The organism is Polynucleobacter sp. JS-Mosq-20-D10 (assembly GCF_018687755.1).
Classification (GTDB): domain Bacteria; phylum Pseudomonadota; class Gammaproteobacteria; order Burkholderiales; family Burkholderiaceae; genus Polynucleobacter.
In genome coordinates this window covers 1182829-1298171 of sequence record NZ_CP061305.1, presented here as the reverse complement: position 1 = coordinate 1298171, position 115343 = coordinate 1182829, and the positions used below count along the sequence as shown (strand labels likewise).

At 46.5% G+C, this 115343-nt stretch carries 122 protein-coding genes, 1 other RNA gene and 1 pseudogene (2 of these 124 only partly in view); 83 read left to right on the top strand and 41 right to left on the bottom strand.

The annotated features are described in order from the left end of the window. On the top strand, positions 1-169 hold the 3' end of the coding sequence (locus FD967_RS06700; protein WP_251368996.1) for a DUF3047 domain-containing protein. Its footprint begins 683 nt before the window's first position; 169 of the gene's 852 nt are visible here — the last part of the coding sequence; the start codon falls outside the window, past its left edge; it ends in the stop codon at positions 167-169. Here the strand turns inward: FD967_RS06700 and FD967_RS06695 are convergent. Then, positions 162-2459 carry a cation-translocating P-type ATPase gene (locus tag FD967_RS06695; protein WP_215325201.1) on the bottom strand — a complete coding sequence of 766 codons (2298 nt, stop codon included), beginning with the start codon at positions 2457-2459 and terminating at the stop codon, positions 162-164. The two genes, FD967_RS06700 and FD967_RS06695, sit on opposite strands and share 8 nt — an antisense overlap. Before the next feature lie 73 nt (positions 2460-2532). Between FD967_RS06695 and FD967_RS06690 the strand changes: the two genes are divergently transcribed. The 15 genes from FD967_RS06690 to FD967_RS06625 all read left to right on the top strand — a co-directional run bounded on the left by FD967_RS06690 (position 2533) and on the right by FD967_RS06625 (position 15235). After that, positions 2533-2727 carry a heavy-metal-associated domain-containing protein gene (locus FD967_RS06690; protein ID WP_215307691.1) on the top strand — a complete coding sequence of 65 codons (195 nt, stop codon included), beginning with the start codon at positions 2533-2535 and terminating at the stop codon, positions 2725-2727. Between the two features lie 65 nt (positions 2728-2792). Further along, a complete protein-coding gene (locus FD967_RS06685; RefSeq protein WP_215325200.1) occupies positions 2793-3440 on the top strand; it encodes a DUF47 domain-containing protein in 648 nt (215 codons plus the stop codon). 80 nt (positions 3441-3520) lie between these two features. Continuing rightward, entirely contained in the window at positions 3521-4462 is a 942-nt protein-coding gene (locus tag FD967_RS06680) for an anion permease (protein WP_371817890.1), read from the top strand. A gap of 141 nt (positions 4463-4603) precedes the next feature. Further along, positions 4604-5692, top strand: coding sequence for an iron-sulfur cluster carrier protein ApbC (gene apbC / locus FD967_RS06675; RefSeq protein WP_215325199.1), 1089 nt, complete (start codon positions 4604-4606; stop codon positions 5690-5692). Positions 5693-5698: 6 nt separating this feature from the next. Further along, positions 5699-6238 carry a DUF3305 domain-containing protein gene (locus tag FD967_RS06670; protein ID WP_215325198.1) on the top strand — a complete coding sequence of 180 codons (540 nt, stop codon included), beginning with the start codon at positions 5699-5701 and terminating at the stop codon, positions 6236-6238. After that, positions 6238-6789, top strand: coding sequence for a DUF3306 domain-containing protein (locus FD967_RS06665; RefSeq protein ID WP_215325197.1), 552 nt, complete (start codon positions 6238-6240; stop codon positions 6787-6789). The genes FD967_RS06670 and FD967_RS06665 overlap by 1 nt, the downstream gene beginning before the upstream one ends. Before the next feature lie 10 nt (positions 6790-6799). Further along, positions 6800-8890, top strand: a complete 2091-nt coding sequence (locus tag FD967_RS06660) for a 4Fe-4S dicluster domain-containing protein (protein WP_215325196.1) — start codon at positions 6800-6802, stop codon at positions 8888-8890. After that, the gene (locus tag FD967_RS10785; protein ID WP_251368995.1) at positions 8887-9051 is read left to right on the top strand and encodes a hypothetical protein; all 165 of its coding nucleotides are present in this window, start codon (positions 8887-8889) and stop codon (positions 9049-9051) included. The genes FD967_RS06660 and FD967_RS10785 overlap by 4 nt, the downstream gene beginning before the upstream one ends. 3 nt (positions 9052-9054) lie before the next feature. Then, entirely contained in the window at positions 9055-9531 is a 477-nt protein-coding gene (locus FD967_RS06655; protein WP_256441882.1) for a molecular chaperone, read from the top strand. A 132-nt stretch (positions 9532-9663) separates the two neighbouring features. Continuing rightward, positions 9664-9885, top strand: coding sequence for a formate dehydrogenase (locus tag FD967_RS06650; RefSeq protein WP_215325195.1), 222 nt, complete (start codon positions 9664-9666; stop codon positions 9883-9885). 62 nt (positions 9886-9947) lie between these two features. Then, on the top strand, positions 9948-12932 hold the full coding sequence (locus FD967_RS06645; RefSeq protein WP_215325194.1) for a formate dehydrogenase subunit alpha: 2985 nt from the start codon (positions 9948-9950) through the stop codon (positions 12930-12932). Positions 12933-12959: 27 nt separating this feature from the next. Next, positions 12960-13619 carry a formate dehydrogenase FDH3 subunit beta gene (gene fdh3B, locus FD967_RS06640; RefSeq protein ID WP_215325193.1) on the top strand — a complete coding sequence of 220 codons (660 nt, stop codon included), beginning with the start codon at positions 12960-12962 and terminating at the stop codon, positions 13617-13619. After that, positions 13616-13852: a hypothetical protein gene (locus FD967_RS06635; RefSeq protein ID WP_215325192.1), complete on the top strand. Its 237-nt coding sequence runs from the start codon at positions 13616-13618 to the stop codon at positions 13850-13852. The genes fdh3B and FD967_RS06635 overlap by 4 nt, the downstream gene beginning before the upstream one ends. 47 nt (positions 13853-13899) lie before the next feature. Beyond that, positions 13900-14955, top strand: a complete 1056-nt coding sequence (locus FD967_RS06630) for a formate dehydrogenase subunit gamma (protein ID WP_215325190.1) — start codon at positions 13900-13902, stop codon at positions 14953-14955. Positions 14956-14965: 10 nt separating this feature from the next. After that, complete coding sequence (locus tag FD967_RS06625) at positions 14966-15235, top strand: hypothetical protein (RefSeq protein ID WP_215325188.1); 270 nt, start codon at positions 14966-14968, stop codon at positions 15233-15235. On the opposite strand, the gene FD967_RS06620 is transcribed toward FD967_RS06625, so the two are convergent. Next, entirely contained in the window at positions 15236-15946 is a 711-nt protein-coding gene (locus FD967_RS06620; RefSeq protein ID WP_215325187.1) for an ATP-binding cassette domain-containing protein, read from the bottom strand. After that, positions 15939-16634: an ABC transporter permease gene (locus tag FD967_RS06615; RefSeq protein ID WP_215325186.1), complete on the bottom strand. Its 696-nt coding sequence runs from the start codon at positions 16632-16634 to the stop codon at positions 15939-15941. The genes FD967_RS06620 and FD967_RS06615 overlap by 8 nt, the downstream gene beginning before the upstream one ends. Before the next feature lie 66 nt (positions 16635-16700). Here FD967_RS06615 and FD967_RS06610 point away from each other — a divergent pair, with 66 nt between their 5' ends. Genes FD967_RS06610 through cls form a run of 3 tightly spaced genes read left to right on the top strand, consistent with a single transcriptional unit; the run spans position 16701 to position 19122 of the window. Beyond that, complete coding sequence (locus tag FD967_RS06610; protein ID WP_215325185.1) at positions 16701-16901, top strand: hypothetical protein; 201 nt, start codon at positions 16701-16703, stop codon at positions 16899-16901. Beyond that, on the top strand, positions 16901-17650 hold the full coding sequence (locus FD967_RS06605; protein ID WP_215325184.1) for an endonuclease/exonuclease/phosphatase family protein: 750 nt from the start codon (positions 16901-16903) through the stop codon (positions 17648-17650). The genes FD967_RS06610 and FD967_RS06605 overlap by 1 nt, the downstream gene beginning before the upstream one ends. After that, complete coding sequence (gene cls / locus FD967_RS06600; protein WP_215325183.1) at positions 17647-19122, top strand: cardiolipin synthase; 1476 nt, start codon at positions 17647-17649, stop codon at positions 19120-19122. The genes FD967_RS06605 and cls overlap by 4 nt, the downstream gene beginning before the upstream one ends. Here cls and FD967_RS06595 read toward each other — a convergent pair. Both FD967_RS06595 and FD967_RS06590 read right to left on the bottom strand, forming a co-directional pair. Beyond that, positions 19119-20303, bottom strand: coding sequence for a CaiB/BaiF CoA-transferase family protein (locus tag FD967_RS06595; RefSeq protein WP_215325182.1), 1185 nt, complete (start codon positions 20301-20303; stop codon positions 19119-19121). The genes cls and FD967_RS06595 overlap by 4 nt on opposite strands. Positions 20304-20350: 47 nt before the next feature. Then, the gene (locus FD967_RS06590; protein WP_215325181.1) at positions 20351-21520 is read right to left on the bottom strand and encodes an acyl-CoA dehydrogenase family protein; all 1170 of its coding nucleotides are present in this window, start codon (positions 21518-21520) and stop codon (positions 20351-20353) included. A 185-nt stretch (positions 21521-21705) separates the two neighbouring features. On the opposite strand from FD967_RS06590, the gene FD967_RS06585 reads away from it, so the two are divergent. The 3 genes from FD967_RS06585 (at position 21706) to FD967_RS06575 (ending at position 23825) form a co-directional block, all read left to right on the top strand. Further along, positions 21706-22209 carry a YqaA family protein gene (locus FD967_RS06585; protein ID WP_215325179.1) on the top strand — a complete coding sequence of 168 codons (504 nt, stop codon included), beginning with the start codon at positions 21706-21708 and terminating at the stop codon, positions 22207-22209. A gap of 51 nt (positions 22210-22260) precedes the next feature. Beyond that, positions 22261-23037: a 3-hydroxybutyrate dehydrogenase gene (locus FD967_RS06580; protein WP_215325178.1), complete on the top strand. Its 777-nt coding sequence runs from the start codon at positions 22261-22263 to the stop codon at positions 23035-23037. Positions 23038-23231: 194 nt separating this feature from the next. Next, on the top strand, positions 23232-23825 hold the full coding sequence (locus FD967_RS06575) for a urate hydroxylase PuuD (protein WP_215325176.1): 594 nt from the start codon (positions 23232-23234) through the stop codon (positions 23823-23825). Between the two features lie 85 nt (positions 23826-23910). On the opposite strand, the gene FD967_RS06570 is transcribed toward FD967_RS06575, so the two are convergent. Together FD967_RS06570 and FD967_RS06565 are read right to left on the bottom strand one after the other, a co-directional pair. Further along, positions 23911-25077, bottom strand: a complete 1167-nt coding sequence (locus tag FD967_RS06570; RefSeq protein ID WP_215325174.1) for an NAD(P)/FAD-dependent oxidoreductase — start codon at positions 25075-25077, stop codon at positions 23911-23913. A gap of 48 nt (positions 25078-25125) precedes the next feature. Continuing rightward, the gene (locus FD967_RS06565; RefSeq protein WP_215325172.1) at positions 25126-25293 is read right to left on the bottom strand and encodes a rubredoxin; all 168 of its coding nucleotides are present in this window, start codon (positions 25291-25293) and stop codon (positions 25126-25128) included. Positions 25294-25469: 176 nt separating this feature from the next. On the opposite strand from FD967_RS06565, the gene FD967_RS06560 reads away from it, so the two are divergent. Further along, positions 25470-26417, top strand: coding sequence for a hydrogen peroxide-inducible genes activator (locus FD967_RS06560; RefSeq protein ID WP_215325170.1), 948 nt, complete (start codon positions 25470-25472; stop codon positions 26415-26417). An 81-nt stretch (positions 26418-26498) separates the two neighbouring features. Continuing rightward, positions 26499-27599 (top strand): alkene reductase, encoded by a 1101-nt coding sequence (locus FD967_RS06555; protein ID WP_215325168.1) that lies wholly within the window; start codon positions 26499-26501, stop codon positions 27597-27599. Between the two features lie 43 nt (positions 27600-27642). Here the strand turns inward: FD967_RS06555 and FD967_RS06550 are convergent, their stop codons facing one another. The 4 genes from FD967_RS06550 to FD967_RS06535 all read right to left on the bottom strand — a co-directional run bounded on the left by FD967_RS06550 (position 27643) and on the right by FD967_RS06535 (position 29977). Continuing rightward, complete coding sequence (locus tag FD967_RS06550; protein ID WP_170217000.1) at positions 27643-27819, bottom strand: hypothetical protein; 177 nt, start codon at positions 27817-27819, stop codon at positions 27643-27645. A 22-nt stretch (positions 27820-27841) separates the two neighbouring features. Next, complete coding sequence (locus tag FD967_RS06545; RefSeq protein ID WP_215325166.1) at positions 27842-28033, bottom strand: hypothetical protein; 192 nt, start codon at positions 28031-28033, stop codon at positions 27842-27844. Further along, entirely contained in the window at positions 28030-28764 is a 735-nt protein-coding gene (locus FD967_RS06540) for a hypothetical protein (RefSeq protein ID WP_251368994.1), read from the bottom strand. Before FD967_RS06540 ends, FD967_RS06545 begins: the two co-directional genes overlap by 4 nt. Positions 28765-28831: 67 nt before the next feature. Further along, positions 28832-29977, bottom strand: coding sequence for an alpha-hydroxy acid oxidase (locus tag FD967_RS06535; protein ID WP_215325165.1), 1146 nt, complete (start codon positions 29975-29977; stop codon positions 28832-28834). A gap of 146 nt (positions 29978-30123) precedes the next feature. Between FD967_RS06535 and FD967_RS06530 the strand changes: the two genes are divergently transcribed. From FD967_RS06530 to FD967_RS06520, 3 genes are all read left to right on the top strand, one after another. Further along, positions 30124-31032 (top strand): DMT family transporter, encoded by a 909-nt coding sequence (locus FD967_RS06530; protein ID WP_215325164.1) that lies wholly within the window; start codon positions 30124-30126, stop codon positions 31030-31032. 104 nt (positions 31033-31136) lie between these two features. Further along, complete coding sequence (locus tag FD967_RS06525) at positions 31137-32285, top strand: aminotransferase class V-fold PLP-dependent enzyme (protein ID WP_215325163.1); 1149 nt, start codon at positions 31137-31139, stop codon at positions 32283-32285. Positions 32286-32376: 91 nt separating this feature from the next. Further along, positions 32377-32643 carry a protein tyrosine phosphatase gene (locus FD967_RS06520; RefSeq protein WP_215325162.1) on the top strand — a complete coding sequence of 89 codons (267 nt, stop codon included), beginning with the start codon at positions 32377-32379 and terminating at the stop codon, positions 32641-32643. Positions 32644-32661: 18 nt separating this feature from the next. Here FD967_RS06520 and FD967_RS06515 read toward each other — a convergent pair whose 3' ends face one another. Then, on the bottom strand, positions 32662-33639 hold the full coding sequence (locus FD967_RS06515) for a DMT family transporter (protein WP_215325161.1): 978 nt from the start codon (positions 33637-33639) through the stop codon (positions 32662-32664). Between the two features lie 6 nt (positions 33640-33645). Then, positions 33646-34527, bottom strand: coding sequence for an NAD(P)H-hydrate dehydratase (locus tag FD967_RS06510; protein WP_215325160.1), 882 nt, complete (start codon positions 34525-34527; stop codon positions 33646-33648). Between the two features lie 62 nt (positions 34528-34589). Here FD967_RS06510 and FD967_RS06505 point away from each other — a divergent pair, with 62 nt between their 5' ends. Then, positions 34590-36005, top strand: a complete 1416-nt coding sequence (locus tag FD967_RS06505) for an MBL fold metallo-hydrolase RNA specificity domain-containing protein (protein WP_215325159.1) — start codon at positions 34590-34592, stop codon at positions 36003-36005. Positions 36006-36009: 4 nt separating this feature from the next. Here FD967_RS06505 and FD967_RS06500 read toward each other — a convergent pair whose 3' ends face one another. Beyond that, a complete protein-coding gene (locus FD967_RS06500; protein WP_251368993.1) occupies positions 36010-36729 on the bottom strand; it encodes an ABC transporter substrate-binding protein in 720 nt (239 codons plus the stop codon). A gap of 168 nt (positions 36730-36897) precedes the next feature. Beyond that, positions 36898-37107, bottom strand: a complete 210-nt coding sequence (locus tag FD967_RS06495; RefSeq protein WP_215325157.1) for a hypothetical protein — start codon at positions 37105-37107, stop codon at positions 36898-36900. A 198-nt stretch (positions 37108-37305) separates the two neighbouring features. On the opposite strand from FD967_RS06495, the gene FD967_RS06490 reads away from it, so the two are divergent. The 4 genes from FD967_RS06490 to FD967_RS06475 are packed head-to-tail and all read left to right on the top strand — an operon-like array spanning position 37306 to position 40963. Then, positions 37306-38163 (top strand): LOG family protein, encoded by an 858-nt coding sequence (locus FD967_RS06490; protein WP_215325156.1) that lies wholly within the window; start codon positions 37306-37308, stop codon positions 38161-38163. 42 nt (positions 38164-38205) lie between these two features. Then, positions 38206-38721 (top strand): hypothetical protein, encoded by a 516-nt coding sequence (locus tag FD967_RS06485; RefSeq protein WP_215325155.1) that lies wholly within the window; start codon positions 38206-38208, stop codon positions 38719-38721. Positions 38722-38735: 14 nt separating this feature from the next. Further along, positions 38736-39953, top strand: coding sequence for an NAD(P)/FAD-dependent oxidoreductase (locus FD967_RS06480; protein WP_215325154.1), 1218 nt, complete (start codon positions 38736-38738; stop codon positions 39951-39953). A gap of 32 nt (positions 39954-39985) precedes the next feature. After that, positions 39986-40963: a tripartite tricarboxylate transporter substrate binding protein gene (locus FD967_RS06475; protein WP_215325153.1), complete on the top strand. Its 978-nt coding sequence runs from the start codon at positions 39986-39988 to the stop codon at positions 40961-40963. Here the strand turns inward: FD967_RS06475 and FD967_RS06470 are convergent. Then, positions 40960-41349: a group II truncated hemoglobin gene (locus FD967_RS06470; protein WP_215325152.1), complete on the bottom strand. Its 390-nt coding sequence runs from the start codon at positions 41347-41349 to the stop codon at positions 40960-40962. The genes FD967_RS06475 and FD967_RS06470 overlap by 4 nt on opposite strands. Positions 41350-41463: 114 nt before the next feature. Here FD967_RS06470 and FD967_RS06465 point away from each other — a divergent pair, with 114 nt between their 5' ends. After that, a complete protein-coding gene (locus FD967_RS06465) occupies positions 41464-41991 on the top strand; it encodes a hypothetical protein (protein ID WP_215325150.1) in 528 nt (175 codons plus the stop codon). A gap of 45 nt (positions 41992-42036) precedes the next feature. On the opposite strand, the gene FD967_RS06460 is transcribed toward FD967_RS06465, so the two are convergent. Genes FD967_RS06460 through FD967_RS06450 form a run of 3 tightly spaced genes read right to left on the bottom strand, consistent with a single transcriptional unit; the run spans position 42037 to position 44160 of the window. Beyond that, entirely contained in the window at positions 42037-42273 is a 237-nt protein-coding gene (locus FD967_RS06460; RefSeq protein WP_215325148.1) for a TIGR02450 family Trp-rich protein, read from the bottom strand. Next, positions 42263-42556, bottom strand: a complete 294-nt coding sequence (locus FD967_RS06455) for a hypothetical protein (RefSeq protein ID WP_215325146.1) — start codon at positions 42554-42556, stop codon at positions 42263-42265. The genes FD967_RS06460 and FD967_RS06455 overlap by 11 nt, the downstream gene beginning before the upstream one ends. Positions 42557-42564: 8 nt before the next feature. Beyond that, complete coding sequence (locus tag FD967_RS06450) at positions 42565-44160, bottom strand: rhodanese homology domain-containing protein (protein ID WP_215325144.1); 1596 nt, start codon at positions 44158-44160, stop codon at positions 42565-42567. Positions 44161-44476: 316 nt separating this feature from the next. Here FD967_RS06450 and FD967_RS06445 point away from each other — a divergent pair, with 316 nt between their 5' ends. Beyond that, the gene (locus tag FD967_RS06445; RefSeq protein WP_173942993.1) at positions 44477-44665 is read left to right on the top strand and encodes a hypothetical protein; all 189 of its coding nucleotides are present in this window, start codon (positions 44477-44479) and stop codon (positions 44663-44665) included. 57 nt (positions 44666-44722) lie between these two features. Here FD967_RS06445 and FD967_RS06440 read toward each other — a convergent pair whose 3' ends face one another. From FD967_RS06440 to FD967_RS06420, 5 genes are all read right to left on the bottom strand, one after another. Then, a complete protein-coding gene (locus tag FD967_RS06440) occupies positions 44723-45016 on the bottom strand; it encodes a DUF1330 domain-containing protein (protein WP_215325142.1) in 294 nt (97 codons plus the stop codon). An 86-nt stretch (positions 45017-45102) separates the two neighbouring features. Continuing rightward, positions 45103-46404 (bottom strand): DEAD/DEAH box helicase, encoded by a 1302-nt coding sequence (locus tag FD967_RS06435; RefSeq protein WP_215325140.1) that lies wholly within the window; start codon positions 46402-46404, stop codon positions 45103-45105. A 107-nt stretch (positions 46405-46511) separates the two neighbouring features. After that, complete coding sequence (locus FD967_RS06430) at positions 46512-47090, bottom strand: hypothetical protein (RefSeq protein WP_215325138.1); 579 nt, start codon at positions 47088-47090, stop codon at positions 46512-46514. A 21-nt stretch (positions 47091-47111) separates the two neighbouring features. Beyond that, on the bottom strand, positions 47112-47531 hold the full coding sequence (locus tag FD967_RS06425) for a YbgC/FadM family acyl-CoA thioesterase (protein WP_215325137.1): 420 nt from the start codon (positions 47529-47531) through the stop codon (positions 47112-47114). 16 nt (positions 47532-47547) lie between these two features. Further along, complete coding sequence (locus FD967_RS06420) at positions 47548-47988, bottom strand: GNAT family N-acetyltransferase (protein ID WP_215325135.1); 441 nt, start codon at positions 47986-47988, stop codon at positions 47548-47550. 164 nt (positions 47989-48152) lie between these two features. Between FD967_RS06420 and FD967_RS06415 the strand changes: the two genes are divergently transcribed. Further along, on the top strand, positions 48153-48734 hold the full coding sequence (locus FD967_RS06415) for a hypothetical protein (RefSeq protein WP_251366923.1): 582 nt from the start codon (positions 48153-48155) through the stop codon (positions 48732-48734). An 89-nt stretch (positions 48735-48823) separates the two neighbouring features. On the opposite strand, the gene FD967_RS06410 is transcribed toward FD967_RS06415, so the two are convergent. Genes FD967_RS06410 through FD967_RS06400 form a run of 3 tightly spaced genes read right to left on the bottom strand, consistent with a single transcriptional unit; the run spans position 48824 to position 50759 of the window. After that, positions 48824-49048: a molybdopterin-binding protein gene (locus tag FD967_RS06410; RefSeq protein ID WP_215325134.1), complete on the bottom strand. Its 225-nt coding sequence runs from the start codon at positions 49046-49048 to the stop codon at positions 48824-48826. Between the two features lie 8 nt (positions 49049-49056). Further along, positions 49057-49932, bottom strand: a complete 876-nt coding sequence (locus FD967_RS06405; protein ID WP_215325133.1) for a substrate-binding domain-containing protein — start codon at positions 49930-49932, stop codon at positions 49057-49059. 5 nt (positions 49933-49937) lie between these two features. Then, positions 49938-50759, bottom strand: coding sequence for a substrate-binding domain-containing protein (locus FD967_RS06400; RefSeq protein WP_215325132.1), 822 nt, complete (start codon positions 50757-50759; stop codon positions 49938-49940). A 75-nt stretch (positions 50760-50834) separates the two neighbouring features. On the opposite strand from FD967_RS06400, the gene FD967_RS06395 reads away from it, so the two are divergent. From FD967_RS06395 to FD967_RS06375, 5 genes are all read left to right on the top strand, one after another. Next, positions 50835-51860: a substrate-binding domain-containing protein gene (locus FD967_RS06395; protein ID WP_215325131.1), complete on the top strand. Its 1026-nt coding sequence runs from the start codon at positions 50835-50837 to the stop codon at positions 51858-51860. A gap of 82 nt (positions 51861-51942) precedes the next feature. Continuing rightward, on the top strand, positions 51943-52335 hold the full coding sequence (locus FD967_RS06390; protein ID WP_215325130.1) for a cytochrome c5 family protein: 393 nt from the start codon (positions 51943-51945) through the stop codon (positions 52333-52335). A gap of 4 nt (positions 52336-52339) precedes the next feature. Continuing rightward, positions 52340-52612 (top strand): SemiSWEET transporter, encoded by a 273-nt coding sequence (locus FD967_RS06385; protein ID WP_215325129.1) that lies wholly within the window; start codon positions 52340-52342, stop codon positions 52610-52612. A 78-nt stretch (positions 52613-52690) separates the two neighbouring features. After that, entirely contained in the window at positions 52691-53383 is a 693-nt protein-coding gene (locus tag FD967_RS06380) for a fumarylacetoacetate hydrolase family protein (RefSeq protein ID WP_215325128.1), read from the top strand. A gap of 36 nt (positions 53384-53419) precedes the next feature. Then, positions 53420-54466, top strand: coding sequence for an alpha/beta fold hydrolase (locus tag FD967_RS06375; RefSeq protein WP_251368992.1), 1047 nt, complete (start codon positions 53420-53422; stop codon positions 54464-54466). A gap of 38 nt (positions 54467-54504) precedes the next feature. On the opposite strand, the gene FD967_RS06370 is transcribed toward FD967_RS06375, so the two are convergent. Beyond that, on the bottom strand, positions 54505-55278 hold the full coding sequence (locus FD967_RS06370) for an enoyl-CoA hydratase/isomerase family protein (protein ID WP_215325126.1): 774 nt from the start codon (positions 55276-55278) through the stop codon (positions 54505-54507). A gap of 80 nt (positions 55279-55358) precedes the next feature. Here FD967_RS06370 and FD967_RS06365 point away from each other — a divergent pair, with 80 nt between their 5' ends. The 5 genes from FD967_RS06365 (at position 55359) to FD967_RS06345 (ending at position 58179) form a co-directional block, all read left to right on the top strand. Then, positions 55359-55511: a DUF5993 family protein gene (locus FD967_RS06365; protein WP_215325124.1), complete on the top strand. Its 153-nt coding sequence runs from the start codon at positions 55359-55361 to the stop codon at positions 55509-55511. 5 nt (positions 55512-55516) lie between these two features. Further along, positions 55517-56080 carry a disulfide bond formation protein B gene (locus FD967_RS06360; protein ID WP_215325123.1) on the top strand — a complete coding sequence of 188 codons (564 nt, stop codon included), beginning with the start codon at positions 55517-55519 and terminating at the stop codon, positions 56078-56080. Continuing rightward, positions 56040-57071, top strand: a complete 1032-nt coding sequence (locus FD967_RS06355; RefSeq protein ID WP_251368991.1) for a tripartite tricarboxylate transporter substrate binding protein — start codon at positions 56040-56042, stop codon at positions 57069-57071. The genes FD967_RS06360 and FD967_RS06355 overlap by 41 nt, the downstream gene beginning before the upstream one ends. Before the next feature lie 109 nt (positions 57072-57180). Further along, the gene (locus FD967_RS06350; RefSeq protein WP_215325122.1) at positions 57181-57672 is read left to right on the top strand and encodes a hypothetical protein; all 492 of its coding nucleotides are present in this window, start codon (positions 57181-57183) and stop codon (positions 57670-57672) included. A 27-nt stretch (positions 57673-57699) separates the two neighbouring features. After that, entirely contained in the window at positions 57700-58179 is a 480-nt protein-coding gene (locus tag FD967_RS06345) for a glycine zipper family protein (protein WP_215325121.1), read from the top strand. 15 nt (positions 58180-58194) lie between these two features. On the opposite strand, the gene FD967_RS06340 is transcribed toward FD967_RS06345, so the two are convergent. The 5 genes from FD967_RS06340 to trxA form a co-directional block, all read right to left on the bottom strand. Then, positions 58195-59586: an MATE family efflux transporter gene (locus tag FD967_RS06340; protein ID WP_215325120.1), complete on the bottom strand. Its 1392-nt coding sequence runs from the start codon at positions 59584-59586 to the stop codon at positions 58195-58197. 3 nt (positions 59587-59589) lie between these two features. Continuing rightward, positions 59590-61317, bottom strand: coding sequence for a glycosyltransferase family 39 protein (locus FD967_RS06335; RefSeq protein WP_215325119.1), 1728 nt, complete (start codon positions 61315-61317; stop codon positions 59590-59592). A gap of 90 nt (positions 61318-61407) precedes the next feature. Beyond that, positions 61408-61752 carry a type B 50S ribosomal protein L31 gene (locus tag FD967_RS06330; protein WP_215325118.1) on the bottom strand — a complete coding sequence of 115 codons (345 nt, stop codon included), beginning with the start codon at positions 61750-61752 and terminating at the stop codon, positions 61408-61410. Between the two features lie 146 nt (positions 61753-61898). Further along, a complete protein-coding gene (rho, locus tag FD967_RS06325; protein ID WP_046330324.1) occupies positions 61899-63161 on the bottom strand; it encodes a transcription termination factor Rho in 1263 nt (420 codons plus the stop codon). Positions 63162-63376: 215 nt separating this feature from the next. Then, on the bottom strand, positions 63377-63703 hold the full coding sequence (gene trxA / locus FD967_RS06320; protein WP_215325117.1) for a thioredoxin TrxA: 327 nt from the start codon (positions 63701-63703) through the stop codon (positions 63377-63379). 129 nt (positions 63704-63832) lie between these two features. Here trxA and FD967_RS06315 point away from each other — a divergent pair, with 129 nt between their 5' ends. From FD967_RS06315 to FD967_RS06305, 3 genes are all read left to right on the top strand, one after another. Further along, entirely contained in the window at positions 63833-66817 is a 2985-nt protein-coding gene (locus FD967_RS06315; protein WP_215325115.1) for a PD-(D/E)XK nuclease family protein, read from the top strand. Next, complete coding sequence (locus FD967_RS06310; protein ID WP_251368990.1) at positions 66814-70320, top strand: exodeoxyribonuclease V subunit beta; 3507 nt, start codon at positions 66814-66816, stop codon at positions 70318-70320. Before FD967_RS06315 ends, FD967_RS06310 begins: the two co-directional genes overlap by 4 nt. A 111-nt stretch (positions 70321-70431) precedes the next feature. After that, positions 70432-71268 (top strand): tetratricopeptide repeat protein, encoded by an 837-nt coding sequence (locus FD967_RS06305; RefSeq protein WP_215325111.1) that lies wholly within the window; start codon positions 70432-70434, stop codon positions 71266-71268. A 95-nt stretch (positions 71269-71363) separates the two neighbouring features. On the opposite strand, the gene FD967_RS06300 is transcribed toward FD967_RS06305, so the two are convergent. Both FD967_RS06300 and FD967_RS06295 read right to left on the bottom strand, forming a co-directional pair. Further along, positions 71364-72314: a tripartite tricarboxylate transporter substrate binding protein gene (locus tag FD967_RS06300; RefSeq protein WP_215325109.1), complete on the bottom strand. Its 951-nt coding sequence runs from the start codon at positions 72312-72314 to the stop codon at positions 71364-71366. After that, positions 72311-73378 (bottom strand): tartrate dehydrogenase, encoded by a 1068-nt coding sequence (locus tag FD967_RS06295; protein WP_215325108.1) that lies wholly within the window; start codon positions 73376-73378, stop codon positions 72311-72313. Before FD967_RS06295 ends, FD967_RS06300 begins: the two co-directional genes overlap by 4 nt. Positions 73379-73574: 196 nt before the next feature. On the opposite strand from FD967_RS06295, the gene FD967_RS06290 reads away from it, so the two are divergent. The 4 genes from FD967_RS06290 (at position 73575) to FD967_RS06280 (ending at position 76341) form a co-directional block, all read left to right on the top strand. Then, positions 73575-74063 carry a LexA family transcriptional regulator gene (locus FD967_RS06290; protein ID WP_251368989.1) on the top strand — a complete coding sequence of 163 codons (489 nt, stop codon included), beginning with the start codon at positions 73575-73577 and terminating at the stop codon, positions 74061-74063. Further along, positions 74060-75361: a Y-family DNA polymerase gene (locus FD967_RS06285; RefSeq protein WP_215325106.1), complete on the top strand. Its 1302-nt coding sequence runs from the start codon at positions 74060-74062 to the stop codon at positions 75359-75361. Before FD967_RS06290 ends, FD967_RS06285 begins: the two co-directional genes overlap by 4 nt. 160 nt (positions 75362-75521) lie before the next feature. Next, the gene (locus FD967_RS10805) at positions 75522-75653 is read left to right on the top strand and encodes a hypothetical protein (protein ID WP_256441857.1); all 132 of its coding nucleotides are present in this window, start codon (positions 75522-75524) and stop codon (positions 75651-75653) included. 145 nt (positions 75654-75798) lie between these two features. Continuing rightward, entirely contained in the window at positions 75799-76341 is a 543-nt protein-coding gene (locus FD967_RS06280; protein WP_215325105.1) for a TIGR00645 family protein, read from the top strand. Between the two features lie 19 nt (positions 76342-76360). Here the strand turns inward: FD967_RS06280 and FD967_RS06275 are convergent, their stop codons facing one another. Beyond that, positions 76361-77017: a putative quorum-sensing-regulated virulence factor gene (locus FD967_RS06275; protein WP_215325104.1), complete on the bottom strand. Its 657-nt coding sequence runs from the start codon at positions 77015-77017 to the stop codon at positions 76361-76363. Positions 77018-77054: 37 nt separating this feature from the next. Further along, entirely contained in the window at positions 77055-77234 is a 180-nt protein-coding gene (locus FD967_RS06270) for a hypothetical protein (RefSeq protein WP_215325103.1), read from the bottom strand. Between the two features lie 105 nt (positions 77235-77339). On the opposite strand from FD967_RS06270, the gene FD967_RS06265 reads away from it, so the two are divergent. From FD967_RS06265 to FD967_RS06255, 3 genes are all read left to right on the top strand, one after another. Beyond that, complete coding sequence (locus FD967_RS06265) at positions 77340-77900, top strand: hypothetical protein (RefSeq protein WP_215325102.1); 561 nt, start codon at positions 77340-77342, stop codon at positions 77898-77900. Continuing rightward, a complete protein-coding gene (locus FD967_RS06260; RefSeq protein ID WP_215325101.1) occupies positions 77897-79552 on the top strand; it encodes an ion transporter in 1656 nt (551 codons plus the stop codon). Before FD967_RS06265 ends, FD967_RS06260 begins: the two co-directional genes overlap by 4 nt. Before the next feature lie 145 nt (positions 79553-79697). Then, entirely contained in the window at positions 79698-80225 is a 528-nt protein-coding gene (locus FD967_RS06255) for an HD domain-containing protein (protein ID WP_215327208.1), read from the top strand. 73 nt (positions 80226-80298) lie between these two features. Here the strand turns inward: FD967_RS06255 and FD967_RS06250 are convergent, their stop codons facing one another. Next, positions 80299-80697 (bottom strand): hypothetical protein, encoded by a 399-nt coding sequence (locus FD967_RS06250; protein WP_215325099.1) that lies wholly within the window; start codon positions 80695-80697, stop codon positions 80299-80301. 48 nt (positions 80698-80745) lie between these two features. Further along, positions 80746-81171: a polymer-forming cytoskeletal protein gene (locus tag FD967_RS06245; protein WP_215325097.1), complete on the bottom strand. Its 426-nt coding sequence runs from the start codon at positions 81169-81171 to the stop codon at positions 80746-80748. A 738-nt stretch (positions 81172-81909) separates the two neighbouring features. Between FD967_RS06245 and FD967_RS06240 the strand changes: the two genes are divergently transcribed. Further along, on the top strand, positions 81910-82311 hold the full coding sequence (locus tag FD967_RS06240; RefSeq protein ID WP_215325095.1) for a hypothetical protein: 402 nt from the start codon (positions 81910-81912) through the stop codon (positions 82309-82311). Positions 82312-82374: 63 nt separating this feature from the next. Here FD967_RS06240 and ffs read toward each other — a convergent pair. Beyond that, positions 82375-82472: signal recognition particle sRNA small type (ffs, locus tag FD967_RS06235), an RNA gene on the bottom strand. Between the two features lie 32 nt (positions 82473-82504). Between ffs and dnaX the strand changes: the two genes are divergently transcribed. The 12 genes and pseudogenes from dnaX (at position 82505) to rlmD (ending at position 97372) form a co-directional block, all read left to right on the top strand. Beyond that, positions 82505-84163: a DNA polymerase III subunit gamma/tau gene (dnaX, locus tag FD967_RS06230; protein WP_215325093.1), complete on the top strand. Its 1659-nt coding sequence runs from the start codon at positions 82505-82507 to the stop codon at positions 84161-84163. 28 nt (positions 84164-84191) lie between these two features. Continuing rightward, a complete protein-coding gene (locus FD967_RS06225; protein WP_215325091.1) occupies positions 84192-84515 on the top strand; it encodes a YbaB/EbfC family nucleoid-associated protein in 324 nt (107 codons plus the stop codon). A 25-nt stretch (positions 84516-84540) separates the two neighbouring features. After that, positions 84541-85155: a recombination mediator RecR gene (recR, locus tag FD967_RS06220; protein WP_046330301.1), complete on the top strand. Its 615-nt coding sequence runs from the start codon at positions 84541-84543 to the stop codon at positions 85153-85155. 215 nt (positions 85156-85370) lie between these two features. Beyond that, positions 85371-86789, top strand: a complete 1419-nt coding sequence (locus FD967_RS06215) for a carbohydrate porin (protein WP_215325090.1) — start codon at positions 85371-85373, stop codon at positions 86787-86789. A gap of 130 nt (positions 86790-86919) precedes the next feature. Beyond that, positions 86920-88491: a TolC family protein gene (locus tag FD967_RS06210; RefSeq protein WP_251368988.1), complete on the top strand. Its 1572-nt coding sequence runs from the start codon at positions 86920-86922 to the stop codon at positions 88489-88491. A 9-nt stretch (positions 88492-88500) separates the two neighbouring features. Then, entirely contained in the window at positions 88501-89772 is a 1272-nt protein-coding gene (locus FD967_RS06205) for an efflux RND transporter periplasmic adaptor subunit (RefSeq protein WP_215325089.1), read from the top strand. Further along, on the top strand, positions 89773-92850 hold the full coding sequence (locus tag FD967_RS06200) for an efflux RND transporter permease subunit (protein ID WP_215325088.1): 3078 nt from the start codon (positions 89773-89775) through the stop codon (positions 92848-92850). A gap of 25 nt (positions 92851-92875) precedes the next feature. Next, on the top strand, positions 92876-93670 hold the full coding sequence (surE, locus tag FD967_RS06195) for a 5'/3'-nucleotidase SurE (RefSeq protein WP_215325087.1): 795 nt from the start codon (positions 92876-92878) through the stop codon (positions 93668-93670). A 29-nt stretch (positions 93671-93699) separates the two neighbouring features. Continuing rightward, positions 93700-94323, top strand: a pseudogene (locus FD967_RS06190) (protein-L-isoaspartate(D-aspartate) O-methyltransferase); the annotation flags it as partial. An 8-nt stretch (positions 94324-94331) separates the two neighbouring features. Next, on the top strand, positions 94332-95099 hold the full coding sequence (locus FD967_RS06185; RefSeq protein ID WP_251368987.1) for a peptidoglycan DD-metalloendopeptidase family protein: 768 nt from the start codon (positions 94332-94334) through the stop codon (positions 95097-95099). A gap of 31 nt (positions 95100-95130) precedes the next feature. Beyond that, positions 95131-95952 carry a 3'-5' exonuclease gene (locus FD967_RS06180; protein ID WP_215325084.1) on the top strand — a complete coding sequence of 274 codons (822 nt, stop codon included), beginning with the start codon at positions 95131-95133 and terminating at the stop codon, positions 95950-95952. Beyond that, positions 95945-97372, top strand: coding sequence for a 23S rRNA (uracil(1939)-C(5))-methyltransferase RlmD (gene rlmD, locus FD967_RS06175; RefSeq protein ID WP_215325083.1), 1428 nt, complete (start codon positions 95945-95947; stop codon positions 97370-97372). The genes FD967_RS06180 and rlmD overlap by 8 nt, the downstream gene beginning before the upstream one ends. 75 nt (positions 97373-97447) lie before the next feature. Here the strand turns inward: rlmD and FD967_RS06170 are convergent, their stop codons facing one another. Continuing rightward, positions 97448-98149 (bottom strand): Bax inhibitor-1 family protein, encoded by a 702-nt coding sequence (locus FD967_RS06170; protein WP_215325082.1) that lies wholly within the window; start codon positions 98147-98149, stop codon positions 97448-97450. A gap of 295 nt (positions 98150-98444) precedes the next feature. Here FD967_RS06170 and ndk point away from each other — a divergent pair, with 295 nt between their 5' ends. The 15 genes from ndk to FD967_RS06095 all read left to right on the top strand — a co-directional run. Continuing rightward, the gene (gene ndk, locus FD967_RS06165) at positions 98445-98870 is read left to right on the top strand and encodes a nucleoside-diphosphate kinase (protein WP_215307408.1); all 426 of its coding nucleotides are present in this window, start codon (positions 98445-98447) and stop codon (positions 98868-98870) included. 91 nt (positions 98871-98961) lie between these two features. Further along, on the top strand, positions 98962-100152 hold the full coding sequence (gene rlmN / locus FD967_RS06160) for a 23S rRNA (adenine(2503)-C(2))-methyltransferase RlmN (RefSeq protein ID WP_215327206.1): 1191 nt from the start codon (positions 98962-98964) through the stop codon (positions 100150-100152). Between the two features lie 18 nt (positions 100153-100170). Next, positions 100171-101439: a flavodoxin-dependent (E)-4-hydroxy-3-methylbut-2-enyl-diphosphate synthase gene (ispG, locus tag FD967_RS06155; RefSeq protein WP_215325081.1), complete on the top strand. Its 1269-nt coding sequence runs from the start codon at positions 100171-100173 to the stop codon at positions 101437-101439. 72 nt (positions 101440-101511) lie between these two features. Further along, the gene (gene hisS, locus FD967_RS06150) at positions 101512-102840 is read left to right on the top strand and encodes a histidine--tRNA ligase (RefSeq protein ID WP_215325080.1); all 1329 of its coding nucleotides are present in this window, start codon (positions 101512-101514) and stop codon (positions 102838-102840) included. A 47-nt stretch (positions 102841-102887) separates the two neighbouring features. Next, the gene (locus FD967_RS06145) at positions 102888-103547 is read left to right on the top strand and encodes a tetratricopeptide repeat protein (protein WP_215325079.1); all 660 of its coding nucleotides are present in this window, start codon (positions 102888-102890) and stop codon (positions 103545-103547) included. Beyond that, positions 103547-104701, top strand: coding sequence for an outer membrane protein assembly factor BamB (bamB, locus tag FD967_RS06140; RefSeq protein WP_215325078.1), 1155 nt, complete (start codon positions 103547-103549; stop codon positions 104699-104701). The genes FD967_RS06145 and bamB overlap by 1 nt, the downstream gene beginning before the upstream one ends. Continuing rightward, complete coding sequence (gene der / locus FD967_RS06135) at positions 104698-106062, top strand: ribosome biogenesis GTPase Der (RefSeq protein ID WP_215325077.1); 1365 nt, start codon at positions 104698-104700, stop codon at positions 106060-106062. The genes bamB and der overlap by 4 nt, the downstream gene beginning before the upstream one ends. Positions 106063-106233: 171 nt before the next feature. Further along, positions 106234-106476 (top strand): RNA chaperone Hfq, encoded by a 243-nt coding sequence (hfq, locus tag FD967_RS06130; RefSeq protein ID WP_114653200.1) that lies wholly within the window; start codon positions 106234-106236, stop codon positions 106474-106476. Continuing rightward, the gene (gene hflX / locus FD967_RS06125; protein ID WP_256441855.1) at positions 106436-107710 is read left to right on the top strand and encodes a GTPase HflX; all 1275 of its coding nucleotides are present in this window, start codon (positions 106436-106438) and stop codon (positions 107708-107710) included. Before hfq ends, hflX begins: the two co-directional genes overlap by 41 nt. Continuing rightward, positions 107703-109208: an FtsH protease activity modulator HflK gene (gene hflK, locus FD967_RS06120; protein WP_215325076.1), complete on the top strand. Its 1506-nt coding sequence runs from the start codon at positions 107703-107705 to the stop codon at positions 109206-109208. Before hflX ends, hflK begins: the two co-directional genes overlap by 8 nt. Further along, positions 109208-110080: a protease modulator HflC gene (gene hflC / locus FD967_RS06115; protein WP_215325075.1), complete on the top strand. Its 873-nt coding sequence runs from the start codon at positions 109208-109210 to the stop codon at positions 110078-110080. The genes hflK and hflC overlap by 1 nt, the downstream gene beginning before the upstream one ends. 18 nt (positions 110081-110098) lie before the next feature. Then, the gene (locus FD967_RS06110) at positions 110099-111262 is read left to right on the top strand and encodes an ATP phosphoribosyltransferase regulatory subunit (RefSeq protein ID WP_215325074.1); all 1164 of its coding nucleotides are present in this window, start codon (positions 110099-110101) and stop codon (positions 111260-111262) included. Positions 111263-111312: 50 nt separating this feature from the next. Beyond that, positions 111313-112653, top strand: a complete 1341-nt coding sequence (locus FD967_RS06105) for an adenylosuccinate synthase (protein WP_215325073.1) — start codon at positions 111313-111315, stop codon at positions 112651-112653. Positions 112654-112712: 59 nt separating this feature from the next. Then, a complete protein-coding gene (locus tag FD967_RS06100) occupies positions 112713-114929 on the top strand; it encodes a malate synthase G (protein ID WP_215325072.1) in 2217 nt (738 codons plus the stop codon). A gap of 90 nt (positions 114930-115019) precedes the next feature. Further along, on the top strand, positions 115020-115343 hold the 5' portion of the coding sequence (locus FD967_RS06095; protein ID WP_215325071.1) for a hypothetical protein. Its footprint extends 180 nt past the window's final position; the window shows 324 of its 504 coding nt (coding positions 1-324); its start codon is at positions 115020-115022; the stop codon falls past the right edge of the window.

Here is a 115343-nt window from a genome sequence, read left to right as displayed (position 1 = left end):
TGAGTGGCGCAAGCATGAGCGGGATTTAGCGGCGGACTACAAGTTGGCTTACGGAGAGGTGCCAGGTAATGTCATTGGTATTGCACTGCTGACGGATACCGACAATACAAAATCAGAAACCCGTGCCCTGTACGGAGATATCGAGTTACTGCGTAAGAATTCTAAATAGCTGATAGGTTATTGGGGCGCCAGCGCTTTAAGAGTAGGGCATTACTCAACACGCAAAAACTGGAGAGCGCCATTGCACTCCCAGCCAGCATAGGTGATAGATAGCCTAAGGCTGCCATCGGTATACCAATCGTATTAAACGCAAACGCCCAAAACAAATTTTGGGCAATCTTATTCCAAGTTTTTTTAGAGATATCAATTGCATCAGCAACCAAAGTAGGGTCGCCACGCATTAGCGTGATTCCAGCGGCTTGCATGGCTACATCAGTCCCGGTAGACATCGCCATGCCCACATCTGCCATCGCCAATGCTGGCGCATCATTGACGCCATCACCAATCATCGCAACATACTGTTTCTGAGCTGCAGGTGGATTTTGTAGTTGATGAATCATTTGCGCTTTATCGCTCGGCATAATTTGTGCAAAGACTTCATCAATACCGATTATTTTTCCCACGCGAGTAGCGGCGGATACATTATCGCCCGATAGCATCACCGTCCGAATATGTAATGCATGCAATGCGTCGACCGCCGATTTTGCATTTACTTTCAGTTCATCTCCAAAAGCAATGACAGCAATTGGTGAAGGTGCGCCATTACTTTCGCTACCTGAGTTCATCAGCACAGAAACAGTTTGACCCTGTTCAAAATACGCCTGTGCTTTTTGCAACACCATAGCGTATTGAGGACTAGCTTCAAGCGAAGCTACGCTTTGTAAACGCAGTGTTTGACCTGCAAAAGGACCGCTACTCGGAATACCTTCAATCCCAATACCAGGCAAGCCTTTGCTAAATGAGGTGGGAATCGGCGCGATACCTTTTCCCTTGGATGAAACTAGTAATGCTTTTGCCAAAGGATGTTCGCTTCCCAATTGCAAGCCTGCAGCAGTGGCGAGGATCTGATCGGCATCGGCAAGTGATGTATCCAAAGGCAGTAGTGCGAGCATACGTGGCTTACCTACCGTTAATGTGCCGGTCTTATCAAAGGCAACGATATTGAGCTTATGCGCCAACTCTAATACTTGCGGATCCTTAATTAAAATGCCGAAACGTGCGGCTATGCCAGTACCTGCCATGATTGCAGCTGGAGTGGCTAAGCCAAGCGCACAAGGACAAGCGATCACTAAGACCGAAACAGCGCGCAAGATAGCAACGGAGATGGAGTCTAAGTAAAGCCAGTTACCCAGGCCAGTTAAGAGCGCAAGCACAATGACTGTGGGCACAAATATCGCGCTCACCTGATCAACTAACTTTTGAATCGGCGCTTTTTGTGTTTGCGCTTCCTCTACCAAGTGAATGATTTGTGAGAGTACGCTTTCAACACCAACAGCTTGCGCCATCACTACTAGTACACCTTCACCATTTAAGGCGCCTCCTATGACTTTTGATTCAATTGATTTCTTAACGGGCTCGCTTTCGCCGGTGAGCAGGGATTCATCAACGTGGCTGCTACCCAAAATAATGACGCCATCTACCGGAATGCGTTCACCGGGAAGTATGAAGACTTTATCGCTAGGTAGCACTTGTTCTAGCGGTAAGTCGCGATATTGATCGGCGCTAATACCTGCATTCCCCTGTAGCTCAACATCCGCGTTTAAAACTTTGGCATGCTCTGGCCAGAGTTTTTGCAGGGCGCGAATCGCTTCACTGGTTTGTTGCTTGGCTCGTGCCTCCAACCATTTGCCTAATAAGACCATGCAGATGATGACTGCAGATCCCTCGAAGTAAAGTTCATGTGCATGGTTTGAAGTGAGCAAGATATACAGACTGAGCCCATAAGCAGCGCTAGTACCTAAGGCAACCAATAAGTCCATATTGCCCGCGCCAGCCATTAAGGATTTATAGCCTGCGACATAGAAACGCCATCCCAAAATGAATTGGACTGGTGTTGCCAAAGCGAGCTGCCACCATCCTGATAAAGACCAATGATTACCAAAAGGCATAAAGAACATCGGCAAGAAGAGGGGTGCTGACAGTGCAAAACTCAGAACCACGCGGCCTAAACCATCGGCAGCCCAAAATGGCTTGCCAATCTTCTGATCCGGATTACCTCGAATGGAACTTTCTTTAGCTTCGTAGCCTGTCTTTTTAACAAGCGCGATGATGTCCCCTAGGCTTGAGGAACCCTGCCGAACGCGAATTCTTGCCTGCTCGGTCGCTAAATTGACGCTTGCTGCCTCAAGCCCAGGAATCTTGTCTAAAGCCTTTTCTACTCGGCTAACACAGGAAGCACAGGTCATCCCGCCGATGTCGAGGGTATAAAACTCTGAATTTGGGGATTCTGTAGTGCTCATGTAGAAGATAATCTACCGCATGGCGAAAAAAAGCCATTAACAACTGTATTTTGACTGTTTTGAAAGGGTGGCCATGTTTACGCTCAAGGTTTCAGGAATGACTTGTGGTGGTTGCGTCAACGCAGTCACTCGTGCTGTGCAAGCCCAAGATCCCCAGGCTCAGGTTCAGGTGGACCTGGCGACACAGTTGGTCACACTAGAAACGACCCTCTCCCCAGAATTAGCCTCGGGGCTTATAACAGATGCCGGGTTTCCTATAGTGAATTAAGGCATTGTTTAGAATATTTGCAAGTTACTCAATCTCAGTCGTTTGTTTCTATAGGATCGTGAATTATGTTCTTCAGTAAGTTAATGCCTCACGATGGCAATTTCTTTGAATTATTCAACGAACATGCTGCCCATATCGTTGCAGCATCCAAATCTTTCCTAAAATTCATTGAACATTACAACGATGAAGCATTGCGTGCTAAATACACGCAAGAGGTTGATAGTGCAGAACACGCCTGTGATGATGTGGTTAAAGAGGTGCATCGCCGCCTTCATAAGACCTTCATTACTCCAATCGATCGCGATCAAATTTTTGATCTCATCAATACCATGGACGATGTGGCTGATTTAATTCAGAACGGTACAGAAGCCATGCATCTTTACAACGTGAAGCAAATGACGGATGAGATGCTGCATATGGCTCAGCTCTGCAACCAATGCTGTATTGGTGTCAAAAATGCTGTTGGTATGCTCAAAGACATATCAGAGCCAGAAGTTGCAAAGGCTGCACTCAAGACCTGTGACGAGATCGATCATTTGGAATCAGGTGCAGATCGCCTGCTCTCAACTGCAATCACTAAATTATTTCGGGAAGATATCGAAGTGCGTGAGCTCATTAAGCTGCAGCGTATTTATGAGCTGCTTGAGGAAGTGACTGATAAATGTGAAGACGTTGCCAACTTGGTTGAAGGCATTGTTCTTGAAAATTCCTAAGGTTAAATAAGTTGACCACAATAGAAGTCGCATTTTGGGTGGTAGCGCTTTTAGTAGCGCTAGCTTTGGCATTCGATTTCATGAATGGATTTCATGATGCTGCTAACTCGATTGCCACCGTCGTCTCTACTGGAGTTCTGAAGCCTCAGCAGGCAGTGCTCTTTGCCGCTTTCTTTAATTTCCTTGCTATTTTCATTTTTCATCTTAGTGTTGCTGCTACCGTGGGCAAGGGAATTGTTCATCCAGCTGCCGTAGATTTGCATGTGATCTTTGGAGCCCTAGTGGGCGCCATCATCTGGAATGTAATTACTTGGTATTACGGCATTCCTTCTAGCTCTTCCCATGCATTGATTGGTGGACTGGTTGGAGCGGCTCTACCTAAGGCTGGTGTTGATGGCTTGGTATGGTCAGGAATTATCAAGACGGTTTCCTTCATCTTTATTTCGCCGCTGGTGGGATTCTTATTGGGCTCATTAACGATGTTGTTGGTAGCCTGGGTTTGTCGCAATGCCAACCTATCAAAAACAGATCGCTGGTTTAGGCGTTTACAGTTAGTGTCTGCAGGTGCTTATAGTTTGGGCCATGGTGGCAACGATGCCCAGAAGACTATCGGCATCATTTGGTTGCTGCTGATCATTACCGGCTACGCAGAGTCGAGTAACAGCATGCCACCTACCTGGACTATTATTTCTTGCTACGTTGCGATTGCAATGGGTACGATGTTTGGTGGTTGGCGCATTGTGAAAACCATGGGCCAGAAACTGACTAAGCTCAAACCTGTTGGCGGCTTTTGCGCTGAGACTGGTGGAGCAATCACTTTATTCATGGCAACTGCACTGGGGGTACCGGTATCTACTACCCACACAATTACTGGGGCTATTGTTGGCGTCGGCTCCACCCAGCGCGCAAGTGCAGTTCGCTGGGGAGTCGCTGGCAATATCGTTTGGGCCTGGATCTTCACCATTCCAGCCACTGCCGTGATGTCTATGGCGGTGTATTACATCAGCCTCCTCATTTTTTGAGTAACGATAACGAGCCTCTGAGCTCGTTTTAAGCAATTTTTTGCATGTGCGGTTAATCTAGCCGCTATTCCATTATTTGTAATAGAACTCAATAAACAATTGAGCCTCCCTTTAGTGGGAAGTTTTTCTTAGGAGAAGTCGGTGGTACTTACTGTAGAGACTGTGCAAGCTGCACTAAAAGGTCTGATTGACCCTAATACCCAAATTGATTTTGTAACATCGAAGAGTGTGAAAAATTTACGCGTTGATGGCGGTGATGTTAGTTTGGATATTGTTTTGGGTTATCCAGCAAAAAGTCAATTTGATGTGATTCGTAAATCGGTGATTGCCGTGCTCCGTGAATTACCTGATGTTAAAAATGTCAGCGTCAATGTGAGCAGTCAAATCGTTGCCCATTCTGTTCAGCGTGGCGTCAAACTATTGCCTAATGTAAAAAACATTATTGCTGTAGCCAGTGGCAAGGGTGGGGTCGGAAAGTCGACTACCGCCGTGAATATTGCTTTAGCTTTGGCCGCTGAAGGTGCGCAAGTAGGCATGTTGGATGCGGATATCTATGGACCAAGCCAGCCGATGATGTTGGGAATTACCGGTAGACCGGAATCTATTGAAGAAAACACCATGGAGCCAATGGAAGGTCATGGCCTCCAAGCGAGTTCGATCGGTTTTTTGATCGATAACGATGCCCCTATGGTTTGGCGCGGCCCTATGGTGACCTCTGCCTTAGAGCAACTACTGCGTCAAACCCGTTGGCGTGATCTCGATTATTTGATTGTAGATATGCCTCCTGGTACCGGTGATATTCAACTAACGCTTGCTCAAAAGGTGCCTGTTACAGGCGCGGTGATTGTGACTACCCCTCAAGACATTGCTTTGCTGGACGCGCGTAAGGGTCTGAAGATGTTTGAAAAGGTTGGCGTGCCGATTGTGGGCATCATCGAAAATATGAGTACGTATGTCTGTCCAAGTTGCGGTCATGAAGAGCATATATTCGGTACTGGTGGTGGCCAAAAGATGTGCCAAGAATATGACGTAGACTTTTTAGGTTCATTGCCCCTAAACTTATCGATACGCGAGCAGGCGGATGCGGGTCGCCCAACCTTAGTGGCAGATCCCGATGGCGCTATCAGCGAAATTTATAAAACGATTGCAAGACGAGTTGCCATCAAAGTGGCAGCGCTTTCTAAAGATATGAGTAATAAATTTCCGAACATTGTGGTTCAGAACACCTAAGGCCTTATGCGTTTTGCTGTGATCATGCGTAAGCAGTTTGTTGATAATCCGTGGATTTCATATCGGTGGGCGCCGCACGAGGTATTGCCGGATTTTGGGCAGTTCACTAATACAGCTAGTGTCGAGAACAAAATCATGGGGCAGTTTTTAGGGCGCGATGAACAAGGTGAATCTTGGCTCTTCACTGGTTATGAACTGAATCTTTTTCCAGATGAGGGTGAGGGCTATTACCTCAATCTTTCGGCTATTCAACCGTGTTGGTTTGTGATGTGGCGCTTAGAGGAGGATATTGAGCGCTATATCGATGTTCAGTCTATAGAGCTTGCTAAATCGGAGACGACGATTGCAGTCCCGCACCGCATTAGTGTCAGCTACAACGAAGCAGGGCGTTTATTAGATGGCGGTGAGTCAGTTGATAGCGTATCACTTTCTTCAGAGCATGCCTCTTGGTTGCAAGAGTATGTCAATGAGCATTACCGTCCTGAGCCCAAGAAGCGACATCGCCCTGAATCTTTCAAAGGCGCTAATCGTGGGGTAGAAGATTAATGGCTGGGGGATTTTTGGGCCGCTGGTCACGTCTGAAGGCTGGAGAGCAGTTAGAGCCTGAAAAAAAACCAGTCGAGCAGACCAAGCAAGCATTGGCAGCTAGCCCTGACGTGCAGCAATCTCCTGCAGATACTCCCCCGCCAGCAACTTTGGATGATGTAGAGAAGATAGATCGTTTTGCACCTGACTTCTCTGCCTTTATGAAACCAGATGTAGATCCAGCAGTTCAGCAAGCTGCCATGAAGAAGATGTTCTCGGACCCGCACTTCAACATCATGGATGGACTGGACATTTACATTGACGACTACTCCAAGCCTGACCCCATCCCATTGGAAATGCTCAAGCGGATGGTGCAATCGGACATGCTCAACATTTTCCGCAAGGATAGTGATGAGCAAGCCGATGATACAAAAACTGTTGCCAAGATAGCGCCTGAACCAGCAGAGCAGGCTTTATCCTTAAGTGCTCAGACTGATTTAACATCCACACCAACGACTATTCAGGAAGTAGGGGATAAAGACCTCTTGCCCGTCGATAAAAAAACCAGTTAAGAAGAAATCAATGAGTCAAAAATTAGTCTGCAATTGCAACGGAACCATGCCCTTGGATGCCAAGGCCTTGGGCCTCACCATGCACACTTCCTTATGTAGACAGGAAGTGGGTTCAGTGATTAAGGCATTTGATGGTAGCGATGCCATCGTGATTGCGTGCACTCAAGAGAGTGCTTTATTTAGTGAGCTGGCCGAGCAATCAGTCAAGCCTTTGGTTGCGCCATTGCGTTTCGTCAATATTCGTGAGGTCGCAGGTTGGACACAAGAAGCTAAAGCTTCCACCCCAAAGATTGCCGCACTCTTAGCTTTAGCTGAGATGCCGCAAGCAGAACCCGTGCCAGTCGTCAATTATGAAAGCCAAGGGCGCTTATTGATCGTTGGTCCTGGTAAGCAAGCTTTACCTTGGGCCGAAAGGCTGAGCGATTCTCTTGAAGTCTCTGTTTTATGTACCGAACCGGGTGCACTACCCATCGCCAGAAACTTTCCGATTTATACCGGTAGTCCTACTAAGTTAGATGGTTATCTAGGTAATTTCACTGTAGATTGGGATTTGCAAAACCCAATTGATCCAGAGATGTGTACCCGCTGCGGGGCCTGCGTTGAGGTTTGCCCTGAAGGTGCAATTGATGATGCCTTTCAGATTGATTTAGATAAATGCAAATCCCATCGCGCCTGTGTCACGGCTTGTGCTGGTATTGGTGCGATCAATTTTGATCGAGTTGAGCGTCAGCGCAGCGCTGATTTTGATTTGATTATGGATCTGCGGGTTGATCCGCAGATGCGTATGAGCCAGACACCAAAAGGCTACTTTGCTCCCGGAAATGATTCCTTAGAGCAAGCATTGGTTGCCACCCAACTATTAGGTTTAGTAGGCGAGTTTGAAAAGCCAAAGTACTTTGTCTATAACGAAAAGATTTGTGCGCATGGCCGTAATGGCAAAGTCGGTTGCAATGCTTGTATCGATGTTTGCTCTACAGGCGCTATATCTTCTGTGTTTAAGAATGGGCAGGGTACTGTAGAAGTCAATCCAAATTTGTGTATGGGTTGTGGAGCTTGCTCGACAGTCTGCCCATCGGGCGCAATGCGCTACAACTACCCAAGCGTGCCCCATCAAGGCAAAGAGATTAAAACTCTCGCCAATGTGTTTGCTCTCGAGAGCGCCAAGACTAAACAAGCGCAAGCACCTGTTTTGCTGTTGCATACACTTCAAGCTGGAAGCCAAGCTTTAGATTCTTTGGGGCGTTTGGCGCACTTGAGACCAAAGCAGTTTGAAGGATTGCCATCTTTTGTATTGCCCTATGGCATTGAGCATATTGCTTCTACCGGTTTGGATTTATGGCTGGGTGCGCTCAGCTATGGTTTTGGCGAAGTGATTCTATTGCTGACTGGAGATGAGGATCCTGCTTATCGCGCCGCACTAGAGACGCAAACCGATTTAGGGAACGCCATTTTGGCTGCTTATGGATTTGATGCCCGATTTTCATTAATACAGATCGACTCCCTAGGGGATCTGCAAGCAGTATCGTCTTCAATGGGCAGACTGCGTCAGCGCGGTGCTCTTCCAGCCATTTGTTCGCCTGCCAGTTTTGGTTTAGGCAATCAGAAGCGCGAAACAATAGAGATGGTGCTAGAGCATTTACAAAAGCAAGCCAAAACACCACTTCCAGTAGCTGGAGCAGCGTTGCCAAAGTCATCCTTCTTAGGCGGACTTAATATGAATAAGGATGCTTGCACGCTCTGTATGTCTTGTGTGGGTAGCTGCCCTGAGGGCGCGCTATTGGATAACCTGGATGAGCCGAAGCTTTCCTTTATTGAAAAGCACTGCGTTCAATGTGGCATCTGCGTTCAAACCTGCCCCGAGCAGGCCTTAGCACTATCGCCGCGCTTGCTTTCGGTGGAGCAGCGCAAGGAAAAGGTCGAGCTGAATGAAACAAAGCCTTTTCACTGTATTAGCTGTGGCAAGGTATTTGGAACCTCTAAGATGGTTGATTTGATGCTCTCCAAGTTAGGCGCTCATGGGGCGTTTGCTGGCGCTGCATTAGAGAGGCTCAAGATGTGTAGTGATTGTCGTGTGGTTGATATGGTGAATAAAGAACAATGAGCGAAAAGATACAAGAAGGTGCGGTAACCACAGTTGGTGATGAGGGCTTACCCGAGGAACTTGCTCGTGCAGACCTGTATGGTTTGATTGCTCGGCTCTTTCATCAACCGCCAGATCAGGAATTACTGAATCAAATTGCTTCCTCCATTCCGGATGGATAAGAGATTCAGGCGGAAGATGCTCCGCTGGCGAAGGTTTGGCATAGCGTAGTAGAGGTTGCCAAAAACAACCCCGCCAAGTCCTGGCGCGAGGAGTTTGACCTGAACTTCATTAGCGTAGGGCGACCCAACATTATCTTGAATGGGTCCTTTTACATGGCTGGCCACTTAAACGAGAAACCTTTAGTTGAGATCCGTCGATCTCTTGAGACTTTTGGCTTGGAATCTGCGGAAGAAGTTACAGAGACTGAGGACCATATTTCAGCCTTGTGTGAGGTCATGAGATACCTCATTGCAGGGGATGATGTGGAGATTTCAAACCTTACAAATCAAAGGGTTTTTTTCAATAGCCATATTCGCCCTTGGTATGACGAACTATGCGATGCAATAGAAGATATCCCAGAGATGCATCTCTACCATCCAGTAGCCGCCTTGACTCGGGAGTTTCTCGCGATTGAAGGGCAAAGCTTTGACATGATTTAAATGTCGTACTGCATTACGAAAAGACTAGGGTTTACCCCCCTAGATTCATATTTTTGTGACTCTAATATGTCAAAAATGCAATTACCAATTACACTTGATGGATATCAAATTTGCACTAAATAGGAGCATACGATGACCACCAAATCTACAGTCGCAGTAAACGAAGAAAACAAGCCTTCCCGCAGGAAGTTTTTTATCGGTGCGGGTACCGCTGTTGGTGCCGTAGCAATAGCCTCCCAAACGCCTATTGGTAAGGCAGTGATTCAAGAAATTGGCAGCACAGTGCAGGGTAAAGATGATGGCTATCAACTCACAGCGCATATTCGTAAGTATTACGAAACCACCATGCTTTAAATCAAGTTGTTTATTAAGTCATTTCCAAATAATTAAATAAAAATATTTCTCAGGGACAACATATGAGTCTGACTCGTAAATCCAATACCCCACAGAGCGGTCGCTCTACACCTGCATCACGCCTCATCGGTAGCTTGTCACGTGGACTTCAGTCTGCCGTGCCAACGATGGATCGCCGTACCTTCCTCAAGCGCTCTGGAGTGGGTGTTGGTGCTGGTATCGCGGCAAGCCAATTAACGCTGGTGCAAAAGGCTTCCGCTGAGCAAAGTAAGGCAATGCTAGACGGCAAGGGTAAGATCGAGGTTAAGAGAACAATCTGTACTCACTGCTCCGTAGGTTGCGCAACTGACGCTACCGTTGAGAATGGTGTTTGGGTTCGTCAAGACTCCGCTTTTGATTCCCCGATTAACTTGGGTGCTTACTGCGCTAAGGGCGCATCTTTGCGCGAGCATGGCCACGGCGATTTCCGTTTGCGTTACCCAATGAAGTTGGTTGATGGTAAATATCAACGCATTTCTTGGGATCAGGCTTTGACTGAAATCACTGCGCAGATGAAAGATTTGCGTAGCAAGTACAGTCCAGATTCACTCTTCTTTATTGGTTCTTCAAAGCACAATAACGAGCAAGCTTACTTAATGCGTAAGTGGGTTTCTTTCTTTGGAACCAACAACACAGACCATCAAGCGCGTATTTGTCACTCCACTACAGTTGCCGGTGTTGCTAACACTTGGGGCTATGGTGCGATGACCAATAGCTATAACGACATGATGAATGCTAAGGCAGCTTTGTACATTGGTTCTAACGCTGCAGAAGCGCACCCAGTATCAATGCTCAGCTTATTGCATGCAAAAGAAAATGGTTGCAAGGTGATCGTAGTTGATCCTCGCTATACCCGTACTGCAGCGAAGTCTGATCAGTACGTTCGTATTCGTTCTGGTTCAGATATTCCATTCTTGTTTGGTGTTCTGTATCACATCTTCAATAATGGCTGGGAAGACAAGAAGTACATCAATGACCGCGTATACGGCATGGATGAGATCCGTAAAGAAGTGATGGAAAAGTGGACTCCTAAGAATGTCGAAGAGGCATGTGGCGTCCCTGAGGCACAGGTTTACAAAGTGGCCGAGACTATGGCCAAAAACCGTCCAAGCACATTGGTTTGGTGTATGGGTCAAACACAGCACACCATTGGCAATGCCATGGTTCGTGCATCTTGTATTTTGCAATTGGCTTTGGGCAATATCGGTAAGTCCGGTGGTGGCGCAAATATTTTCCGCGGTCACGATAACGTTCAAGGTGCAACTGACGTTGGTCCTAATCCGGATTCATTGCCTGGTTACTATGGTCTTGCAGCAGGCTCATGGAAGCACTTTGCGACTGTATGGGGTGTGGACTACGAGTGGATTAAAGGTCGCTACGCTCCCGACATGATGGAGAAGTCCGGTACTACGGTTTCTCGTTGGGTTGATGCGGTGCTTGAGAAGAATGACATGATTGATCAGCAGACCAATGTGAAAGGTTTGTTCTTCTGGGGTCATGCACCGAACTCACAAACACGCGGTTTGGACATGAAGCGTGCGATGGACAAATTGGATTTATTGGTAGTGGTTGATCCTTATCCAAGTGCGACTGCGGCAATGGCAGCAATGCCTCCTGCTGAAGGCCAGTCCATAAACAAAAATCGTAATGTGTACTTATTACCAGCGACAACTCAGTTCGAGACAACGGGTTCAGCTACTGCCTCAAACCGCTCATTACAGTGGCGCGAGAAAGTCATTGATCCATTGTTTGAGTCTGTTCCTGACCACGTGATCATGCAAGCATTTGCAGATCGCCTTGGCTTTGGAGAAGAGCTCTCCAAGAACTACAAGATGCTCAATTCCAAATTTGCTGGTAAGCAATGGAAAGAGCCGCAGATCGAAGATATCTTGCGTGAGATCAACCGTTCAGTTTGGACAATTGGTTACACCGGTCAAACTCCTGAGCGCTTAAAAGCGCATATGAGAATGGCAGGCACTTTTGATCCGAAGACATTGAAGTCACGTGGCGGCGTTGATCCAGTAAGTGGTTACGACACCACGGGTGATTATTACGGTTTGCCTTGGCCTTGCTATGGCACTGCCGCGATTAAGCATCCAGGATCACCAAACCTCTATGACACTAGTAAGAGTGTGATGGAAGGTGGCGGTAATTTCCGCGCAAACTTTGGTGTGGAAAAAGATGGCAAGAATTTGTTGGCCGAGGATGGTTCCTACTCTAAGGGTTCAGCGATTACCACTGGTTACCCCGAGTTTGATCATGTGCTAGTGAAGAAGCTCGGCTGGTGGAATCAGTTAACTGAAGAAGAACAAAAGCTTGCAGATGGTAAGAACTGGAAGACTGACCTCTCTGGTGGTATTCAGCGCGTGGTCATGAAAAACGGTTGCCATCCATTTGGTAATGCGAAAGCACGTGCAGTGGTGTGGAACTTCCCAGATGCCATTCCAACTCACCGCGAGGCCCTCTACAGTACCAATGAGCCAATGATGCGTAAGTACCCAACATCTGCGGATAAGAAGAATTTCTGGCGCTTGCCAACTCTGTACAAAACGCTACAAGACAAGAACTTGAGCGACAAGCTCTATGAAAAGTTCCCAATCATTCTGACTTCTGGTCGTTTGGTTGAGTACGAGGGTGGAGGAGATGAAACGCGTTCCAACCCATGGTTGGCTGAGTTGCAGCAAGAGAACTTTGTGGAGATCAATCCTAAAGCTGCAGAAGCTCGCGGCATTAAGAATTGGGACTACGTATGGGTTAAGTCTCCAACGGGTGCCAAGATCAAAGTACGCGCAATGGTTACTGAGCGGGTTGACCAAGACACAGCCTTTGTACCATTCCACTTTGCTGGCTGGTGGCAGGGTAACGACTTGCGCAAATATTACCCAGAGGGCGCTGCCCCGGTAGTTTTAGGTGAAGCGGTGAATACTGCTACGACCTATGGCTACGATCAGGTAACGATGATGCAAGAAACTAAAACCACCATGTGCCAAATCGAAAAATTTGCCTAAGTTAAAAAATAAAGTCAGGAGAACACAATGGCAAGAATGAAATTTATATGTGATACAGAACGATGCATTGAGTGCAATGGCTGTGTTACTGCTTGTAAGAACGACAACGAAGTGCCTTGGGGTATTACTCGTCGCCGTGTTGTGACAGTCAACGATGGCATCGTCGGCAAAGAAAAGTCTATTTCAGTCGCATGTATGCACTGTTCAGATGCGCCTTGTATGGCTGTCTGTCCAGTGGATTGCTTCTACCGTACCGATGAAGGTGTGGTTTTGCATGACAAAGATATTTGCATCGGCTGTGGATACTGTTCCTTCGCCTGCCCATTTGGTGCGCCTCAGTTCTTGAGCAAGGGTGCCTTCGGTGTCCGCAGCAAAATGGACAAGTGCACATTCTGTAGCGGCGGCCCAGAAGTGAACGGTAGCGTTGCTGAGTTTGAAAAATATGGCCGTAACCGCTTAGCTGAAGGTAAGTTGCCCTTATGTGCTGAGATGTGTTCTACAAAAGCATTGATTGGTGGAGATGGCGATGTGATTTCTAGTATTTACGCCAAACGTGTTTCAGTGCGCGAAGCCAATGGCAGGTATCCAAGCAACGATATCTTCGGTTGGTCGACTGCTTATGGTCCTGCAGGCTCACCATCTCCAGCCCCAACACCAGCTGCCAAAATTCCAGGAGCGAAATCATGAAATTGAATTTCAAAATTCTCGCCATGAGTCTGGCGGCAGGTACTCTGTTATCCGCTTGTTCTGAACCGCCTGAAGTTGCAGCTTATGCAGCTAAGCGTCCGGATGTAGCGCCATACATGGGTGCTGACAATGGGTTTATGACTAAAGGATGGAAGCCTGGAGAGCAAGCCAGTTGGACGGAAGCGATTAACAAGCGCAATCAGGGTCAATCTGAATATTCACGCGCTAAGTGATCAGTTAAACAACAATAAATAAAACGAAAACGTTTAAGGATATTTGTATGAATCGATCATTTATTAGTGTCAGTCGCTCCTGGGCTTTAGCTCTTGGTGTCTCGCTAAGTCTTTTAAGTGGTGTTGTCTTGGCCGAACGCGCAGCAATGCCGCCTCTACCTAGCCCAAGCGGAATTGATTATCCAAAGAATCTCAATGAGATTCCAAAAGGCACTCAAGCGCAATCACAACCCGCAAATACGGCACCTAAAGAAGGTGCAATTTGGGATACTGCAAATAGCGATCCCTATAACTATGTCAGCATTCCTGATAAAGAAGCAAGCGTATTAATTCAACGTGCTGGTCAACAGTGGCGTTTGATTCGTAATGGTGTCATCACTGTTTACGGCGCCTGGATTCTAGCGATTGCTTTCTTTGGTATTGCTGCCCTGTTCTTGGTCAAGGGTCCAATCAAGCTTCATGCTCCGATGTCGGGACAAAAAATCAAGCGCTTCAATGGTTTTGAGCGCCTCACCCACTGGGTAATGGCTGCCAGCTTTATCGGCCTTGCTACAACTGGCATGTTGATTTTGTGGGGTAAGTACTTTGTAATGCCCTTAATGGGTGGTGCGGCTTACGGATCATTCTTGATGATTTGTAAGAATATCCATAACTACTCTGGACCATTGTTCACTTTGAGCGTTGTGATCTTCTTCTTGCTGTTTGCCACTCGCAATATCCCAGGGAAGGGTGACCTTAACTGGTTGATGACGCTTGGCGGCGCGCTGACTGGCAAGCATCCACCTGCAGGGTTCTTCAATATGGGTGAAAAAATCTGGTTCTGGTTTGGTATGGTTGTATTAGGCTTAACGATCTCAGCTTCAGGATTCGTGCTCGATATGATCGTACCGTTCATGGAGGTACAGTATCTTCGTGGCACCATGCAGCTGGCGAATATCGTTCATAGCTCTGCCTCTATTTTGATGACTGCGATGGCAATGGGTCACATCTACATTGGTTCTATCGGTATGCAAGGCTCCTCAGACGGCATGATGACTGGCTATGTTGATGCTACCTGGGCTAAGGAGCACCATGAGCTCTGGTACGACAAAGTTAATAAATAAGGACATGGCCATGAAAAAAATCATCGCTCTCACACTCTGTTCATTCGCAAGCGTAGCTGCATTTGCTGCTTTGCCTCCGTTGACGCCTGAAGCTCAAGAGGCTGCAGCTTTGGCAAAAGCAAAGTCTGCCTACGGCGATAGAATGGGTGCATTCCAGCTATGCCAAGCTCAAAATAAGGTAGCTGATCGCTTTAGGGTTTCTGGAACTCCGGCTCCAGCAGCTTGTGTGGCTCCTCCACCTTTTGTCGCTCCTGTGGCTGCAGCACCAGCAGTAAAGTAATCAGTCGACGAGCAACTCTTGATGTAAGTAGCGTTTAGCTGCTTGTGTCTGGGGATCGGCAAAGAAGGGACCTACGGGTCCCTTTTCTTTTATTTGGCCCTGATCAATGAAGATGATGTACTCCGCGATTCTTTGTACTTGTGCAAGTTGGTGGGATGTGAAGAAGACGTCAGAGCCTCGAGACTTCAATTGACGAATGAGCTCTTCGACTTGTTCTGTGGTGTTCGGATCTAGATTAGCCGTAGGTTCATCTAGTAATATCAAGTTGGGTTTTTGCAAAATAGCCCGGCCCAAGCAAAGCTTTTGTTTTTCACCTGCCGAGAGTTTGTGCGCAGGACTGTTGGCAAGATGACTTAGTCCGATCTGCTCGATCACCAAATCAATCGCAATAGAATCAATTGAGGGGTCTGCGTCTTTCACCATCGCAACATTAGTTCGTGCTGAGGCTTTAATCATTGGCGTATGGTGCAATACCAAGGATGATTTGATGGAGCCGCTTGAATGGGTAACGGTGCCTGAGTCTGGTTTGATTAAGCCATCAATTAATTTGAGGAAAGTCGTTTTACCAGCGCCATTGGGCCCAATGCAAGCGCAAATTCGATCTGCAGGAATAACCGCATGAGGGATATCCAAGATGATGCGTCCATTACTGTTGACAATGACGCCTTTGAACTCAATAAATTGCTTGAATTGTTCAGAATGATTAACCATAGCGACGCTCCGCAATTTGGCGAACTGCAAATGTAAAGAGATTTGCCATCAAAACAATACCTAGTAAAACAATGCCTAAGGCAAGCGCCAATGGGAGATCACCTTTACTAGTTTCCAGAGCAATGGCTGTTGTCATGGTGCGAGTGGATTGATCAATATTGCCACCAACAATCATGACGGCGCCCACTTCGGATATTGCCCTGGCAAGTCCAGCAAGGATGGCAATCGTGAGGGAGAAACGGCAGTCCCAAAGAAGCCATTTCAGGGCGTAAAGCCTGGGTAGGCGAAGTACCATAAAGGAATCTCGATGAATTCTCCAAGAATCCTCTAAGATTTGGCGGCTCAGGGCGGCAATTAGGGGGGTTGTGAGCAGTGTTTGGGCTAGGATCATGCCCTTGGGTGTGAAAAGCCAGCCCCACACCCCTAAAGGCCCTGTCCTTGATAGCAGTAGATACACAATGACGCCAATAATCACGGTTGGGACGCCCATGAGGGTATTTAAGAGGAGTGTAATTGTTTGTTTGCCCTTAAATTCCTCTGTAGCTAACAGAGCGCCAATGGGTAGTCCTAGAATGCTGCCGAGGAGTAAAGCGCTCAAGCTGACCTGAAGTGAGACCAGCACAATGCCGATCACACCAGCATCTAAATGCAAAAGTAGTCCAAAAGCTTCCTGAAAGGTCATCAACATGGGCTAGATTCTAGCAAGGGGATGGCAAAATGGTATGAATGCAATTAATTTCTCTTTTCTGAACTCATGGCTGAAGTCATTTGCCTCTGCAATGAGGTTCTCGATGTTGATCTTCGTGAATATCTCGATGGGCATCCGATCGATTCGATTGATGACTTACGTGATCAGGCCTCTATTTGTAATAAGTGCATGCAGTGCCAAGATTTAGTTGAGGGTGAAATCTATTTAGCGCGTGTACGACGGCAGCGTGCTGCAGGACAGTTTTGATGACACAAGTGCTGGGTCGCTTTAGCATCATGACTATGAATGTCCACAAGGGGCTATCACCCTTGCACAGAAAATCTACTATTTATGAGTTGCGCCAAAAAATGCGTAGCCACCATCCAGACTTACTATTTTTGCAAGAGCTTCAGCAAGAGCATCGTGGGCGGATCAGGAGGTTTAGCCATTGGCCACTAACAGAGCTCACCCATTTTTTATCCGAAGACTTTTGGCATGATTGGCATTACGGTAAAAATGTTGAGTATCCAGATGGCCATCATGGCAACGCCATTCTCTCAAAGAGACCATTGCACAAGGGTGAAAACTACGATATTTCAGCCTATCGATTCGAGAGGCGAGGCTTGCTGCATAGTGTTACTCAGTTAGAAGGCAATGAAACGCCGATCCATTGTTTTTGTGTACATCTTGCTTTATTTGAAAGAGGGCGAGAGCGTCAATTGGATGAAATTATTCATTACATTGATTCGCTGGCAGAGGGTGGCCCAACCATTGTGGCGGGCGACTTTAACGATTGGCGTAATCGTGTTAGCGCCCCGATGCGTGCCGCTGGTTTTCAGGAGGTTTTTGAAGTGCTGACAGGCGCTCCTGCAAAAACCTTTCCCAGTGTGAAGCCCATGCTTCCCATGGACCGAATTTATGTGCGAGGTTTGAAAATTCACTCAGCAGCAGTTTTGCATGAGTGGTTGAAGCTATCTGATCATTTGGGTATTACTGCTGAACTGGAAATCATATGAGCATATTAAATTTTCTATTGGGCTCTATTTTTGGGTTCTCCTTAATTTGGGTCCCCATAGTTCATGCAGTCATTGTGATTCTATTTGGATTTAGATTAATTTCTGTGAGAAGGCCAGTTGGTGTTGCGTTTGCTTGGTTTTTGATTGTGGTGTTGTTTCCGCTTTTGGGTATCAGTCTCTACATCTTGATTGGTGAGCGCCCTGTAGGTCGCAAGCTGACGAGAAAAATTATTCGGATGGATAAAGAATATGCGGCCATCACGGCAGAGATGCGTAAGCACTATCAGGCCGATAAGCTACAACTACCAATCGAGGGTAGGGCTCTGAGCTTATTAGCGGAATCCAAAAATGGATCCCCTGTGATTGCTGGCAACAAGATAGAGTTATTTACGAACTCATTAGAGATACTGCAGCATTTCATTGACGAAATTAATCAGGCAAAAAAATCACTGCATTTAGAGTTTTATATCTGGGCCTTGGGTGGCGATGCCGATCGCGTTGGTGAGGCCTTAATTGCAGCAGCTAAACGCGGCGTGACTTGTAAGGTGTTATTGGATTCATTAGGCAGTAAAGACTGGTTTAAATCCAGCTGGCCTAATCGTTTCAGAAATGCTGGCATTCAAGTAACTGAGGCATTACCAATTCAAATTGGACGATTCCAATTTCGCCGTGCGGATCTCAGACTACATCGCAAAATATTTGTGATCGATAACACCGTCGTTTGGACCGGCAGTATGAATATGGTCGATCCGCGCAGTTTTAAGCAAGACTCCGGTGTGGGTGAGTGGGTGGATGCAATGGTCAGAATTGAAGGTCCGGTCGCATCTCAGTTTGAGCTGACATTCTCTTTTGATTGGAGTGTTGACAACCCGAAGATTACCCACTTTAAAGCTGCGGCGCCCACTCCTATTCCGATGGATGGACGAGTGCTTGCCCAAGAGTTTTCTTCTGGTCCGGTGTATCGCGATGACATCTTGTATCAGGTACTGCTCTCCGCCATTATGGACGCACGTAAAGAGCTCACAATTACTACGCCTTACTTTGGTCCAGATGATGGCTTGATTCAGGCGTTAATGGCAGCAGCCGGTCGCGGTGTGAAGGTCACTTTAATTGTTCCTAAATTGAACGATTCAGCGCTAGTCGCTTGGAGTAGCCATAGCCTTTATGCTGACCTGATGGATGCGGGTATTCATATCGCTGAATTTCATGGTGGTTTATTGCACACCAAGAGTTTGCTAATAGACAAGCAAGTGGCGATTTTTGGATCAGTGAATTTTGATCAGCGCAGCTTACGCCTTAATTTTGAAATCAGCTTAATTGTCTACAACGATGCGTTTTGCGCAAAACTCGAGACCCTGATTGAGTCCTACCTGGACCAATCTGATTTAGTTGATCCGGTAAGTTGGGCTAAGCGACCACGTTGGCGTGTTTTGCTGGAGAACGCGGCACACTTAGCTTCACCTCTACTTTAAATCGCCCCTTGGCTGCGCATTGCCTCAATCTCGCTTACGGCAATACCAAGCTCAGAGAGGATTGCTGCGGTATGCTGCCCAACAGCAGGAATGTCATCCATACGGTAGTCGAAGCTATTATTGCTGCCAGGCGGAAGCAGTGCTGGAATAGGGCCTACTGGTGATCCAACTTGCACCCAACGATCGCGTGCTTTGAGTTGATCGTGATTCCATAAACCCTGCATATCGTTTAGTCGGGCATTGGCGATTTGCGCTTGATCCAGCTTTGCTATGACCTGCTCGGTACTGAGTTTGCTAAAACACGCATCAATAATGGAAAGTAAATCATCGCGCTTTTCATTGCGTTTGAAGTTTTTATCAAAGCGCTCATCTTTGGCGAGGGCTTGATTCTCAAGTACCACTTCACAGAATAAAACCCACTCACGATCGTTTTGTAAGCCCAGCATGATGGTGCCGCCATCGCCAGCCTTAAACGGCCCATAAGGATAGATCGTGGCATGGGAGGCGCCATTACGAGGAGGGGGTGTTGCACCCTCATAGGCATAGTAGAGTGGATAACTCATCCATTCACCCAAAGACTCGAGCATAGAAACATCAATCGTAGATCCCTTGCCAGTCTTACCCCGTTGCAATAGAGCTGCCAGTACATTGGTGTACGCATACATGCCTGCGGCAATATCGGCAATTGAGTTACCTGCTTTACTAGGGGTCTCTGGGGTGCCGGTAACGGATAAGAACCCAGCTTCACTTTGAATTAATAGGTCATAGGCCTTTTTGTCGCGATAAGGGCCGTTATTTCCGTAACCTGAGATGTCGCACAAAATCAAACCAGGATTATCTTTTTGCAAGAGTTCTGCAGTCAATCCCATACGTGCTGCTGCACCAGGCGCCAGGTTTTGTACCAGTACGTCTGCTGTTTTGAGAAGCATCTTCAGCGCTGCTAGCGCAGATTCTTGCTTGAGGTCTAAGGTTAAGCTTTCTTTGGAGCGATTGACCCAAGTGAAGTGAGAGGACATGCCATTGACGCGCTCATCATAGGCGCGGGCAAAGTCCCCGGCACCGGGCCTTTCTACCTTGATAACGCGCGCACCTAAATCGGCTAATTGGCGCGTGCAAAAAGGAGCGGCAATAGCATGCTCTAGGGAAACTACTGTGATGCCATCCAAAGGACGAATACTCATGTCATTACTTATCTAAAAAAACTGCATCAATCAAAAGATCTGCAACATCAGAAGGAGCGTGGCAAGCCCAAAATATGCTCTGCAACATAGGAGTAGATCAAATTCGTGGAGATCGGCGCAACTTGATAGAGGCGGGTCTCGCGGAACTTACGCTCAACATCATATTCAGTAGCAAAACCAAAACCACCATGCGTTTGGAGGCAAACATTGGCCGCTTCCCAAGAAGCTTTTGCAGCTAAATACTTCGCCATGTTGGACTCTGCACCGCAAGCTTGATTATTATCAAAAAGTTCGCATGCCTTAAAGCGCATCAGGTTGGCCGCCTCAGTCTCAATAAAAGAGTCGGCTATGGGGAACTGAATACCTTGGTTCTTACCAATGGGGCGATCAAACACCACACGGTCATTGGCATAGCGACGCGATTTATCCACGAACCAATAGGCATCACCAATACACTCAGCTGCAATGAGGACGCGCTCAGCATTGAGACCGTCTAAGATGTACTTAAAGCCTTTACCTTCTTCGCCAATAAGGTTCTCGGCTGGAATTTCTAAGTTATCAAAGAAGACTTCATTGGTTTCATGATTGACCATATTAGCAATTGGCTGAATTGCCATGCCATTGCCAATAGCGTCTTTGAGATTGACGATAAAGATCGACATACCCTCTGATTTTTTCTGCACCTCTGCCAGGGGGGTGGTACGCGCTAGCAGAATCATCAAATCAGAATGCTGTATGCGTGAGATCCAAACCTTCTGACCATTCACAATGTACTTATCACCTTTTTTGACAGCAGTAGTTTTGAGTTTGGTGGTATCGGTGCCCGTAGTCGGTTCAGTTACCGCCATACTCTGGAGTCGTAATTCACCGGTCGCGATTTTCGGGAGGTAGAGTTTCTTCTGTAGGTCGGAGCCATGCCGCAGCAAGGTGCCCATGTTGTACATCTGCCCATGACAAGAGCCCGCATTCCCGCCGGAAAAATTAATCTCCTCCATGATGACTGAAGCCTCGGCCAAACCTAAGCCAGAGCCACCATATTCCTCGGGAATTAATGCCGCTAACCAGCCCGCTTGAGCCATGGCATCTACAAACGCCTCGGGATAATCACGCTCATGATCAACCTTTTGCCAGTAAGCAGAGTCAAAGCTGCCACAGAGGTCACGTAAAGCTTCACGCATGTCTTGATATTGGTCTGGCTTGGGTATGGGGTGATTCATCTGGGCTATCTAAAGGTGGGGAGGTTAAATAATGCTAAGACCTACAGTTTAAGCAAGAATTCAGAATTGCGGGCGAGTCAAAATAGACGCTATTCCTTAAACCATCGCCGACCTAAGTGCCTATTGGGGCATACTTGAGAGATGACTAAGCACTTCCCTTCTAAACCGTGCGGAGTTCCTGTTTAATGGAGCAAATGTTCAGTCATTTCTTTGACTTCTTTGGCATGCCATCGATTGGTTTGCCAGCGGTATTTATCAGCGCCTTTATCTCTGCAACCTTACTACCTGTTGGCTCAGAGCCCATACTGTTTGGGTACGTTTCAGCCAATCCCCACTTATATTGGATCGCCATTATGGTTGCCACTATCGGCAATACATTAGGGGGGATGTTTGATTGGTGGCTCGGACTGATTAGCCGTAACAGTTTTGAATCCCTTAAAGGACCCACCAATAGCAGAATGCAGCGCTGGCTCGAAGAGCGGGGGCCAAAGATGCTCTTGTTATCTTGGTTGCCTGGCTTTGGTGACCCCTTGTGTTTGGCAGCAGGCTGGCTTAGGCTGGCTTGGGGCCCATGCTTAATCTATATGTTTATTGGTAAGTTACTGCGTTATCTCACGATGACCTGGTTATTAACTTTGGTACCAACAAGCCTTTGGCACCAGTTAGGGCATTGGCTGCACATAATCTAAACCTTCCGTTGTATCCTATATTTTTATAGTAAACATCTCGCGAGGACAATCATGTCTCATTTAAAAGGTAAAACAGCTCTTGTCACCGGATCAACTAGTGGTATTGGTTTGGCAATGGCTATTGGTTTAGCAAAGCAGGGTGCCAACATTATGGTGAATGGCTTTGGTGAAAAAGATGCCGCAATTGCTGCTATCAAAGCTTGTGGTGTTGAAGTGGAATATCACGGCGCTGATATGAGTAAGCCTGCCGAGATTGAGGATCTCATCAAGCAAACTGAAAAACGTTTTGGCTCGCTAGATATATTAGTAAACAATGCAGGGATTCAGCACACAGCGAATATCGAAGACTTTCCCGCCGATCAGTGGGAGTCTATTATTGCTATCAACTTAAGCTCAGCCTTTTACACCTCTCATCATGCCCTGCCTGGAATGAAGCAGCGTAACTGGGGTCGCATCATCAACATCGCCTCTGTTCATGGCTTAGTTGGCTCCATTCAAAAATCGGCTTACGTAGCAGCAAAGCATGGCATTGTTGGTTTAACCAAGGTGACAGCTTTAGAGAATGCTAAAACGGGGATTACTTGTAACGCAATTTGTCCAGGCTGGGTTTTGACTCCCTTGGTTCAAAAGCAAGTAGATGCCCGCGCAGAGCGTGAAGGGATTTCGAATGAAGAGGCCAAAAAAGCCTTGGTGTCTGAGAAGCAGCCCTCCGGTGAATTCGTGGCTCCAGAGCAATTGGCGGCACTAGCGGTTTTCCTTTGCAGTCCAGATGCCTCTGAAGTCCGTGGAGCTGCCTGGAATATGGATGGTGGCTGGACTGCTCAATAATCTTCATATGGGTCACCAAGCAACCCCTTGGTCGCCTCAAACCTAACAAATCCGCTAGAATCGTCTATAGTTAGTACGATTGTGGCTTTTGTGGCTACTGATTGGTACGTTTTATAATGTTGTGAATTTGGATTTTGCAAACAAGAATTTTGCCTAATCCTGTCTGATATATTTACTTTTTTTAGGAAGCTCTCATGTCATCCATCTTTACCTCATTAGGCCGCACTGTTCTAGCCGGCTTTGTGCTACTTGCATTGATTGTCTTAGTCTTAGGTGCGAACCTGAGCTCGGTTGAGTTGCCATTCTTATTCCGCTGGATTCACGTGATGGTTGGCGTGATGTGGATAGGCTTACTTTGGTATTTCAATTTTGTGCAGATTCCATCCATGTCAAAGATTCCGGATGAGCAAAAGCCAGCAATTGGAAAAGTAATCGCTCCAACAGCGCTCTTTTGGTTCCGTTGGGCTGCACTATTGACCGTACTGAGCGGCTTGATCTTATCCATATTGAACGGATATGCGCATCAAGCATTCACTTTGCAGGCACCTTTCCGTGCAATCGGTTTAGGTATGTGGATTGCCTTGATTATGGCGTTCAACGTTTGGTTCATTATTTGGCCAAATCAAAAACGTGCTCTAGGTATCGTTTCAGTTGAGCCTGATGTCAAAGCAAAGTCTGCACGCATTGCGATGTTGACTTCCCGCTTCAATACAATGCTTTCTGTTCCAATGCTATTTTTGATGAGCGCTCAGTCACACAACGCAACGTGGTTTGTGATTGCCTCATAAGGCAAATGTTTCAGATTAAGTAAAAGGCCCGCTGAGCGGGCCTTTTACTTTGGTGCAGGGCGTTGAGAGATGGCAGTCATCTTGATTACAAGATCGGTGGTAACTCTTTTGTCAGTGCGCCACGTTGTGCAGTAGCTGTTCCCATCAGAGCAAAGCCGAGTAACTTACCGTCACTAGATTCAAAGCGCGCTTCAAGACCACCTTCGATTGAATTTATTTTCCAATCACCGACCGCATCTTTGGCTGGTGGTGAAACAATAGTTGGTAGGGCAGGAGTCTTCACCATGACTGGCATAGCGGGATAGCTGAGGGCAATCGCCTGTCCAAGCAGGTTAGGGGCTAAAGCCCGTGCTGCCTGCATGATCGGCATGACATAAGGTAGAACCAGGCCCTCGACTTCAGCGCAGTCGCCAATGGCATAAACATGCTTGGCGCTAGTTTCTAATTGACGATTAACGGTAATGCCTGCGACTGTTGCAATTCCGGCTGCTTGAGCTAAATCTAAGCGAGGTCTTAAACCAACAGCTGATAGAAATGCATCGCTATTAATTACTGATCCGTTGGCAAGCGTAATTGAGAGAGAGTCACCGCTTCGATCAATCGATTGCACGGTAGTGGCGAAGTGCCAACGCACGCCTGCTGCACTGAGTTTAGCTTGCAGTAATTGTGCTGCTTCCTCAGGAAGAAGTCTGCCCAAAGCCTGAGGTGCTAAATCGATGACATCTACTTCGTATGAACCTAGAACTAAATCGTTCGCAAACTCGCATCCAATGAGGCCTGCGCCTAAAATAGCGATTCGTTTTTTGCCTCCAATTGTCTTGCGAAATTGTGCATAGTCTTCTAGATCATTGACTGTAATGACCTCATTAGCTGCATTGCCTTCTAAAGGTAAACGAATTTGATCAGCGCCTAATCCTAGCACTAGCTTTCCATAGGAAATACTGCCTTTAGAAGTGGTGACTGTTTGTGTGCCGGTATCAATTGTAGTGACATCAGCGTCTCCCAAAATCGTAATATCTAGCTGTGTTGCCATACCCTCAGCGTTAGTAGAGACCAATTGCTCTGCAGATTTGTTGCTTGCCAATGCTGTAGAGAGCATCGGCTTTGAATAAAAGTAACCTGGCTCCCTTGTTACTAGGGTAATTGGAATTGCCTTATCTATTTTGCGAAGCTCGCGAATGACGGTGTAGCCAGCTAAGCCGCTACCAATAATGACAATCCCTGGTGGGGATGATTGATTCTGATGATCCAAAACTGGACTCCCTAATAATGCGTTAAATGGTATTGCGTTTGGCTTGAGTTAGGAAACTTGCACCATTTCAAAGTCAGATTTGGATACGCCGCAATCTGGGCATTCCCAATCATCCGGGACGTCAGCCCAAGCAGTGCCGGCAGCAATGCCATCTTCAGGCAAGCCTTTCGCCTCGTCATAGACGAAGCCGCATACGATACATTGCCAAGATTTCATAGGGATTCCTTGCTGTAAGAGATTAAAGACAGTTTAAATTGAATTTCAAATTCACTTGCCAGCCAAAGCTTTGATTGTTTTGTATCAAGCAAGCAAGTAAGTAAGCAATGATTTATAAGGTAAATAGGAATGATATTATTTATCTAATAATTGGATTATAGGGATAACTACAGCATATGGCGGCTCTACCTTCATTACGACAGCTTCGCTATTTTGTAGCAGTTGCTCAAGAGCTCAATTTTACTAGGGCCGCAGAGGTCTGCTTTGTAGGTCAATCTACCTTGAGTGCTGGTTTAAAAGAGCTAGAAGATGTTTTGGGAGTCCGGCTGGTAGAGCGGGATAGACAAAATGTAGCTATCACTCCAACCGGCATAGAGATTTTGGAAAGGGCTAAGGCCATCTTAGCCTCATCTCAAGATCTGGTGGAGTATGCGAGCGCCTCTGGCGAGCCAATGGTGGGGACAATTCGATTGGGAGTCATCCCAACCATCGCACCATTCTTATTGCCAAATGTGTTGCCTGATATTCGGGAGCATTACCCCAAGCTAAAAATTGTTCTACGTGAAGATTTAACCGCGAATCTATTGGCACGTTTAGCGGACCATCAACTCGATTTTGCATTAATTGCATTGCCCTATGACACAGCTGGCCTATTAGTGAAAGAGCTTTTTGTCGATGAATTTTGGTTGGTTGCAGGCGCAAATGATCCCGCATTAAAAGGTAAGGAAATTCACTTACCCACCAAAATGGCAGAGAGGCTACTTTTGCTAGAGGAGGGCCATTGCCTGCGTGATCACACTATGCAAGCTTGCAAGCATTCTGATATTCGTAATGCAGAAGGTATGGAGGCAACTAGCTTGCTCACTCTGTTACAAATGGTAGAGTCTGGCATGGGTATTGCGCTCCTTCCTGAGATGGCGGTAAAAGGTGGGATTTTAAATGGCACGACATTGATTGCTCGGCCTCTAGCACCGCCCGCTCCTAAAAGAGTCATTGCACTTGTTGCCCGTTTATCAACCGCGCATCAGGATGAGTTCCAAGCGCTTGCCCACAGTATAGAATCAAGATTTAAATCTAGCCCAAGAGTTAGTCGGGGCAGTCGCAAGAGTTTTCAAAGAGTCTAGTATGGTGTTGGCGGGACTTTAATATCCCTGCTAAAGTTGCGCATTAGTTGAAGTATTCACCCCAAAAAAAGAAAGTAGTTCATGTCTGGAAAAGAAATCATGTTTACCCCCGTCAAGCTTGGCGCTATTGAATTAAAAAATCGCCTGGTGATGGCGCCTCTCACCAGAATGCGTGCCATCGATGGGGATGTTCCGCATCCTCTCGCAAAAACTTACTACGAGCAAAGGGCAAGTGCTGGCCTCATCATCAGCGAAGCAACGCAAATTTCTGCTATTGGCAAAGGCTATCCAGCAACGCCTGGAATTTATTCTGCTGAGCAAACAGCGGCCTGGACGGAGATTGTGAGTGCAGTGCATGCCAAAGGCGGCAAGATGATTGCGCAGTTATGGCATGTTGGGCGTATTTCTCATTCTTCTTTACATCCCGAGCAGGGCATCCCTGAGGCTCCATCTGCGATTGCGCCTGCTGGCCAAACTTATGGTGCTGATTGGAAGTTGCACGATTACGAAACGCCTAAGGCAATGACCACCGAAGATATTGCCCGTCTCTTGAAAGATTTTGAATTGGCTGCTGCTAATGCAAAAGCGGCAGGTTTTGATGGCGTGGAAATTCATTCTGCAAATGGTTATTTACTCGATCAGTTTTTGCAAGACAAAACCAATCAACGTATTGACGGATATGGTGGATCAATTGAAAATCGCATGCGCTTATTGGGTGAGGTCATCGAATCGATTACCAAGGTATACCCAAGCGACCGTATCGGTGTGCGCTTGTCACCCTATGGCAGCTTTAATGACATGGCTGACAGCGATCCAGTTGCTTTGTTCACCGCGGTAATTCAAAAACTCAATGGTTATCACTTGTCCTATGTCCATATGATTGAACCGCGTTCCACAAGTGCAGGCGGAAGCGATCAAGTGAACACAGGGGCGCCTGTTACTTCAGAGATGTTCCGATCAGCCTATCAGGGTAAATTTATTAGTGCCGGCGGATACGATCAGGCCATGGGTGAGGCTGTTTTAGAGGCTGGCTTGGCAGATGCAGTTGCCTATGGACGTTTGTATATTTCTAATCCGGATTTGGCTGAGCGCTTTGCGCAGGGTGCAACACTCAATGCTTATAACCGTGCAACTTTTTACGGTGGGGCAGAAGTCGGATATACGGACTACCCAACACTCTAATCTACTGAAGATGAATCAGGGCCGCTATCGAAAGATAGGGGCCTTATTTTTTGTCTTCGGGGTCTTTCAGTAGGCCATAGTGATTCGCAACGAGTAACATGGCAATGGATGCACATCCCATTGCAAAGAATTCCCATTGATGCAACATGGCAGTGCCAGTAACGGTCATTAAGATGGTCCATCCAACTGCCATCTTGGCTTTTTTGCTTAAAGGTTTCATATGTCGGAACTAAGGTGAATAATTATCGAACGGTAAGTCTAGCCTTGGCGCTCAACTCATTTGGTGTGCCACGCTTATCCAGTTGAGAAAGTCGTAACGCTTCTTGCTCAAAATCAGTTTGGGCCGGGTGAAACTCCAGATTGCCAAGGTGAATGACATAAGTCCACACAAGCTCTCGACCCCTATCCTTATATACATCAACAATACGCTTCATTTATTAATGCCTCTAGTGGATGCTGAGCCATTTGCGGAGCTCATATTGTTTTTTAAATCAATTAGATTGCGTGGATCGATACGAATAACGCCACCACGAGGGCTATCGATGTCTGCAATCAGAAAGAAGGCAATGGCAATCATAGTTGGGAAAATCATAAAAAGGCCGACATTACCTTTAAAGTTCCGAGCACCAAAGCCCACCAACATATTGGCAGCAATAGCAATTGCAGCCATCAGCCACCAGGCCGCAGTCGGGATACGGTTCCACCAGGCTGCTTGGGTATAGCCTTGGGAATTGATCACATCATTCATTCCAGAGATGACGAGCGCAATAGTGGGAGTAGGTTGTGTCCGTGCCACAGGGAGTAATTCGTTCCACATTGCATTCTCTAAAGCAATGGTGCGTTTCGTAATTTTCTTGGCTGTCTCTTGATCTTGCTTAGAGTAAAACAAGATACGTTGATCTAAGTATTCATCAAGAAGACCTTTGACACTCGCCGCTGTTTTGCTGGGCAGAAGATCGGCTCTTAAGAATTCTGTGCCAATTGCATTTGCCTCAGCCTCCTCATAAGTCTGCCTCAAGTCATACCGAGCAATAGCCATGGAGAAGGTAAAGCCAATAATCAGGCCAAGTAATGTGAGCGTTGCAGTCTGAATGATCCCCAAATTTGCCGAGGTCTCAGTATCCTTGGTGCGGTATTTGCTGAGTACAGCACTGCCAAACCACACTGAGCCCGCAAGGGCTAAAGCAGAAACTACAAATACGAGTTCGGGAGAATTGGCTAAGTGTGGAATATTAAAAAGTTCCTGGATACAAAATATCTTTAGTCACATTCTGGATATCACGGTGTCCTGTAAACGCCATGGTGATATCTAATTCATTGTGAATAATCTCTAGGCATTTAGTAACGCCGGCCTCACCCATGGCACCTAAGCCATAGAGAAAAGGGCGACCGATCATCGTGCCGCGTGCACCTAGTGCCCAAGCTTTCAGAACATCTTGCCCGGAACGAATGCCGCCATCCATCCACACCTCAATATCTTTGCCAACAGCATTCACAATGCCGGGCAATGCTTTGATGCTAGAGATCGCGCCATCTAGCTGACGGCCACCATGATTGGAGACGATCAGTGCATCCGCGCCAGAATTGGCAGCAAAGCGGGCATCCTCTTCATCCAAGATGCCTTTAATAATTAACTTACCACCCCAAAGCTTCTTTATCCACTCCACATCATCCCAGCTCAGACCTGGGTCGAACTGCTCTGCTGTCCAAGAAGAGAGGGAGGACATATTGCCAACACCAGTAGCGTGACCAACAATGTTGCGGAAAGTTCTGCGGGGAGTCATCGCCATGCCCATGCACCAGCGGGGCTTAGTCATCATGTTGATGATGTTGGCAATCGTCAGTTTTGGAGGTGCAGACAAGCCATTCTTTAAATCCTTATGGCGCTGTCCCAGAATCTGTAAATCTAAAGTAAGAACTAGTGCGGAGCAATTCGCTGCTTTGGCACGTTCAATAAGGCGCTCAATAAAGCCGCGATCTTTCATGACATAGAGCTGGAACCAAAAGGGTTTAGTAGTACGTTCTGCCACATCTTCAATCGAACAAATACTCATCGTGGAAAGACAGAATGGAACACCAAATTTTTCTGCAGCACGTGCCGCCAAAATTTCTCCATCGGCATGTTGCATGCCAGTTAGTCCAGTAGGTGCAAGCGCTACTGGCATGGCAACTTCCTGTCCGATCATGGTTGTTTTAGTGGTGCGGTTGACCATATTGACTGCAACACGCTGACGCAGTTTGATTTTCTGAAAATCCGACTCATTGGCGCGGTAGGTAGATTCAGTCCATGACCCAGAGTCCGCATAGTCATAAAACATCTTAGGGGTACGTTTCTGATGCAGTACTCGTAAATCTTCAATATTGGTGATGATTGTCACTAAAACCCCTTTGTATATTGCGATGCCCAAGAGCAAGAACTAATTTAAGCTCTATCTTAGCAATACCGAGCATTTGTTTCTACAATGTCAAGGCAAAGCCCTTCTTGAGGCTCCAAATAGCCACTCATCCAACCACATCCTCCCGAATGCCTCAAATACCCCTATCGACTGTCTTTTATTTAACGCTTGCGACCCTCCTTTGGGCGGGTAATGCAATAGCAGGTAGAGCCTTAGTGGGCAGTGTTTCACCGATCACCCTGAGTGCTGTCCGCTGGGGTCTGGCAGCCTTGTTATTACTCCCTCTTGGCTGGCGAATCCTAAAGCCAGGTAGTGCCCTGTGGCAAAACAAGACTCGCTTCCTCGTCTTGGGATTGTTGGGGGTGGGTAGCTACAACGTTCTCTTGTATCTCGCCTTACAAACCTCGACGGCTATTAATGTCACCCTTATTGGAGCTAGCATGCCTATCTGGATGCTCCTGATCGGCGCTGTCTTTTATCAAGTGAGGCCAACGCTGTTACAGCTCTTAGGGGCAGTTGTCTCCTTGTTAGGCGTGACCGTAGTCCTCACGCGAGGTGATCCTGCCAGTCTCTTGAGTATGGAAGTAGTAATGGGTGATTTATTCATTATGTTAGCCACGATTCTCTGGGCTTCTTATAGCTGGATGATTAGCCGCCCGGGCGAAAGTAGTGAGCGGCAGTGGCCATGGGCTGAGTTTTTGATGGCACAGGTCTTCATTGGATTCTTGTGGACGATGATGTTCGAGGGTGCAGAAATTGCCACTGGACACGCCTTTATTGATCTCAATTACTGGACTGGGTCATTGATCTTATTTGTAGCTATTGGCCCCTCCTTAATTGCATATCGGTGCTGGGGTTTGGGTGTGAATGGTGCTGGACCTACGGTCGCAGCATTCTTTGCCAACCTCATACCCTTATTTACGGCGCTTCTCTCCGCTGCCATTTTGAGGGATCCGCCCCAGCTTTTTCATGGTGCAGCTTTCATCCTGATTGTGGTCGGAATACTGGTTTCTTCCGCAGCCAAGAAAAGTTCTTAACCCTCTTAATTGACTCAAAAAGGCCGTTTTCAAAGGCTAAGTACTCAATTAGCACTAAATCTGTATCATTTAGGGCTAATCACCCGATTTATTAGAAAATTACTATGCCAGGCTTACTCCCAAATGTTGATCCAGACGGTCTCTTAGAGTTCTCAGTTGTTTATACCGACCGCTCGCTAAATCACATGTCTGAAGAATTCAAAAAAGTCATCGTGGATATTTCTAGTGTCCTGAAAGATGCTTACAACGCAAGTTCTGCAGTGATCGTTCCTGGTAGCGGTACCTTTGGTATGGAAGCAGTTGCTCGTCAATTTGCCAATAATGAAAAATGTCTTATTTTGCGCAATGGCTGGTTTAGTTATCGCTGGACTCAGATTTTTGATTTAGCCAACATCACCAAGGACATTACCGTTATTAAAGGTAGGCAATTGGAAGATGCTACGCAGGGAGTTTTTGCGCCTGCACCGATCGAAGAGGTAGTGGCTTTTATTAAAAAAGAAAAGCCAGCAGTTGTTTTTGCTCCTCACGTTGAAACCTCTGCAGGCATTATTTTGCCGGACGCCTATCTCAAGGCAGTTGGTGAAGCGGTCCGCTCGGTGAATGGTTTGTTTGTGCTCGATTGCATCGCATCAGGTGCAACCTGGGTTGATATGAAGGCTTGTAATGTCGACTTGTTAATCACTGCGCCTCAAAAAGGCTGGAGTAGTTCACCTTGCTGCGCGATGGTGGCTATGGGTGAGAGAGCACGCGAGCGTATTGAATCAACTCAAAGCAGCAGCTTCTCAATGGATCTGAAGAAGTGGCTTCAAATTATGGAAGCCTATGAAAAGGGTGGTCATGTCTATCACACCACCATGCCAACCGATGCGCTCAAGATATTGCGCAACGTGATGAAAGAAACTCAGTCCTTAGGTTTTGCTGCACTCAAAGCAAAGCAACAAGAGTTAGGTGATAAGGTTCGTGCCTTATTGGTATCCAATGGTTACCACTCAGTTGCAGCAAAAGGCTTTCAGTCTCCTGGTGTAGTAGTGAGCTATACCAAGGATCCAGATATTCAGTCAGGCAAAAAGTTTATTGCTCTTGGCATGCAAACAGCAGCTGGTGTGCCCTTGCAGTGCGATGAACGCCCAGACTTCCGCACGTTCCGCGTCGGTTTATTTGGCCTTGAGAAGTTGGCGCATGTTGACCGTACATTGGACCACCTTGCAACAGCATTAGAAAAAATTACAGAGACTGAAGCGCAGCCAGCTTAAGTCGCTTTAATTCGTTTTCACAAAAGGCCGTCTTAGGACGGCTTTTTAATTGGGTATCATTAAGCTACCCATGAATCTATCGGAACCTCAAATGAGCACCTCTTTTACAAAATTGATCTTAGCCACCTTCGTTTCTATCTCAATTGCTTTATCACCATTGACTGTAATGGCGGCTGATCCAGCCCCAGCAGGAGTACCCGTGGCCGATTCTGCGACAACGCCTGATGTTCAGTCAGAGAAAGCCGCAAAGAAGACTGCGAAGAAGTCTAAGAAAGATAAAAAAGCGGAGAAGAAGGCTAAGAAAAAATCTCAGAAGAAGGCAAAAGCAGCTCAAGAGCCTGCTGCTCCTCAGCAATAAATTTGCCTATTTCACCACTCAATTTAGCGGATCAGATCCCTCAAGATCTATGGGCTTTGTAGGGTTCAGACCCTGTTTGCTCGGCGCATTGTTGCGCACCAGCAGCCACATTGCCCCCATCACCAAGCTCATCCCACCCATCTGAATCCAGGTAATCGGTTCGGATAATACGATCCAACCCATGAATAGGGTTGAGACTGGACCGAGAATTCCGGCTTGAGCAACTAGAGGTGAGCCAATGCGATTAATGGCAATCATGATTAACAACATTGGAATGACGGTGCATAGACTTGCATTGAGTAGGCTGAGCCAATAGATTTGCGGTGCTTGTACAAAAACAGCTGCAGGATCGTAAATCAGAATTTGAATGACGCTCATGCAGGCTGATGCGGAACTAGCATAGACAACTAAGCGAACGCTACCTACGCGCCTGACCATTTCTCCAGACCCAATCATGTAGATTGCATATGAGCACGCGCTAGCAAAGACCAGTAGCATGCCGAGCAGGGCCATTGATCCGGTCGAGCTGGCATCTTGAATAAATACGACGATCATGCCAAGATACCCCACCGCGAGTGCACACCACTGCAAGCGACTAATGGATTTATTTAATACAAAATAAGAAATCAATAACACAATAGTGGGCGTAAGGTAAAGCACGATACGTTCTAGTCCAACGGAAATGTATTGCAGTCCTAAAAAGTCAAGGTAGCTGGAAAGAAAGTAGCCCATAAATCCTAGGGAAAATATCTTGACTTGATCTTTGAATGTGAGTGGACTCATGACTTGCCTATGTGCTTGCCACCAATAAATTCCCCAAAAGAGAGGAAGCGCCATCAGCATTCGTAAGGCAATTAGCGTCTCAGCATTGGCACCGTAGCCAAAAGCGAGTTTGACTAGAATGGCCTTACCGGAAAAAAGTATGGAGCCTAGTCCGGCCATGAAGAGGCCGTAGACATAACGGCGATGATGAAGATTTCTGCTAACTGATTGCATGATGTTTTATAACAGCTTGTTGAGTAGGCTCCGCATCTCCAAAATGACCTCTGTTGGAGTAAGTCCAATGGGACCAATTTGCTGCGCTACCAAACTATCGGCTGCTGTGGCGTGTAGTTGCACCCCAATACAACTAGACTCCCATAAATTGAGATTGTGGTGGATGCCTTGGGCTGCAATGGCTGCGATAGTACCAGTTAAGACATCACCCATTCCGCCAACAGCCATGCCAGGATTGCCTTGAGCGCACTGCACTGCCGGGTGAAGAGGTGAGGCAATTAGCGTATGTTGACCTTTAAGGGCGACGATGCAATCGGTGAGTTTGACCAAGTCCAACACCGCGGCGAAACGATCCGCCTGAATGACCGAAGCAATCGTATTAAGAAGATGGGCGGCCTCTCCGGGATGTGGGGTGAGTACAGTCATGCCCGGGAATATTTGATTGCGCTGCTTGAGGAGATCTAAAAATTCAGGGTTATCAGAAATCAGGTTGAGTGCATCGGCATCAATCACGAGTGGCACCTTTGGATAGCATAGCGAGGCTCTTAACCAATTTCTAGCGAGTGCAGAAAAACCAAGGCCCGGTCCAATCGCAATCACATCCGGTGCTGTAGTTTCTAATTGTTCTGGGGCATTAAAGCTGGCTAGGCGAACCATCAGCTCCGCTTGTTCTGGCATTGCATGGGCAGCTGTTGGATCTAGCATTTCCAAAATAGTCCAACCTGCCCCCAAGTGAAGTGCAGCGCTTCCCGACAACATGAGGGCTCCAGCCATACCAGGTGCGCCGCCAACGAATAGCACTTTACCCGCACTCCCTTTGTGTTCTGAGGGCGCTCGCTTAAGCCGCGTTATGAGTTCGAGAGATCTCAGTTCTCTAGGAGGAGTCATATCCGTAGTATCGCTCTGATGGGTGGCTTAACAAGGAATTTTATCGGGAGTATGCTTAAGCCATGAAAATACAATTTCTTGGTGCGGCAGGTGAGGTTACAGGATCAAGACATTCCGTAGAGGTCACTGTTGGTGGTCGAGATATGAGGTTCATGGTGGATTTCGGTATGTTCCAAGGTGGGCGCGAGGCCACCACAAAGAACTTGGAGCTACTTCCGTTTTCGCCCAAGGAAATTGATTTCGTTGTGTTGACGCATGCACATATTGACCACAGCGGTCTGTTACCAAGACTCTGTGCCCAAGGATTTACAGGCCCTATCTACTGTACAGATGCCACGTTTGAGCTGTTAAAAATCATGCTGCCCGATAGTGCGCATTTACAGCGCTCCGATGTGGAGCGTGCGGTACGGAGGCAAAAGGCAGGCAAGTGGCGTGGGGACTTACCAGTTGCGTTGTACTCAATGGAAGAAGCGGAGCTCGCACTTGGACAATGTGAAGTACTTGCCTATGGAAAATCCATAGAGCTCTGTGAGGGTATTGGGCTTGAGTTCCAGAATGCAGGCCATATTTTGGGATCTGCAATTGCGATACTTGATATCCGTGAAGACCATGCCAAGAAAAAGCGCTGCGTTTTCTCTGGCGATATTGGCATGAAGGGTAAGCTCTTGATGCCTGATCCCACCATTATTTCTCAAGCTGATATTGTTGTGGTCGAATCAACCTATGGCGATCGATTACATAAAACATTAGCGGATACTGAGGCCGAATTAATTAAAGTCGTGACCGAGACTCTAGATGGCCGTGGCAATATTGTGATCCCTGCCTTTGCGGTGGGACGTACCCAAGAAATTCTGTTCCTGTTGATTGATTTAGTTAAACGCAATTTATTGCCCCATCTCAGTATTTGGGTCGATTCTCCAATGGCAACTGCGGCTACCCATCTGACCCAGCATTTTTTTGCGCTACTAGATAAAGAGTCGCAATCCACCTTTGAATGGTTTAAAAAAAATCCAAGTGCAGTTGATCTACGATTTATTGCTGACGTTGAGGAATCGAAAGCGCTCAATAAAATTAAAGGTGGCGCCATCATTATTTCTGCAAGCGGCATGTGTGATGCGGGTCGCATCATTCATCACCTGCAGAACAATTTGCCTCGGGCGCAAAACGCGATCGTGATTACCGGTTTTCAGGCTTATGGCAGCTTAGGTCGCCGTCTGGTTGATAGAGTCGCAAAAGTACGTCTTTTTGGTGAGGAGGTTCCTGTGCGAGCATCCATTCATACCATCGGTGGACTTTCCGCCCATGCGGATCAAGCTGGCCTATTGGAATGGTTGGGAGGCTTTCAATCTGAGCCTCAATCGGTCTTTGTGGTTCATGGTGAACCTGAGGCCTCTACAGTCTTGGCGCAGATTATCCGTGACGAGTTGGAATGGAAGAATGTCATTATTCCAGAGCGTCTTCACTCCTACTCTTGCTAGCTTTTTATTCAGCTACCTTGGCACCTTCGATGCCATGCTTTTTCATGGAGTGAGCGATAAAACCTGAAGTCTTTAAATCTTCAACGAGGCCACTTAAATAGACGGTTGTTTTTTCGAACTCAACGCGTGATTTTGGGACTCCAATTGCCTGATGAATCACCATAAATCTACCTGGCAACATTCGTAAATTACTATATCGCTTTGCATCTGCCTCTAGCTGCTGTTTCACTCCTGCAGCAACATTCCCTTTGCCGCTCATAAAGTCATCCACGACAGATTGAGAGTTGATTGACCGAAGCGGGGTGGCTTTTTTGATTTCACGTGTGAGATATAGATCATAGGCACTAGCTTTACCAACCACAATCTCATTGTCAGCAACATCAACCTCTTCATTGTTCTTTATGGGTGAAGCCGTTTTGACCATATAGGCGCCCTCAATTTGGATATAGGCAGGGGTATAGCTAATATCTGCTCCACGCACTGGATCGATGGCTACAAAGATGAGATCTAGCTGATTAGCTTGAAGAGCTTCCACTATTGCCCCAGCACTTTTGAAGGAGATCAGTTCTACTGGTAGGTCGATTCGCGCTCCAACTTCTTTAGCAATATCTATCGTCACTCCCTTAGGTTGAGGCTCACTCTGATCAATTGAGCCTGCTAAAACTGGATTGCCTAGGTTAATGCCAATACGCAGAGTGCCAGTTGGTGCGAAAGATTTGATCATGGCGTTATCCATGGATTGATTCAGCACTGCATTAGGTGTTTGAGCTAAAACTAACTGGCATATGAACAGCAGACTACAGCTAAGAATTATCTTCATAAAAGGGCAAGGGAAAATAAATCAGTATAAAAAAACCGCGGCGAACCGCGGCTTATTTATCTCGGGAAGGGATTATTTCTTGGTATCAGCTGCTGGAGCTGCTGGAGCTTCTGCGGGTGCAACTGGAGCTGCAGGAGCATTTTTCTTAGCCTCTTCCATATGAGCAGCTTCAGCACCATGCTTTTCGCCACCCATATCAATGTCGCCGTCGCCTTTGATGAGCAAGTAGGCTGTAGCAGCAATTAATACTAGTACCATGATGATGATTGAACGGTTGCTCATTGCATTTCCTTCGGTTTGGTTAATATTCTCTTATATTAATGCCTGAAACGCTCCCAGTAAATCCGAATCAGCCCTAGATGCAAAATTAATGCAATATTCTAGGTAGTAATACTAATTCTGACCTTGTATCCTAGGGCTTGCCTGTCTGCTGAACTGAAGACAAGCCATTTTTTTAAAGGTTGAAATAAAGGTTTAAATATGAGCCCAAGACTCCCTCTGAATAATTCCCAAACCATTACTGATTTTTTAAAGCTTCAGAAAAACCAGTTAGCAGAAAGTGGTTCTGATGATTCTTATAGATTTGCATTCGACGATCAGGCTTTTTTGGCGCGTCGTGAAACTCTAGGCCTACGCTTTCAGTTGGAGTTGCTCAAGCCAGAGATCTTGTTGCATGAACACGGTGTTGAGCACACCATTACCGTATTTGGCTCAACCCGTTTTGTCAGTTGCCAAACGGCCCAGGAATTAGAGAGAAGCGCCAAAACACCGGAAGCCCAAGCGGATGCTAAACGGGCTTTACTGCACTGTAAGTACTATGACTCGGCTAGAGAATTCGGGGCAATCGTTGCGGGCTACAACGCTACTCAATCTGAAGATCGCAATAAGTTGTATATCGCTACTGGTGGAGGCCCCGGAATTATGGAAGCCGCTAATCGTGGTGCATTTGAGGCTGGAGATAAAGCCATTGGTTTTAATATCAGTCTGCCAAGAGAGCAGCATCCCAATCCTTACCTCACGCCAGGCCTGAGCTTCCGCTTTCATTATTTTGCGATTCGTAAAATGCATTTCATGCTGAGGGCAAGGGCAATTGTGGCCTACCCAGGTGGATTTGGTTCCTTTGATGAGCTTTTCGAGGTGCTCACCTTGATGCAAACCAAAAAAGTTGAACGCTTCCCAATCATCTTGGTTGGAAAAACATTCTGGCAAGAAGCAATCAACTTCAAGCAGATGCTGGATCATGGCGTGATAGATCAAGCGGACATGGATTTAATGCATTTTGTAGAGACTGCCGAAGAGGCCTGGGCAGTGATTCGGAATTGGTACCAATTAGCCTAAGAGAATGACTCATAAGACCTGTAAAATGACTCTCTAAAGATTATGTCCATTACCAATACCCTTGCCCTTACTTCCGAGCTAGATTTACCGGCTTACTTGTTTGGAGTTGCCATGCTGCTCATTGTGATGCTGGTACATGGATTTGCTTTGCTCCAAATTGCAAAGCGCTATGAGGTGAAGTCATTTTTATACTTATCAGAGCATAAGTACTCTTCAGTAGCCCTTGTATTTTATGTCAGCGTGCTGTGTTTATTTCTGACCCATATCTTTGAGATCATTCTCTGGGGAATCTCACTTCGAGTATTTAATCTCCTGCCGAATTTAGGTGAGAGTATTTTATTTAGTGGCAGCACCTATACAGCAATGGGTTTTATGGACGATCTTCTGCCGAGCGGCTGGAAGATGCTGGCGATCATCATTGCCTTTTCGGGAATGTTTGCTTTTGCTTGGACTGCGTCGGTCATGATCTCCATGACAAAGAATTTTCGTCAGGCTTATACCCGTTTACATATGCAAAAACTGAAGATAGCGCCTGAAGTCATAGAGCGTTTTAAGTAAGGTATGAGTCAAGCATGAGTAAGGCATGGGATGCCATTGTTATAGGCGGTGGAGCTGCTGGACTCTTTTGCGCTGGTATTGCTGGTCAGTTGGGTAAGAAAGTCTTGGTGCTTGACCATGCTGATGTCTTGTGCGAGAAAATTCGGATTAGTGGCGGCGGGAGATGTAATTTCACCAACTTGCATAGTAGTCCAGCAAATTTTCTATCCCTAAACCCCCATTTTGTAAAAAGTGCTCTAGCACGTTATCCCTCAAAGGAATTTATAAAGTTAGTGCAGTCTTATCGCATTGCTTATCATGAGAAACATCAGGGTCAGTTATTTTGCGATGATTCGGCAAAGCAAATTATCGAGATGTTGCTTACTGAATGCGCTAAGGGCCATGTCGATATCCGCCACCCAGTCTCAGTGCAGTCAGTCTCAAATATAGCAGGGGGATGGATTGTTAAAACCAATGCTGGTGAAGAGCGAGCCAGCTCATTAGTAATGGCAACCGGTGGTCTTCCAGTCCCAGCAATTGGCGCAACAGCATACTCTCTAGATATCGCGAAGCAATTTGGATTAAAGGTGATTGATCCACGTCCCGCGCTTGTCCCGCTCTCATTCACGTCTGGTGAATTTGATAATCTTATTGAATTATCTGGTCTAAGCTTACCGGTGCGTATTGCGGCAGGCTCCAAGGGAAAGCGTTATGGTGCATGTCGCTTTAATGAGGATCTACTCTTAACGCATAAAGGCCTCTCTGGGCCTGCAGTTTTACAGGCCAGTAGTTACTGGGCCGAAGGTGAGGAAATTCACGTTGATTGGTTAGGCGCAGTAGAGGCTCATGGTCAATTTAGTTGCGATGAATTATTCAATCACGAGGATAACCGCCTTAAGTTAACAGAAAATATCTTGGCTTCAGTAATGCCATTGCGCCTAGCAAAAGCATTTGCTGAGCAGAAAAATCTCCTGGGAAAAAAATGGGCTGAAGTTTCTAAAAAGGATCGCCATTCACTCAAAGAGCTCATTACCAATTGGTCAGTAAAGCCAGCTGGAACTCTAGGTTGGAAAAAAGCTGAGGTGATGTTGGGCGGTGTAGATACCAAAGAGCTTGACGGTCAAACGATGATGGCCCGAAATTATCCGGGTTTGTATTTCATTGGAGAGTGTGTTGATGTTACGGGGCATCTTGGGGGTCATAATTTTCAGTGGGCCTGGGCTAGCGGTTTTGCTTGTGCTAGCGCCCTCTAGGCTAATGCAGCTTAAATTCATTTCTCTTAAACATGCACAAACCATTTTATAAAGCAGTCATCTTCTCAATTATCTTATTGGGCTTTTGGGCCTCTCTTGGTGCCCAAGCCGCATATCCAGATAAGCCAATCAAAGTCATTATTGGTTTTCCAGCAGGTGGACCGCTTGATGCCCATATGCGCTTGCTGGTTGAAAAACTACAAGCTACCTTAGGTCAACCCGTGATCGTGGATTACAAAGCAGGGGCAGGTGGTACGGTGGGAGCGCAATTTGTGGCCCAATCCCCCGCTGATGGATACACATTACTATTGGCCAATACCGGTACGATGGTAATTAATCCGGCGGTTTACACAAAAACCTCTTATGAGACTCTAAAAGAATTTCAGCCGATTGCAAGGACCGCACAGCAGCCTTTAGCCTTGATAGTGAATAAGGATGTGCCAGCACAAACCCTAAAAGAATTGATAGCCTATGCCAAAGCCAACCCTGGGAAATTAAATTATGGCTCGGCTGGTAATGGTGGCATCTCCCATCTAGTCCCGGAAATGTTAAAAAATGAAACTGGTATTTTTATGGTGCATATTCCTTTTAAGGGCAGTGCTCCAGCCTTCACCGATCTGATAGCAGGACATGTGCAGTTTATGGCTGAGTCAGTTCCTCAGGCAGCCAATTATGCCAAGTTAGGAAAGGTGAGGGCGCTCGCAGTTACGAGCGCAAAGAGAAACCCGGCACTGCCAAGTACACCAACAGTGATCGAGACGGGTATTGCGAACTTGGAGGTTGTTGGCTTTTATGGAGTCTTAGCGCCCAAAGGGACTCCAACAGAAGTGGTTAATATACTGAGCCAGGCTTTTAAGGAGACCTTAGAGTCTGCTGATATTCAAAAAAGGATGCTTGAGCAGGGTGCCGATCCGGCTTATCTGAGTGCAGATCAATTTACTAAATTTCTAGCGGTGGAGATGCCGCGCTGGGCTAAAGCCGTAAAGCAAGCCGGAGCTAAGCTAGACTAGTTTGCTTGGTTTCTCATCCAGTCGGCAGTATTAAAAAAAGACTCTTCTAGCTGGGCGCCAATCTGACTATCAATCCCGCAGTCCTCCATCGCGCGATACATGCAGGCTAGCCATTGATTGCGTTCTTTGAGGCCAATCTTGAAGGGTAGATGTCTTGCACGTAGCATTGGATGACCATGCTTGGGGGAGTAGATATCTGGGCCACCCAGCCAACCCGACAAAAAGAGTTTGAGCTTTTCTCGGGAGCTCGATAGGTCTTGTGAATGAATGGCTCTCAATGCTTCAAAGGGTTCTTCTAGCGCCATTAAATCGTAGAAGCGGTCCACTAGCTCCTCAATCTTTGCTGCGCCACCAATCATTTCGTATGGATTTTTTCTATCGCTCATGCCCCAATTTTAATGCCAAGGCAGCAGGGAATTGGCAAGAATGCGATTTGGGTATAGAGTAGAAGTGTGCTTTTTGATTGACCAGAATGTTTATTTAACTTAAGGAGAGATGCAATGGACCACAAGGATATTCAAGCATGGCAACAAGAAAAAGCGAAAGAACTATTTGCCTATTCCCATAAATTACTGGATGCCGCAAAAGATCTAAGCGAGCATCATCTTGAAGAAATTCAGTGGGGCATGAAAAATGCCATGGAGAGCGCTAAGTCTGCTGCTAAAAATGATCTTGCTAAGCTTAAGGAGCTTCAGGAATTGGCAACCAAGGAAGCTGCAAAACGTGCGACTGTTTATCAAAAGAAAGTGAAATCTGTTCTTAAGGATATTGGCGATGATGCTGCTGATGGAACTGAAAAGCATTTAGAGAAAGTTCGTAGCTCCTTGGTGAACTGGCTTGAGGATGTTGAAGGTAAGTTACCAGGACATGCTGACAAGCTATCTAAAGTGGTGCATGACATGTCAACTGCTGGGCAGAAGATGTTTAAAGAGGGTCGTAAAATTGTGGATCAAGTTGCTGATGCTGCTGAGAAAAACATCGAAGAGCATCTGAGGAAATCTTCGGACTCAAAGAAGAATTCTAAATAGCCAGACACTACGCAAGATTGGCAGCCACCCAGATGGGTGGCTTTTTTATACCCAGCCCTGAAGCCAGATCTCAGAATCTTTCAGTTCGCGCCAAGGTATAACTCGTACATGCTGATCAAAGACGGCCTCTAGCTCAACGAACTCAATTGCCTGTTCAGGCAGCTCCGGAAGAATGACCTTACTCACTAAAAAGTGCTTACGCTTATGTGACGGTTTCACAGCAGTCCATTTAGTAAGCAATAGTTTTTTGGGGCTAAGGAGATTTTTTTCTTTAGAGTTCATTGCACTGAAATTCATTTGTGTTGCTGACGAGTTTGCCTGAACTCGTTGTAAAGATATTACTGGAGTCCTGTATTTGGGTAGGACATTTCAGATCAAAATAACTCAGCGGACCAAGGCTGCCACAGAAGTCGTATTGACGATCCTGAAACTGCATCTGCGCTTTTTTGAGAACCATGGAAGATTTATTTCCAGCGCTATCTATGCACGACCAGGTAGTGTAGGTTTCTCGCCCACAAGCTGAGAGTCCTAAAGCCAAGATCAAGAGGGCGACTGTTTTGTGCATCACTACTATCAAAGCACCCAGAAGTGATGGGTTCCATCCTTGCCAAGTTGCTCTACTAAACCAAATTCCCAATCTAGGTAGGCCTGCATCGCTGCGGGATCAACGCTGGTCCCTTCATATGGCCGCTTGTAGCGATCCATTGGGGGTGATGCTAAATGAGTAGCCCCTTTTTCAATATCAAGGCCAGCCTTGATCCAAGCTGCATTACCTCCAGTTAATACGAGTACTTCCGCCTGAGCGAGAGATTGAATGAGTGCTTGAATTTCTTGTGCAGCAAATACTGCTAACTCGCCCGTAGTGCTGGTAAGTACGTAACGATTTGCTACGGGAAGATTCTTGAAGGCGCTGGCAAACTGAGAACGTAGTGCAAACCAACTACCAGGAATATGGCCTTTAACATAATTTGCATGGGTGCTGAGATCGATGAAAATTGTCTTGGCATCATCCTTTAACCATGATGAAGCAGTATTCGCATCCACCATTTGAATATGAGGCGTTTGCGGCTGAGGTGCAATCCAGATTCCTTTCTCAGTCAGATCCGTTTCTTTGATGTCATCAATTACATAGACATCCCAAGCCATCTGCGCAAGCCATGAAGCTGGCATATTTGCTCTCACTGTACTCGGATCGGATAACACGATGCGTGCACCACGAACAGGCGCCACCATTTCTGTCTCTTGAACCAATTGCCCACCTGGTATTGAGCGAAATCCAGGTAGGTGACCTGCTTCGTATTCTTCAGGCGTTCTTGGGTCAAAGAAATACGTGGTTCGCTCGGCTTGAGATTTCCATTGCTCGATATCGGCAAGCTTAACCCGCTTAACCCCAGCCTTGTCGGCAACGCTCCGTGCGCGCTCAGCAGCCTTGGTAGCAGTACTCTCGCTGACCTCTTTGAATTGACGACTTTGACCTTTATCTAGCTCCTGACCAGCTAGGGTCCAGCCAATCGTGCCATTACGTAATGCATTCACCTCGTTTGGAATACCGGCATTAATGAGTGATTGAGTGCCGATGATGCTGCGCGTTCTTCCTGCGCAATTGACGATGATCTTAGTCTTAGGATTGGGCGCTAATTCTGGAAGGCGCAAAACCAACTCAGCACCTGGAACGCTAATACCCGTAGGAATGCTCATAGTTTGATATTCATCAAAGCGACGCACATCCACCACCACTACATCTTCCTTGTCATCAATTAATTTCTTCACTTCTTGTGCTGACAGGGAAGGCGTATGCCGCTTTGATTCCACAAATTCACCAAAAGATTTGCTTGGAACATTTACATCTTTAAAGACCTCTCCGCCAGCAGCCTTCCATCCTGTAACGCCGCCTTTAAATACTGAAACATCCAAATAGCCAAGCTTGGTGAGTCTTTCCGCTGCTAATTGCGCAAGCCCTTCACCATCATCAAGCGTAACAATCGGCACATCTTTTCTGGGAAGCTTACTGAATGCATCAACCTCAATACGTGATAGTGGAAGATTGGCAGCAAACAAAGGGTGTTCTTGTGCATGAGGATCTTCTTCACGAACATCTAATAGAGCGATTTCTTCTTTTTTGAGTAACTTATTTCGGACAAAAGCATAGTCTTGATTTTTGATGGACATCATTCTTTTCTGTATTTTTTTGGGGTGGTTAATTTAGGCGTTAATCTAAGGAAATATTCAATTTTTATGCAAGATATCGGACTAAAAGTGCCCCGAAAGCGTCGGCTTGCCTATTTAAGGCCTTAGGTAATAAATAGGGCATTTTTTGTTTTTTTTGCGTGCATCTCCATTGTTTTTAATGGTTTTTCTTATTTTGGAGGATTTATGCAATATAAGAGTTATCCCTAGGGCTAGACCTGTAATTCCCTGCTTTTTATGGGGATATACTATTTGCGAGCTTAATACTCAAACTTTAATTAAAGATCTAGGAGACAGGATGTCACAACACGATACATTGTTGGCCGCTTTTGAAACTTACAAAGCAGAGAACGAAAAGTTTATTGAAAAGGGCGTTAAGGCATCTGCTGCTCGTGCTCGTAAAGCTTTGCAAGAAATTGCTGGCGCATGTAAAGAGCGTCGTAAAGAAATTACCGCTGCCAAAGAGGCCATGGAAGCTAAGAAGTAACGCTTCTTACTTTTTATTGAATTCAGCCTGGCCCCCACAAGGAGCCGGGCTTTATTTTTATAGGCTGACAGAAAATAAAGTGAGCTTCATTGCTTTACTTCGAATCGCTAGTAAGTTTTGATATTCTGGGCTATTGGCCCACGATTCTGAGTGCTCTAGATCTGGGAACTCCAGCTCTACAAAGGCGCTAAAGGAATCACATTTCAACTCATTCCATAAAAATGTATTGAACGATCCACGAGAGAGGATCTTGCCCTGATAGCGGCTAACCGTATCCCCTACCTGCGACCGGTACTCCTCAAATGCCTCACGATTATTTAACTGAATAAGACCAATCACCTTAATAGTCATTTCATTTCCCAGAAAATGATCAAGCTAGTGTATTTAATCTCAAGCTAGATTGAGATCGAGTTATCAAATATCGCCCATCGCAAATTCTAAATTGATCGATTAAAGCTACGTTTGGGTGGGCCACTGCGCTTAGCTGCAGGTCTGGCTCCGCCATTACCGCTACCATTACTGCCGCCAGCATTGCCTGGTCGAGGCTTTCTGGATTGCTGGTGTTGCTGGCTTCTCAATTGGATGGGTTGTGCTACTGCATTCGGATCTGGTTCAAATCCAGTAATGACTTCTTGCGGCAGCTTTTGCTTGATGAGTTTTTCAATATCTCGGAGCATCTGATGTTCGTCAACGCAGACTAAAGAAACGGCAACTCCGTTTGAACCAGCTCTACCAGTCCTGCCAATGCGGTGAACATAATCCTCAGAGACATTTGGCAGATCGTAGTTCACAACGTGAGGTAGTTGATCAATGTCGATACCGCGCGCAGCAATATCAGTAGCTACTAGAACAGTGATCTTGCCATCCTTAAATTCTGCTAAAGCTTTGGTGCGAGCACTTTGGCTCTTATTACCATGAATAGCCATGGCGGTAATGCCATCTTTCTCAAGTTGGGTAACTAATTTATTAGCACCATGTTTTGTACGAGTAAATACGAGGACCTGCTGCCACTGATTTGATTTAATCAGATGCGCTAACAAAGGATGTTTTTGGTTTCTATCTACTGGGTGGATGAGTTGGGCAATAGCGTCATTGGTGCTATTGCTCCGCGCCACTTCAATTAATGCTGGTGAATTCAGCAAGCCATCAGCTAAGGCTTTAATCTCGGTAGAGAAGGTTGCTGAAAATAGTAAGTTCTGTCGTTGCTTTGGCAATGCTGCCAGTATCTTTTTAATATCCCGCAAGAAGCCCATATCTAACATACGATCTGCTTCATCAAGAACCAGAATTTCAATATTAGCGAGTGAGACACAGTTCTGTGACATGAGGTCAAGGAGGCGACCTGGTGTTGCTACCAAGATATCGAGTCCTGCAGCAATGGCTTTAATTTGGGGATTGGCACCGACGCCGCCAAAAATAACAGTCGATTTAAGGCCAGTATATTTGCCATAGGTTACGACCGATTCTTGAACTTGAGCAGCTAGTTCGCGGGTGGGGGTCAAAATCAATACGCGTAATTGACGCTTGCCACCAGTCTTCGCTGAACTGCTTAAGCGCTGAAGAATCGGCAGGGTAAAGCCGGCAGTTTTACCGGTGCCGGTTTGGGCGGCGGCTAGTAAATCTCCACCCTTTAATACAGCGGGGATCGATTTTTCTTGAATGGGGGTAGGGCTGGTATAGCCTTCCTCGCTGATCGCGCGAAGAATGGGTTCTGATAAACCAAGATCTGTAAATAACATAGGAGCCAAATAAATATTGGCCCGTATTCAATTAAACGACTATCCCGGCCAATGGGGTGAGCTGCCACACTTGCAGTGTTTGCAGAAAGAGTTGCTATTTTAAGCTATCAGGCCGCATTCCAAAGATTTGGCGTTACAGAATTGGCATACCCCGAGATAAATAATTTTTCTGAGCCTGTAGTTGGATCAAATACAGCTCGTTCGATACGGCCAATGTTGCCACCATAAACATGGATGCTAATAGAGGTTTGGTCGCTCAAGGCGTTCTCCACTACATGAATGTCATGTGTATTGGGGGATACAGTGGCTACTTGACCTGGATTGCAAATGAAAGACTGATCGGCCTGATAGCTGCCATCAGGTTGGCGGTAATAGTCGGCACTACGTTCTTGCCCTCGTAACTGACCAATCATTCCCCAGACGGTGTGGTTATGCAGCGGCGTCTTTTGACCAGGACCCCATACAAAGCTCACTATGGAAAAGCGGTCTAAGGGATCCGCATACAACAAGTATTGCTGGTAATACTGTGGGTGTGGTTTGCAAAACTCCTCTGACAGCCAGTCATCAGACTGGATTAAGTTTTCTAGGAGTTTTTTACCTTTGGAAAAAATGATCTCTTCACTCGGATGGGTTTCCAGTAGCGTTGCGAGACCTTTTACAAAGCTCAGTAATTTTCCTTCTTGCATACGTGCTCCTAAATTGAAGTCTTATTGATCAGCTGCAAACAGCCAATCAGGAAGGCCCTTAGGTTTAAGGGTGGTGGTATCAACACAAACAATATGAAGAACAGCGCTGGCAATCAGCTCGGGCTCGCTACCCGCAACAATTCGTTTAGCAGTTTGTTTTACTGCAATTTGAGTGCGACCACGATGCTCAATCAGCTGATCAATACTTAAGAGATCATCTAAGCGTCCCGGCCTATGAAAGTTCATCGTGAGCTCTCGAACGGGAAGAAGAATGCCAAATTCATTGACTAATTTTGTTGGACTTAAACCTCGTTGCTGAAGCCACTCCGAGCGACTGCGCTCAAAGATCTCTAAATAACGCGCGTGATACACAAAGCCTGCTGCATCGGTATCAGAGTAGCAAACGCGAAAAAGAAAAGGGGGGTGATTAGTTTGAGTCATGATCATTTCAATGCTATTAGTTACGTAGAATCATATCGCGATGTGGAATACCAGCTTCGTCATAAATATCGCCTTGGGCAATAAACCCAAATTGCTCGTAAAACGGGATCACTGTTACTTGGGCATGTAGCTCTATTTGTTTAATACCCTGAGATTGACATGCATTTAGTAAAGCCCCCAGTAGTTGTTTACCAACGCCTTGCCCTCGATACTTTGTCAGTACCGCCATACGTCCAATTCTTCCAATGCTTCCAACACTCCCAGTTAGGGTAACAAGGCGAGCTGTACCTATACATTCTGAGTCTGCATAGGCAAGTGCATGCTGAGCATTGAGGTCGAATTCATCGAGCTCCATCTCTTCTAGAACGCCTTGCTCCTCGATAAAGACGCGCTTTCGAATGGAGTAAGCATCTAGCTTGGCGTCCTGCCAGGTTTTAATCAGTACCACTAGAGCCATCACGATAGCGATCTGTTATTGATAGAAGAGGGGGCGAATGAGTCATCAAGGCTTCTAATTTAGCAAATTGAACCCATTTAAGGTTTAAATAAGAGCTCTAAGGTTAGAATAAATCGGAGGCTTTGCTTAGCATTGCCCCTTAAAACCTTTATTTAGGAGTTATTTTGAAGAAATCTTTACTAGCTACATTAGTTGCCTCACTCGGTTTAGTTGTTGCAGGCTCAGTATTTGCTCAAGCACCAGCAAAAATGTTGCCTTTGGCAGCCGAAGCAGTTGTATTGACTGCTACTGTTGATTCAGTCGATGTAAAGAAGCGCATCGTAGTGCTGAAAGACGCTAACGGTAACTTGGCTCAAATGAATGTATCCAAGCAAGTCAATGATTTGGATAAAGTGAAGAAGGGCGATCTGTTTGTGGTTGAGCACGCTCAAGCGATTGCAGTTGGTTTAGTTGCTGCTCCTAAGGATGCCAAGCCTGGCGTTTCAGGTGTCCGCGCTGTCGTCATCTCTGGCAAAGGTTCAGCTAAGCCATTTGAAGAGACTACTGACACTGTGTATGCAACCGTCAAAATTAGCACAATCGATGCAAAAACCCGTGTTGTGACATTCACATTGCCATCAGGTGAGAAGCAAAGAGTGAAAGTGGATCAAAGCGTCTTAGGTCTTGAGAAATTTAAGGCTGGTGATGACGTGATGGTTGAGTTCGTTGACGACACCGCAATTGGTTTCGTAACACCAAAGAAGTAAGCATTCAATAATGTATTCAGCATGACTTAGTGCTGATGTACTAAAGAAAAAGGCCCGCATTGCGGGCCTTTTGCATACCAGCTAATCACTTAAGCGTCTTTAGCAATCATGACATCAGAGGCTTTAATGACCGCCCAAGCCTGATCTCCAGCCTTGAGATTTAACTCATCAACTGCCTCATTGGTAATAGAGGCGGTAACAATATGGCCAGCACCGATATCTAATTTAACGTGAGAGGTAGTTTGACCCATTTTGAGTTCAACTACTTTTCCGCTAAGAGTATTGCGTGCGCTGAGTTTGACTTTAAGTTCCATGATTTCTCCTATTGGACGTATTGTTTGGCGTAGACGGCATCATTGTAGAGGGCTTCTTTGTACTGAGCTTTTCCATAATTACGAATGATGGCCTGACCTTCATCAGATGCTACAAACTGAATGAACTTAGCGGCAATATCGCGATTTTCAGTTGCACCAACAGGTGCTACTAAAGCATCATAGGTATTGACTAAGTAAGGGTCACCTCGATACAGAATCTGCAACTCAGGAGCGATATTTTTCTCTGCCACCCAAGTGCTGCTATCTGTCATGAAATACGCTTTATCTGTATTTGCTCTTTTGAGTGATGCTGTCATAAAGTCATTGGTTACGATATACCAATTACCTTCTGGCACGACCCCCGCTTTTTTCCAAATATCCATTTCTTTTTGGTGCGTACCCGATTTATCACTTCGAGAGATAAAGTTGGCTTGGGTCTTTGCAATCTTTGTATAAGCATCTGCACCACTACTTGCAGATTGGATCTTGGCCTTATCGGCTTTAGGGCCCACTATATAAAACTCATTAGATCCAATCAGCGTTCTACCAGTTGCCCATCCTTCAGCAATTGCCTTGTTAACCCCATCTGGTGCATGCACCATGATCATGTCAACTTGCTTCGTTTTCAGCAAATTGAGGGAGGCGCCGCTTCCTGCCTTAATCCACACCAAGCGCGCACCTTCTTTTTTATCAAAGGCCTCACCAAGTTGTTGTAGTAAACCCAACTCACCAGGGCTACCAGTGGCTAATTTAAAGCTCTTAGCACCTTGACCATAAGTAGCCTCTACTTTTGGCGGATTGGATTGCGCTGTCGACGTTTGCATTCCAAGTCCCAATAGCAAAGTGGTGAGTAGGGTGCTAGTGAATAGATGTGGATATTTCATCTGCATTATTTCTTGGCGTTCGGGAAGAAGAGTTGTTCGCCACCAATTTGATAGCTGGCAATCACGTCTTGACCATTTTTAGAAGTAATCCAATCAATGAATTCTTGGCCTTCAGCTTTTTTCACATGCGGGAATTTAGTTGGGCTTACCAACATCACGCCATATTGATTAAATAGCTTTGGGTCACCTTGAACTAGGATTGTTAAATCGCCACGATTCTTAAATGAAAGCCAAGTAGCGCGATCGGCCAAGATGTAACCATTCATTGCGGAAGCAGTATTTAATGCTGGACCCATACCTGAGCCGGTTTCTTTGTACCAAGCGCTTGGAGCCACCGTGACAGCAGCATCTTTCCAGTAGCGCAATTCAGCCGCATGTGTACCACTCTTGTCGCCACGGGATACGAATGGTGCCTGTGCTGTAGCGATCTTTTGAAATGCGACTTTGATGTCCTTGCCACCACCAATTTTGGCTGGATCTGATTTGGGGCCAATCAAGACGAAGTCGTTGTACATGACTTCAACACGTTTTGTGGCAAAGCCCTCAGCAACAAACTTTTCTTCAGCTGGTTTGTCGTGCACAAAGACCACATCGGCATCACCACGACGTCCAATATCTAAGGCTTGGCCAGTACCAACGGCCACTACTTTGACATCGATTCCACTCTTCATTTTGAAGATTGGCAAGATAAAGCCAAAAAGACCAGATTGCTCTGTGGAGGTGGTTGAGGAAAGGACAATACTTTTCTCTTGTGCATAAGCTGAGCTGCCTACCAGCATTAGTGCAGCAACGGCTCCTGCCAGTAATTGCTTAAATGAGAATTTCATTTGAATAGAGCTCCATGAGTTAGGTTCGGTTAAGATTTGTCATATTACAAAACATCAATATGCAAAAAATTACATATGAGAATTCAGATCCGGCCAACCCTCGTTTTTGGAAATAAGAATGCTAAAGATCCAGCTGTGGTGGATTTGGTGTGGTTGACTGCCTTATTAAAAGACATTGATCACGGTAAAACACTGATGTCTGCCTGTAAAAAAATGGGGCTCTCTTATAGAAACGTTTGGCAAAAACTCAACGATGTAGAGCTGGCCTTGGGATTTAAGTTGATGGATCGTGTGAGGGGGCACGGCTCTCAATTATCAGAATACGCAAGATACTTGATTCAATTTACCGAAGACTTTGATCAAAAGACGATGCGATTAGGGCAATCCAGCCTGTCGCACCTAGAAGAAGGCTTTGCCCAATTTAGGGTGAAGGCCAAAAAACAATGGCGCTTTGCTAGTAGTAGTGATCCGATTATTCAAAAGGCGGTATTCAATATTGGTGGCTTTGAACTCATTACTGCTGGATCGGGCGAGGCTTTAGAGCGACTACAAAATTATGAAGTTGATATTGCCGGTTACCACGTTTCAGATCCCAAAAGTTCCTTGATTATTTCTAAGCAATTACAAAAAGAGGGGATGCAAATATTCCCCGTAATGAAGCGTGTACAAGGTCTGTTGGTGGCCAAAGGAAATCCACTCAATATTATTTCTCCTAAAGATTTACTAAGACCCAAAATTCGCTTTATTAATCGCCAAAAAGGATCTGGCACACGTTTGCTCCTGGATACGATTTTGGCTAAGGAAGGTATTGATGCGCAGGGCATTAAGGGCTACGAAAATGAAGAGTTCACCCATTCCGCAATTGCTACAGCGATATTGGCTAAAAAAGCAGATGCCGGCATGGGTGTCAAAAGTATTGCATTGGAGAATGGGCTAGATTTCATTCAATTGAAAGATGAAATCTTCTTTCTTGCCATGAACAAGGACCTTAGCCTGAATACCGATTTCGCAAAACTGATTCGGAAAATTCGGGTTCTTTCCAGCGCTAGTCCGGGCTATAGGTCGATCGGGCTCAAGCGGCAGATTGCAGGTTGGCTTTAACTAGCGCAAGCCTAAATGAGTACGCCGATTGAAAAATGAGATAAATTATGAGTCATACCCACTTATCTCTGAGAAGCCACCCATGAAATCGCTCCTTCGCCCCTTTATTCTAGCCGCTTGTATTTTCTCCCCATTAGCCGCCTTTGCTGAACCTGGTGAGAATACTTATAAGCAAGTCTGCGCAGCCTGCCATGGCGCTGGCGTTCTGAAGGCTCCTAAGTTTGGTGATAAAGCTCAGTGGACCCCATTGATTGCCGAAGGTCAGGTCACCCTCACTGCACATGGATATGTTGGCGTGAGAGGAATGCCCGCCAAAGGCGGCAATCCCAATCTCTCGGTGGAAGGATTCTCAGAGGCAGTGGTTTATATGGTTAATAAGGCCGGTGGCAACTGGAAGACTCCTGATGCAAAAACCCTAGCAGCCATCAACAAAGAAATTGAAGCGCGTAAAGCGAGCCTGAATAAGAAGCCGTAAGCGCATGACTTTATTGCCACATCAGATTGAGATCATTGGCTACTGCGCTGCATTTTTAACTACGATTGCCTTTCTGCCTCAGGCCATTCAATCTTGGCGCACCAGAGATCTCTCTGGGATCTCGGTGGGGATGTATAGCCTATTTACTGCTGGGGTGGGTTTGTGGCTCATCTACGGTCTCATTATTGAGAAGTGGCCCTTGATTTTGGCTAACGCCTTGACCTTTGCCTTGGCTCTGAGCATCTTGGTGCTCAAGCTCCGTAGTAAGGGGCAGTAATGACATTGATTCAAGTGATGTCATAATTTATTTAGATCAGAGTTATTAAAAATTAGACATTCATTACAAAGGCCATTCATGAGCAATACATACGTCATCGATCCCCCCATTGTTCCATCGCTACCCGTTGTAGGCGATACCCGCCGTTTTGCTGTAAATCGCATCTATTGCGTGGGTCGTAACTATGCTGATCATGCTCGTGAGATGGGTCATGACCCCGATCGTGAGCCGCCATTCTTTTTTATGAAGCCGGCCAATTCAATCGTTACCGATGGTAAAGACATGCAATATCCAAACCTGTCAAATGATGTTCACCACGAGATTGAGATGGTTGTCGCGATTGGTAAGGGCGGCGCCAATATTTCTGCGGATAAGGCGCTAGAGCATGTTTATGGTTACGGAGTTGGGCTGGACATGACTCGTCGTGACTTGCAAGGCGAAGCAAAAAAAATGGGGCGCCCTTGGGATACTGGAAAAGCATTTGATCAATCTGCCCCATGCGCTGCTCTGACGCCTGCCACTCACTTTGGTCATCCTACTAAAGGTGCAGTCAAGCTCCTAGTGAATGGTGAAGTGCGCCAAGAGGGTGACTTAAACCAACTGATTTGGAATGTTCCAGACACCATTGCATACCTCTCTACTTTATTTACGCTTGAGCCAGGTGATTTAATTATGTCTGGTACACCTGCGGGCGTGGGTCCTGTAAAAAAAGGTGATGTACTTGAAGGATCTGTCGAAGGTTTAAGTCCCCTGAAAATCAAGATCGTATAAATAGTTTAAGCAGTTCAGACAGACAAAGGGATGGAGATGAGAATTAAGGCGCTGGGAATCGCGATGGTAATGTGCGTTGGCGGCGTCTCACTTTCGGCCTGCACATCGGTTGATCAGCCCAAGGCGGAAGCTCCACCACCCAGTCGCTATGCCAATGCCAGTCCCTTAGATTTGCGCCTGAGTACTTGGCCTTATCCTTATCCCACTAAAGAATTTAAAACCTCTATTCAGGGGCAGCCCGCCAGTATGATTTATATGGACGTGCCCGCAGTTGGTAAGCAGAAGGGGGTCGTGGTTTTGTTTCATGGGAAGAATTTCTCAAGTGATTATTGGGCGCCTACGATCAAAGGATTGGCTGCGGCAGGTTACCGAGTCATTGCTCCAGATCAAATTGGCTTTGGCAAATCTTCCAAACCAGACGTTGCATACCACTTCGATGATCTTGCTCAGAACACACAAGCCCTGTTGAAATCACTCGGTGTCAGTAAGACTTCAGTGATTGCCAACTCCATGGGTGGCATGGTAGGCATTCGGTTTGCGCGTCTTTATCCTAAAACTGTCCAGAAGCTGATCTTGGAAAACCCATTGGGTCTTGAAGACTACAGCAAAGATATCCCGCCACAAACGAATGACAATCTACTCAAGCTAGAAATGGCGCAAACAGAAACTAGTTATCGCCGTTTCTTGCAATCTTATTTTCCGGTCTGGCAGCCGAGCTTTGAGCAGTTTGTAGAGGTGTATGTCAGGATTCAAAAAGGGCCTGACTACCCAGCGTATGCAAAGACCTCAGTGTTAACTTATCAGATGATTGCTGAAAAGCCGGTAGTGGGTGACTTGCCTCAACTGAAGATGCCGGTATTGCTGGTCATTGGCCAGAAAGATAGAACCGTATTTGGCCGTCGCTTTGCTCCACCTGAGGCCGTTAAGTCTTTGGGTAATTTTCCCGAGTTAGGTCGAAAAGCGGCTCAGGTGATTCCGAATGCCAAGTTAGTTCCCTTGGACAATGTCGGGCATATTCCGCATATTGAGGTGCCGGATATTTTTGTGCAGACGGTAGTGGATTTCTTAAACTCGAAATCCTGAAACAGGCTGTCATCGATCAGGTGACTAGTGGCTGATCTTTATTTACCAAGCCACTGAGGCGGGCGTCCTTCAAGGAAGGCGTTGACTCCTTCTTTGAAGTCAACGCTGTTGTAAGTCTGCCTCATGAGTTCAGTGCAATCCGGTAAGTTACTCTCCATCAAGCGTGCCAAAGTGACTTTGCTCGCCTTTTGTGTAATCGGTGCGAGTGCTACTAATTTACTGGCCAAAACTTCTGTTACTTCTGTAATGGTATCGGGGGTAGTGGTTTGATAGAGGTAGCCTGAGTTGAGTAACTCGGGTGCTTTAATGAGTTCTGCACTTAGTAACATGCGCTTCACCATTGGCGCGCCTAAGTGAGAAGCGATCCAAGATAGATTGCTGGGCGATAAACAGTTACCTAAGGTCTTGGCGACCGGAATACCAAAGCGCGCATCATCAGTTGATATTCTGAAATCACATGCGGTAGCAATCAGTAGCCCACTACCCACCGCCAATCCTTCAATGAGTGCAATTGTCGGAATAGGTAAATGTTGGAGTGAGTGAAAAATGGCATCTACCGCAACTTCATAGGCCTCATCTTTTTGGAGATCTACAAATTGCTGAATATCACTGCCCGATACAAATGCTTTATCACCAGCACCTCTAAAAATAGCGACCCTGATCTCTGACATATTTGCTATCGCATCGCAAATGCGCTTAAGTTCTTCATACATAGACCATGTCAAGGCATTGCGCGCTGTGGGATTGTTGAAGGTGATTCGGGCTATGGAACCATCAAACTGGAAATCGATGCAAGGTGGGGTGGATTTCATGGTCTCATTCTATACAAAAGACCCTTTGAGTAACTTGTTTTTAGGTCTGGATCGACCTGCGATAAAATTCATTCATGTATATGTTTCTACCTTTCCTGACAGCCTGTATCGGCCTTGTCCTTGTGTGGTTTGAGAAACGTTTGGCAGGTTTATTTGTACTTGCTATTACCGTCGCCATCTTGATGTTCTGGTTCCGCATTCATGCGAACAGTCATCTCAATCTCAATTTCTAAAGAAGATGAGCAAGCATTCTTTTCCTTCCTTGGCAGGTCTTGGTAATCAGCTTGCCTTAGCCGCGATTATCAGCATGTTGTCTTATGCCTTTGTCGACCAACTGTATTTTGGTGAATTGCCATGCCCACTGTGTCTGATGCAACGCATGGGTTTTGTGATTATCGGTTTTGCACTGGTGCTCAATATTCGTTGTGGAGCGCATTTCGCTCACTACGGCTGGGGCATCATCGGTGGCTTAGTAGGCATGATGGTTTCTTTACGCCAAGTGCTCTTGCATGTTTTACCGGGAGATAAAGGATTTGGCGCAACTTTTTTAGAGCTGCACTTCTACACTTGGGCTTTTGTGGGCTATCTTGGTCTCATCGCGGGATTGGCAATTCTATTGATGCTGCCTAACCGAGACGTGCGTTCGCGTTCACTGTTTGCCAACACAATAGTCATGATATTTATTGTTTTAGTCTTTGCTAACCTGGCTTCCACTCTGTTGGAATGCGGCATTGGCCCTTGTGCTGATGATCCCGTTAAATATGACGGATGGATTTGGTTGCGTACGCGTTTTGGTTTTTAAGTTAATGCCTGTGAAGTCTCTTCTAGCCCTGCTGGTTTTCTTGGGTTTGACTAATTTCGCCCAATCCCAAACAGGTAAAACTGAGACTGCTTGGCCCAAACAAGCCATTCGGATTGTGGTGACCTTCACCCCTGGTGGGGCACCTGATATTTTGGCGCGTGTACTGGCCGAGAGTTGGCAGAAGAATCTAGGCGTACCAGTGCTGGTGGAAAATCGACCTGGTTATGGTGGCAACATCGGCGCTGACCTGGTAGCCAAGAGCGAGCCAGATGGCTACACACTCCTCATCGGCACGGTGGGTATACATGCAATCAACGGTGCTCTCTATGACAAGTTGTCTTTTCATCCGATCAATGATTTCACGCCCATTAGTTTTTTAGCAAGTACCCCCAATGTACTGGTGGTGAATAAGATGTTGGGCGTCAACAATCTGCACGAATTGATTGAGCTCGCCAAGGCCAAGCCCAATGAGCTTACTTTTGGCTCCTCTGGTGTCGGCACTTCATTACATATGTCTGGTGAACTCTTTAAAGAAATGACTGGAGTGCAGATTCGGCATATTCCATACAAAGGTAGAGCTCAATCCTTGCCCGATCTCATTAGTGGACGTATTTCTATGCTGTTTGATAATCTATCTTCATCGCTGCCTTTGATTAAGGCGGGAGAGGTTCAGGCTTTGGCAGTAACTACTTTAAAACGCTCTCCAGCAGCTCCAGAGATTCCGACCATGGCAGAGCAAGGCTTGCCTGGATTTGAGGCTACATCGTGGTTCTCCCTCATGGCGCCAGCAAATCTACCTTCAGCCCTACAAAAGCGCTTAAATACCTTGACTCGCCAAACCCTTAATCAGTCCGAAGTCCAAAACAAGCTCCGTGCCAGTGGTTTGGAGCCAGCGCCAGGCAGTCCACGGGAGCTCGATAAGTTGATCCAATCCGAGAGCAATAAATGGGGTAGGATTATTTACAAATCAGGCGCAAAATTAGAGCAGTAGCTCAATGCGGCAAAGTAATAAATATCTTAATAAAAGCCTTATTCCTGTCAGCCTAGATTTAGGTGAAGCGTTAAAGGTAGTAGGAGGCGACCATTTAAAGGGGTCTACTATGAATACAGCTCAACTGCAATACCCATTCAGCATCTCTAAAGTGATGCTAGCGCTCTTCACGGCAACAGGATTACTGGTGCTTGCATCAGCGCCGGCTCAGGCGGGCAATGTCGGTTGGGCGGTCTCCGTTGGGGGAGGTTACGGCGGCGGCCATGGTGGCGGTTGGCGTCCGGCAGCATATGGGCCAGGTTATGGCGGCGGATGGGGCCCAGGCTGGCGTGGTGGATATTACGGTCCCGGCTATGGCTACCCTTATGCTGCTGGCTACTATGCGCCACCCGTGGTTTACGCAGCGCCACCAGTGGTGAGTTATTCGGCTCCGCAACAGCCTATGGTGTTAGCTTCCCAACCCCAAGCTCCAGTTTGGTATTACTGTGAAGCGAGCGGGCAATATTTCCCATACGTGCAAAGTTGTGCATCGGGTTGGCAGACTCAGCCGGCGATGCCACCTTCTGGTAACGCACCCACCAGCCAGCATAGACAAAATTAAGTAATTGACTCAATTTAGGGAATGAATATGAAACGTGCCGTACTGACTTTGGTCATCATCAGCTCTTTGGTTGCTTGTGTCTCTGCGCCAACTGGTCCAACCATTGCGATCATGCCGCGTGAAGGTAAACCTTTTGAAGTATTTCAGCAGGAAGATCAGCAGTGTCGTGAGTTTGCTGCAAATGCGATTAAAGATACTAGTAATGCCGCCTTAAAAGAAGGTGCAACTAGTGCTGCTATCGGCGCTGCTATCGGTGCGGCAGCGGGTGCGGTGATTCAGGGGGGTAGTAGTCAGAACATTGGCACTGGTGCTGGCGTTGGCTTGCTCGGCGGCGCAGCCATGGGCGCTATGAATTCCTCGGGCAAACAAAATCAAGCACAGGCTCAATACAATATTGCTTATCAGCAGTGCATGTACTCGAAAGGTAATCAGGTGCCAAGTTATCCATCCCAGGGAGGTAGCCCTAACTACAGACCTCCAAGTAGTGGATTTAAACCTATTCAGTAAAACAATTTACTGAAATTAAACCTGAACCGGCGGATGCGTTTTCTCAAAGCGTGCTGCCGTTCTTCTAAAGAGGTAGAGCAAGAGTAGTGCAGCCAATCCTAAGCTCATACTATTGCCAGCCCAAAAGCCATTAGCACCCTGCAAAAACTCCGGGGTATTGCCAAATACATTAAAGCCCATCAAATATCCGCCACCTAAGCCTACGCCCCAAAGTGAGCCTGCATAAATCAGCATAGGCCAGAGGGCAATTCGATAGGCGCGCAGAATAAATGCTGCAGTAACTTGCAAGGCATCAAAGAGTTGGTAAAAAGCAATAAACAAAAAGAGTGGAATAGAGAATGCCTTTACCTCGTCCGGTGGATCGTAAAGGTCTAGCAAGTTCGCTCTAAAAATCCACACCATCACACCGATGAAAACACACAAAGTAGTGGTGAAGAAAACCGATGACCAGCCAATTTCTTCTGCACGTTCTTGTTTATCTGCACCAATGGATTGGGATACCAGGGTCATCGTGGCAATCGATAGGGATAGGGGCACCATGTAAATTACCGTCCCCATATTGGCCACAATTTGATGGCCTGCTAAAGCGGTGGTACCTAAGCGCGCAATAAAGAGTGACATGAAGGTGAAGGAGGTCACTTCAATTAAATAACTAAAGCCAATTGGCGCGCCCAATTTCAGAAGGGTCCAGATGCGATGCCAGTCGGGCCAACTAAAGCGTGCAAAGATTTTGAATGGCTTGTAGAAGCTATCAAAGAGCACGAAACCAAGCGTGATGATGAGCCAGAACCAATTGATGATGACAGTGGCTACTGCGCAACCTGGTCCACCCATACCTTCAATACCAAAGCCTCCATAAATAAATAAGAGATTGAGTGGTAGTTTTAATCCCAAACCAATCAGTTGCACTACGGTAATGACTGTTGGTCTTGAAACGGCATTGTGCAGCGCCATGAGCACGCGCATTGCCATACTGGCAGGTAAACCAATTGCCAGGATATGGAGATACAGCTTGGCTTTACCTTCAATATCTGGAGTTACCTGAGAGATTTGCAGTAAGTGATTTGCATTGAGCAAGATTGCAGTACCCAATAGGGTGAGTCCAAGAGCGAGCCAGGTGGCTTGACGCACTTCTTCACCAATCTCACCAAAACGCTTAGCGCCAAAGAGTTGTCCGGCAATTGGGGCGAGGGCAGAGATCACGCCGGTGAGACCAACATAAATACTAATAAAGATAGCTGAAGCCATCGCCAGAGCAGCTAAGTCATCGGCAGAATAGCGCGCAGTCATAGCCGTATCTAAAACGCCAAAGGTAATGACTGCTAGCTGACCAATCAGTAGTGGGCCCGCAAGTTTTAGAAGGGAGGGGATATCCTCGCGCAAACGCGATAATTTAAAGTGCAGCACGTTTTATTCTTTACCTGCAGGGGTAATTTGATAGAGGCGCAGACGCTCATCACGATCAGACGCACGGCGATCTTCCCAGAGTAATTCAATTTTCTTTTTATTGAGACTGGCGTATGCCTTTGCCTCTAAAGAGCTGTGAGTCAACATCAGATTGCAGTTGGAATCATCACGCAAAGCAAGTTTTGTGAAATAGCTAAATGAGGCCAATTGAGCTGGACCTAGATTGGTGGTGTCAATGCATCCTGGCGTATTGGCAATAATCGTTTCTAGACGATCAGAAACATAGCGATAGGTCTTGGCGTAATTAATCGTTGGTAGCCACAAAGTCATCAAGAGAACCCACATCAAGGTAGTGCCCGAGGCAGAAATGATGAGGCAGCGCCAGATTTCTTTTGGGGCACGAGAAGTTCTCCAGCGCACAATCGCTAACCAGACGCCGGTAATCAGAAGCGCAACCAGAAAGCCAGTGTAATCAAACTGCGCCTGGAAGCCAGGTAATAGTCTTGCTAAATTTGTAGCGGTTGATTCTGGGAAGCCGGTCACCTTAGCAAGCCAAATAATCCAAATGGCCAAAGCAATCATGGTGAAGCTAAACATGGCAAACCAATCAATAAAGCTGATCAGACCACGTTTAAGAATCGGTAAACTAAATGCAGCAATGATCGATAAACTTGGAATCAAAACAATGAGGTCATGTTCGTTTGCCTCTAGGCGGAACAGAACATAAATCAAGCAACCAATAAACAAACTCAGCGGAATGCACAGATGAGGAGCGCGCCATTGCCCCGCCTCCTTTACTCGACCCCAATGTGCGAGGGAGATGATAGCCAATGGCCAAACTGGCCAAGCGTAAGCCCAGAAGTTAACGCTCAAAAATCCTAGGGATTCAACAGAAGGTGTTGCGCGCATTTCTGGTACATTGCGCCAACCTTCTTCTGCGATATGACGCCACTCAGGAGAGAGATTACCCAAATACCAAAGTGCCGGCCAAATTGTAAAACCAATCAGTCCTAAGACCGTACTAGCTAAGGTCCAGCGAAAGCGTAACTTCGCATTACTGGCAATCACTGCAATGATGGTGGAGCTGACGATGATGAGGCTGAGCGTCAGATTGCTCGAGAGTGCAACGATCGCAATACCAAGACCAGTCCAGAGACCGCCTTGCCAGGGTTTATCTAAACCGCGCACTGTGCCATACAAGACAATGCTGATGCCCATGAGTTGCGCCATCATCGGCGTAGTCTCATGTGCACGTTGTGCAAGGCCAACGCAGGCTAGGAAAATCAGTAGCGCACCATCGGCCAAAGTCATGCCGTAATTTTTACGACCAGGCTGACCACCAACTGCCAGTACCATCGGCTGCACCTCTGGGCGACGTCCTAATAGGTAGGTCGCATACCAAATGGCTAGAGCAGAAGCAAAAAAGCAAACTGCTGCATAAAGACGTGCCGCATTAGCCTCTCCAATGAATGGGCCAAACAAATCCATCAGAGTGGCGCCTAGCCAGTAGGGAAAGGGTGTACCAAGAGAAACATCACGTCCCTCAAGGTGCGGAACAATCCAGTCGATTGCTTTGCCACTGTGCAAAGTCCACATGCCACCAAATCCAATGGCATCCTCGTTCTTCCAGGGGTCACGCGCAAAGAGTCCGGCAAAACCATAGACCAAGGTCAGCGCAAAAATAATAATGCGTGGAATGGAGGTGGTGGCGGCGGCGGTGAGTTTGACCATATAAAAATAGCAATAAAAAAGGCAGCAAACGCTGCCTTAATTATCTCGCAGGGGAGGGTGAATGTCCAGCCCCTTTGTTGAGTAAGCCTATTACTTCTTCTTAGCTGGCTTTTCAGCAGCTTTAGCTTCTGCAGCAGCAGCTTTTTTCTCAGCTGTTTTAGCAGCGCCATCACCGGTAGCTTTAGCAACCGCTTTAGTACCGAATTTCTGACGGAATTTCTCAACACGACCGGCAGTATCCATAATCTTCTGGGTGCCAGTGTAGAAAGGGTGTGACTCAGATGAAGTCTCGATCTTGGCTAATGGATATTCCTTGCCATCTTCCCACTTGATTGTCTCTTTAGTAGACATTGTGGAGCGAGTCTTGAAGCTGAAGTTATTAGAAACGTCTACAAAGACGATTTCACGATATTCGGGGTGAATGCCAGGTTTCATTATTAAGTCCTATTAGCGGGCAGCCGTTTTGGTCCAAGGACCTAAATACTTACCCAAGTTAAATGCAAATTATTAAAGCGGTAAAAGCGAAATTATGCCATGAAATCAACAACAAAGCGCACTTTTACCGACTCCGAGAGCCTAAATTAGCCACCCTTGCGCATTAAATCGAAGAATTCACCGTTGTTTTTGGTGGATTTGAGTTTATCAACGATAAAGTTCATTGCCTCAATATCGTCCATATCGGCCAATAATTTACGCAATACCCAGATTTTCTGGAGATTTTCTGCTTTAACCAGCAACTCTTCACGGCGGGTGCCAGACTTGTTGAGATTAATCGATGGGTAAACACGACGCTCAGCTAAACGACGCTCAAGGTGTACTTCCATATTACCGGTACCTTTGAACTCTTCGTAGATGAGGTCATCCATACGGCTACCTGTTTCAATTAAGGCGGTAGCAATGATGGTGAGTGAGCCGCCTTCTTCCACGTTACGCGCCGCACCAAAGAAGCGTTTTGGACGTTGTAATGCATTTGCATCCACACCACCAGAGAGTACTTTTCCAGATGAAGGAATGACAGTATTGTAGGCACGAGCCAAACGGGTAATCGAGTCAAGTAAGATGATGACATCTTTTTTCATCTCGACTAAGCGCTTGGCTTTTTCAATCACCATCTCGGCAACCTGAACGTGACGGACAGCTGGCTCATCAAAGGTCGAGGCAACGACTTCGCCACGAACAGAGCGTTGCATTTCAGTAACTTCTTCAGGGCGCTCATCCACCAACAATACGATCAAGATGGCGTCGGGATTGTTTGCAGAAATGGCATGTGCAATATGTTGCATCATCACGGTCTTGCCGGATTTTGGTGAAGACACGATCAAGCCACGCTGACCATAGCCAATCGGGGAGATCATATCGATGATGCGGCCAGTTAAATTCTCTTCCGCCTTGATGTCACGTTCCAATTGAATAACGCGATTTGGGTGCAATGGCGTTAAGTTCTCGAACATGATGCGGTTCTTCAGGGCCTCAGGAGCCAAACCGTTAATTTTGTCTACCTTAACCAATGCAAAGTAACGCTCGCCATCCTTAGGGGTGCGAACCTCGCCTTCAACGCTGTCACCAGTGTGCAGGTTAAAGCGGCGAATCTGAGCGGGGGAGATATAGATGTCGTCGGGAGAAGCCATATAAGAGGCATCTGGGGAGCGCAAGAAGCCAAAGCCGTCAGGCAAAACTTCCAAGGTGCCATCACCAAAAACAGATTCACCTTCCTTGGCGCGCTTCTTCAGAATGGCAAACATCAACTCCTGTTTGCGCATACGTTGCGTATTTTCAATCTCCAGGCTAGCTGCCATTTCAAGCAGGGCGGATACGTGGAGTACTTTGAGTTCAGATAATTGCATGTGGTTCTCGGGTGTGAATAAGGATGTAAATGTGTTTTGGGATATCGCTGTCTAGATGGATATCAGACAGAATTGAAAAGCGGAATGTTTGGGGGGGGGATTTTGCTAAAAAAGAGGTGCACTTAAAGTGCGTTGAACTACTGATAAAACAGATATTACACTAAAAACAGCTAAAAACCACAGGCTCACCCAGTGAACCTGTGATCGACGACTATTTACAGATGACTATCAATAAAGGCGGTCAACTGCGATTTGGCCAAAGCGCCTACTTTTTGGGCAGCAACAGTACCGTTCTTAAAGAGGATCAGTGTAGGAATGCCACGAATATTGAACTGGGCAGGAACGCCTTGGTTCTCATCCACATTCATCTTGGCGATTTGGATCTTGCCGCCGTATTCACCAGCCAGCTCTTCCAGGATAGGGCCGATCATCTTGCAAGGACCACACCACTCAGCCCAGAAGTCCAAGAGAACAGGTTTATCGGACTTGAGAACGTCTTGCTCGAAAGAAGCGTCAGTTACATATTTGATGCCGGCACTCATGAAAATTCCTTAATTAGTCTTATTTAGTTTTATATAGTTATTACGTTACAGCGCTTATATTAGCAATAAGCCACACATTCTGCCTAAATTCTAACAATCGCCCTCAAACTAGCCCCAAAACCACTCTCAATGTCGCACGCATTTCCGACCATAAACGAGCAAAAGCAGCCACATGCTTGGGCAATAGCGCCTAATGCCGGCGCTCTGAAATCGCTCGCCGAGGGCATTTGGAGTTGTGCAGTGCAAACGAACCAGCGCCCCTTAGTGGTGCTGAGTACGGCAGGCCCATTAATGGGGGTGAGAGCCGCTTTAGAGAAGCATCGACCCAAGGATTTGCCGAGCCATATTGCCTTTCTACCCCAAGTCATGAGTTTTAACGACTGGCTAGAAGCAGCGCCAGGCGCATGGAAATTCCCCAAAAAACAAACTGATTTAGAGCGATGGTTATCTGTATTTGCCACGCTTCGCAAACACAAAGAACTACAAGCCTGGTTTAAGGCCGAAACCGAAGCGGGGTCATGGGGATTGGCGCAAGCCATCATTGCAGCTTGCGATACCTTATCTAACTCAATAGCGCCCGGTCTTCAGCAGGAGCTACACAAGCTCATCATTCATCAAAAAGAACTCGTTACTCAAAACACGCAATCTTGGATCGAAACTCTAGAGCCATTATTGGATCGCACTATCGGACAGGCATACCCAGCACTTGCTAGAAAAGTAGTGGATCAAGAAGCACAAGTACTGCTGACATTCTGGAGATACATCACCAGCCCAAGTGATCCCGCATTCAGAAAGCAATTTGCTATGGCCGCCCATCTTGAGGCTGCTAAGAAAATTGCACAAGCAAATGTAAGGCCTTTGATTTGGGTGGAGACAGCAGACCCAACTCCGATTGATAAGCAACTTATTCAAGGCTATTTAGAGGACTATGCGCAGTACGCCACAGCAGTTGAGGTGACGATGAATTGGGAATCGGTTGCACTCTGGGCAGAGGCATTAAGCCCACAGATGCCTGAAGAGCAAAAGCTGCAAACCATTCAAGCCAACATTAATAATGTGTATCCAGAGCATTGGCGTTTAGTTGCCGCAAATCGATTTGAAGAGTTAGCGTGGGCAACAGCCAAAACAATTGAGCAACATTTAATCAGCGGTAAAACGAATATCGCCTTAGTAGCACAAGATCGCCTAGTTGCGAGAAGGGCGCGTGCCTTGCTCGCACGCCTTGGATCATCCCTTAAAATTCAGGATGAAACTGGTTGGAAGTTATCCACTACCAGAGCGGCTGCGGCACTCAATAGTTGGCTTGAGTTATTACGTGCTCCACCTGAAGGGCCTAGCGCCGCTGACCTGTTGGAGTTCTTGCAAAATCCATTCTTAGGCCTTGGTAAGTGTCTTAACGCAAACAGTGCGCGTGATGCAGAATCCTTAAATGGATTAGTGGCACATCTCGAAGACATTTTGATTGCTAGCCAGGCCAAATCTGGCTGGGAAACTTTTCATATGGCGATCGAGGGATCGGTCGCGCATCGCTCTACTGCACCTAATCCGCTTTTACTAGAGCTCCTGCAATCCATTCGTGGCCGACTCAATCGCTGGCGTGGAATTAAGATCAATTGCGCTCTTGCGCATCAGTATTTGATGGATGATCTTGAGCTAATGGGAATGATCCAGGGCTTAGAAAAAGATTCTGCTGGCAAGCAATTGCTTGAGCTTTTGGAAACATTTGATTTTGATGTAGAGCATCAGCAAATTTCCATGCGCCTCAATGAATGGCTGAGTTTATTAAAGACTGTCATCGAAGAGTCTTCTTATGAAGAGAAGGGTATCAATGCAGCGGCTACTTTAAGCATCCTGCCACTCAGCTCCACTCGTTTTAGAGAATTTGAATCTGTTGTGATGGTGGGTTGTGACGAACAGCAACTTCCCGCGTTTTCAGAGCCACCATTATTTTTCTCAGATGCCTTGAATCGACTCTTGGGTGGATCGAGTATCGAGGCTCAGTTTATTCAGCAGGCGCGAGATTTATCTCAACTACTCATCTCCTTTCAAAGTATCGATCTCCTTTGGCAAAGCAAGAGCAAAAGTGGAGAGCCACTAAGACCATCTGCTTGGATCCAGCGCCTTCAAATGGGTTTGCCCGATTGGCAGGCACAAAATGCCAGTGCCTTATTTACACCTCGCAGTGCTACAGCAGCCCCATCACAAATGGCGATCGCAACATTGGATTCGGATTTGCCGATGCCGGTCTCGATGAGTCCAAGTGCTTACAAAGCTTTGCGTGACTGCCCTTATCGATACTACGTTCGCAGCCTACTAGGCTTACGTAAGCTAAAGGGCTTTGAAGAGGGCTTTGATGCCTCTCTCGCTGGGCAAACGCTACACAAGATCTTGCGTAACTTTTATCACGCTATGAAAAGTGAGAAGCAAAAATCACTCTCAACCATTGTCACTGATGCAAAGCTACGTAGCGCTTGGATGCAGGATCAACTCATACTCATCTCCGAACAAGTCTTTAAGCGTTTAATCGAAGGTGATGCCAGAGTTTTAGGTGTCTTAAGGGATTGGCAAAAACAAATCCCGAGTTTTATTCAATGGCAGTTAGATCGTGAAGCTCGAGGTTGGCAGTTCCATGATGCTGAAGTGAAGGTTGGCTTTGATCTGCCATTTACGGATATAGATGGTAACGAGCGGCACATTCGAATTGAGGGTTATGCAGATCGCTTTGATGTGAGCGTTCATGACCCTGAGCTCGCATCGGTCATTGACTATAAGAATCAGAATCTTACTAAAGTAAAGCAGCGCTCAGAGGCGGTACTAGATGACCCTCAGTTATTAATCTATGCCAGGGCCTCCAATGAAGGTAAAGAGATCCCAGGGCGCGCAGTGAGTGCTGCCGAGTGGGTTGCCTTAAAGGCTGAGGTGAAGAAAGATGGCGATGGGGCTGAACGTTCGGTAGTCATCGCAGAAATGCCAGACCTTATGCAAGCATTTTCTGAGCAAATGACTGAGGATGTGCAATCACTTTGGTCAGGTAAGCCTCTCAAGGCATTTGCACCCGATAGCGTCTGCCAATATTGTGAAGCCAGGGGCATATGCAGAAAGGGGATGTGGTGAGTAACTCTACTTTCCCAGTTGCGATTGCTTGCGATCCCAATCGCTCAGTGATCGTATCTGCATGCGCAGGTAGCGGAAAGACTTGGCTATTGGTCACCCGAATGGCTCGCCTCCTGTTAGCAGGAGCCAAGCCTCAAGAAATCCTCGCACTCACTTTCACCCGAAAAGCAGCACAAGAGATGCGTGATCGCCTTTATCGTTTGTTGGAAGAGTTTTCGCAATCGAGTGATGAGCAGTTGCTTCAGCATTTAACTGATCGCGGTCTGAATACCGATGAGGCGAAAGCATTACTACCTACCGCCAAGTCTCTCTATGCCAAAGTACTATCAAGCCCGCAAGGCATTGTGATCGATACCTTCCATGGTTGGTTTGGTAGGCTCTTAGGTGCGGCGCCGATCTCAACCGGTATTCAGCCCGGTTTTAGTCTGCGAGAAGATGCAAAGCGTTTGCAAGATGAGTGTCTAGATGATTGGTGGGGTAATTTGCCCGAGGGTATTGCAACCCATTACGACGCCTTGCTAAAGACGCTTGGCGCAAGTGAGACGCAAAAGTTCTTAATGAGTAAATACAGCCTTTTTAAGCAAAGAGGCGCTTGGGTATTTTTCTCCCAAGCATGCAAAGCACATGGCACCACTCCGATTGAGAAGCTCAAAAATGATTTAGCAAGGCTGAAGATTAACAATCCGCTCAATCGAACGTGGAATGCCATTAACGCCAAAGCAGACTTAGAGTATTTACTTCGTTGCTTCAGTAATAGCAGTGCTACTGAAATGGCCTATGCGTCCACTATTCAGATGGCAATCGACTTAAAATCCGACGGTGGCGATGTGATGGAAATAGCATCGATATTGCAGTCAGTATTTTTGACTCAGGACGACACCAATCGCACCTCGAACGACAAAGCCGCAGGTGATCTCAAGAAATACCTCAAAAAAGTGGGTGAGCTAGATCGCGAGCAAGAGCATGTAACTTATAAGCAGGCTTGGGCAGCATCTTTCTTAGAATTTGTTGCCTGGAAAAAAGAGCAGGAAGCCTACGCACTAAATGAAGCCTGGTTTTCAATGAGTGCCGCGATGATGGAGCACGTCAGTGCCACTAAAGAGTCTATGCGTGTTCGTGACTTTGATGACTTGGAAATAGGGGTCAGTCAGTTAATGGCGGACTCTGCTAATGCAGCCTATTTGCAGTCTCGACTAGATGCGAAGTACAAACATATTTTAGTAGATGAATTTCAGGATACCAATCCCTTGCAGTGGCAAATTCTGCGGGCATGGTTAGAAGGCTATGGCCAGGATGAATCCAAACCCACCGTCTTTATCGTAGGAGATCCCAAGCAATCAATTTATCGATTCCGCCGAGCTGACCCGAGATTATTTAATGATGCGCAGGCTTTCTTATTAAAAGAAATGAATGCAGCCTCATTGAATCAAAATACGACCCGTCGTAATGCTCCGAAAATTAATGAAGCAGTCAATCAGATATTCGGTACCGATCAATTGCCTGAGTCCTATCCATTTACAGCGCAAAAAACCCTGTGGAAAGCGCCAGCAGGAAATACTCTAAACCCACAATACTCAAGCGAGGGTGAAGCTTATTTATTACCCCTCGTGAAATACGAGGCCGAAGAGCTTGAGCAAAGAGCGGGCAGTGCTTTTGAGCGGGCGATTGTAGATGCGCGACAAACTGCTGATGTCACTCAGCGCTACGTTGAGGGGAAGCGGGTCAGCGCATTGATACAGCATCTCATTCAGACACGTCCTGTAGTCGATCGTGAGAATGGAAAAGAAGTCTGGCGCAAGGCTAGAGAAAGTGATTTCTTATTACTAGTGAAGCGCCGCAAGTACCTTCCGCAATTTGAGCGTGCACTACGTGAGTCAGGTTTGGCTTTTGAGAGCTCAAGACTAGGTGGATTATTAAATACCCTAGAGATTGATGATCTTATCGCGCTCTTAACGGTCCTAGTTACGCCACGCCATGATTTGCCACTTGCGCAAGTATTGAGAAGCCCGATCTTTGCATTTGTCGAAAATCAAATGCAAATTCTTGCCATGGCAATGGCATCAGATCAATATCGCTCTTGGTGGGATGCTTTGCAAGATAGTCCGGATGCAGGGTTAATGCAGGCAGCACGTTATTTAGAGCATTGGCGCATGCTAGGTGAGCGCCTACCAGTTCATGACTTACTCGATCGTATCTATCAAGAGAGTGACTTGCGCATCAAATATGCGAGCGTCTCTCAAGAAATTGCCCGTGCGCAAGTCTTGGCCAACCTGGATGCTTTTCTGGAACTTGCACTCAATCAGGATGGCGGCCGTTATCCAAGCCTGGGTCGCTTTATTGAAGAGATCAATACCATTCGTCGTGGCGATGATGATGAAACTCCAGATGAAGGTGATGTGGATGCTGAGCCTGATCTGGCTGAGCTAGATGAAGAGAGTGAGTTATCTGAGGAAGATAAAAACAAGCGCGTACGCATGATGACTATTCACGGAGCAAAAGGTTTGGAATCACCATTTGTGATCATGCTCGACGCAAACCACACTGAAGGCAAGGCGGATCATCGTGGCGTTTTATTGGATTGGCCGCCCGAGAGCGAGAGTCCTAGTCATTTGTCGATGTATACCTTAGCTACCTTAACCAATCCTCGTAGTGAAGTACGTGAGCGCGAGTTGCTCATTGATAAGAGCGAAAACTGGAATCTGCTTTACGTTGCAATGACCAGAGCAAAGCAGGGGCTTTGGATTAGTGGTGTAGCAAAAGCGCCCACCGCAAAAAATCCTACGGGTCTAGATGAAAAGTCTTGGTATGGAAGAGCGACACTAGGGCAGTTGACTGTTCATGAGGGTCAACTAGAGTCGACGGAAAGTAAAACACAGGCGCTAGTAAGTCAAAAGAAGGTCAATCCAAAGAATTTCATGATGGATGACTTTGAGGTTTCCTGGGATGCAGCTAAGACGAGCCATGAGCAGCAGCTCAAAGATATCGAAAGCGGCTTGAGCTTGGAAATATTTCAAGAAGATAGCAGCACACCAGATAATTCAAAAATATTGGAAGAGGGTGTGCACTTTCATCAACTGCTAGAACATCTCACTCTGCAAACTGGTGCAACAAATCCAGAGTCCATGAGCTTAGATCAAGTGGCTCGCTGGCTTGGTGTTAGTGAGGAGTTAGCAAATAAAGCGCTAGCCCAGGCAAATACCGTTCTCCATACTCAAGAGCTTGCGCAATATCTCACAGCAAATCAGTGGGTACAGGCCTGGAATGAGATTGATGTTGTTAGTCTAGACGGCAAAAGCTTCCGCCTAGATCGCTTGGTAGAATTTGACGATCACTTGGCCATCCTCGATTACAAGCTCACGATCCCTGAGGCGGGCAGTGAGGCACATAACAAATACCGCGCACAGCTGAATAACTACAAACAAGAGCTTGGCAGAATACGCCCAGATAAGCTGGCTAAGGCCTATTTAATCTCTGCCAAGGGCGAAATTTCTGAAGTGGTTTAAGCCCTTGCCCCCTTGAAATCCCTCCTAAAGACCCAATATGAGTAGGGAATAGCAAAAATCCCCAAACTAGGGATAATGAAATTCACACGAAACATCCTACAAGGAGTCTTGATGAACATTCGTAAGGTAATCAATTTATTTGTTGGCGTATTCGCAGCGGCGGTATTGTTAACTAGCAACGTCGCATTTGCCGAGGCAACTTTGCCAGAGGTATATAAAGCGGTGCAATCTGGGCAGATGGCTAAAGCCGATGCCATGATGAAAGAGGTTCTCCAAAACCATCCGAATAGTGCAAAAGCGCACTATGTGGCATCTGAACTTTATCTCAAGGAAGGTAAGGTAGAAGTTGCGCGCGATCATTTCATTAAAGCGCAAAACTTAGCTCCTGGTTTGCCTTTTGCTCAACCGGAATCCGTGCAAAAACTACAAGTACAACTCGCCAGTGGCGCAGGTAGTTCTGTTGCTAGTTCGCCCTCATCTTCCATTTTTAGCAATCCACTGTTCTGGGGTTTGATTGCCATCTTGGTGGTAGGCGTCATTATTGTGATGAAGCGTCGTAAAGATCAAGCGGTACAGGTCTACAACGCCCCAAGCGCTGGTTACCCTGGAACTCCAGGTGGCCCCGCTGGCTATCCCGGCGGTCCTGGCGGCCCTGGCTATCCCGGAGCCCCAGCTGCAGGTGGTATGGGTAGTGGCTTGATGGGCAGCCTCGCAACAGGTGCTGCATTAGGTGCCGGTATGTATGCTGGCCAGGCATTAGCCAGTAATCTGATGGGTGGTCACGATAACGGACATTCCAATGCTGGTTCTAACCCTAATCTGAATCAAGTTGGTGGCCCAGCATCATTAGATCCAAACTTTGGCGTGCGTGATGCCAGCTCTTGGGACGATGGTGGCGCCAGCTCATGGGATGACAGTGGTGGTGGCGATTTTATGAGTGACGTCTGATTTTTACTTTGCCCACAAAACAAAAGCTACCGACATGGTAGCTTTTGTTTTTATGAAGACAAATTAATATATTGCTTTATCAACTGACTCAGTAATTATTTAATCATCCCAGCATTCTTTGCATCTTCCATTGCCTGAGGAATTTTCTCTTTCATAAATGCCGGCATTTTTGAGAGTGGGATATCGACAATCACAAAGCCTGAGTCTTCTAGCTTTTTCTTCGTTTCAGGATCGGCATTGAGCTGTGCAAAATAATCAGACATTTTTTGTTGCAAGACTAGTGGCGTAGCCTTAGGTACTGCAACGCCGCGGTAAGCACCATCCACCCAGTTCAGACCCAATTCTTTAAATGTAGGTACATCTGGTAGGGCAGGATTACGTTTTTCAGTAGCAATCGCCAGTGTACGGACCTTAGATTTTTGTTGAATCGCTAAGGGTAGATAACCCATGGCGCCATCTACGTGCATCCCAATTAAGGCAGTAATTAAATCTCCCGTACCTTTAAAAGGAACGTAATTAATTTTCACGCCTGCTAATTTATTTAAGCGCTCTACTGCCATATGGTTTGCAGAATATTGCGCAGAGCCAGCAAGATTGATCTTGCCGGGATCCTTTTTAGCGGCGGCAATCAGCTCTTGATAGGTCTTATAAGGACTATCAGCGGAGACCATGAGGGCATCTGGAGTGAAGTGATAGTAGTAGATTGCGCTGATGTCATCAGTCTTGTACTGAATGCCTTCTTGCAATGGCTGCAAGATTGTATGGGGAATATTGACCCCGACTACTGTAGTGCCATCCGCAGGATAGGTATTGAGAGCGCTCCAGACAAGCGCACCACCGGCACCGGCGCGATTCATGACTACCATTGGTTGCTTAAACTTTTTGGCAGAAATATCCGCTTGATAGCGTGCCACCAAGTCTGACTCTCCGGCGGGTGGAAAGGGAATGATGTATTGGATGGTTTTATCAGGGAATGGCTGTGCACTGACAACTGAGATAAAGCTGAAAGAGAGTACGGCAAACTTCATTAGTGAAAACACTTTCATTTTGATATCTCCTGAATTACTGCATTAGTCACATCACTCATCATTGCAGAGCCTCCTAAATCACGGGTATGTAATTGGGGATTTGCAGTGACGATTTCAATTGCATGCATGAGTATCTTGCCAAGCTCCTTTTCTCCTAAGAAGTCGAGCATCATGACTGCGGACCAAAATGTACCAATGGGATTTGCCAAACCCTGACCCATAATGTCAAATGCTGAGCCGTGAATTGGCTCAAACATCGATGGATAGCGCCTTTCAGGATCAAGATTGGCGGTGGGGGCAATGCCCAAGCTACCGGCAAGCGCTGCCGCCAAATCACTTAAGACATCCGCATGCAAATTGGTGGCCACAATCGTATCGAGTGATTCAGGGCGATTGACCATGCGAGCGGTAGCAGCATCGACCAGTTCCTTATCCCAAGTCACATCTGGAAAATCTTTTGCTACCAGCTGAGCGATTTCATCCCACATCACCATGCCGTGTCGCTGGGCATTGGACTTGGTAATGACTGTAAGGTGTTTACGGGGGCGAGACTGCGCGAGCTTAAATGCAAAGCGCTGTACACGCTCTACGCCAACGCGCGTCATGATGCTCATATCGGACGCCACTTCAATCGGGTGGCCTTGGTGGGCTCTGCCGCCTACCCCGGAATACTCGCCTTCTGAGTTCTCACGCACAATCACCCAGTCCAATTGTTCCGGCTTGCAATGGCGTAAGGGAGTTTGAATACCAGGAAGAATACGAGTGGGGCGCACATTGGCATATTGATCAAAGCCTTGGCAAATTTTGAGACGCAAACCCCACAGCGTAATATGATCCGGAATATCAGGATCGCCAGCTGAACCAAACAAGATGGCATCTTTAGAGCGTAGGGGTTCTAGGCCGTCATGAGGCATCATGATGCCGTGCTTGCGGTAGTAGTCGCCGCCCCAATCAAAGTGCTCAAAGGCAAAGGTCGCCTGAGGATGTTTTTTACTTAAAGCGTTTAATGCTTTCTCGCATTCAGGTATGACTTCTTTGCCAATGCCGTCACCCGGAATCGAAGCTATTTTGTAAGTCTTCATTCGTCTCCTACTGCTATTTTCTGATTAGTGCATGAGCTTGAACATGCATCTTCACAATCATTATGTGGTGCTTCCCCCGCTAAAGAACTTGGGGTTTATGACTAGAAAAAGGGGTGATCAGCAGCAAAACAACAAAAACAGAGTCATTTTTAAGGTTTTTACATATACTGTATGGATATACAGTATATTAATCACTATGACGACTCAGATGATCTCCCCAAAAGTAACCTTAAGCCAGGCTCCACAAGTCTTAGCGGTTCATTCTGCATATGAGTTCAAGCTATTAAGTCACCGCATCTCAGCAGGATTTCCGAGTCCAGCGGCTGATTATGCTGAGGAAGGCCTTGATCTCAATAGCTATTTAGTTCAAAACAAGCCAGCCACCTTCATGTTTACCGTCAAAGGGGATTCGATGATGGGCGCGGGTATTTGTGATGGCGATAAGGTGGTGGTCGATAAAGCCCTCAAACCAAAACATAAAGACATTGTGGTTGCCGTAGTGGATGATGAGTACACCATTAAGCGCCTGTATCAATTGCGCGGCAAAACCGAGTTGCAGCCGGAGAACTCCAATTACGAGCCCATTACCTTTAATGAGAACAGCGAACTCCAAATTTGGGGTGTAGTCGTTGGAGTGGTGCGCAAGTACAGCCACGCTAGCAGTAGAAACGGAAGGTCCGCATGAACCAAGCCGGCCAAACCAATCAACTCTTCGCACTGGTCGATGTAAACAATTTCTATGTATCTTGCGAGCGTGTATTCGCTCCCAAACTGGAAGATGTACCGATGGTGGTGCTATCGAATAACGATGGTTGCGCCGTAGCACGTAGTGCTGAAGTGAAAGCGCTGGGTGTGAAGATGGGTACACCTTGGTTTCAGATGAAAGATCTGGCTCAGCAACATGGTATCCAAGCCTATTCATCAAACTACACCTTGTATGGCGATATGAGTGGCAGAGTAGTAGAAGTCTTAAGAAAGTTCACGCCCAATTTAGAGGTCTACAGCATTGATGAGAGCTTTCTGCAAATCGAGACAGTACTCAAGCAATATGCTGATCCCACTAGCTTGGGTCAAATCATGAAGCAAGATGTTAAAGACACTACAGGCTTGCCGGTATGCGTTGGTATTGGGGCTAGTAAGACTCTTGCTAAATTAGCGAATCATTTGGCTAAAAAAAACCCACAGTTTGCTGGCGTGTGTGACATCAGCTCAATGCCTAAAGCAGTGCTCTATCAGTGGATGGCCGAGACAGCAGTAGGTGAGGTGTGGGGCATTGGTGGGAAGACTGCCAAGAAACTCAAAGAGCTCAAGATCAATAGCATATTTGATCTAGTGCAAATATCGCCACAAGCCATGCGTCAACAGTTTGGCGTTGTGATTGAGCGTATTTGCTATGAGTTGCGCGGAGTATCTTGCCTACAGTTAGAAGAAGTGGCGCCAGCTAAACAACAAATTATTTCCTCAAGAAGTTTTGGTAAGCCAGTGACTTCAATGGAAGGGTTGTCTGAGTCTGTTGCCACTCATGCCGCAAGAGGCGCTGAGAAGCTCAGAAGCCAGAAGTCGGTTACGGGCGCGCTCACAATCTTTGTGCAAACTAACCCGCACAAACCATTTGAGCCACAACATCATCAAAGCATCACAGTAGTTCTGAGTGATCCTAGTGACAACACCTTAACGCTGACTAGCGCCGCATTAACAGGTTTGAAGCAAATCTACAAAGCAGGCTTTAAGTACAAGAAGGCAGGAGTAATTCTGAATCTCTTGGCCGATAAACCGACGATGCAGCAATCGCTATTTGATGACATGGAAGTCAAAGGCAAGTCCGCTGGACTCATGAAGGCCATGGACTCCATTAATAGCCGCTTTGGTAATGCCGCCATTAAAACCGCAGCATCTGGAACTAAGCAAGATTGGCAAATGAGATCAAACAACAGGTCGCCGAACTACACCACGCAGTGGGATGAGTTGCCGGTAGTGCGCTAAAGAACCGCATAAAGAACAAACAAAAACGATAAAAAATGAAGAAAACAATAACAAATAACGAATCGAATTTTACTGGCTCATTTTGTGAGCTAGTTAGCCAATATTCTGAATACATAGAAACAAAACTCAATTAACGTAGATACACACCAGGAGAAAACAAATGGAACTATTAAATAACTTTAACGGCGCTTCACTTGCAATCATCATGATTTTGTCTTACTGCGCAGTACTAAAAAACACGAAGCGCAATGAGCGTAGCAATACTCCAGTATTTAGCCGTAAGTATCAGTAAGAAAAAGCAGCAGCTGCCTAGAAGGGGAATAAGGAAATCACGGATTCCTTATTCCCCAGTCAAGGCGAGAGTCATCAGAATCCCCCTACACAAGATATGTGTAATGAGGCTATAAAAATGTCATAAATATGGATAAAATCCAAACATGATCGATGACAAGCAAACCTATATAGATAAGAAATTACGCCCACTGCCACGCTGGATATTTATGTCTCGCTGGTTGCAGGCGCCACTCTACATTGGCCTGATTGTGGCTCAGGGCGTTTATGTTTGGCAGTTTTGGTTAGAGTTAGCCCATCTGATTAGCATGATGTCAGAAAAGAACATGACAGAAACTTCGCTCATGCTCATTGTGTTGGGCTTGATTGATGTGGTGATGATCTCTAACTTGCTAGTCATGGTAATCGTTGGCGGCTGGGAAACTTTCGTTTCACGTTTGGAGTTAGAAAATCACCCTGATCAGCCTGAGTGGTTATCTCATGTCAATGCAGGCGTACTCAAGGTGAAGTTGGCAACCGCCATTATTGGTATTTCATCTATTCATTTACTGAAGACTTTTATTAATGCATCCTCGCACGATGAAAAAACTTTGCTGTGGCAAACCGTTATTCACATGACCTTTGTATTTTCAGCAGTAGCGATTGCATATACAGAAAAGCTAGTGACCTCAACACATAAGCAGCACTAAGGAAGTCAGAAGCGAAGCTTTAAGTCTGCAATGCTTTGCGAAGGTATTCAGAAACATTGTCTTGGCGTAGCATCCATTGCTTGTAGTCCGATGGTACTTGGCTAATTAGCTCACCCTTATGTTTACCAAAAGGCATGATGGTCGGAATGCGAGCCTTTTCAGACATCTCCCATAAAGCATCTAGAGAGGTGGGTTTGAGCTTCTCAATAATCTGCCCAAGTATCTTGGAGCAAATCCACACATCCGCTAAAGCACTATGAGCATCACGCAGTTGCTCTCTGGCCGTCGAGCGTTCAAAGTGATAGAGCAGGGCACTTTGTGTATGGCTATCGAGATCAGGCCAAAGACTTCGGGCAAGCGCTAGTGTGCAAATGCGTTTGACTTCGGGCTTACCAATCGCCTCCCAGTCAAAATCCACGCTATGGCCAATGATGTACTTGGTACCAGCAGGCAATCTAAAAGAGCTGCTAGCCGGGCAATTGACCAATTCTTCATCCAAGATGTGGTGGGTTGCTAGTGCGCCTAAGCTAATCGGCTTACCTGGGTTATAACGTTGTACCCAAGGGTTGCCAACGGATAATGGATTAATTGAAGTGACATCTAAAGAGGCTGCTTCAATAATGACGGCATCCGTCTTATCGGTGGCTTCAACATCAAAAATAATGGCTTGGGGCATAAAAATCTTAAAAGAGAATCGCTTAAAGCCAGGCTATCTACTTATTGCCTGGAATGTCTGACTTACTAGCAACATCTGGGGATAAACCCTTGTTTTTATCGTGCTCAGCCAGTTTTTGCATTATGTTATGAGCCATTGGGGATAAATCTTGAGTAGGCTCAGTTGGTTTAACTGGCTTTTTCTTGATTAAATTTTGCAGTAGCGTTTGGAAAAACATTGATAATCCCCGAGTGACAGTCTTATTAACTCAAAATCTGAATATACAGTAATTAAAAGCGGCAATATAGCCACTTTTTGATCATGGAAAAGCTGGGAGAGCGTGTTGGGCAAGAATATCCAAATTTTATTTCGAGAGATGCGCGTTTCGGACTATTTCTTTATTTTGGCTATATTAGCTAACGTGCTTCTAGTGATCTATCTCGGAATAGGGAACTATCAAAATGCTGCAAAGGTAGCGGCATCACAAAATAATGCCGAAGAGATCATTACCTGGTTTGAGGCTCTTGCCAGCAAGAGCGAAGCCAATGAGCCCATTGAACCTGCAGTATGCACCCCCATTGATGAAGATGAAAAATTGCTTAAGGGCGTTAAACCAAATCACTGGAAAAATTGTGTTGAGACACTCTTTGGTGCGAAAGGTCCTTTTGAGAGCTATGTCAATCTTTTAAATCCGGCTGGCCCAGCATACACAGCTAAATGTAATAAATCAGATCTGCTCAATAGTGGAGCTCTCATCTTTGAAAAACTGACCCCCAATCCGGCAGGTCCTCCCGGGGCATCTCCATTAGAGCCTGGGGAAAGACTCGTGAGCGGCTTACAAATTCGCCTCAGTCTTTGCGATACCGGTTTTTACTTGATCAGAATTGGAGAATTTAAATTATGAATCTCCAGTCGATTTCATTGTCTAGTTTGAACTTACACATCCGTAAGCGGGTATTTGACTTGTTCTTTAATCACCAGATTAAAGCGAATTATTGCAACCAGTTCGAGCGCTTTATTACGTACATGATCGTACTGAATATGGCAGGTTTAGTACTTGAGCATATTCCGGTGTTCTATGAAACTCGGGAACACCTCTTTCATATTTTTGATGTGGTCTCGCTGGCTATCTTTTCGATTGAATACGTCTTGCGCGTGTATGTTGCCCCAGAAGATCCTGCCTTTAGTTCGGCTAAATATCCTCGTCTTGCTTACTGCAAGAGCCCATTTGCCCTCATTGATTTGGTATCGATTTTACCGTTCTACTTAAGCGCTTTCTTTGAGGCTGATTTACGGATTCTGAGAGCCCTGCGTTTATTGCGTTTACTCAAGCTCTTTCGCGCTTTGGCACCAGCGTTCAACGAGTTTTTAGAGCTGAACAAAGACAAATCGTATCGTTATAAGATTTATGCCCTAGTCAATGAAACACCGACCAGCGGTAACCTACATCACATCTTTGATATGTTTATCGTGACCTGGGTCATTGTGTCGGTGCTAGCTGTGATTTTTGAATCAGTCCACAGTATTAGTTACCACCTACATTCTGAATTTATTATTCTCGATACTATTGCAGTGGTGATTTTCTCGACAGAATACATCATGAGGATTTATAGCGCCCCTGAGGATCCTAAGTACCAGGCTTGGTTCAAAGGACGCTTAAGATACGCATGTAGGCCAACGAGCATTATTGATTTTATGGCAGTTGTGCCATTCTATTTAGAGAGTCTGCTTCATCACCTCTTTGACTTGCGCTTCTTGCGAGTCTTTAGATTGATGCGTTTACTAAAGCTAGCGCGTTATTCTGGCGCCACTCAATCCTTATTTACTGTGATTCAACGCGAGTGGCCTGTCATGAAGGCTGCGGTTTTCATTTTGCTATTACTTGTCATGCTCGCCGCCTGTTTAGGTTATGTCTTTGAGCATGAAGCTCAGCCCGATAAGTTTGAAAATATTCCCCAAGCAATTTATTGGTCTGTGATTACTTTGGCCAGCGTAGGTTATGGTGACATTTCTCCCATTACCCCTGCAGGTAGAGCCGTTACCATTGTCATAGCGCTCTTGGGAATTGGTATTTTTGCGATTCCGGCAGCGATTCTTTCATCTGCGCTGAGTGATCAACTACGGATTGAGCGCGAAAGAATGATGAATGAGCTCTATCACATGCTAGAAGATGGTGTGATTTCAGCCGATGAACAAGAACTCATTGAGGCCGAGGCTAAGCGTTTGCATCTATCTCAGGGAGAGCTTGCGCGCTTATTAGAAAAGGCCAAGGTGGAGATGGGTGTGGAGCATGCGCCAGATGCCAAGGGCAGTAAGGGTCCTAAGGCAGCCGCCGCAAGCGAAATGAGTCTAGAGTTTTTATCGAAGCATCCTGAACTTGCTGCAGAACAGCTCAAGATCACCATCTCCAAACTACAGCAAATTGTGAGCGTATCGGATCAACAGGAGCTTGGTAAATTTGCCGATAATCCGAGTAATGTCACCGCGCTGCAAAGTAATGTGCTCAAGTTACTCTTACAGCATAGTGGGGCAAAAGAGCCTAAGAAAGATGCATAGTTACTCACTACATTGGGTTATCCAATAACCCAATGTAATAAAAAGCCCTCCAATCATTGAGCAAGCTAGTATTGAGTAATGTTTTTTGTGGTCCATGAGCGAATAGGCAAACACAACTGCAGTGCCTATAATAGGTGACATCATGATTAATCATTTTGTCCATGCTCTGGCATTTTCAGCTGAGAAACATAAAAACCAGCGACGTAAAGATGCACAAATTACGCCGTATATTAATCACCCCATTGAGCTAGTTAACGTTTTAGTGAACGAGGGCGGAGTGATGTCCTGGGATGTACTGTGCGCAGCGCTCTTGCATGATGTCATTGAAGATACACAAACGACCGAAGAAGAATTAGTTGCTCAATTTGGTAAAAAAGTCGCTGCCATCGTGATGGAGGTTAGTGACGATAAGTCCCTTACTAAAGAAGTGCGTAAACGCTTGCAAATTGAACATGCTCCTTTTGCTAGTCACGAAGCTAAGCTAGTTAAACTCGCTGATAAGATTTGCAACCTGCGTGATATGTTGGCCGCGCCGCCAACAGGCTGGGATCTTCAGCGTAAGCAAGATTATTTTGCCTGGTCCGCTGCCGTCATTGCCGGTATTCGGGGAACGAATTCGAAGATGGAAAAGATTTTTGATGGCTTAATGGATCAGGTGCATCAAATCCAATAGTCTGCTTTCTGTTTTAGTGCTAAAGCTTGCCAGCTAAATTCAAGCTCCATAAAGTAACATACCGGGTGAATTGCTATGGGTCTTGATGGCTCGTAATCGATAGCTCGCCCCACATGACAATATCCATATCGACCAATTGCCAACCTTTGTGTTGAAAGCCAATATCAAAATCATCTGTGGTTTTACTATGCATAAAAATCTCGGTGAGCGATGCTTGCTCGTCTTTGGGAGTGGTCTCTGAGAAGTAGATGAGATGCTGACCTTCACTAGAGAGATTCACCTCTGTAAAGTCCTGACTCCCCACACTAATACCAATATGCTCATCATATTGCGCTAGAAAATTAGGTGGATTTTCCGTGATAAATGAACCACTTTTCCACAGAAAACCACAGTTAATCTCCTTATTGTCTTTACGGTAGGTCATACGCTCTGTAATTTGAAATTCATTTTTAGGTGAAATTCTAAAAGGCATAGAGGATTCCGTTGAGTAGTAACTGAAGTAGTAACTGACGTTAGTGGATTATGAGGCGATCTTTTTGGTGAGATCAAAGGCAATCACATCCGATGGGTTAAGTGCACCCTTATCTAACACTGCGCAGGTTAGAAGCCCGTTGACTCTGGCATTTGGATGGATATCAATCGATTTATAGTGAATATCGCCGTGAATCAGTGCACCTGGATAGACCTCAATTTTTTCATCTACGGTAATGGTGCCTTCAATCGTCCCAGCAACAATCAGATTGGTGTAATGCAAATCACCGGTAAGGACCCCATCTTTGTCGATCACTAAGGTTCCTTTACTCTCAGGCGCTTCTGTAATATTACCCACAAAATGACCTAAAACTCGGATATTGCCATTACCCTCCAGGTTTCCAAGCACTTTAGATCCCGAACCAATTTCATTAGTAAAGGATAGTTGTGAGCTAGTTTGTTTTCTATCAAACATCGTTATTCATACCTTAGCTTGCTAGTGTTTGACACTGGAGTTCGCTGCATATTGTTCATGATGTATTTCTCAAGAATCTAAATTTGGTTGCCAACAAATCAGTTAATTCATGCTGTATCGAAACGGGACCGTCCGCACGCTTAACTGAATTATTGACATGGCTTTATCTTGTTCTTGACAAGCCAACTTGTCCAATCAATTTTTACATTTTTTACGAGATGAAATTTCGTTGCAGAGCAACAAGATAAACTGCTTTGTAAGTGCTTGATTCATTTATGCAGTGGTCAAACTTTTGAAAGATATGTGACAAAAAATGACGTAATTCCATTAAATAAATAAGGTGATTATCTGAATAATTGCTCCATACATGTGCATACATATGCCGGAGAGATAATTTAATGAGTATGGAGAAAGACTGCAGTAGCCCATCCACTACCTACGCCCACATCAACCGCCATCCCTTTCATTTCTTCATAAAAACCTCTACGCTGAACTTATCTAGCTACAGAGGGATCAATAATGCAAGTTTCAGTTGAATGCACTCATAAGCAATTACGTTTATTTAGATTGGTCATGGACGCACGGACTATTGTTGTCTTGTTGATCATTTTGATGATCTGGCAAATCATGAAAATTCTCCATATTCTTTAAATTCCTAAAATAAGCCTCCTTCAAAGGATCGCGGTAATATTCTGATCATGAATGACCCTGCATTCATAAGTTACTTAGGAGGCTCTCATGGATGATTTCATGGACGATTTGGTATATAAAAAACATGGCAAAGGTCCTGCTGTAGCCTCTTCTGCTGATACCTCACCGAACTCATCTAGCGCAAATTCTCCATTACCTTCATTTGCCCAGCTCCAAGAAAAGCAGCGCAGTGAACTCATTGAGATGGCTCAAGTGCGCTTTGGTATTAAGGGCAGTGCTGTGCAAATCAATTTGGCGCCATTACAGATTCATGTGGGCATGACTCAAAAAGAAATCTTTAAGGCCTTATTAGATGCCCCAGAAGCTGAGCACGCTGATCAAGTGCTCTATGCATTGGCTAAAGGGGAGATTGATGCGGATATGGCCAATCAAATCTTAGCTAGCTTGGCACTTTTAGATAAGTTTAAGAAAATCAAAATAGAGTCCTAAGAGACTAAGGGCATGACCTTAGGCCCATAACCCTAAGGGCGTCAATATTCTCAATATAGGGGGGTGGATGAGCCTGACCCCCGGCACTGACAGAATTGGGTTTGGCTGCTTCGTTCCCGACCTGACCAGGTTATCCAAACCGCCATGCGGGGAGGCCCATCCAATTCCATTTTAGCTTGTTAGAATGGAGCACATGACAGCATTGGCTTTAGCCCGTTCGTGGCGCCCTAAAACATTCTCCCAATTGGTAGGACAAGACCATGTGGTTAAGGCTTTAACCCATGCCTTAGACCAGGGTCGACTACACCACGCTTGGCTCTTTACAGGCACTCGCGGGGTCGGAAAGACTACCATTGCCCGAATTATGGCCAAAGCCCTCAATTGCACTGGGGAAGATGGCCAAGGCCGCATGACCTCAGAACCTTGCGGGAAATGCCCAGCTTGCCTAGAAATCGATGCAGGACGCTTTGTTGACTATATTGAGATGGATGCTGCGAGTAATCGCGGGGTAGACGACATTGCTGCTCTATTAGAGAAGGCAGCCTACGCACCCAGTAATGCACGTTACAAGGTTTACATGATTGACGAGGTGCACATGCTCACCAATCATGCCTTTAATGCCATGCTCAAAACCCTCGAAGAGCCACCTGAACATGTGAAGTTCATACTAGCAACTACCGATCCTCAAAAGATCCCCGTAACCATTCTGTCGCGTTGCTTGCAGTTCAATCTCAAGCAAATGCCCGTACCGCTCATCGTTGAGCACCTAGAAAAAGTGCTCGCTGCAGAAAAAGTCGACTGTGACACCAATGCACTGCGTGTTTTGGCAAAAGCAGCGCAAGGCTCGATGCGAGATGCTTTATCGCTGACTGATCAAGCCATCGCCTATGCTGCTGGCAAAGTATCTGAAGAAGCGGTGCGCGGCATGCTTGGCACTTTAGATGATGCCTATCTCATTAAAATCTTAGATGCACTCATTGCCAAAGACGGCGCAACACTATTGGCAATCGCTAATGAGATGGGTGAGCGCAGTATGTCTTTCTCATTAGCGCTGGCTGATCTATCTAGTCTTATTCAGAAAATTGCAGCCGCGCAAATTGTTCCCGAGTCAGTTTTAGAAGATTGGCCAGAAGCTGCAGAAATTCGTCGCTTAGCTAGCGTACTGACAAAAGAAGAAGCACAACTCTTCTACCAAATTAGCATTACCAGTCGTCCCGATTTATCACTCGCACCCGATGAGCAAACTGGCTTTGCCATGACACTCCTGCGGATGTTGGCTTTTCGTCCCGGCAATGACACTCCTAGTAGGGTGGTGAGTAACAGCGGCAACTCCGCACCGCCAGTAGCATCGGCAGCAAGAGCCTCTGCACCAGCAAATCAAACCGCTGCCCCAGTCAGGTCTGCGCCTGCAGCTTCAGCGGCTCCAGCAGCTAAGCCTGCTGCATCAGTACCAACTGCATCCAGTGCAGATCGTCCAGACTGGCATGCCTTGATGCGCCAGTTGCCGATTAAAGGTTTAGTGCAACAGTTAGCGTTTCAGACAGAGTTACAAGATTGGGAAGATTCACCAGCAGGTGTGCGCGCCATTGTGGTGACGCCTATGCCGCAATTAGCTTCTGAAGCCTCTGTTGGTCGTCTTGCAGATGCATTAACAGCACACTTTGGAAAGCCCGTGAAAGTAGTAATAGAGAAGGGTGAGGTCGAAGGTAAGACCGTAGCTAAAGTCGATGCCCAAATACACCAAGAGAAAAGACAAAACGCAGAGCAAATGATTGCGCAAGATCCATTTATTCAGCAATTAGAAAAAGAGTTTGGAGCCAAAGTAGTGGGTGGCTCTGTGAAGCCAATCTAAAGATCAGAAAACATAAGGAAATAAAGCGATGATGAAAGGTGGCCTTGCGGGTTTGATGAAACAAGCCCAGCAGATGCAAGAGAAGATGAAAGTAGCGCAAGAGCAATTGGCCGCACTCGAAGTCACCGGCCAAGCTGCTGGTGGTTTAGTCAAAGTCACTATCTCTGGCAAACACGAAATGAAACGTGTGCAGATTGATCCACGTGCAATGGATGATCGTGAAATGCTTGAAGACTTATTAGTTACTGCCTATACAGAAGCATTCAAGCAAGTAGAAGCTGCTAGCTCACAAGTAATGTCTGGTGCTACTGCGGGTATGCCAATGCCTCCTGGCTTTAAGTTGCCGTTTTAATCATTCATCAAAAACTGTTCATTTAATGGCACGTCAAGAAGCTCCGCAAGATGCCCTTGGTCGTTTGATCGAGGCATTGCGCGTATTGCCTGGAGTAGGACCAAAGTCAGCACAGCGCATGGCTTTCTATCTGCTGCAGCATGATCGCAATGGCGCAGCAGTGCTTGCTCAGTCATTGGGTGAAGCCGTTGAGACTGTAGGTCACTGCGCACGTTGCAACACCTTCTCCGAAACCCAAATCTGCGGCACTTGTATGGATGACCGTCGTGATCCATCCTTACTATGCATTGTGGAAACACCCGCTGACCAAGTGATGGTCGAGCAGACCATGAGTTTCAAGGGTAATTACTTTGTATTAATGGGGCGTATCTCACCACTGGATGGCATGGGCCCCAATGAAATTCATTTTGATCGACTACTCAATCGAATTGAAGCGCCCGATACTGGAGTGCCAGTCAGGGAAGTAGTTCTGGCAACGAATTTCACCAGTGAAGGTGAAGCTACAGCCCACTACATTGGTGAAGTACTTAAATCCAAAGGCATCAAAGTTACCAGAATCGCCAGAGGTATTCCGGTAGGTGGTGAGCTCGAGTATGTCGATGCAGGCACCTTGGCCAGAGCGCTCATGGATCGCCGCTAATGTCTTCAAAGCTCAATGGTCACCAAATCGACATAAACTCTAGGTAAATTACCTCTTTTTGGGGATAATTTGGTCTGTACTCCTGTTGAGCTTCAATCTCACGCCGTGCCTAACCGAGCTGTCTTGTTGTTACCCCGGTTGATTTGGCCTTTAGTTACTTCTAGTTTCTTTTAGTGATTCATTGGTCGTTGATGCTAAGTATTGTGAAATTGTGAATGCCCCACAAATCCTATCTTCTCCTGTTGAGCTTGCTTGCTGTCCTTGGTAGCACGACTGCGCACGCCCAGAAGGCGGGTTCTGGTTCGGATCAGATTGCTACATTTGCATCTCCCATTGAGAGCTTTCCTACTGAGGGGGAACTCTTTGGATTGCCAGTCAATGTCCACGGGCAAACTACGTATATCAATCAGCGATATAACAACTTCACATCCTCGTATTCCGGCATGCGAAGTCTGTCCAACGATAAGGCGATGAGCTATACCTGGTCAGGCACTTTATTTCTTGGTGCTCGTATCGCACCAGATACCGATATCTATTTCAATCCAGAAGTGATTTCTGGAGTACCTTTTTCTAACTTAAATGGCTTAGGTGGTTTCACAAACGGTGAGGCGACAAAAGCTAATGGTGCGCAAGCCAAGTTTTACTCTGCTCGTGCCTTTGCGCGCCACACAATAAATCAAGAGGGCGATAAAGTCGTTCTAGAGAATGAAGCGAATCAAATTACGCAAACTGTCAGCAGTAATCGCGTAGTGCTCACTGGCGGTCAATTTTCTACACTCGATATTTTTGATGACAGCCGTTATGCCAAAGATCCCCGTATTCAGTTTATGAACTGGGGCAATATGACCTATCTAGCCTATGACTATGCAGCCGATGCGAGAGGCTACAGCTGGGGCTTGGCAGGCGAGTGGTATCTCGATCACTGGGTCATGCGCGCCTCACGCATGCTCGCCCCAAAATCACCGAATGGCCGCGATCTCAATTGGCAAATCTTCAACACCTATGGTGATCAAGTAGAGGTAGAGCGCCAACACCATATTGCTGATCTGCCTGGTAAGGTCAGTGTCTTAGCTTATCGCAACAAAATGATGTTGGCACGTTTCTCGGACGCCACTAATTACATTGATCAAAATCCCAGCACTCGCCAAGGGACCCAAGCCATTAATAATGTTCGCAACAATATGCAGTACAAAACCGGTATTGGTCTGCATGGTGAGCAGGCTCTAACGAAAGATCTTGGTATCTATGGTCGTGCCTTTACTTCCGATGGTCATACCGAAACGATGTCTTTTACTGAGGCAGATAATTCCATATCTGTGGGCATGGGCATGAATGGCACAAGTTGGAAACGGCCGCATGACAGTATTGGTATCTCTGCAATGCAAAATGGTTTATCAAGCTATCGTCGCGGCTATCTACAAGCAGGAGGCGTGTCTTATTTCATTGGCGACTACGCTGGCCCAAGTCAAACGATTTCCTATTCACCTGAGCGGATTGGTGAGGTCTATTACAACGCCATCGTCATGAAGAATGTTTTAGCAGGCCTGAACTTTCAGCACATCATCAATCCGGCTTACAACTCTGCCCGCGGACCAGTCAACATCCTGTCATTTAGAATTCATGCTGAGTTTTAAGCCTTTCAAGGCAGCTTAGAATAATTATTTCTTTTAGAATCAATCAGTTATAAAACTCCAATAATTCGACTTTTGGAGTTTCTCACCTATAATCCTCTAATCCCCTTGTAAGCATAGATAAACCTGTGTTTTGGGCTACAAAAACAGTATTAGTACAGATTTAGAGGTAGCCGATTTGATTTGCGGCCAGATAAAAACGAGCGACATGATTATTGCTATTGCAATCCCCATCAAACGGGTTGCCTGTGTCGTTGCCTCTCTATTTTTTGCCTCCTCTGTGTTTGCCCAAACTAATGCTCCGATTCCGGCCAGCGTCACAGTTCAAGTGAGTCAATCCAATGATTTTTTATCGACTCCGCCAGTAGTTAGTAATGAGACTGCTAACCCCGCCAATGCCCAATCACTATTTGCACCGGTAACGAAGAGCGATACCCCCAAGATTTATACCAAGGGCGCTCCATCTGGTCCAACGGATATGGATTTGCGTCAACTGTGGAATGAACTCAAACTCAATAACCCACAGTTATCTTCATTGCGTGAGTCCTATTTATCCGCAAAGGCAACTGTGCCGCAGATCAATGCGCCAACTAACCCTCAGGTTGGTTTGGTATGGTCGGGCATGCCAGTAAACTCCCCATTTGCATTGGGTGGAGCAAATACACCAACGTCACAGAACCCCAATGGGATTAGCAGTAATAACGCGATCTCGATAGCTCAGCCATTTCAGTTCCCAGGCAAGAAGAGTTTGGCATCCGATATTGCCAATACCAATGCTGAGGCGCTCTTAGCGCAAAGCGAAGCTACCTATTTACAGCTAGGCGCTCAACTATCAACTCTGTATTACGGCGCATTAGCATCACAAAAGCAATTGCAAGTCTTAAAAGAATCTGTCATGCGCTTGGAGATGATTAAGAACGTAGCAAAGGCACGTTACTCTAATAATGCAGCTGCTTATGTTGAATACCTCAACGCACAGGTATCGCAAAGCGCGGCGCAAGCAGATCAATTTAATGTTGAACGTCAGCTACAGGTAGCGCTCAACAATATTAATACTTTGGTGGGTCGTCACTCGAGAGAAAAACTCGTGTTGCGTGGCGATGTTCGCCGTGCCATGAACAGTGTGCCGACTTTGATTGAGCTAGAGGATTACGCTGAAACTAGTCATCCGTCATTGAAGAGTTCTGCTTTGCAATTAGATGCTGCTCGTAAGGGTGTTGATTTGGCGAAGAAGGCTTATTTGCCCGAATTTCAGGTGATTGGTTCCTCGTATACGCCTCGTGGACCATTTTCAGCCAACAATGGTGCAATGTTCTATCAGTTTGAGCTTGATCTCATCATTCCGCTGTATTTCTTTACCAAAGAAAAGTATGGGGTAGAACAGGCGCAGCGTAATCAAGCGGCTGCAGAGGCAGGCAATATCTCCAATCGTCAACAAATTGTGTTGGCTGTGAATAGCGCTTATGCTAGCTACGAACAAGCTAAGAATCAAACCCAGTTTCTGAAAGAGCGCCAAGTTCCTCAAGCGGATGCTGCTTACAAAGTGGGCTTAACTCAGTACTCAAATAACGGTCAGGGATTTAACGATTTGCTGACAGCGCAAACGCAATTGCGCAATCTTGAAGTTCAATTAGCGCTTGCGGAGAGTAATCTACTGCAAGCCCAAGCGGTATTGCTGGTGACATCTGGCAAAGAACCTTTTTAAGGAGCAGTTTTGAAGGACCAAATTCTTTCTTTTCTAAAGCAGTTAGCCGATAAGGCAAAGCCTATCACCGATAAGGCCTTGCGCTTTGGCGGTCATCGTTTGCAGTTAGCTTTTGCTAGCGTTGCTGGCCTCTATTGGAACTTGAGCCCACAAAATCGCCATCGCGTTCGTTTGGCTGCTGTTGCATTCGCTATTCTTTCAATGGGTATCGTTTTAGGTCGCATTACCAACGTCAATCGCAACGTTAAGATCGAAGTCTCTGATAAAGCATTGAAAGTAGAAAAGAGCGGCATTCTGGAACTGAAGTTGGCAGGTATAAAACTCAATCCAGAAGTATATGTTTTCCAAACTGCTGAAAAAGTACAGGTACCAGTAGACATCAAAGTGACTGGTCGTCTGGCCTTCAATGCAGAAAAATCTAAAGTATTGTCTGCACGTGCACCAGGTCGTGTTGAGCGTATTTTTGCTTTTGATGGCGCGCAGGTGAATATTGGCTCTCCAATAGTTGAGCTCTATAGCCCAGAATTTCTCTCTGCCCAGCAAGAGTATTTACTCTCCTCTAAGACTGCAAGAGTTTTGGAATCTAGTAAGACGATGAGTGACTTGCTAGGTGATGCTCGTATCACCCAACAAGCTGCCGCAAATCGTATGCGCAATCTTGGTGCTGGTGATGGTGATATTAGGGCGATTGAAACTACTGGCAAAACACAAAGTAACTTATTGATGCGCTCCCCCTTAAAAGGGGTCGTAGTAAAGCGTAGCGTTGAGCCAGGTGCCACCGTGAACTCTGGTGATGTGATAGCTACTTTGGCTGATCCAAAACAGTTATGGTTTGTGGGTAATGTGTTTGAGCAGGACTTGCGCTTAATTAAGCCAGGTCAAAAAATGGTTTTACAAGTTGAGGCATATCCCGATAAAGAATTTGTGGCCTATGCAAACTATATTGCGCCGACGATCGATCCACAAACCCGTGCCCTATTGGTTCGTGCTGAGATTGAAAATGACGATGATCTCTTGCGCCCCGATATGTTCGCCTCAGCTAAGCTGACTACCGGTATGGCCAATGCCATTGTCGTACCACAAACAGCGGTAGTGCGAATTCGTGAGATGCGTTACATCATTGTTAAAGTCGGGGATGAGGCCTACCGTCGCCTTCCCGTAAAGGGCTATGATCTGAACAGTAAGACCTTTGCGATTACTGAAGGTGTTGAGCCTGGCGCACGAATTCTAGCTGAAGGCGCCGTCTTGTTAAATGATCGATTTGCGAAGCAGGAAGACTAAGTGAGCGCATTTACCTCCTTTATTCGAGGCGTACTTGAGAAACGCGTGCTGGTCATCGTTGGCTCAGTCGTGCTCCTCGGCTTAGGGATGTTCAGTCTTTCTAAATTACCGATTCAGCCATACCCCGGGGTTGCGCCATTAACCATTCAGGCGATTTCTCAATGGCCTGGCAGAAGCACTACTGAGGTAGAGCAGCAGGTCACCATTCCGGTTGAAAATGCCTTGGCTGGTATTCCTGGTTTACAAGCCTTCCGTTCGGTTTCTTTATTTGGTTTGTCTGTTGTAACGCTGAAGTTCAATGATACGACCGATCCTTTTAAAGCGCGCCAAACTTTCATTACTAGCTTAGCTAATGTGAGCTTTCCACCTGGGGTCACATCTAGCATTAGCCCAGACTCCGATGCCACTGGCGAGATCATGCGTTACGAGGTGAAGTCGGATTACGCTTCATCTACACAATTAAAGACGCTACAGAACTACGAGATCTATAAGGAGCTCAAGCAAACTCCTGGCGTAGCTGATGTCTCCTCATTCGGTGGAAGGGTTCGCCAGTATCAAGTCATCGTCAGTCCAGAAAGTTTGCAATCCAAAGGCGTGACCGTCAATGATTTGATCGCTGCCTTAACCAATGCCAATAGCAATACGGGTGGTGGACTATTGCCCAGTGGCGAGCAGCAATTTGTGGTGCGTGGTGTAGGCCTCCTAAAAAATATTGATGACATTAAGCGGGTTGTTATATCAAACAACAATGGGGTGCCGATTCGAATTGGTGATGTTGCCAGAGTGGAGATTGGTAATGCGCCGCGTTTGGGCATGTTCCAGTTCAATGACAACCCAGACTCAGTTGAAGGCATTGTTTATTTACGCCGCGGCGAAAATGCCACAGAAGTATTGGCCCGAGTTCGCAACACTGTAGAAAATATCAACAAACAAGTACTCCCACCCGGAATTGAAGTGGTGCCGTTCTATGATCGCCAAGTGCTGTTAGACATCACTATCGGTACTGTTAAACATACCCTGTTCTTTGGTATCTCCTTAGTTTTGGCAGTACTCTTTTTCTTCTTGGGTAATTTGCGTGCGGCAGCAGTAGTAGCTGCGGTAATTCCATTGGCTCTCTGTGTCTCATTCATTCAGATGCACCTGTGGAGTGTGCCTGCCAACCTGATTTCCTTGGGTGCTATTGACTTCGGCGTGATCGTGGATTCTGCAGTCATTCTGACTGAGAATGTCATGCGTCACTTAGAAGAGGGCGGTAAGCGCCTCAATCAAAGCATTATCTTGGCAACAAGTGAAGTGCAACGCGCCATGATCTATTCCACAGGGATCATTATTGTTGCCTACTCCCCATTGTTCTTTATGGGTGGAGTTGAGGGCATCATCTTTAAGCCAATGGCATTCACGATGGGCTTTGCTTTGATAGCCGCGATGATTCTGAGCTTAACTTTTTTACCTGCCATGATCTCCCTGGTATTTGGTGAGAACTTGCATCACAAACCACCAGGATTTATTACTAAGCTCCTAAATGCTTACAAACCGCTCTTGAGAAAATGGATGGACCGTCCATTAACAGTGGTGTCTGTTGCGGTGTTTGTTCTGGGGCTCACCTTATTAAGCGTTACTCGTCTAGGAACCGCCTTCTTACCAACCCTAGAAGAGAACAATATTTGGCTTCGCGTCACTTTGCCAAATACAGTGGACTTAGATTATTCCGTCAAAATTGCCAATCAACTGCGTGAGACTTTCTTGAAGCAACCTGAGATTGAAAAGGTTGCCGCTCAAATCGGTCGACCTGATGATGGTACTGACTCCACGGGTGTGTTTAATCAAGAATATGGCCTCTATCTGAAGAGTCCGGACAAGATGCCAAATGGCTCTAGTAAAAAGGATTTAATTACCCATTTGGAGACGGAGCTCAATAAGATCCCTGGTATCACTTATAGCTTCTCGCAATATATTCAGGACAACGTAAACGAAGCACTCTCTGGCGTGAAGGGCGAGAACTCCGTCAAAATCTATGGAACCGATTTAGAGGTTCTGGATCAAAAAGCCCATGAGGTGATTAATCAGCTCAAAAAAGTACGCGGCGTAGCGGACGAAGGTATTCTGAAAGAATTAGGTCAGCCAACTTTAAATATTCAGATTGATCGAGAACGTGCTGCACGTTACGGCATTAATGTGAACGACATTCAGACGGTGGTTGCTAATGCCATTGGTGGTGCTGCCGTCACAAACCTTCTTGAAGATGAAAAGACATTTGGCATCGCCATTCGTTTAAATGAAGGCAGTCGTAATGACGTTGCCGATATCGGTCACCTCTTAGTGGATGCTCCTAATGGGGCGTCTATTCCTTTGTCGATGGTCGCTACGGTTCAGCTTACTGATGGGCCATTTTTTATCTATCGTGAGGCAGGTAAGCGCTATATTGCGATTAAATTTAGCGTACGTGGCCGTGACTTAGGTAGCGCTGTGGAGGATGCTCAGTTCTTGGTTGAGCAAAACATTACCTTGCCGCCAAACTATTCGATTAGTTGGGATGGTCAATTTAATCAAATGAAGCAGGCGCAGAAGAAGTTGATGCTGATCGTGCCTTTGGCATTGCTGGGTATCTTCTTGTTGCTAGTAAGTGCTTTTGGTAATTTCCGGGACGCAGTGATTGTGATGATCAATGTGCCCTTTGCCGCCATTGGTGGAGTGCTTGCTTTACATCTCGCGGGCGAGACTTTAAGTATTTCTGCTTTCTTTGGATTCTTATCCTTGTTTGGTATTGCGATTCAGGACGGTGTGATTCTGATCTCCTTTATTAATAAGACGGCTGCTACTGAGCATGGTGAGATGAAAGATGTGATGGTAGAGGGTGCTTCATTGCGCGTTCGACCAGTCTTGATGACAGCTGCACTCTCAGGCTTAGGTTTATTACCTGCTGCTTTATCCCACTCTATTGGCTCTGAGGCTCAACGTCCTCTAGCTTTAGTCATTGTGGGTGGTATGGTGACGACGACTATTTTGACCCTCTTGGTGTTGCCAGTAATATATGGATGGTTCCGAGGTCGTGCATTAACGAAGACGGTAAAAGCCTAGGGCTGTTAAGAAGGTACTGATATTCATGAGTGAAAACACAAAACAGCCGCATATCCTGATTTCGAATGATGATGGCTATCTTGCGCCTGGTCTATTAGCCTTAGTCAATGCCATTCGCCCACTAGGTCGCGTCACAGTGATTGCTCCTGAGCAAAATCACAGTGGTGCATCCAACTCTTTAACACTCTCACGACCACTATCAATACATCGAGTTGCTGGTGGTGAGCGCGATGGATTTTTATTCATTAATGGCACCCCAACGGATTGTGTGCATATCGCCATGACGGGTTTCTTAGATGAGAAGCCAGACCTGGTAGTTTCCGGCATCAATCAAGGTGAGAATATGGGTGAAGATACCCTGTACTCGGGCACTGTGGCTGCTGCAGTTGAAGGTGTGATGTTTGGCGTCCCCGGAATTGCCTTCTCACAAATCGACAAAGGTTGGAATCAGATTGAAGATGCCGCAAAAGCAGCGCACGATATCGTTGCGCAAACGCTGGTATCTAACTTGACTCATGCCAATGGCGCTGCTACTTTGCTGAACGTCAACATTCCGAATCGCCCCTATGCTGATCTTAATCGCTGGCGTGTGACGCGTTTAGGTAATCGCCACCACTCGCAACCAGTAGTGGTGCAAAAAAGTCCACGTGGCGATGATATTTATTGGATTGGTGCTGCAGGGCACGCCAAAGATAGTTCTGAAGGTACGGATTTTCATGCAATTGATGAGGGGTGTATCTCGATCACGCCAATGCAATTAGACCTAACGCATCATGCTCGCTTGGCTGCCATGCGAGCTAATGGCTGGACGCGCGGTTGAGGCCAGCAGCAGAGCGTAATGCCGGTCATCGGCAAGCTTTAGCAGCCAAAGTTCTTGCTGCTGGAGTTAAGCACGGCAAAACCTTAGAAGCGATTGCCACCGTGCCACGTCATGCATTTATGGATGCAGGTATGCATCCTCAAGCCTATCAAGATACTGCTTTACCAATCGGCCACTCACAAACGATTTCTAAGCCATCGGTAGTGGCACGCATGATTGAGCTATTGCATAAGCCCAAGCAATCTTTGGGAAAAGTATTAGAAATTGGCACCGGCTGTGGATACCAAGCGGCTGTTCTCAGCTTGTTATCGGATGAGGTGTATTCGATAGAGCGTATTCGTCCTTTGCACGACATGGCGAGAGAGAAGCTGCGACCTTTTCGCATTAAAAACCTGCGCCTCATTTACGGTGACGGCATTCTGGGTTTGCCTCAAGCAGCCCCGTTTGATGGAATCATTCTGGCAGCAGCTGGTTTGGGTATCCCAGACGCCTTGTTGGATCAATTGGCTATTGGCGGGCGCCTAGTGGCCCCGGTTGCCAAGAATGAGAAAGAGCAGCAATTGATCATGGTTGAGCGGATGAGCTCCCAGCGCTATCAAAGAACCGTTCTGGACGAGGTCTTTTTTGTCCCCTTACAATCGGGGGTAGTATGAAAATCCTGATGAATACTTTTCCCAAATACCTCCTATTGCTACTTGCAATGACTTCTTTGCTGCTCAATGTGGGTTGCTCAACTACTCCGAGAGCTAAACCAGCGAATGTCGTTGATCGTAGTGGCGGCGACAACAACAATGAGCCAACACCTCCAGGCTACTATCGCGTCAAGCGCGGTGATACCTTAGCCCGCATTGCTCTAGATAACGGGCAATCCCCGCGGGATTTAGCGCAGTGGAATAATTTATCGAACCCAAACTTAATTGAAGTGGGTGACCTCGTTTTGGTAAAGCCGCCAGCCAACAGCAAAATGACTGTTAAGCCTATTGCGAAAACAGCTAGCGATCTACCTAAAACCGATACGCCAAGATTAGAGGACCCTAAAGCAGAGCCTGCAAAAGAAGTCGTAGCTGAGCCTGGTATTCGTTTATCGTGGCCAGCCAAAGGTAAGGTTACAGATGATTTCAGTGAAAAGACTAAGGGAATTGATATTGCTGGTAAGTTAGGTGAGCCTGTAACAGCAGCCTCTGAAGGTAAGGTGGTCTACGCCGGCAATAGCTTGCGTGGCTACGGCAATCTTGTCATCATCAAGCATGACAATACCTATCTCACGGCCTATGCCCACAACCGCACACTCTTAGTAAAAGAGGGTGATACGGTCAAGAAGGGTCAGAAGATTGCCGAGATGGGTGATACCGATGCGACTTCAGTCAAGCTCCACTTTGAATTGCGTGTGAATGGCAAGCCGGTAAATCCTACGCCATACATACAGTAATTGCCTTCAATCAATTGTTAGCGATTTGAGTATGGCAACCATTCTCGTTTTCGATATTGAAACTATTCCCGATGTTGCCGGACTGCGTCGACTTAATGACTATCCAGATACCCTGACGGATATTGAAGTTGCTGCTCAGGCAATGGCAGAGCGCGCTGAGAAAACAGGTAGTGATTTCCTTCCGCTGTATTTGCAACGTATCTGCGCTATCTCTTGTGTTATTCGTAGAACCAGTAAAGACGGCTCACCGCAAATTAAGGTTGGCACGCTAGGTACCCCGCAAGATGATGAGAAGGCATTGATTCAGACCTTCTTTGAGCTTGTTGAAAAATATACCCCTCAATTGGTGTCTTGGAATGGCAGTGGTTTTGATCTTCCGGTGCTGCACTACCGCGCATTAGCAAATCACGTTCAAGCACCGCGCTATTGGGAGATGGGCGAGAGCCAAGAAAACGATAGCCGTGAATTTAAGTGGAATAACTACATCAGTCGTTATCACATGCGCCATTTAGATCTGATGGATCTCTTGGCTAAATTTAATGGTCGCGCCAATGCGCCTCTAGATAGTCTAGCGAAACTCTGTGGTTTCCCAGGCAAGATGGGAATGGATGGTAGCCAAGTATGGCCTGCGTATCAAGAGGGCAGAATTGATGAGATTCGTCGCTATTGCGAAACCGATGTGGTCAATACCTATCTGATGTATTGCCGGTTTCAGTTAATGCGTGGTGGCTTTTCATCAGAAGAATATAAAGAAGAAATTACTTTCGTTAAAGCATATTTAGAGAAAGAATCTAAAGAGCCACATGGAGAGCAGTGGCAAGAATATCTCTTAGGCTTTAGCTCGGATGCGTAGAGGAGAAAAGCCAGTCCACATTGTTGTGACTGAGCCAGTACGAGTTGATTCCCTTGATCTAGATGCACAAGGCATTGCGCGCTTAGCACCCAACGAGGAAGAAGCTAATCAAGGCCAAAGCGGTAAAGTCATTTTTATTCAAGGTGCTTTGCCAACCGAGCTAGTTACTTATGTGATTACGCGTGACAAAGCCCGCTTCAGTAAAGCTAAAGTTCTCGATATCCTTAAGCCTGCCGTATTTAGAGCGGAGCCTAAGTGCAAAGCGTTCGGCGTATGCGGTGGTTGCACTATGCAGCACTTGGATATTCGGGCTCAGGTAGCAATGAAGCAGCGCGTACTGGAAGATGACTTAAAACATATCGCCAAAGTAGCGCCCGAAGAGATTCTTCGTCCGATGGGTGGTCCTGCTTGGGAATATCGTCATCGTGCACGCTTAAGTGCCGTCAATCGCTCGATTAAGAAAGGCGCAGTCCTGATTGGATTTCATGAAGGCAAGAGTGGCTATGTCGCTGATATGACTGCTTGCGAGATTTTGCCCAAATCTGTTTCTGATTTGTTGCCAGCAATGCGTCAGTTGGTCAATGGTTTATCCATTGTGGATCGCATGCCCCAAATTGAAATTGCTATAGGTGAGCCCGAGGATCCTAATTCAGATGATCCTAAAAAAGCAAAGCCTGTCACTGCCTTGGTATTCAGAAATCTTTTGCCACTGACGCCAGCAGATGAACAGTTACTCAGAGACTTTGCAGATCAGCATCAGGTTTGGATTTGGTTGCAGCCCAAGGGAATAGAAACCGTTGCGCCGTTCTACCCATTAACCGGCAAGCTTTGTTATCGCCTGCCTGAATTTGAAATCGAGATGCCTTTTAAGCCAGCGGATTTCACACAAGTTAATCACATGATGAATCGTGCATTGGTCAGCAGGGCGATTCGTCTCTTGGATGTTCAGGCAAGTGATCGTGTACTCGACTTATTCTGTGGCATTGGCAACTTCACCTTACCGCTGGCAAGGCGAGCAAATGCCGTCTTAGGTATTGAAGGTTTAGAAACTCTGACAAGCAGAGCTAAAGCCAATGCGGAGCACAATCTGCTCACAGACAAAGTGAGCTTTATGCAAAGCAATCTGTTTGAAGTGACAACCGAAACGATTGCCTCATGGGGTAAGGCTGAACGCTGGTTAATGGATCCACCGCGTGAAGGCGCCATGGAAATATGCCAAGCCCTAGCCCAATTGCATGAGCAGGGCAGTGATCTGTCACCACAACGCATTGTCTATGTCTCCTGTAATCCCAAAACCCTGGCCAGAGATACGGAGATTCTGTGTCATCAAGCAGGCTATACCCTCAAGAGTGCGGGTATCGTCAATATGTTCCCCCATACCTCCCACGTTGAATCCATGGCGGTGTTTGAAAGATCCTGACGGCTCACCAGATTGTGATCGAGGTAAAGAAAAAGGCACCCGTAGGTGCCTTTTCTATTGAAGCTTGACTAACACTTAGTCTCTATTGCCGCCCACAATGCCCAAGAGTGCGAGCAAGTTGGTGAAGACGTTATAGACATCTAGGTAGATAGCTAAAGTAGCCATCACGTAGTTGGTTTCGCCACCGTTGATGATGCGCTGTACGTCAACCAAGATGAAAGCTGAGAAGATCGCAATTGCGAGAACCGTCACAGTAAGCATCAAAGCAGGCAGTTGTAACCAGATATTGGCCAATGAAGCCACGATCAATAGCAGTACACCCACCATCAACCATTTACCCATGCCTGAGAAGTCGCTCTTGCTCACGGTAGCAATGGAGGCCATGACCGCAAAAATTGCCGCAGTGCCACCAAAAGCTAGCATGATCAAGGTAGCGCCATTACTGTAGCTATTGAGGGTGTAACCAACCAAGCCGGACATCATGATGCCCATGAAGAAGGTAAAGCCCAACAGCAACAGAACGCCCGCTCCAGTGTCTTTATTTTTCTCAATCGCCCAAAAGAAGCCAAAAGCGATTGCCATAAAGACGATGAAGCCTAGAAAAGGACTGCCCGCCATGAAGTTAAGCCCAAAAGCAACGCCAAGCCATGCACCAATGACAGTAGGAACCATCGAGAGCGCCAAAAGGGCGTATGTGTTGCGCAGTACGCGGTTGCGTACTTGAGGGGTGCTAATCGAGCCAGTTTGCCCAAAGCCGTAAGAGTTTAGATCGCTCATATTGACTCCTTTTTTCAAAGTAAAAACATAAGCCCACAAGGGACTGTTGACAGTAAGTATAGACAAAATAGGGTAATTTCAAGCCCCCCATGAAAAGGACTACAAATTGAAGGGTTATGCCCTGTAAATTCAAGGGCTTAGCCACTCTCAGATCAGGGTAAATACGGTCAGCCGATGTATAATTTGGGGGTCGCCGAAAATCCTGGCGCGTTGTAGGAGGCGGAGGAGAAGTTCTCTCTGGGCCTAATTCAGCGCCAATTCAGCAAAATCTTTGAAATCACTATTGGAGTTTTACATGGCTATTGAACGCACCCTTTCTATTATCAAACCTGACGCTGTAGCAAAAAATGTCATTGGCAAGATCTATGACCGTTTCGAATCTGCTGGTTTGAAGATTGTTGCGTCCAGAATGGCGCATTTGTCACAAGCTGAAGCTGAGCAGTTCTACGCAGTTCACTCAGCACGTCCCTTCTTTAAGGATTTGGTGAGCTTCATGATTTCTGGTCCTGTCATGATTCAGGTATTGGAAGGCGAAGGCGCAATTGCTAAGAACCGTGACTTGATGGGCGCTACCGATCCTAAGAAGGCAGACAAAGGCACTATCCGTGCTGACTTTGCTGACAGCATCGATGCAAATGCGGTTCATGGTTCTGATGCTCCTGAAACTGCTGCTGTCGAAGTTGCATTCTTCTTCGCTGGCATGAACGTTTTCAATCGTTAATTCACGATTGCGAACGAATAAGCTATTTAATACATAAGTAGTCGCATTGACCTCCCCGCGCGTAAATCTCTTAGATTTTGACGCTGACCAAATGGCAGCGTATGTCGCGGGGTTGAATGAAAAGCCCTTTAGGGCAAAGCAGCTCATGCAGTGGATACACCAACGCGGTGTTTCTAACATCAATGACATGAGTGATTTAGCAAAAAGCTTTAGAGCAACGCTGCTTGATAAGGCAGAAGTTCTTTCACTTCCAATCATTAAAGATGAGCATGCAGCCGATGGCACCCGAAAGTGGTTGCTCGATGTTGGCGCTGGAAATGCTGTGGAGTCTGTATTTATTCCTGAAGATGATCGTGGCACCTTGTGCATTTCGTCTCAGGCTGGTTGTGCAGTCAATTGCCGTTTTTGCTCAACCGGACATCAAGGCTTCTCACGCAATCTCACCGCCGGTGAAATCATTGGCCAACTCTGGTTTGCAGAACATTTGCTCCGCACTGATCCGAATGCAGTTCGCCGTATTGAGAAATACCCAACCCCAGGTTGGGATCATACGGGTCGTGTGATTTCGAATGTGGTGCTGATGGGCATGGGTGAGCCTTTGCTCAACTATGACAACGTGGTGACTGCTTTACGTTTGATGCTCGATGATAGGGCCTATGGTTTATCGCGTCGTCGTGTGACTCTGTCTACCTCTGGTGTAGTACCGATGATTGATCGCTTGGCACAAGATTGCCCAGTCGCATTGGCGGTGTCATTGCATGCACCAAACGACAAGCTACGCGATCAACTCGTGCCACTCAACCAAAAATATCCATTAAGAGAATTGCTTGCTGCGTGCGAACGGTATTTACCTTTTGCCCCAAGAGATTTCTTAACCTTTGAATACTGCATGCTCGATGGTGTCAATGACTCTGACATACAAGCCAAAGAACTCGTTCGTTTATTAGCAAACATCAAGTGCAAAATTAATCTGATTCCATTTAATCCTTTTCCAGAATCTGGATTAAAACGCTCATCAGCTCAGCGTGTTCATGCCTTCGCCAGCATTTTGTTGGACGCGGGTATGGTGGCTACTGTTCGTAAAACCCGTGGCGATGATATTGCCGCAGCCTGTGGTCAATTAGCGGGTGATGTGGTTGACCGCACCAGAGTGCGTGAGCGTGCCGTGCATGACAAGCAGATGAATTTGGGTCAAGATGAGAATGCTGATAGTCTTGATGATGAAGAGCAAGAGTACCAAACCGAGCGCCCAGTGCAATGGCTTAAAAGATTAGATGACTAATTTCATAAAAAGAGTCCTATGAGTGATACATCAAGCAATTCTCCCCAGCTGCCCTTAGGCCCATCGCCAAAACGGGAAACACGTCAGGCAACGGTTGCCTGGAAAACTAACATTATTACGATTGGTGGTAACGCGCCAGTGCGCGTGCAATCGATGACCAATACTGATACTGCTGATGCAGTCGGTACCGCTATACAGATTAAAGAGTTGGCTCGCGCTGGTTCAGAGATGGTGCGCATTACTGTGGATACGCCAGCTGCAGCTGCTGCGGTTCCCTATATTCGCGAACAGTTAGACAAGATGGATGTCTTAGTGCCATTGATTGGTGACTTTCACTACAACGGTCATACTCTATTAAAAGACTACCCCGAGTGTGCCAAGGCTTTATCGAAGTATCGAATTAATCCTGGTAATGTAGGCAAGGGCGCTAAACGTGATCCGCAATTTGCGCAAATGATTGAAGCGGCCTGCACATACGACAAGCCGATTCGGATTGGCGTGAATTGGGGCAGCTTGGATCAAGACTTACTAGCCAGCATCATGGATGCTAATGCAGCACTGCCCGTACCCAAGACTGCGCAAGAGGTCATGATTGAGGCTTTGATTCAGTCAGCTTTGCAGTCCGCCGAAAAAGCGGTGGAGTTTGGTATGAATCCAAACCAAATTATTTTGTCTTGCAAAGTCAGTAACGTACAAGATTTGGTCGCAGTGTATCGTGATCTCTCCAATCGCTCAGATTACCCATTACATTTGGGATTAACCGAGGCAGGTATGGGAAGCAAAGGTATTGTTTCCTCAACTGCGGCATTAGGTATCTTGTTGCAAGAGGGTATTGGTGACACCATTCGAGTTTCTCTAACACCTGACCCAGGTGCGCCACGAGAGAATGAAATCATTGTGGCCCAAGAGATTTTGCAAACGATGGGATTGCGTAATTTCACACCCATGGTGATTGCCTGCCCGGGTTGTGGCAGAACGACGAGTACCACCTTTCAAGAGTTAGCCGCCAATATTCAATCGTATCTACGTCAGCAGATGCCGGTGTGGAAAAAAACCCATCCGGGTGTTGAGGCAATGAATGTCGCTGTGATGGGTTGTATTGTGAATGGCCCCGGTGAGAGTAAGCACGCTAATATAGGCATCTCATTACCGGGCACTGGTGAGACTCCTGCTGCACCTGTATTTGTGGATGGCGTCAAAGTCAAAACCTTGCGTGGCGATAATATTGCTCAAGAGTTTCAGGTCATTGTCGATGAGTACGTCAAGCAGAATTACGCTCCGAAGTAAGAGCAAGACAAAAGCTAGAACAAGAACAAAAACCTACAGCAACAATAAAAAAGAAATCTACCAAAGCACCTCATGACTGACCAGGCAAACCTAGCTAAAGCACAAAAGATTCAGAAAATTAATGGCGTACGCGGCATGAATGACCTCTTGCCAGCAGATGCTGCGCAGTGGACCCATTTAGAGCATGTTCTGCGTGACCTTACACGTGCCTATGGTTATGAATTCTTACGCACTCCGATTGTTGAGGCGACTGCAGTATTTCAGCGCGGGATTGGTGAAGTAACTGACATTGTTGAAAAAGAGATGTATTCGTTTGAAGATCGCCTTAATGGTGAGCAGCTCACATTGCGTCCAGAGGGGACTGCTGCTGTAGTTCGCTCCGTGGTTGAAAACAATTTGCTGTACGAAGGACCAAAGCGTCTTTGGTACACCGGTCCTATGTTCCGTCATGAGCGTCCACAGCGTGGTCGCTATCGCCAGTTTCACCAATTTGGTATTGAAGCCTTAGGTTTTGCTGGCCCAGATATCGATGCAGAAATCATTTTGATGGGTCAACGTTTGTGGGATGAGCTTGGACTGAAGGGCGTACGGCTGGAGATTAATTCTCTAGGTCAAGCCAATGAGCGTGCTGAGCATCGTGCCGCCTTGGTAACGTACTTCGAGAAAAACAAAGAGCAGCTCGATGAAGATTCCCAACGTCGTTTATTAACTAACCCCTTGCGCATCTTGGATTCTAAGAATCCGGCAATGCAAGATTTAATTGATGGTGCACCTAAGTTATTAGAATTCTTAGGCGAAGAACCGCTAAAGCATTTTGAAGCAGTTCAAGCATTACTCAAGGCCAATAACATCCCTTGCAAAATCAACCCCCGCTTGGTACGTGGTTTGGATTATTACAACTTAACTGTTTTTGAGTGGATTACCGAAGAGTTAGGGGCTCAAGGCACGATTGCCGGTGGCGGTCGCTATGACCCCTTGATTGAGCGTATGGGTGGTAAAGCTGCTCCAGCCTGCGGCTGGGCAATGGGAATGGAGCGTGTCCTGGAGCTCATGAAGGTTTCTGGGTCTTTGCCAGAAGCACAGGCCCAATGCGATGCTTTTGTTATTCACCAAGGGGGTGAGACCCTGACTGCAGCCATGATTATTGCTGAGCGCCTGCGTAATGCGGGCATCGATGCCATCCTGTTTTGCCCTCCCGATGGTCAGGCTGCTAGCTTTAAGTCGCAAATGAAGAAGGCGGACTCGAGTGGCGCAGCCTATGCTGTAATCATTGGGCCAGATGAATTAGCTAAGAATGAGGCTCAACTCAAAGATTTGCGTAGCACTGGTGACCAGAAGGCAGTAGACCTCGAGAGCGTTGTGGAAGCGGTAATTGATGCCATAGTTGGTGCCACCGAATAGAATGAAGACATTCATTATTAATACTGTATTTATTTGCTTGGATTGACATGCCTTTAGACCTAGAAGAACAAGAACAATTAGATCAACTTAAAGCATTTTGGCTAAAGTATCGCAACCTGATTACTGGTGTGGTGACGGCTGCTTTATTTGCCTATGCAGGGCAAAGCGGATATCAATGGTGGCGTACTAGTCAAGCTGCAGCGGCATCACAGTTGTACGAGACCATGGTTACTGCAATCAACAAAGGCGATAAAGATCAAACTTTGCGTGCCGCTGATGATTTGCAAAAACAGTTCTCTGGTACGCCCTATGCTGCAATGTCCAGTTTAGTAGCCGCAAAGATTTCCTCTGATGCAGGTGACACGGCAAAGGCGATGGATTATTTACGCTGGGCTACGAAGAATGCATCTGACCAGGGATATTTAGCTTTAGCTAAATTACGGCTTACAGCGCAATTAATTGAGCTTGGTACAGAAAAGGATTTTGCAGAGGCAGATACGATTCTGAAAGAAAAGCCCGTATCCGGTTTTGAGGCTTTGTGGTCAGAGCGTCGCGGCGATTGGTATTTGGCTCAAAAGAATACGGCTGATGCTCGTAAGAGTTATGAAGCTGCATGGAAGCAGTTAAATGATGCGAAAGAATTTCCTGAAGAGGCGCGTCGTCTCTTAAAAGTTAAATTAGACGCCGTCGGAGGAGTTGCTCAGTGATGATGGATTGCAAACGTGTAGCAAAACTAGCAAGTGCAGCCCTTGTGCTGGGCTCCTTAGTGATTGCACTGGCAGCTTGTTCAGGTAGCTCGCGTGTACGCAAGCCTGCGGAGCTAGTTCCTGTCAGCAATCAATTTGATTTTGCTCCCGTATGGTCAACCAGCGTGGGTTCATCTGAGCCCTTTAATTTTCATCCTGCGGTGGCGGGTGATGCCGTTTATGCCGCCTCTCATCGCGGCAATCTCGTCAAAATTGATTTACGCACTGGTCAAAAAGTATGGGAAGTATCTGTACCAGATCGCCTCTCGATTGGACCTGGATCGGATGGTCGCACTACGGCAGTAGTCACCACCAAAGGGACTGTCTATGCCTACGACGATACTGGCAAGCCCATTTGGAATGTCATCGTTGGTAGTGAGGTCCTATCAGAGCCAGTGGTTGCTGGCGGCGTAGTCATCATTCGTACTTTGGATAATCGCTTTGTTGGCTTTGATGCTCAGACGGGTGTGCGTAAGTGGACTTATCAACGTCAGCAGTCTGCTCTGTCATTGCGCGTTGGTTACGGCATGCTTGCTATTGGTAATGAGGTGATCGTAACTGGATTCGCTGGCGGTCGCTTTGGCATGATTGCAATTGCGAATGGCGGTTTAGTTTGGGAAACCCCCGTTTCGTTTCCAAAAGGATTTTCTGAAATTGAGCGCCTCAATGATGTGACAGCTAAGCCCAGCATGGAAGGCGAAATCATTTGCGCCGTCTCTTATCAGGGTCGTGTAGGTTGCGGTCAAGCGCGCACAGGTAATTTATTGTGGTTCAAAGATTATTCAAGCTATACCGGCACAGCGCAAAGTCCTGATTTGGTTTTCTCCTCAAACGAAAAATCGCATGTCACCGCCTTTGCCGTCAAGGATGGTTCCCAAGCTTGGGAAAATACGCAGCTGACATTTAGAGATGTCGGTGAGCCGATGGCTGTTGGTAAGGTCTTACTCGTTGGTGATGCGCAAGGTTATGTGCATGCACTCTCACAAGCGAATGGTGAAATGCTGGCACGAATTCGTCATGACAGTAGTCCCATCACAGCCGCACCGATTGCGGTGAACGGCCTCATCTTGGTTCAGTCTCAAGGTGGAAAAATAGCGGCGTATAGTCCAAAATGAATCCAGTAATCACTATTGTTGGTCGTCCTAACGTTGGCAAATCGACACTCTTTAATCGCTTAACGCGTTCACGTGATGCTTTGGTTGCAGACTTCTCTGGCCTAACTCGTGACCGTCACTACGGTAAAGGTCGCATTGGCGAACGCGCATTTATTTGCGTAGACACCGGTGGTTTTGAGCCTGTTGCTAAGACCGGTATTGTGGCCGAGATGGCCAAGCAAACGAAGCAAGCCGTTGCTGAATCCGACATTATCATTTTCTTGGTGGATGGCCGTTTGGGTATGGCTCCACAGGATCGCGTGATTGCAGATTTCTTGCGCAAGACTGGCAGGCCGATCATTCTGGCGGTGAACAAAACTGAAGGTATGCAGGCTGGCGTGGTCACTGCAGACTTTCATGAACTGGGTTTAGGCGAACCATTTCCGATCTCATCAGCGCATGGTGATGGTGTACGCGGTTTGATTGACGATGCTTTGGATTCCTTAGGCATTCCAGAGCCAGAACCAGAAGAACAAGAAAATGACCCTAATCGCCCAATGAAGATTGCGGTAGTGGGTCGTCCTAACGTTGGCAAATCCACCTTGATCAATAAATTGATCGGTGAAGAGCGTGTGATCGCATTTGATATGCCAGGCACAACCCGTGATGCAATTGAGGTACCGTTTGAACGCAATGGCAAGCCTTATATCCTGGTAGATACTGCAGGCCTGCGCCGTCGTGGAAAAGTATTTGAAGCAATTGAAAAATTTTCAGTTGTTAAAACATTGCAAGCGATTGCTGATTGCAATGTGGTCATTCTGATGCTCGATGCCCAGCAGGATATTTCTGAGCAAGACGCCCATATTGCTGGATTTATTGTGGAGGCAGGACGTGCGCTAGTAGTGGCCGTGAATAAGTGGGACGGTCTTGACTCTTACGTTAAAGAGCGCGCGCGTTTAGAGATTGCTCAAAAATTACGCTTCCTCGATTTTGCAAACGTCCATCCGATTTCTGCTAAGAAGGGCACTGGCCTTAAAGAGTTATTTAAAGACGTTGATCTGGCTTATGCCGCCGCCATGGCGAAATTGCCAACCCCGAAACTGACTCGCATTTTGCAGGATGCCATTGAGCACCAGCAGCCTAAGCGTGTGGGCATGGGTCGTCCAAAATTGCGCTATGCCCACCAGGGCGGTATGAATCCCCCTATTGTGGTGATTCATGGAACCTCTTTGAGCGGAGTTACCGATAGCTATAAGCGCTATTTGGAAGGTCGCTTCAGAGAGGTGTTTAAGTTAACGGGTACCCCATTACGTATTCAAATGAATACCGCAAAAAACCCTTATGTTGATGCGGACAAGGGTAAAAAAGGTAAAAAGAAGTAAAAAAGCAAAAATAGCGCTACAGTTTTAATTGTGTTTTAAGTGGGGGGACTTGTTTTTTTAGTATTAGCCCCCTTATGTTGGAGACATACAGTCGTTTTAGCATTGCCTAGTAATAGATAAAAAAAGCAAGACTCCCAAAATAGCAGCAAAGAAAAACCATTAAGGAGCAGTATGAACAACAGTAAAATCCAGTTACTACAGGATCCTTTCCTCAATGCCCTGCGCAAAGAGCATGTTCCTGTCTCTATTTATCTTGTCAACGGCATTAAGCTGCAAGGCAATATTGAATCGTTCGATCAATACGTGGTCCTCTTGCGCAATACCGTAACTCAGATGGTCTACAAACACGCTATTTCTACGATTGTTCCCGCTCGTGCAGTGGAGTTCCGCACGGAAGAAGTTAGCTCTGTTTAAAACGGGTATAGATGCGGCACGTGCCGTTCTAGTTGGTGTCGACACAGGCCGTGAAGATTTTGCGGACAGCATGGCAGAACTCAGCCTGCTTGCACAGAGTGCCGGTTCTATACCCATCACTACCGTGATTGCCCGCAAGGGTAAAACGGATCCCGCTTTGTTTATTGGCTCAGGCAAGGCGAACGAAGTTAAAAAAGCAATGGAAGAGCAAGATGCTGAATTGGTCATCTTTAACCATCCACTTTCCCCAACCCAGCAACGTAATTTAGAGCGCCATATTGGCTTTCATGTGATGGACCGCACGGGCTTGATTTTGGACATCTTTAGCCAAAGAGCTCAAAGTCATATCGGTAAAACGCAGGTTGAGTTGGCCCAAGTTCGCTATCGCATGTCTAGATTAGTGCGTGCCTGGAGTCACTTGGAGCGTCAACGTGGCGGTATTGGTGTGCGTGGCGGCCCTGGTGAAACCCAGATGGAATTAGATCGACGAATGCTCGCGACCAAGGCGAAGCGTCTAGAGCTTGAGTTAGAGAAGCTTCAGCGCCAGCAGAGAACCCAAAGAAGAGCCCGTAAGCGTAGGGATGTTTTTTCGGTTTCCCTGGTTGGCTATACCAATGCTGGCAAATCCACCTTGTTTAATTCCCTTACAAAAGCAGGGACTTATGCGGCAGATCAGTTGTTTGCAACACTGGATACAACCTCCCGTAAAGTCCACTTAGACGGTGTGGGTTCAATTGTGGTTTCCGATACAGTAGGCTTTATCCGTGAGTTACCGCACCAGCTGGTGGAGGCATTCAGGGCTACCTTGGATGAAACTATTCATGCAGATCTGATTCTGCACGTAATTGACGCCTGTAGCCCTGTCGCAAGGGAGCAAAAGGCCGAAGTGGAGGCTGTTTTACGAGAAATTGGGGCCGATGACATCCCCCGTATCGAGATCATGAACAAGATTGACCAGATGCCTCAGACCTTTACGGAGGGGGCTGTCTTGGTTCGCGATTCCGAGGGAATTCCGAGTCAGGTTTTCCTCTCCGCCAAGACTGGCCTAGGCCTTGATTTATTGCGCTCAGCCCTTGCTGAATGCTCTCAAATGACTGATAGAATAAGGGTCGAGCAGAATCGCGCCAAAGTTCAAATGGACCCAGACGAGTTTTTAGCTCCTTTACCAGAACGACCAGAAACTTCCGAATTTAATCCGATTCCTAACCGTAAGTACTCACCAAACGATGCGTAAATTTCTCGAACTGTTTTCGGTCAATGATCCAGGCTGGGGTAATAGTCACCCAGGTAACGGATCTAAAGATGCCAAAGAGGGTCAAGGTTCTGATCAGGCTCCAAAAGTAGATCCTGCTAAACCGGGGTCGGATAAGCCTGTTGAAACTCAACCTCAAAATCAGCCTGCGCGACCAAATGGTCCTCCAGATTTAGATGAGTTATGGCGCGACTTTAATGACCGTCTGAGCGGTATTTTTGGTGGCAAGAAAATGCCTGGCTCCACATCAGGTACGCCAGCAAACAAGCCGAACAGTACTGATATTCCGCCACCATCCCAGCGCGGGAATGGTGGCGGTAATGGTGGCGGTGGTGGCTTTAATGGCCCCAACTTTAATTTCACCAACCCCTTTGGATCTAAAGTCACGGTGATCATGGCTGCGGGTGGTGTACTACTACTGTGGATTTTCAGTGGTTTCTACATCATTCAAGAAGGTCAGTCGGGCGTGGTTACTACGTTTGGTAAGTATGCTTACACCGCAGGGCCTGGTATTAACTGGCGTATGCCTTGGCCCGTTCAGACTGAGCAAATTGTCAACGTCTCCGGGGTGCGTTCCGTTGAAGTTGGTCGTTCTATTTTGATTAAAGCAACCAATCAAAAAGACACTTCTATGCTCACTGAAGATGAAAACATCATTGATGTGCGTTTTGCAGTTCAGTACCGTTTAAAAGATCCAACCGATTATTTGTTTAACAATCGTGATCCCGATACCACTGTGGTGCAAGCTGCAGAAACTGCGGTACGTGAAATTGTGGCACGTAGCAAAATGGATACCGTTTTGTACGAAGGCCGTGAAAAGATTGCTATTGATTTAGCTGGCTCAATACAGAAAATTTTAGATAGCTATAAAACTGGTATTTATGTAACGAGCGTGACTGTTCAAAACGTCCAGCCACCTGAGCAAGTGCAAGCTTCATTTGATGATGCTGTTAAGGCTGGCCAAGATCAAGAGCGCCTCAAGAGTGAAGGTCAGGCATATGCGAACGATATCATTCCGCGCGCTAAGGGTACGGCTGATCGTCTTATTCAAGAGGCTGAAGGTTACAAGTCTAGAGTGGTTGCAACCGCAGAGGGGGATGCAAACCGCTTTAAGCAAGTATTGACTGAGTACGCAAAAGCGCCAGGTGTGACTCGCGATCGTATGTACATTGATAGCATGCGCGAGATGTACAACAACGTGTCTAAAGTTTTAGTAGACACCACGAAGAGCAACAGCATGCTTTATTTGCCTTTAGATAAAATCATTGCCCAAGTGAGCGCAGAAAGCACGCAAGTCGCAACTGGTCAGGCGCCAACTTCAACGCCTACTGGGTCTGTGACAGTGGGAGGTGCGACAGGTAATCCAGCAGCCCCATTTAGTAACAATACAGCTAGCCCCAGCCCCAGCAATACCTCAGGCATTGGCGCTTCCGATAAACGCGACGGCTTGAGAAACCGCGATAGAGGGGATGCAAGATAATGAATGCAAATCGTCTCTTAGCCGCCATTGCTGGCCTGATTGGGCTTTTCTATATTCTGACTTCAAGTATTTTTGTAGTCGATCAGCGTAACTTTGCTGTGGTGTTTTCATTTGGGCAAATTGTGCGCGTGATTGAGCAGCCTGGCTTGCAAGTTAAGTTCCCAGCGCCCTTTGAAAACGTGCGCTTCTTTGATCGTCGTATTTTGACGATTGACACCCCGGAAGCGGAGCGCTTTATTACTTCTGAGAAGAAAAATCTCTTGGTAGATTCTTATGTCAAGTGGCGTATTGTTGACCCTCGCAAGTTCTTTGTTAGCTTTAAAGGTGATGAGCGCTTGGCACAAGATCGCTTAACTCAGTTAGTGCGGTCTGCCTTGAATGAAGAATTTACTAAACGTACGGTCAGGGAGATCATTTCAGATCAACGTGAGCAAGTGATGCAGGGTATCCGTAAAAAAGTAGCTGACGATGCCTCTGATATTGGCGTTGAAATCGTTGACGTTCGCCTCAAACGAGTTGATCTACTGGCTGAAATTAGTGACTCCGTTTATAGGCGGATGGAAGCAGAGCGTAAACGCGTCGCCAATGAGCTACGCTCGACAGGCGCTGCAGAGTCAGACAAGATTCGAGCCAATGCAGAGCGTCAGCGTGACACGATTTTGGCTGAAGCATACCGTGAAGCGCAGAAAATTAAAGGCTCTGGTGATGCCACGGCTACTGCTTTGTATGCAGATGCATTTGGACGTGACCCTCAGTTTGCGCAGTTCTATCAAAGTCTCCAGGCCTACCGAAGTTCCTTTAAAGATAAGAAAGATGTCATGGTGCTTGAACCTAACGGCGAGTTCTTTAAATTCATGCATAAAAAAAATTAAGAGTGAATATTTCAAATCATGAATCGCTGGTTACTTCCTGAAGATATTGCTGATGTTTTGCCAGCCGAGGCTCGCAAGGTAGAGACTCTGCGTCGCGCTATTTTGGATATGTATCAATCCTATGGCTATGAGCTAGTTGCCCCTCCGATATTGGAGTTCCTAGATTCTTTGCTCACTGGCACTGGTTCAGATCTCAATTTACAAACATTTAAATTGGTCGATCAGTTGTCTGGCCGTACATTAGGCCTGCGTGCCGATATGACTCCGCAAGTTGCTCGTATTGATGCGCACTTACTCAATCGTAAAGGCGTAACCCGCCTCTGCTATGCAGGGTCTGTTGCTCATGCGCGCACACCAGTAGGCAGCTCCGCTCGCGAAGAATTACAACTTGGCGCAGAGATTTATGGATGCGCTACTTCGGAAGCCGATTTCGAGGCCGTTACTTTACTGCTACGAACTTTGCGTGTGGCTGGACTGAATAAGGTGTACCTCGATCTTTCGCATGCGGGTGTACTTGAAGGAATTCTGGATGGGCAAGTTAAAGAGAGGGGTGAAGTTGAGGCTCTGTATAGCTTGCTGCAAAGCAAGGATCGACCACGTTTGGCTATCTGGGCTAAAGCACTGCCAGCGAAATCTGCGCAAGCCTTAATGGCTCTTACTGAATTAAATGGCCCTTGTGCGCAAGTATTAGCTGGCGCTAGAAAGTCTTTGCCGAAACATCAATTGATTGATGAGGCCTTGACTCAATTAGAAAATTTAGCTGCAGCCACTGATGCACTTCCTGGCAATGTTGAGCTCAGTATCGATCTGGCGGATTTGCGTGGATATCAATATCACAGCGGTGTGATGTTCGCAGCTTATGTTGATCAGTTGCCACAACCAATTGCTAGGGGTGGCAGATATGATCATGTCGGTCAAGCATTTGGGCGCTCCCGTCCCGCAACTGGCTTTTCTATGGATTTATTGACTCTGGCTAACCTTGCGCCTTTAGCGCAAAAAAAGTCCGCTATCGTAGCGCCTTGGACTTTGGAGGCTAGCCTAGCTAGCAAGATTGCCGAGTTGCGAGATGCTGGTGAAGTGGTCATCCAAGCACTTGGCGGTGATGATGTAGAAACCGCTGAATATCATTGTGATCGTGAGTTAGTAAAGCAAGATAGCTCATGGGTAGTAAAAAAGAAGTAAAAGCTTTATTAAAAACACACTAATTCTGTAATTATCTTTTGGATTTCATTATGTCTTCAAAGCAACAAGCTCATGGTCGTAACGTCGTTGTCATTGGTACCCAGTGGGGTGACGAGGGCAAGGGCAAAGTAGTGGATTGGTTAACTGACCATGCTCAAGCAGTTGTGCGTTTTCAGGGTGGGCATAATGCTGGCCACACGCTGATTATTGGCGATAAAAAAACGATTTTGCGTCTGATCCCTTCCGGAATCATGCATAAAAACGTGATTTGCTACATTGGTAATGGTGTTGTACTTTCTCCAGAAGCACTCTTTAAAGAAATCGGTGAGTTAGAAGCTGCGGGACTAGATGTTCAATCTCGTTTAAAGATTTCTGAAGCAACAACTTTAATCTTGCCTTATCACGTAGCCATTGATCATGCTCGTGAGAAAAAGCGTGGCAATGCCAAGATTGGCACAACGGGTCGCGGTATCGGGCCAGCCTATGAAGATAAAGTTGCCCGTCGTGCTTTACGTGTCCAAGATTTGTTCTATCCAGAAAAGTTTGCCGCGCAATTGCGTGAAAACTTGGAGTATCACAACTTCATGCTCACAAACTACTATGGTGCTGAGTCAGTAGATTTTCAAAAGACTTTAGAGGAGGCCATGTCTTATGCGGAGCGCATTAAGCCGATGGTGGTCGATGTCTCTAGTGCTTTGTATGCGGCAGAGCAGGCTGGCCAAAACTTATTATTTGAAGGTGCGCAAGGCACCTTGCTTGATATTGATCATGGTACTTATCCGTTCGTGACTTCTAGTAACTGTGTGGCTGGTAATGCTGCAGCAGGATCTGGCGTAGGCCCGGATTCATTGCAATATATCTTGGGCATCACTAAGGCTTATTGCACGCGTGTTGGCGCTGGCCCGTTCCCAAGTGAGTTATACGACTTTGATAACCCAGCCAAGCAAGATCCAGTTGGCATCCGTTTGGCTGAAGTGGGTAAAGAGTTTGGTTCTGTTACCGGCCGTCCGCGTCGCACTGGTTGGCTAGATGCCGCCGCCCTCAAGCGTTCTATTCAGATTAATGGCTTATCCGGCTTATGTATTACTAAGCTTGACGTATTAGATGGCTTTGAAACTATTCGTCTTTGTGTGGGCTACACCCTTGACGGTCAAAAATTAGATGTATTGCCGCGTGGCGCCGAAGCTGTTGCGCGTTGTGAGCCAATTTATGAGGATTTCCCAGGTTGGAAGGGAACGACTTTTGGTATTCGTGAATGGGACAAACTCCCAATAGAGGCACAGAAGTTCCTGCGTCGTATCGAAGAAGTTGCAGGAAAGCCGATCGCCATGGTCTCAACAGGACCGGAGCGCGATGAAACGATTCTTCTGCAACATCCATTCAAGGGTTAATAAAGCATTCTCTCTTTAACCTTTTATATTTATTTACACATTTGCTTTGGGATTTAGAAATGACTGCACGTACACAATGTAATAGCCTTCAAGTGGCTACACCGCTTTACCGTTTTATTGAAGACAAAGTTTTGCCTGGTACAGGTATTAAAAGCGCAGACTTTTGGAAAGGTTTTGACGAGATCGTTAAAGATCTGAGCCCAAAAAATGAAGCATTACTAGCAAAGCGTGATCGCTTGCAATTGGATTTGGATAAATGGCATCAAGCTAACCCTGGCCCGATCAAAGATATGCCTGCTTACCGCAATTACTTGAAAGAAATTGGTTATATCGACGATGTGCCTTCCAAAGTGTTGGCTACTACTCAGAACGTGGATGATGAACTAGCTCTCCAAGCTGGTCCTCAGCTAGTTGTTCCAGTGCTCAATGCACGTTATGCCTTAAATGCTGCAAATGCGCGTTGGGGCTCTTTGTATGATGCCCTGTACGGCACAGATGTTATTTCCGAGGAAGATGGTGCTACCAAAGCTGGAGCCTATAACCCGATTCGTGGTGCTAAGGTGGTTGCCTACGCGCGTCAGTTTTTGGATCAAGCTGCTCCTTTGGCTAAAGCCTCCTTCAGTGATGTAGTTGCATATGCCGTTGTAGATAAAAAACTGTCTGTGAAATTAAAAGACGGCAGCACAACCGGTTTGATTGATGAAAGACAGTTCGTTGGCTATCAAGGCGATGCCACTGCACCTTCATCTATTTTATTGCGCAATCATGGTATTCATATCGATATCCAAATTGATAAAACTAAAACCATTGGTGCTTCTGATTTAGCCGGTGTAAATGATGTGGTGCTTGAAGCAGCGCTCTCAACCATTTTGGACTTAGAAGACTCGGTAGCAGTTGTTGATGGTGATGACAAAGTACTTGCTTATGAGAATTGGTTGGGTATTCTTAAGGGTACCTTGGTTGAAGAAGTCAGCAAAGGCGGTAAGACTTTTACCCGCACACTCAACGCAGATCGTAAATACACTGCAGGCATTGGCGCTGTCAATGCCAAAGATGGCGTTGTAACTTTGCATGGCCGCTCACTCTTGTTCCTGCGTAACGTTGGTCACTTGATGACTAACCCAGCTATTATTACTGGCGAAGGTAAGGAAATCTACGAAGGTATCTTAGATGCAGTCGTGACTGTATTGATTGCCTTGTATGACATCAATCGTCCAGCGACTCAGGTTATTGGTAATACGCGCAAAGGCTCAGTCTATATTGTTAAGCCAAAAATGCACAGTGCAGAAGAAGTAGCATTTGCTGGCGAGCTCTTTGGCCGGGTTGAGAAGTTACTTGGCTTACCCGAGAACACAGTCAAATTAGGCATCATGGATGAAGAGCGCCGTATGAGCGTCAATATTAAAGCTGCCATTGCTGCAGCTGGTGCTCGCGTTGCATTTATTAATACTGGATTCTTAGACCGCACTGGCGATGAAATGCATACTGGTATGTATGGCGGCGCCATGGTTCGTAAAGGCAGGATGAAGATTGCTAAATGGTTCGGAGCTTATGAGCGCCGTAACGTATTAGCAGGCTTAGATTGCGGCCTACGTGGTCGCGCGCAGATTGGTAAGGGCATGTGGCCTGCGCCAGATCTCATGAAGGAAATGGTAGAGCAAAAAGCTGCACACCCTCAAGCAGGAGCAAATACCGCTTGGGTACCATCGCCCACTGCTGCCACTTTGCATGCAATTCACTATCACCAGGTCGATGTGGCAAAGATTCAACAGGATATGGAGAAACAAGATACTGCAGCTGAGTATGAAGCTTTAACTGATGAGCTCTTGACTGTGCCAATTGCGCTCTATCCTGATTGGACTAAAGAGGAGATTCGCGAATCCCTCAATAATAATTGCCAAGGTATTTTGGGTTACGTAGTTCGTTGGATTGACCAAGGTGTTGGTTGCTCTAAGGTGCCTGATATTTATAACGTAGGCCTAATGGAAGATCGCGCAACATTGCGTATTTCTAGTCAGCACATTGCCAACTGGTTACTGCACAAATATGTCAGTAAAGCGGAAGTAGAGGAAGCTTTGCAACGAATGGCCACTATTGTTGATAATCAAAATGCTGGCGATCCCTTATACAAACCAATGATGCCAAACTATAAGGATTCATACGCCTTTCAAGCTGCAAGTGATCTGATCTTTAAAGGCCTTGAGCAGCCAAACGGGTATACCGAACCCTTGCTGCATGCTTGGCGTTTGAAGGTCAAGCAGGCGCAAGCGAAATAATCGTTTGTTAGTTTCAAATTGAAATGGATTTGTCGAAAGGCAAGTCCATTTTTCTTTTAGTCAGAACTTACCTGAACTCCGATCTACTCAATGCGTAGTTTTTCAAATCTCTTTACTAGGTTTTTGAATGCCCGTGGCCAAGCGCTAGGCTTTCAAGTCAATGATGGGGGCAGGGGGCTTGCAGGCTTTAAAGGCGGGGCTGGTGACTGTGTGGTTCGCGCGATTGCCATTGCCGCCCAATTGCCTTATGTACAAGTCTATGAAGATCTTCGTGCTGCCAATGCGGCCTATGCTGATCAAAGAAACGATAAGTTAGCTAGACGGCTTAATGCTCAGGGCGCTTCACCGCGTAACGGCAATCATCGCAATGTATTCCATGACTACATCCTGGGTCACGGGTTTGATTGGGTGCCG

Coding starts and splice junctions, on each gene's coding strand:
- FD967_RS06695 (WP_215325201.1), bottom strand. CDS start 2,459: ATGAGCACTACAGAATCCCCAAATTCAGAGTTTTATACCCTCGACATC.
- FD967_RS06690 (WP_215307691.1), top strand. CDS start 2,533: ATGTTTACGCTCAAGGTTTCAGGAATGACTTGTGGTGGTTGCGTCAAC.
- FD967_RS06685 (WP_215325200.1), top strand. CDS start 2,793: ATGTTCTTCAGTAAGTTAATGCCTCACGATGGCAATTTCTTTGAATTA.
- FD967_RS06680 (WP_371817890.1), top strand. CDS start 3,521: ATGAATGGATTTCATGATGCTGCTAACTCGATTGCCACCGTCGTCTCT.
- FD967_RS06670 (WP_215325198.1), top strand. CDS start 5,699: ATGCGTTTTGCTGTGATCATGCGTAAGCAGTTTGTTGATAATCCGTGG.
- FD967_RS06665 (WP_215325197.1), top strand. CDS start 6,238: ATGGCTGGGGGATTTTTGGGCCGCTGGTCACGTCTGAAGGCTGGAGAG.
- FD967_RS06660 (WP_215325196.1), top strand. CDS start 6,800: ATGAGTCAAAAATTAGTCTGCAATTGCAACGGAACCATGCCCTTGGAT.
- FD967_RS10785 (WP_251368995.1), top strand. CDS start 8,887: ATGAGCGAAAAGATACAAGAAGGTGCGGTAACCACAGTTGGTGATGAG.
- FD967_RS06650 (WP_215325195.1), top strand. CDS start 9,664: ATGACCACCAAATCTACAGTCGCAGTAAACGAAGAAAACAAGCCTTCC.
- FD967_RS06645 (WP_215325194.1), top strand. CDS start 9,948: ATGAGTCTGACTCGTAAATCCAATACCCCACAGAGCGGTCGCTCTACA.
- fdh3B (WP_215325193.1), top strand. CDS start 12,960: ATGGCAAGAATGAAATTTATATGTGATACAGAACGATGCATTGAGTGC.
- FD967_RS06635 (WP_215325192.1), top strand. CDS start 13,616: ATGAAATTGAATTTCAAAATTCTCGCCATGAGTCTGGCGGCAGGTACT.
- FD967_RS06630 (WP_215325190.1), top strand. CDS start 13,900: ATGAATCGATCATTTATTAGTGTCAGTCGCTCCTGGGCTTTAGCTCTT.
- FD967_RS06625 (WP_215325188.1), top strand. CDS start 14,966: ATGAAAAAAATCATCGCTCTCACACTCTGTTCATTCGCAAGCGTAGCT.
- FD967_RS06620 (WP_215325187.1), bottom strand. CDS start 15,946: ATGGTTAATCATTCTGAACAATTCAAGCAATTTATTGAGTTCAAAGGC.
- FD967_RS06615 (WP_215325186.1), bottom strand. CDS start 16,634: ATGTTGATGACCTTTCAGGAAGCTTTTGGACTACTTTTGCATTTAGAT.
- FD967_RS06610 (WP_215325185.1), top strand. CDS start 16,701: ATGGCTGAAGTCATTTGCCTCTGCAATGAGGTTCTCGATGTTGATCTT.
- FD967_RS06605 (WP_215325184.1), top strand. CDS start 16,901: ATGACACAAGTGCTGGGTCGCTTTAGCATCATGACTATGAATGTCCAC.
- cls (WP_215325183.1), top strand. CDS start 17,647: ATGAGCATATTAAATTTTCTATTGGGCTCTATTTTTGGGTTCTCCTTA.
- FD967_RS06595 (WP_215325182.1), bottom strand. CDS start 20,303: ATGAGTATTCGTCCTTTGGATGGCATCACAGTAGTTTCCCTAGAGCAT.
- FD967_RS06590 (WP_215325181.1), bottom strand. CDS start 21,520: ATGAATCACCCCATACCCAAGCCAGACCAATATCAAGACATGCGTGAA.
- FD967_RS06585 (WP_215325179.1), top strand. CDS start 21,706: ATGGAGCAAATGTTCAGTCATTTCTTTGACTTCTTTGGCATGCCATCG.
- FD967_RS06580 (WP_215325178.1), top strand. CDS start 22,261: ATGTCTCATTTAAAAGGTAAAACAGCTCTTGTCACCGGATCAACTAGT.
- FD967_RS06575 (WP_215325176.1), top strand. CDS start 23,232: ATGTCATCCATCTTTACCTCATTAGGCCGCACTGTTCTAGCCGGCTTT.
- FD967_RS06565 (WP_215325172.1), bottom strand. CDS start 25,293: ATGAAATCTTGGCAATGTATCGTATGCGGCTTCGTCTATGACGAGGCG.
- FD967_RS06560 (WP_215325170.1), top strand. CDS start 25,470: ATGGCGGCTCTACCTTCATTACGACAGCTTCGCTATTTTGTAGCAGTT.
- FD967_RS06555 (WP_215325168.1), top strand. CDS start 26,499: ATGTCTGGAAAAGAAATCATGTTTACCCCCGTCAAGCTTGGCGCTATT.
- FD967_RS06550 (WP_170217000.1), bottom strand. CDS start 27,819: ATGAAACCTTTAAGCAAAAAAGCCAAGATGGCAGTTGGATGGACCATC.
- FD967_RS06545 (WP_215325166.1), bottom strand. CDS start 28,033: ATGAAGCGTATTGTTGATGTATATAAGGATAGGGGTCGAGAGCTTGTG.
- FD967_RS06530 (WP_215325164.1), top strand. CDS start 30,124: ATGCCTCAAATACCCCTATCGACTGTCTTTTATTTAACGCTTGCGACC.
- FD967_RS06525 (WP_215325163.1), top strand. CDS start 31,137: ATGCCAGGCTTACTCCCAAATGTTGATCCAGACGGTCTCTTAGAGTTC.
- FD967_RS06520 (WP_215325162.1), top strand. CDS start 32,377: ATGAGCACCTCTTTTACAAAATTGATCTTAGCCACCTTCGTTTCTATC.
- FD967_RS06515 (WP_215325161.1), bottom strand. CDS start 33,639: ATGCAATCAGTTAGCAGAAATCTTCATCATCGCCGTTATGTCTACGGC.
- FD967_RS06510 (WP_215325160.1), bottom strand. CDS start 34,527: ATGACTCCTCCTAGAGAACTGAGATCTCTCGAACTCATAACGCGGCTT.
- FD967_RS06505 (WP_215325159.1), top strand. CDS start 34,590: ATGAAAATACAATTTCTTGGTGCGGCAGGTGAGGTTACAGGATCAAGA.
- FD967_RS06500 (WP_251368993.1), bottom strand. CDS start 36,729: ATGATCAAATCTTTCGCACCAACTGGCACTCTGCGTATTGGCATTAAC.
- FD967_RS06495 (WP_215325157.1), bottom strand. CDS start 37,107: ATGAGCAACCGTTCAATCATCATCATGGTACTAGTATTAATTGCTGCT.
- FD967_RS06490 (WP_215325156.1), top strand. CDS start 37,306: ATGAGCCCAAGACTCCCTCTGAATAATTCCCAAACCATTACTGATTTT.
- FD967_RS06485 (WP_215325155.1), top strand. CDS start 38,206: ATGTCCATTACCAATACCCTTGCCCTTACTTCCGAGCTAGATTTACCG.
- FD967_RS06480 (WP_215325154.1), top strand. CDS start 38,736: ATGAGTAAGGCATGGGATGCCATTGTTATAGGCGGTGGAGCTGCTGGA.
- FD967_RS06475 (WP_215325153.1), top strand. CDS start 39,986: ATGCACAAACCATTTTATAAAGCAGTCATCTTCTCAATTATCTTATTG.
- FD967_RS06470 (WP_215325152.1), bottom strand. CDS start 41,349: ATGAGCGATAGAAAAAATCCATACGAAATGATTGGTGGCGCAGCAAAG.
- FD967_RS06465 (WP_215325150.1), top strand. CDS start 41,464: ATGGACCACAAGGATATTCAAGCATGGCAACAAGAAAAAGCGAAAGAA.
- FD967_RS06460 (WP_215325148.1), bottom strand. CDS start 42,273: ATGAACTCTAAAGAAAAAAATCTCCTTAGCCCCAAAAAACTATTGCTT.
- FD967_RS06455 (WP_215325146.1), bottom strand. CDS start 42,556: ATGCACAAAACAGTCGCCCTCTTGATCTTGGCTTTAGGACTCTCAGCT.
- FD967_RS06450 (WP_215325144.1), bottom strand. CDS start 44,160: ATGTCCATCAAAAATCAAGACTATGCTTTTGTCCGAAATAAGTTACTC.
- FD967_RS06445 (WP_173942993.1), top strand. CDS start 44,477: ATGTCACAACACGATACATTGTTGGCCGCTTTTGAAACTTACAAAGCA.
- FD967_RS06440 (WP_215325142.1), bottom strand. CDS start 45,016: ATGACTATTAAGGTGATTGGTCTTATTCAGTTAAATAATCGTGAGGCA.
- FD967_RS06435 (WP_215325140.1), bottom strand. CDS start 46,404: ATGTTATTTACAGATCTTGGTTTATCAGAACCCATTCTTCGCGCGATC.
- FD967_RS06430 (WP_215325138.1), bottom strand. CDS start 47,090: ATGCAAGAAGGAAAATTACTGAGCTTTGTAAAAGGTCTCGCAACGCTA.
- FD967_RS06425 (WP_215325137.1), bottom strand. CDS start 47,531: ATGACTCAAACTAATCACCCCCCTTTTCTTTTTCGCGTTTGCTACTCT.
- FD967_RS06420 (WP_215325135.1), bottom strand. CDS start 47,988: ATGGCTCTAGTGGTACTGATTAAAACCTGGCAGGACGCCAAGCTAGAT.
- FD967_RS06410 (WP_215325134.1), bottom strand. CDS start 49,048: ATGGAACTTAAAGTCAAACTCAGCGCACGCAATACTCTTAGCGGAAAA.
- FD967_RS06405 (WP_215325133.1), bottom strand. CDS start 49,932: ATGAAATATCCACATCTATTCACTAGCACCCTACTCACCACTTTGCTA.
- FD967_RS06400 (WP_215325132.1), bottom strand. CDS start 50,759: ATGAAATTCTCATTTAAGCAATTACTGGCAGGAGCCGTTGCTGCACTA.
- FD967_RS06395 (WP_215325131.1), top strand. CDS start 50,835: ATGAGAATTCAGATCCGGCCAACCCTCGTTTTTGGAAATAAGAATGCT.
- FD967_RS06390 (WP_215325130.1), top strand. CDS start 51,943: ATGAAATCGCTCCTTCGCCCCTTTATTCTAGCCGCTTGTATTTTCTCC.
- FD967_RS06385 (WP_215325129.1), top strand. CDS start 52,340: ATGACTTTATTGCCACATCAGATTGAGATCATTGGCTACTGCGCTGCA.
- FD967_RS06380 (WP_215325128.1), top strand. CDS start 52,691: ATGAGCAATACATACGTCATCGATCCCCCCATTGTTCCATCGCTACCC.
- FD967_RS06375 (WP_251368992.1), top strand. CDS start 53,420: ATGAGAATTAAGGCGCTGGGAATCGCGATGGTAATGTGCGTTGGCGGC.
- FD967_RS06370 (WP_215325126.1), bottom strand. CDS start 55,278: ATGAAATCCACCCCACCTTGCATCGATTTCCAGTTTGATGGTTCCATA.
- FD967_RS06365 (WP_215325124.1), top strand. CDS start 55,359: ATGTTTCTACCTTTCCTGACAGCCTGTATCGGCCTTGTCCTTGTGTGG.
- FD967_RS06360 (WP_215325123.1), top strand. CDS start 55,517: ATGAGCAAGCATTCTTTTCCTTCCTTGGCAGGTCTTGGTAATCAGCTT.
- FD967_RS06355 (WP_251368991.1), top strand. CDS start 56,040: ATGACGGATGGATTTGGTTGCGTACGCGTTTTGGTTTTTAAGTTAATG.
- FD967_RS06350 (WP_215325122.1), top strand. CDS start 57,181: ATGAATACAGCTCAACTGCAATACCCATTCAGCATCTCTAAAGTGATG.
- FD967_RS06345 (WP_215325121.1), top strand. CDS start 57,700: ATGAAACGTGCCGTACTGACTTTGGTCATCATCAGCTCTTTGGTTGCT.
- FD967_RS06335 (WP_215325119.1), bottom strand. CDS start 61,317: ATGGTCAAACTCACCGCCGCCGCCACCACCTCCATTCCACGCATTATT.
- FD967_RS06330 (WP_215325118.1), bottom strand. CDS start 61,752: ATGAAACCTGGCATTCACCCCGAATATCGTGAAATCGTCTTTGTAGAC.
- rho (WP_046330324.1), bottom strand. CDS start 63,161: ATGCAATTATCTGAACTCAAAGTACTCCACGTATCCGCCCTGCTTGAA.
- trxA (WP_215325117.1), bottom strand. CDS start 63,703: ATGAGTGCCGGCATCAAATATGTAACTGACGCTTCTTTCGAGCAAGAC.
- FD967_RS06315 (WP_215325115.1), top strand. CDS start 63,833: ATGTCGCACGCATTTCCGACCATAAACGAGCAAAAGCAGCCACATGCT.
- FD967_RS06305 (WP_215325111.1), top strand. CDS start 70,432: ATGAACATTCGTAAGGTAATCAATTTATTTGTTGGCGTATTCGCAGCG.
- FD967_RS06300 (WP_215325109.1), bottom strand. CDS start 72,314: ATGAAAGTGTTTTCACTAATGAAGTTTGCCGTACTCTCTTTCAGCTTT.
- FD967_RS06295 (WP_215325108.1), bottom strand. CDS start 73,378: ATGAAGACTTACAAAATAGCTTCGATTCCGGGTGACGGCATTGGCAAA.
- FD967_RS06290 (WP_251368989.1), top strand. CDS start 73,575: ATGACGACTCAGATGATCTCCCCAAAAGTAACCTTAAGCCAGGCTCCA.
- FD967_RS06285 (WP_215325106.1), top strand. CDS start 74,060: ATGAACCAAGCCGGCCAAACCAATCAACTCTTCGCACTGGTCGATGTA.
- FD967_RS10805 (WP_256441857.1), top strand. CDS start 75,522: ATGGAACTATTAAATAACTTTAACGGCGCTTCACTTGCAATCATCATG.
- FD967_RS06280 (WP_215325105.1), top strand. CDS start 75,799: ATGATCGATGACAAGCAAACCTATATAGATAAGAAATTACGCCCACTG.
- FD967_RS06275 (WP_215325104.1), bottom strand. CDS start 77,017: ATGCCCCAAGCCATTATTTTTGATGTTGAAGCCACCGATAAGACGGAT.
- FD967_RS06270 (WP_215325103.1), bottom strand. CDS start 77,234: ATGTTTTTCCAAACGCTACTGCAAAATTTAATCAAGAAAAAGCCAGTT.
- FD967_RS06260 (WP_215325101.1), top strand. CDS start 77,897: ATGAATCTCCAGTCGATTTCATTGTCTAGTTTGAACTTACACATCCGT.
- FD967_RS06250 (WP_215325099.1), bottom strand. CDS start 80,697: ATGCCTTTTAGAATTTCACCTAAAAATGAATTTCAAATTACAGAGCGT.
- FD967_RS06245 (WP_215325097.1), bottom strand. CDS start 81,171: ATGTTTGATAGAAAACAAACTAGCTCACAACTATCCTTTACTAATGAA.
- FD967_RS06240 (WP_215325095.1), top strand. CDS start 81,910: ATGGATGATTTCATGGACGATTTGGTATATAAAAAACATGGCAAAGGT.
- dnaX (WP_215325093.1), top strand. CDS start 82,505: ATGACAGCATTGGCTTTAGCCCGTTCGTGGCGCCCTAAAACATTCTCC.
- FD967_RS06225 (WP_215325091.1), top strand. CDS start 84,192: ATGATGAAAGGTGGCCTTGCGGGTTTGATGAAACAAGCCCAGCAGATG.
- recR (WP_046330301.1), top strand. CDS start 84,541: ATGGCACGTCAAGAAGCTCCGCAAGATGCCCTTGGTCGTTTGATCGAG.
- FD967_RS06215 (WP_215325090.1), top strand. CDS start 85,371: ATGCCCCACAAATCCTATCTTCTCCTGTTGAGCTTGCTTGCTGTCCTT.
- surE (WP_215325087.1), top strand. CDS start 92,876: ATGAGTGAAAACACAAAACAGCCGCATATCCTGATTTCGAATGATGAT.
- FD967_RS06185 (WP_251368987.1), top strand. CDS start 94,332: ATGAATACTTTTCCCAAATACCTCCTATTGCTACTTGCAATGACTTCT.
- FD967_RS06180 (WP_215325084.1), top strand. CDS start 95,131: ATGGCAACCATTCTCGTTTTCGATATTGAAACTATTCCCGATGTTGCC.
- rlmD (WP_215325083.1), top strand. CDS start 95,945: ATGCGTAGAGGAGAAAAGCCAGTCCACATTGTTGTGACTGAGCCAGTA.
- FD967_RS06170 (WP_215325082.1), bottom strand. CDS start 98,149: ATGAGCGATCTAAACTCTTACGGCTTTGGGCAAACTGGCTCGATTAGC.
- ndk (WP_215307408.1), top strand. CDS start 98,445: ATGGCTATTGAACGCACCCTTTCTATTATCAAACCTGACGCTGTAGCA.
- rlmN (WP_215327206.1), top strand. CDS start 98,962: ATGGCAGCGTATGTCGCGGGGTTGAATGAAAAGCCCTTTAGGGCAAAG.
- ispG (WP_215325081.1), top strand. CDS start 100,171: ATGAGTGATACATCAAGCAATTCTCCCCAGCTGCCCTTAGGCCCATCG.
- hisS (WP_215325080.1), top strand. CDS start 101,512: ATGACTGACCAGGCAAACCTAGCTAAAGCACAAAAGATTCAGAAAATT.
- FD967_RS06145 (WP_215325079.1), top strand. CDS start 102,888: ATGCCTTTAGACCTAGAAGAACAAGAACAATTAGATCAACTTAAAGCA.
- bamB (WP_215325078.1), top strand. CDS start 103,547: ATGATGGATTGCAAACGTGTAGCAAAACTAGCAAGTGCAGCCCTTGTG.
- der (WP_215325077.1), top strand. CDS start 104,698: ATGAATCCAGTAATCACTATTGTTGGTCGTCCTAACGTTGGCAAATCG.
- hfq (WP_114653200.1), top strand. CDS start 106,234: ATGAACAACAGTAAAATCCAGTTACTACAGGATCCTTTCCTCAATGCC.
- hflK (WP_215325076.1), top strand. CDS start 107,703: ATGCGTAAATTTCTCGAACTGTTTTCGGTCAATGATCCAGGCTGGGGT.
- hflC (WP_215325075.1), top strand. CDS start 109,208: ATGAATGCAAATCGTCTCTTAGCCGCCATTGCTGGCCTGATTGGGCTT.
- FD967_RS06110 (WP_215325074.1), top strand. CDS start 110,099: ATGAATCGCTGGTTACTTCCTGAAGATATTGCTGATGTTTTGCCAGCC.
- FD967_RS06105 (WP_215325073.1), top strand. CDS start 111,313: ATGTCTTCAAAGCAACAAGCTCATGGTCGTAACGTCGTTGTCATTGGT.
- FD967_RS06100 (WP_215325072.1), top strand. CDS start 112,713: ATGACTGCACGTACACAATGTAATAGCCTTCAAGTGGCTACACCGCTT.